Annotated in this window: 91 protein-coding genes and 1 pseudogene (2 of these 92 only partly in view); 49 read left to right on the top strand and 43 right to left on the bottom strand. The window is 73.2% G+C overall.

Translation table 11 applies throughout. The features are described from left to right. Positions 1-6,158: the 3' portion of an amino acid adenylation domain-containing protein gene (locus AC07A4_RS05395; protein WP_478593285.1), read on the top strand. It extends 1,066 nt beyond the left edge of the window; 6,158 of the gene's 7,224 nt are visible here — the last part of the coding sequence; its start codon lies off the left edge, out of view; it ends in the stop codon at positions 6,156-6,158. Further along, complete coding sequence (locus AC07A4_RS05390; RefSeq protein WP_478593282.1) at positions 6,159-7,163, top strand: 3-oxoacyl-[acyl-carrier-protein] synthase III C-terminal domain-containing protein; 1,005 nt, start codon at positions 6,159-6,161, stop codon at positions 7,161-7,163. Positions 7,164-7,207: 44 nt separating this feature from the next. Here AC07A4_RS05390 and AC07A4_RS05385 read toward each other — a convergent pair whose 3' ends face one another. Together AC07A4_RS05385 and AC07A4_RS05380 are read right to left on the bottom strand one after the other, a co-directional pair. Next, positions 7,208-7,597 carry a cupin domain-containing protein gene (locus tag AC07A4_RS05385; protein ID WP_478593280.1) on the bottom strand — a complete coding sequence of 130 codons (390 nt, stop codon included), beginning with the start codon at positions 7,595-7,597 and terminating at the stop codon, positions 7,208-7,210. 67 nt (positions 7,598-7,664) lie between these two features. Further along, positions 7,665-8,561 carry an alpha/beta hydrolase gene (locus AC07A4_RS05380; protein WP_478593277.1) on the bottom strand — a complete coding sequence of 299 codons (897 nt, stop codon included), beginning with the start codon at positions 8,559-8,561 and terminating at the stop codon, positions 7,665-7,667. A 95-nt stretch (positions 8,562-8,656) separates the two neighbouring features. Between AC07A4_RS05380 and AC07A4_RS05375 the strand changes: the two genes are divergently transcribed. The 4 genes from AC07A4_RS05375 (at position 8,657) to AC07A4_RS05360 (ending at position 13,577) form a co-directional block, all read left to right on the top strand. Beyond that, positions 8,657-9,691 (top strand): helix-turn-helix domain-containing protein, encoded by a 1,035-nt coding sequence (locus AC07A4_RS05375; protein ID WP_478593275.1) that lies wholly within the window; start codon positions 8,657-8,659, stop codon positions 9,689-9,691. Positions 9,692-10,952: 1,261 nt separating this feature from the next. Next, positions 10,953-11,711, top strand: a complete 759-nt coding sequence (locus AC07A4_RS05370) for a Crp/Fnr family transcriptional regulator (RefSeq protein ID WP_478593273.1) — start codon at positions 10,953-10,955, stop codon at positions 11,709-11,711. 146 nt (positions 11,712-11,857) lie between these two features. Further along, the gene (locus tag AC07A4_RS05365; protein ID WP_478593271.1) at positions 11,858-12,376 is read left to right on the top strand and encodes a hypothetical protein; all 519 of its coding nucleotides are present in this window, start codon (positions 11,858-11,860) and stop codon (positions 12,374-12,376) included. 307 nt (positions 12,377-12,683) lie between these two features. Further along, positions 12,684-13,577, top strand: a complete 894-nt coding sequence (locus AC07A4_RS05360) for an LURP-one-related family protein (protein WP_478593268.1) — start codon at positions 12,684-12,686, stop codon at positions 13,575-13,577. A gap of 119 nt (positions 13,578-13,696) precedes the next feature. Here AC07A4_RS05360 and AC07A4_RS05355 read toward each other — a convergent pair whose 3' ends face one another. Both AC07A4_RS05355 and AC07A4_RS05350 read right to left on the bottom strand, forming a co-directional pair. Next, the gene (locus AC07A4_RS05355; protein ID WP_478593266.1) at positions 13,697-14,632 is read right to left on the bottom strand and encodes a DMT family transporter; all 936 of its coding nucleotides are present in this window, start codon (positions 14,630-14,632) and stop codon (positions 13,697-13,699) included. Next, positions 14,629-15,546 carry a phosphatase PAP2 family protein gene (locus AC07A4_RS05350; RefSeq protein WP_478593263.1) on the bottom strand — a complete coding sequence of 306 codons (918 nt, stop codon included), beginning with the start codon at positions 15,544-15,546 and terminating at the stop codon, positions 14,629-14,631. The genes AC07A4_RS05355 and AC07A4_RS05350 overlap by 4 nt, the downstream gene beginning before the upstream one ends. A gap of 156 nt (positions 15,547-15,702) precedes the next feature. On the opposite strand from AC07A4_RS05350, the gene AC07A4_RS05345 reads away from it, so the two are divergent. Then, positions 15,703-16,362 carry a TetR/AcrR family transcriptional regulator gene (locus AC07A4_RS05345; protein ID WP_478593260.1) on the top strand — a complete coding sequence of 220 codons (660 nt, stop codon included), beginning with the start codon at positions 15,703-15,705 and terminating at the stop codon, positions 16,360-16,362. A 257-nt stretch (positions 16,363-16,619) separates the two neighbouring features. Here AC07A4_RS05345 and AC07A4_RS05340 read toward each other — a convergent pair whose 3' ends face one another. From AC07A4_RS05340 to AC07A4_RS05325, 4 genes are all read right to left on the bottom strand, one after another. Next, positions 16,620-17,579, bottom strand: coding sequence for a DUF2510 domain-containing protein (locus AC07A4_RS05340; RefSeq protein WP_478593257.1), 960 nt, complete (start codon positions 17,577-17,579; stop codon positions 16,620-16,622). A 325-nt stretch (positions 17,580-17,904) separates the two neighbouring features. Further along, positions 17,905-19,104, bottom strand: coding sequence for an anhydro-N-acetylmuramic acid kinase (locus AC07A4_RS05335; protein ID WP_478593254.1), 1,200 nt, complete (start codon positions 19,102-19,104; stop codon positions 17,905-17,907). A gap of 366 nt (positions 19,105-19,470) precedes the next feature. Beyond that, complete coding sequence (locus tag AC07A4_RS05330) at positions 19,471-20,571, bottom strand: acyl-CoA dehydrogenase family protein (protein WP_478593252.1); 1,101 nt, start codon at positions 20,569-20,571, stop codon at positions 19,471-19,473. Beyond that, a complete protein-coding gene (locus AC07A4_RS05325) occupies positions 20,568-21,845 on the bottom strand; it encodes an acyl-CoA dehydrogenase family protein (protein ID WP_478593250.1) in 1,278 nt (425 codons plus the stop codon). Before AC07A4_RS05325 ends, AC07A4_RS05330 begins: the two co-directional genes overlap by 4 nt. 120 nt (positions 21,846-21,965) lie before the next feature. Here AC07A4_RS05325 and AC07A4_RS05320 point away from each other — a divergent pair, with 120 nt between their 5' ends. The 4 genes from AC07A4_RS05320 (at position 21,966) to AC07A4_RS05305 (ending at position 27,570) form a co-directional block, all read left to right on the top strand. Beyond that, the gene (locus AC07A4_RS05320; protein WP_478593247.1) at positions 21,966-22,751 is read left to right on the top strand and encodes an SDR family oxidoreductase; all 786 of its coding nucleotides are present in this window, start codon (positions 21,966-21,968) and stop codon (positions 22,749-22,751) included. A 15-nt stretch (positions 22,752-22,766) separates the two neighbouring features. Beyond that, positions 22,767-23,519, top strand: a complete 753-nt coding sequence (locus AC07A4_RS05315; protein ID WP_478593245.1) for a TetR/AcrR family transcriptional regulator — start codon at positions 22,767-22,769, stop codon at positions 23,517-23,519. A gap of 55 nt (positions 23,520-23,574) precedes the next feature. Then, a complete protein-coding gene (locus AC07A4_RS05310) occupies positions 23,575-24,732 on the top strand; it encodes an acetyl-CoA C-acetyltransferase (protein ID WP_478593243.1) in 1,158 nt (385 codons plus the stop codon). Positions 24,733-24,924: 192 nt separating this feature from the next. Continuing rightward, entirely contained in the window at positions 24,925-27,570 is a 2,646-nt protein-coding gene (locus AC07A4_RS05305) for an ATP-binding protein (protein ID WP_478593240.1), read from the top strand. A 166-nt stretch (positions 27,571-27,736) separates the two neighbouring features. Here AC07A4_RS05305 and AC07A4_RS05300 read toward each other — a convergent pair whose 3' ends face one another. The 4 genes from AC07A4_RS05300 to AC07A4_RS05285 are packed head-to-tail and all read right to left on the bottom strand — an operon-like array spanning position 27,737 to position 31,227. Next, positions 27,737-28,798: an NAD(P)H-dependent flavin oxidoreductase gene (locus AC07A4_RS05300; protein WP_478594348.1), complete on the bottom strand. Its 1,062-nt coding sequence runs from the start codon at positions 28,796-28,798 to the stop codon at positions 27,737-27,739. Positions 28,799-28,809: 11 nt separating this feature from the next. Beyond that, a complete protein-coding gene (locus AC07A4_RS05295) occupies positions 28,810-29,574 on the bottom strand; it encodes a CoA-transferase subunit beta (RefSeq protein WP_478593237.1) in 765 nt (254 codons plus the stop codon). Beyond that, the gene (locus AC07A4_RS05290) at positions 29,571-30,446 is read right to left on the bottom strand and encodes a CoA transferase subunit A (RefSeq protein ID WP_478593234.1); all 876 of its coding nucleotides are present in this window, start codon (positions 30,444-30,446) and stop codon (positions 29,571-29,573) included. Before AC07A4_RS05290 ends, AC07A4_RS05295 begins: the two co-directional genes overlap by 4 nt. A gap of 1 nt (position 30,447) precedes the next feature. Further along, positions 30,448-31,227 carry an enoyl-CoA hydratase family protein gene (locus AC07A4_RS05285; protein WP_478593232.1) on the bottom strand — a complete coding sequence of 260 codons (780 nt, stop codon included), beginning with the start codon at positions 31,225-31,227 and terminating at the stop codon, positions 30,448-30,450. Between the two features lie 71 nt (positions 31,228-31,298). On the opposite strand from AC07A4_RS05285, the gene AC07A4_RS05280 reads away from it, so the two are divergent. Both AC07A4_RS05280 and AC07A4_RS05275 read left to right on the top strand, forming a co-directional pair. Next, complete coding sequence (locus tag AC07A4_RS05280; RefSeq protein WP_478593230.1) at positions 31,299-32,063, top strand: SDR family oxidoreductase; 765 nt, start codon at positions 31,299-31,301, stop codon at positions 32,061-32,063. Between the two features lie 59 nt (positions 32,064-32,122). Beyond that, positions 32,123-33,049: an SDR family oxidoreductase gene (locus AC07A4_RS05275; protein ID WP_478593227.1), complete on the top strand. Its 927-nt coding sequence runs from the start codon at positions 32,123-32,125 to the stop codon at positions 33,047-33,049. On the opposite strand, the pseudogene AC07A4_RS05270 reads toward AC07A4_RS05275, so the two are convergent. The 6 genes and pseudogenes from AC07A4_RS05270 to AC07A4_RS05245 all read right to left on the bottom strand — a co-directional run. Further along, positions 33,044-33,799: pseudogene (locus AC07A4_RS05270) on the bottom strand (alpha/beta fold hydrolase); the annotation flags it as partial. The gene AC07A4_RS05275 and the pseudogene AC07A4_RS05270 sit on opposite strands and share 6 nt — an antisense overlap. Next, complete coding sequence (pcaB, locus tag AC07A4_RS05265; RefSeq protein ID WP_478593224.1) at positions 33,796-35,175, bottom strand: 3-carboxy-cis,cis-muconate cycloisomerase; 1,380 nt, start codon at positions 35,173-35,175, stop codon at positions 33,796-33,798. The gene pcaB and the pseudogene AC07A4_RS05270, both read right to left, overlap by 4 nt. After that, positions 35,172-35,762, bottom strand: a complete 591-nt coding sequence (pcaG, locus tag AC07A4_RS05260) for a protocatechuate 3,4-dioxygenase subunit alpha (RefSeq protein ID WP_478593221.1) — start codon at positions 35,760-35,762, stop codon at positions 35,172-35,174. The genes pcaB and pcaG overlap by 4 nt, the downstream gene beginning before the upstream one ends. Further along, positions 35,759-36,556: a protocatechuate 3,4-dioxygenase subunit beta gene (gene pcaH / locus AC07A4_RS05255; protein ID WP_478593219.1), complete on the bottom strand. Its 798-nt coding sequence runs from the start codon at positions 36,554-36,556 to the stop codon at positions 35,759-35,761. The genes pcaG and pcaH overlap by 4 nt, the downstream gene beginning before the upstream one ends. Then, a complete protein-coding gene (locus tag AC07A4_RS05250; protein WP_478593217.1) occupies positions 36,553-37,224 on the bottom strand; it encodes a 3-oxoacid CoA-transferase subunit B in 672 nt (223 codons plus the stop codon). The genes pcaH and AC07A4_RS05250 overlap by 4 nt, the downstream gene beginning before the upstream one ends. Next, on the bottom strand, positions 37,224-37,979 hold the full coding sequence (locus tag AC07A4_RS05245; RefSeq protein ID WP_478593215.1) for a CoA transferase subunit A: 756 nt from the start codon (positions 37,977-37,979) through the stop codon (positions 37,224-37,226). Before AC07A4_RS05245 ends, AC07A4_RS05250 begins: the two co-directional genes overlap by 1 nt. Positions 37,980-38,142: 163 nt before the next feature. Here AC07A4_RS05245 and AC07A4_RS05240 point away from each other — a divergent pair, with 163 nt between their 5' ends. Beyond that, positions 38,143-38,604 carry a MarR family winged helix-turn-helix transcriptional regulator gene (locus tag AC07A4_RS05240; RefSeq protein ID WP_478593213.1) on the top strand — a complete coding sequence of 154 codons (462 nt, stop codon included), beginning with the start codon at positions 38,143-38,145 and terminating at the stop codon, positions 38,602-38,604. Positions 38,605-38,617: 13 nt separating this feature from the next. On the opposite strand, the gene AC07A4_RS05235 is transcribed toward AC07A4_RS05240, so the two are convergent. The 3 genes from AC07A4_RS05235 to AC07A4_RS05225 all read right to left on the bottom strand — a co-directional run bounded on the left by AC07A4_RS05235 (position 38,618) and on the right by AC07A4_RS05225 (position 42,708). Next, a complete protein-coding gene (locus AC07A4_RS05235; RefSeq protein ID WP_478593210.1) occupies positions 38,618-39,580 on the bottom strand; it encodes a DUF3048 domain-containing protein in 963 nt (320 codons plus the stop codon). 102 nt (positions 39,581-39,682) lie between these two features. Then, positions 39,683-41,470, bottom strand: coding sequence for a hydroxysqualene dehydroxylase (locus AC07A4_RS05230; protein ID WP_478593208.1), 1,788 nt, complete (start codon positions 41,468-41,470; stop codon positions 39,683-39,685). Between the two features lie 164 nt (positions 41,471-41,634). Next, positions 41,635-42,708 (bottom strand): ATP-dependent DNA ligase, encoded by a 1,074-nt coding sequence (locus AC07A4_RS05225; RefSeq protein ID WP_478593205.1) that lies wholly within the window; start codon positions 42,706-42,708, stop codon positions 41,635-41,637. A gap of 75 nt (positions 42,709-42,783) precedes the next feature. Between AC07A4_RS05225 and ligD the strand changes: the two genes are divergently transcribed. Beyond that, the gene (gene ligD / locus AC07A4_RS05220; RefSeq protein WP_478593203.1) at positions 42,784-43,806 is read left to right on the top strand and encodes a non-homologous end-joining DNA ligase; all 1,023 of its coding nucleotides are present in this window, start codon (positions 42,784-42,786) and stop codon (positions 43,804-43,806) included. A gap of 30 nt (positions 43,807-43,836) precedes the next feature. Here the strand turns inward: ligD and AC07A4_RS05215 are convergent, their stop codons facing one another. Continuing rightward, on the bottom strand, positions 43,837-46,044 hold the full coding sequence (locus AC07A4_RS05215; protein WP_478593200.1) for an OmpL47-type beta-barrel domain-containing protein: 2,208 nt from the start codon (positions 46,042-46,044) through the stop codon (positions 43,837-43,839). Next, positions 46,041-48,590, bottom strand: coding sequence for a ThuA domain-containing protein (locus tag AC07A4_RS05210; RefSeq protein WP_478593197.1), 2,550 nt, complete (start codon positions 48,588-48,590; stop codon positions 46,041-46,043). Before AC07A4_RS05210 ends, AC07A4_RS05215 begins: the two co-directional genes overlap by 4 nt. A gap of 266 nt (positions 48,591-48,856) precedes the next feature. On the opposite strand from AC07A4_RS05210, the gene AC07A4_RS05205 reads away from it, so the two are divergent. Together AC07A4_RS05205 and AC07A4_RS05200 are read left to right on the top strand one after the other, a co-directional pair. After that, positions 48,857-49,885, top strand: coding sequence for a multicopper oxidase domain-containing protein (locus AC07A4_RS05205; RefSeq protein ID WP_478593194.1), 1,029 nt, complete (start codon positions 48,857-48,859; stop codon positions 49,883-49,885). Between the two features lie 301 nt (positions 49,886-50,186). Then, positions 50,187-51,215, top strand: coding sequence for a LacI family DNA-binding transcriptional regulator (locus tag AC07A4_RS05200; RefSeq protein WP_478593192.1), 1,029 nt, complete (start codon positions 50,187-50,189; stop codon positions 51,213-51,215). 159 nt (positions 51,216-51,374) lie between these two features. Here the strand turns inward: AC07A4_RS05200 and AC07A4_RS05195 are convergent, their stop codons facing one another. After that, the gene (locus AC07A4_RS05195; protein ID WP_478593189.1) at positions 51,375-52,598 is read right to left on the bottom strand and encodes a glycoside hydrolase family 64 protein; all 1,224 of its coding nucleotides are present in this window, start codon (positions 52,596-52,598) and stop codon (positions 51,375-51,377) included. A gap of 350 nt (positions 52,599-52,948) precedes the next feature. Here AC07A4_RS05195 and AC07A4_RS05190 point away from each other — a divergent pair, with 350 nt between their 5' ends. Both AC07A4_RS05190 and AC07A4_RS05185 read left to right on the top strand, forming a co-directional pair. After that, positions 52,949-53,734 carry a VOC family protein gene (locus AC07A4_RS05190; protein WP_478593186.1) on the top strand — a complete coding sequence of 262 codons (786 nt, stop codon included), beginning with the start codon at positions 52,949-52,951 and terminating at the stop codon, positions 53,732-53,734. A 188-nt stretch (positions 53,735-53,922) separates the two neighbouring features. Further along, complete coding sequence (locus AC07A4_RS05185) at positions 53,923-54,183, top strand: WhiB family transcriptional regulator (protein ID WP_478593183.1); 261 nt, start codon at positions 53,923-53,925, stop codon at positions 54,181-54,183. 21 nt (positions 54,184-54,204) lie between these two features. Here the strand turns inward: AC07A4_RS05185 and AC07A4_RS05180 are convergent, their stop codons facing one another. From AC07A4_RS05180 to AC07A4_RS05170, 3 genes are all read right to left on the bottom strand, one after another. Next, a complete protein-coding gene (locus tag AC07A4_RS05180) occupies positions 54,205-56,682 on the bottom strand; it encodes a hypothetical protein (protein WP_478593181.1) in 2,478 nt (825 codons plus the stop codon). A 106-nt stretch (positions 56,683-56,788) separates the two neighbouring features. Beyond that, the gene (locus AC07A4_RS05175; RefSeq protein WP_478593179.1) at positions 56,789-57,757 is read right to left on the bottom strand and encodes an acyl-ACP desaturase; all 969 of its coding nucleotides are present in this window, start codon (positions 57,755-57,757) and stop codon (positions 56,789-56,791) included. 204 nt (positions 57,758-57,961) lie between these two features. After that, entirely contained in the window at positions 57,962-59,161 is a 1,200-nt protein-coding gene (locus AC07A4_RS05170) for a PucR family transcriptional regulator (RefSeq protein WP_478593177.1), read from the bottom strand. Positions 59,162-59,480: 319 nt separating this feature from the next. On the opposite strand from AC07A4_RS05170, the gene AC07A4_RS05165 reads away from it, so the two are divergent. Beyond that, positions 59,481-60,368, top strand: coding sequence for a DUF4394 domain-containing protein (locus tag AC07A4_RS05165; protein WP_478593174.1), 888 nt, complete (start codon positions 59,481-59,483; stop codon positions 60,366-60,368). Positions 60,369-60,410: 42 nt separating this feature from the next. Here AC07A4_RS05165 and AC07A4_RS05160 read toward each other — a convergent pair whose 3' ends face one another. Together AC07A4_RS05160 and AC07A4_RS05155 are read right to left on the bottom strand one after the other, a co-directional pair. Next, positions 60,411-62,768 carry an ATP-binding cassette domain-containing protein gene (locus tag AC07A4_RS05160; RefSeq protein ID WP_478593171.1) on the bottom strand — a complete coding sequence of 786 codons (2,358 nt, stop codon included), beginning with the start codon at positions 62,766-62,768 and terminating at the stop codon, positions 60,411-60,413. 10 nt (positions 62,769-62,778) lie between these two features. Next, positions 62,779-64,449, bottom strand: a complete 1,671-nt coding sequence (locus AC07A4_RS05155) for an ABC-F family ATP-binding cassette domain-containing protein (RefSeq protein WP_478593170.1) — start codon at positions 64,447-64,449, stop codon at positions 62,779-62,781. Between the two features lie 447 nt (positions 64,450-64,896). On the opposite strand from AC07A4_RS05155, the gene AC07A4_RS05150 reads away from it, so the two are divergent. After that, positions 64,897-65,778: an isocitrate lyase/PEP mutase family protein gene (locus AC07A4_RS05150; protein WP_478593169.1), complete on the top strand. Its 882-nt coding sequence runs from the start codon at positions 64,897-64,899 to the stop codon at positions 65,776-65,778. Between the two features lie 96 nt (positions 65,779-65,874). Here the strand turns inward: AC07A4_RS05150 and ssgD are convergent, their stop codons facing one another. Beyond that, on the bottom strand, positions 65,875-66,291 hold the full coding sequence (gene ssgD, locus AC07A4_RS05145; RefSeq protein WP_478593167.1) for a spore wall synthesis regulator SsgD: 417 nt from the start codon (positions 66,289-66,291) through the stop codon (positions 65,875-65,877). Between the two features lie 399 nt (positions 66,292-66,690). Here ssgD and AC07A4_RS05140 point away from each other — a divergent pair, with 399 nt between their 5' ends. After that, entirely contained in the window at positions 66,691-67,782 is a 1,092-nt protein-coding gene (locus tag AC07A4_RS05140) for an oxidoreductase (RefSeq protein WP_478593165.1), read from the top strand. A 34-nt stretch (positions 67,783-67,816) separates the two neighbouring features. Here the strand turns inward: AC07A4_RS05140 and AC07A4_RS05135 are convergent, their stop codons facing one another. Continuing rightward, the gene (locus AC07A4_RS05135; RefSeq protein WP_478593164.1) at positions 67,817-68,116 is read right to left on the bottom strand and encodes a YciI family protein; all 300 of its coding nucleotides are present in this window, start codon (positions 68,114-68,116) and stop codon (positions 67,817-67,819) included. Between the two features lie 171 nt (positions 68,117-68,287). Between AC07A4_RS05135 and AC07A4_RS05130 the strand changes: the two genes are divergently transcribed. After that, a complete protein-coding gene (locus tag AC07A4_RS05130; RefSeq protein WP_478593163.1) occupies positions 68,288-68,992 on the top strand; it encodes an endonuclease V in 705 nt (234 codons plus the stop codon). Between the two features lie 85 nt (positions 68,993-69,077). Here the strand turns inward: AC07A4_RS05130 and AC07A4_RS05125 are convergent, their stop codons facing one another. Then, on the bottom strand, positions 69,078-70,265 hold the full coding sequence (locus AC07A4_RS05125; RefSeq protein ID WP_478593161.1) for a saccharopine dehydrogenase family protein: 1,188 nt from the start codon (positions 70,263-70,265) through the stop codon (positions 69,078-69,080). 206 nt (positions 70,266-70,471) lie between these two features. Here AC07A4_RS05125 and AC07A4_RS05120 point away from each other — a divergent pair, with 206 nt between their 5' ends. The 4 genes from AC07A4_RS05120 to AC07A4_RS05105 all read left to right on the top strand — a co-directional run bounded on the left by AC07A4_RS05120 (position 70,472) and on the right by AC07A4_RS05105 (position 76,325). Continuing rightward, a complete protein-coding gene (locus tag AC07A4_RS05120) occupies positions 70,472-71,614 on the top strand; it encodes a CaiB/BaiF CoA transferase family protein (protein ID WP_478593160.1) in 1,143 nt (380 codons plus the stop codon). A gap of 53 nt (positions 71,615-71,667) precedes the next feature. After that, entirely contained in the window at positions 71,668-72,810 is a 1,143-nt protein-coding gene (locus AC07A4_RS05115) for an acyl-CoA dehydrogenase family protein (protein ID WP_478594346.1), read from the top strand. 63 nt (positions 72,811-72,873) lie between these two features. Then, positions 72,874-74,088 (top strand): acetyl-CoA C-acetyltransferase, encoded by a 1,215-nt coding sequence (locus tag AC07A4_RS05110; protein ID WP_478593159.1) that lies wholly within the window; start codon positions 72,874-72,876, stop codon positions 74,086-74,088. A 47-nt stretch (positions 74,089-74,135) separates the two neighbouring features. Further along, positions 74,136-76,325, top strand: a complete 2,190-nt coding sequence (locus AC07A4_RS05105) for a 3-hydroxyacyl-CoA dehydrogenase NAD-binding domain-containing protein (RefSeq protein ID WP_478593157.1) — start codon at positions 74,136-74,138, stop codon at positions 76,323-76,325. Between the two features lie 114 nt (positions 76,326-76,439). Here AC07A4_RS05105 and AC07A4_RS05100 read toward each other — a convergent pair whose 3' ends face one another. Further along, the gene (locus AC07A4_RS05100; protein WP_478593156.1) at positions 76,440-77,189 is read right to left on the bottom strand and encodes a MerR family transcriptional regulator; all 750 of its coding nucleotides are present in this window, start codon (positions 77,187-77,189) and stop codon (positions 76,440-76,442) included. A gap of 134 nt (positions 77,190-77,323) precedes the next feature. On the opposite strand from AC07A4_RS05100, the gene AC07A4_RS05095 reads away from it, so the two are divergent. Then, the gene (locus AC07A4_RS05095; RefSeq protein WP_478593155.1) at positions 77,324-79,129 is read left to right on the top strand and encodes an AMP-dependent synthetase/ligase; all 1,806 of its coding nucleotides are present in this window, start codon (positions 77,324-77,326) and stop codon (positions 79,127-79,129) included. Between the two features lie 184 nt (positions 79,130-79,313). Beyond that, a complete protein-coding gene (locus tag AC07A4_RS05090) occupies positions 79,314-80,780 on the top strand; it encodes an amino acid permease (RefSeq protein WP_478593153.1) in 1,467 nt (488 codons plus the stop codon). 79 nt (positions 80,781-80,859) lie between these two features. On the opposite strand, the gene AC07A4_RS05085 is transcribed toward AC07A4_RS05090, so the two are convergent. Next, positions 80,860-82,359, bottom strand: coding sequence for a M1 family metallopeptidase (locus tag AC07A4_RS05085; protein WP_478593151.1), 1,500 nt, complete (start codon positions 82,357-82,359; stop codon positions 80,860-80,862). Between the two features lie 267 nt (positions 82,360-82,626). Here AC07A4_RS05085 and AC07A4_RS05080 point away from each other — a divergent pair, with 267 nt between their 5' ends. The 3 genes from AC07A4_RS05080 (at position 82,627) to AC07A4_RS05070 (ending at position 87,734) form a co-directional block, all read left to right on the top strand. Then, positions 82,627-84,612, top strand: a complete 1,986-nt coding sequence (locus AC07A4_RS05080) for a Xaa-Pro dipeptidyl-peptidase (RefSeq protein ID WP_478593150.1) — start codon at positions 82,627-82,629, stop codon at positions 84,610-84,612. Beyond that, positions 84,609-85,892, top strand: a complete 1,284-nt coding sequence (locus AC07A4_RS05075; RefSeq protein WP_478593149.1) for a M14 family metallopeptidase — start codon at positions 84,609-84,611, stop codon at positions 85,890-85,892. The genes AC07A4_RS05080 and AC07A4_RS05075 overlap by 4 nt, the downstream gene beginning before the upstream one ends. A gap of 144 nt (positions 85,893-86,036) precedes the next feature. Further along, entirely contained in the window at positions 86,037-87,734 is a 1,698-nt protein-coding gene (locus AC07A4_RS05070; RefSeq protein ID WP_478594344.1) for a BCCT family transporter, read from the top strand. A gap of 52 nt (positions 87,735-87,786) precedes the next feature. On the opposite strand, the gene AC07A4_RS05065 is transcribed toward AC07A4_RS05070, so the two are convergent. Then, positions 87,787-88,758 (bottom strand): FAD-dependent oxidoreductase, encoded by a 972-nt coding sequence (locus AC07A4_RS05065; protein ID WP_478593146.1) that lies wholly within the window; start codon positions 88,756-88,758, stop codon positions 87,787-87,789. A 66-nt stretch (positions 88,759-88,824) separates the two neighbouring features. Between AC07A4_RS05065 and AC07A4_RS05060 the strand changes: the two genes are divergently transcribed. Further along, positions 88,825-89,838 carry an oxidoreductase gene (locus tag AC07A4_RS05060; protein WP_478593144.1) on the top strand — a complete coding sequence of 338 codons (1,014 nt, stop codon included), beginning with the start codon at positions 88,825-88,827 and terminating at the stop codon, positions 89,836-89,838. A gap of 51 nt (positions 89,839-89,889) precedes the next feature. Then, positions 89,890-91,533 (top strand): ABC-F family ATP-binding cassette domain-containing protein, encoded by a 1,644-nt coding sequence (locus tag AC07A4_RS05055; RefSeq protein WP_478593141.1) that lies wholly within the window; start codon positions 89,890-89,892, stop codon positions 91,531-91,533. A 97-nt stretch (positions 91,534-91,630) separates the two neighbouring features. On the opposite strand, the gene AC07A4_RS05050 is transcribed toward AC07A4_RS05055, so the two are convergent. From AC07A4_RS05050 to AC07A4_RS05040, 3 genes are all read right to left on the bottom strand, one after another. Next, positions 91,631-94,012: a Tex family protein gene (locus AC07A4_RS05050; protein WP_478593139.1), complete on the bottom strand. Its 2,382-nt coding sequence runs from the start codon at positions 94,010-94,012 to the stop codon at positions 91,631-91,633. 66 nt (positions 94,013-94,078) lie between these two features. Next, positions 94,079-94,222: an LPFR motif small protein gene (locus AC07A4_RS05045; protein WP_478593137.1), complete on the bottom strand. Its 144-nt coding sequence runs from the start codon at positions 94,220-94,222 to the stop codon at positions 94,079-94,081. 132 nt (positions 94,223-94,354) lie between these two features. Then, a complete protein-coding gene (locus AC07A4_RS05040) occupies positions 94,355-95,248 on the bottom strand; it encodes an SCO6745 family protein (protein ID WP_478593135.1) in 894 nt (297 codons plus the stop codon). A 192-nt stretch (positions 95,249-95,440) separates the two neighbouring features. On the opposite strand from AC07A4_RS05040, the gene AC07A4_RS05035 reads away from it, so the two are divergent. Next, complete coding sequence (locus AC07A4_RS05035) at positions 95,441-96,445, top strand: GlxA family transcriptional regulator (protein WP_478593132.1); 1,005 nt, start codon at positions 95,441-95,443, stop codon at positions 96,443-96,445. Continuing rightward, positions 96,436-97,068 (top strand): DJ-1/PfpI family protein, encoded by a 633-nt coding sequence (locus tag AC07A4_RS05030; RefSeq protein WP_478593129.1) that lies wholly within the window; start codon positions 96,436-96,438, stop codon positions 97,066-97,068. Before AC07A4_RS05035 ends, AC07A4_RS05030 begins: the two co-directional genes overlap by 10 nt. Here AC07A4_RS05030 and AC07A4_RS05025 read toward each other — a convergent pair. Continuing rightward, entirely contained in the window at positions 97,058-97,816 is a 759-nt protein-coding gene (locus tag AC07A4_RS05025) for an enoyl-CoA hydratase/isomerase family protein (RefSeq protein ID WP_478593127.1), read from the bottom strand. The two genes, AC07A4_RS05030 and AC07A4_RS05025, sit on opposite strands and share 11 nt — an antisense overlap. Before the next feature lie 73 nt (positions 97,817-97,889). On the opposite strand from AC07A4_RS05025, the gene AC07A4_RS05020 reads away from it, so the two are divergent. Together AC07A4_RS05020 and AC07A4_RS05015 are read left to right on the top strand one after the other, a co-directional pair. After that, a complete protein-coding gene (locus tag AC07A4_RS05020) occupies positions 97,890-98,606 on the top strand; it encodes an HdeD family acid-resistance protein (protein ID WP_478593124.1) in 717 nt (238 codons plus the stop codon). A 129-nt stretch (positions 98,607-98,735) separates the two neighbouring features. Beyond that, the gene (locus tag AC07A4_RS05015; protein WP_478594341.1) at positions 98,736-99,212 is read left to right on the top strand and encodes an ATP-binding protein; all 477 of its coding nucleotides are present in this window, start codon (positions 98,736-98,738) and stop codon (positions 99,210-99,212) included. A gap of 10 nt (positions 99,213-99,222) precedes the next feature. On the opposite strand, the gene idi is transcribed toward AC07A4_RS05015, so the two are convergent. From idi to galE, 4 genes are all read right to left on the bottom strand, one after another. After that, positions 99,223-99,816 (bottom strand): isopentenyl-diphosphate Delta-isomerase, encoded by a 594-nt coding sequence (idi, locus tag AC07A4_RS05010; RefSeq protein WP_478593122.1) that lies wholly within the window; start codon positions 99,814-99,816, stop codon positions 99,223-99,225. A 124-nt stretch (positions 99,817-99,940) separates the two neighbouring features. Then, positions 99,941-101,212: a GNAT family N-acetyltransferase gene (locus tag AC07A4_RS05005; protein ID WP_478593120.1), complete on the bottom strand. Its 1,272-nt coding sequence runs from the start codon at positions 101,210-101,212 to the stop codon at positions 99,941-99,943. 247 nt (positions 101,213-101,459) lie between these two features. Further along, the gene (locus AC07A4_RS05000; protein ID WP_478593117.1) at positions 101,460-102,392 is read right to left on the bottom strand and encodes a cation diffusion facilitator family transporter; all 933 of its coding nucleotides are present in this window, start codon (positions 102,390-102,392) and stop codon (positions 101,460-101,462) included. Positions 102,393-102,529: 137 nt separating this feature from the next. Beyond that, positions 102,530-103,510: a UDP-glucose 4-epimerase GalE gene (galE, locus tag AC07A4_RS04995; RefSeq protein WP_478593114.1), complete on the bottom strand. Its 981-nt coding sequence runs from the start codon at positions 103,508-103,510 to the stop codon at positions 102,530-102,532. 275 nt (positions 103,511-103,785) lie between these two features. On the opposite strand from galE, the gene AC07A4_RS04990 reads away from it, so the two are divergent. The 11 genes from AC07A4_RS04990 to AC07A4_RS04940 all read left to right on the top strand — a co-directional run. Further along, positions 103,786-105,588, top strand: a complete 1,803-nt coding sequence (locus AC07A4_RS04990) for a DUF5941 domain-containing protein (RefSeq protein WP_478594338.1) — start codon at positions 103,786-103,788, stop codon at positions 105,586-105,588. Further along, positions 105,585-106,337 (top strand): phosphocholine cytidylyltransferase family protein, encoded by a 753-nt coding sequence (locus tag AC07A4_RS04985; protein WP_030684556.1) that lies wholly within the window; start codon positions 105,585-105,587, stop codon positions 106,335-106,337. Before AC07A4_RS04990 ends, AC07A4_RS04985 begins: the two co-directional genes overlap by 4 nt. Further along, a complete protein-coding gene (locus AC07A4_RS04980) occupies positions 106,325-107,389 on the top strand; it encodes an iron-containing alcohol dehydrogenase family protein (RefSeq protein ID WP_478593111.1) in 1,065 nt (354 codons plus the stop codon). Before AC07A4_RS04985 ends, AC07A4_RS04980 begins: the two co-directional genes overlap by 13 nt. Next, positions 107,367-108,146: a CDP-alcohol phosphatidyltransferase family protein gene (locus tag AC07A4_RS04975; protein ID WP_478593109.1), complete on the top strand. Its 780-nt coding sequence runs from the start codon at positions 107,367-107,369 to the stop codon at positions 108,144-108,146. Before AC07A4_RS04980 ends, AC07A4_RS04975 begins: the two co-directional genes overlap by 23 nt. A gap of 44 nt (positions 108,147-108,190) precedes the next feature. Then, positions 108,191-109,036 carry a glycosyltransferase family 2 protein gene (locus AC07A4_RS04970; RefSeq protein ID WP_478594336.1) on the top strand — a complete coding sequence of 282 codons (846 nt, stop codon included), beginning with the start codon at positions 108,191-108,193 and terminating at the stop codon, positions 109,034-109,036. A gap of 117 nt (positions 109,037-109,153) precedes the next feature. Next, on the top strand, positions 109,154-110,083 hold the full coding sequence (locus tag AC07A4_RS04965) for an ABC transporter permease (RefSeq protein WP_478593106.1): 930 nt from the start codon (positions 109,154-109,156) through the stop codon (positions 110,081-110,083). Beyond that, complete coding sequence (locus tag AC07A4_RS04960; protein WP_478593103.1) at positions 110,076-110,861, top strand: ABC transporter ATP-binding protein; 786 nt, start codon at positions 110,076-110,078, stop codon at positions 110,859-110,861. Before AC07A4_RS04965 ends, AC07A4_RS04960 begins: the two co-directional genes overlap by 8 nt. A 337-nt stretch (positions 110,862-111,198) precedes the next feature. Next, positions 111,199-112,101, top strand: a complete 903-nt coding sequence (gene hpnC, locus AC07A4_RS04955) for a squalene synthase HpnC (RefSeq protein WP_478593101.1) — start codon at positions 111,199-111,201, stop codon at positions 112,099-112,101. Then, the gene (gene hpnD / locus AC07A4_RS04950) at positions 112,098-113,048 is read left to right on the top strand and encodes a presqualene diphosphate synthase HpnD (protein WP_478593098.1); all 951 of its coding nucleotides are present in this window, start codon (positions 112,098-112,100) and stop codon (positions 113,046-113,048) included. Before hpnC ends, hpnD begins: the two co-directional genes overlap by 4 nt. Before the next feature lie 109 nt (positions 113,049-113,157). Further along, the gene (gene hpnE, locus AC07A4_RS04945) at positions 113,158-114,612 is read left to right on the top strand and encodes a hydroxysqualene dehydroxylase HpnE (protein WP_478593095.1); all 1,455 of its coding nucleotides are present in this window, start codon (positions 113,158-113,160) and stop codon (positions 114,610-114,612) included. After that, positions 114,609-115,343 carry the 5' portion of a polyprenyl synthetase family protein gene (locus tag AC07A4_RS04940; protein WP_478593093.1) on the top strand. Its footprint extends 396 nt past the window's final position, so the window shows 735 of its 1,131 coding nt (coding positions 1-735); it begins with the start codon at positions 114,609-114,611; its stop codon lies off the right edge, out of view. The genes hpnE and AC07A4_RS04940 overlap by 4 nt, the downstream gene beginning before the upstream one ends.

Raw genomic sequence — 115,343 nt, 5'->3', positions numbered from 1 at the left:
TCCTCGCCGGCCTTCGGCACGGCACCCGCTACCCCAACCCCAACTTCACCACCCCCAACCCGCTGATCGACTTCAGCGGGCCGGTCCGCGTCGACACGAGCGCGACGGTCTGGGAGCCCGCCCCCGGCGCCACCCGCAGGGCGGGCGTCAGCTCCTTCGGCCTGACCGGGACCAACGTCCACGCCGTCATCGAGGAGCCGCCGCCCGCCAAGGCCCACGCCCCGGCCCACCAGGAGCAGGCCGCCGAACTCGTCACCCTGTCCGCGAAGTCGCCGCGCGCGCTCGCCGTCTACGCCCAGCGCGTCGCCGACTTCCTCGACGGCACCGGACACGCCCTGCCCGAGGTCGCCCACGCCCTGAACCGCGGCCGCGACGACCACCCCTACCGCTGGGCCACGGCCGCCCGCGACTCCCGCGACCTCGCCGCCCGGCTGCGCGCGCCCCGCCCCGGCGCACCGGAGCCCTCGCCCACCGCCCCGCTGGTGCTGCTGTTCTCCGGCGACGCCGACCTCGGCGACGCGACCTGGGCGGGCCTGTGCGAGGCCTTCCCCGAACTCGCCGACGCCCACGACGACACCGACGACTCCGCGCCCGGCGCCCGCCTGTTCGCACGGCAGCACGCGGGCTACCAGCTGGCCCGCTCCTTCGGCCTGAGCGAGGCCCGCCTGGTCGGCTCCGGCGTCGGCAACCTCGCCGTGCGCTCCGTGCAGGACCCGGCGACGATTCCGCGGGCCCGCGAGCAGGCCGCGGCCGCCCCGCTCACCAGCGAGGTCGACGCGGCGGGGCTGCGGCGCGTGACGGCGGACCTCCTCGCGGAGGGCGCCGTCGCCGTCGAACTCGCCGCCGACGGAGTCCTGGCCCGTGAGCTCTCCAACGCCGCCCCGGACCTGCCCGTCGTACGCCTCTTCGCCGACCCCACGCGCGACGGCGTCCTCACCGCGCTCGCCGCGCTCTACACGCTCGGCGCGGACCTCGACTGGAGCCAGTACTACGCCGACACCGGCGTGCGCCGCATCGAGGCGCCGACCTACCCCTTCGACGCCGACGAGGTGTCCTGCTGGTGCCGTCCCCCCGGTGCCCCGCTGTCCGCGCGACCCAACGGGGCGAGCCCCCCGGAGCGGCGCGCGGCGCCGGGCGCGGGCGCCCAGGTCGCCACCGAGCGCGCGCTGGCCGGGATCTGGGAGCGCGTCCTCAAGGCCGACCGGGTCGGCGCGGACTCCAACTACTTCGCCCTCGGCGGCACCTCCATCGCGGGCATCACCGTCCTGCGGGAGGCCGAGGAGCACCTCGGCGTGCGCCTCACCTTCGCCGACCTGCACCAGCACCCCACGCTGCGCGCCCTGGCCGCCCGCGTCGACGCCGTGCGCGCGGCGGGCCCCGGCCGCGACGACTGGACCATCGCCCCGCTGCCACGGCCGGGCCGCCTCCCGCTGTCGTACAACCAGCAACAGCTGTGGTACCTGGACCGGTTACAGCCCGCGAGCCCGCTCTACAACATCCCCACCAGCGTGCGCTACACCGGCGACCTCGACCTCGACGCGTTCCGGGGCGCGCTGTGCGACGTCGTGGAGCGGCACGAGGTGCTGCGCACCCGGATCCTGGACGAGCACGGCAGACCCTACGCGCTCGCCGACGTCCCCGAGCCGCACCTGACGGTCCTCGACCTCGCGGACCTGCCGGAGGCGGAGCGCCACGCACGCCTCGCGGAGGCACTCACCGCGGAGGCGACGACCCCCTTCGACCTCGCGCGCGGCCCGCTGCTGCGCACCGTCGTCGTCAAGGTCGCCGCGCGCGACCACGTGGCCCTGCACACCTGGCACCACATCGTCTTCGACGGCTGGGCCCCCGCCGTGTTCTACCGCGAACTCTCCGCCTGCTACACGGCCCGCCGCACCGGCGGCTCGGCCGACCTGCCCGAACTGCCCGTGCAGTACGCCGACTTCGCCGCCTGGCAGCGGCAGTGGCTGGACGAGGAGCGGGTGGAGCGCGGCCTGGAGTACTGGCGCGAGCAGCTGCGCGGCCTCGGCACCCCGGAGCTGCCGCTCGACCATCCGCGCCCGGCCGCCCAGTCCTACCGGGGCGACAGCCTGGCGTTCACGCTCGACGACGCGCTCGCCCGGCGCCTTCGGGCCTTCAGCGCGGACGAGAGCACGACGAGCTTCGTCACCATGCTCGCCGTCGTCGACGCCGTCCTGCACCTGTGGTCGGGCCACCGGGACGTCGTCGTGGGCGCCGCGACCACCGGCCGCTACAACCCCGCGACCCACGACCTGATCGGCTACTTCAACAACCTCCTGCCGTTCCGCACCCAGGTCGATCCGGCCCTCGGCTTCCGCGCGCTGGTCGCCCGCTGCGCGACCACCGCCACCGGCGTCCTCGACCACGAGGAGATCCCCTTCGCGCGGATCGTCGCCGACACCGACCACCGCGACCCCTCGCGCCACCCCGTGTTCACGGTCTGCTACACCCACCAGAACACCGCATCGGCCTCCCTCGACCTGGAGGGACTCACCCCGCGACCCCTGGAGGCCGCCCTGGCCGGGGTCGGGGGAGTGGCACCGGGGACCTCCAAGTTCGACCTCACCTTCGGCCTGTACGACCAGGACGGCGGGCCGATGGACGGCTATCTGGAGTACGCCGCCGACCTGTTCGAGCCCGCCACCGCGCGCCGCCTCGTCGACCTCTTCCAGCGGGTCGCGGCGGCCGCCATGAGCGACCCCGACCGCCCCCTCGAAGAACTCGCCGCACTGTTCGGCGCGTTGGGGGAACCAGGCGCGGCCGCCGAGCCCTCCCTCCTGGTCGGTGAGCGCCACGAGCCCTCCGAAAGCCGCCTGGTCGAGGAGGTCTTCCACGGGCACGCCGAGCGCCGACCCGACGACATCGCCGTCGTCGACGCCAGCGGCGGCCACACCTTCCGGGAGATCGACCGGCGCGCCGACCGGGTGGCCCGGCGGCTCCTCGCCCACGGCGTCCCCCCGGACAGCGCCGTTCCGGTGCTCGCCGCGCGCGGCGCCGACCTGGTCGTCGGCTGGCTCGCCGCCCACCGCGCGGGCGCCGCCTTCGCCCCCATCGACCCGGCCGTGCCCGCGCGGCGGGTGGCCTCCCTCCTCGACGGACTCAGCGCCCGCGCCCTGCTCCTGGGCGAGGGCGTGAGCCTGGACGACAGCGGCGGGGCACCGGTCGTGCGGATCGCCGACCCGTACGGGGCCGAGGACGCGGCCGAGGACGTACGCGGTGACGATGCCGCGGACGCCCGCGAGGGTGACGGCGATGGCGACGGCGAGGGTGCCGACACCCCGCTGCCACGGCGCGCGGGCCCGTCCCACCTGGCCTACGTCGCCCACACCTCGGGCTCGACGGGATACCCGCACGGCTGCGAGGTCGAGCACCGCGGCCTGCTCAACCTGCTGCGCTGGTACGGCGGGCAGGCCCGGATCGGCCCCGAGGACCGCCTCGCCCAGCTCGCCGCCCCCGGCTTCGACCTCGCGGTCCTCGAAGTCATGTCGGCCCTCTACTACGGGGCCACCCTGTGTTTCGTCGACGACCCCTTACAGACCCCGGAGCGGCTCCTCGGCGAACTCGCCGGGCACGGCGTCACCGTGGCCTGCGTGCCCACCCCGCTCGCCGAGACGGTCCTCGCCGACCTGCCCGACGTGCCGGGCCTCGCCCTGCGCCTGCTGGTCACCGGCGGCGACCTGCTGCGGGTGCGGCCGCCCGCGGGCGCGGCGTTCACGCTGCTCAACCTCTACGGCCCGACCGAGTGCGTGGTGTGCGCGACCGCGGGCCCCGTCGCCGAGGCCGGGACCACCGCGCCCGGCCTCCTGCCGGACCTCGGCCGGGCGGTGGACAACGTGAGCGTCTACGTCCTGGACTCCCGGGGGCTGCCCGTGCCGCGCGGCGAACGGGGCGAGGTGTACGTCGGCGGCGCGCACGTCGGGCGCGGCTACCACGGCAGGCCGGGCCTGACCGCGGCCCGCTTCGTCGCCGACCCCTTCGCACCGGAGCCCGGCGCCCGGATGTACCGCACCGGCGACCTGGCCCTCGTCCGCCCCGACGGCACCCTCGACTTCCAAGGGCGCTCCGACGACCAGCTCGAACTGCGCGGCCACCGCGTGGAACCGGCCGAGGTCGAGCGGGCGCTGCTCGCGCACCCCCGCGTGCGCGAAGCCCTCGTCCTCGGCGAGCGGCGGCCTTCGGGCGCCCCGCTCCTGGTGGCCCACGTCGCGGGCGCGGACCTGCCGGGCGAGGACGAGCTGACGGCGTGGGTGGCCCACGCCCTGCCCACCGCCATGGTGCCCGGCCGCGTACGGCACCACGACCACCTGCCCCGGACGAGCAACGGAAAGCTCGACCGCACCGCGCTGAGGAAGGCGGACATGCCGGACCGCGACACGATGAGGAGGGCCGACGTGCCCGACCGCGACACGGCGGAGAGGGCCGACAGGCCCGGCCCCGGCCTGGTGAGCAGGGCCGATGCGCCCGGCCCCGGCACGACGAACGAGCTGACCGCGGTGACCACGGCCGCGACCCCGGGCGCGGTCCTCGACAGCGCCGGACGCGAGGCCGAACGCGTCCTCGGCGCGATCTGGGCCGACCTCCTCGGCGTCGCGTCCGTGGCACCCGGCGACAACTTCTTCCGCATCGGCGGCGACTCGCTCCTGAGCGTGGGCATCGCGTCCCGCGCCACCCAGGCGGGCCTGCCCCTCACCCCGCACGACGTGCTCAGCCACCCCACCCTGCGGGACCTCGCCACCGTGGCCGCGCGGGTCGCCGTCCCCGCGGCCCTCGCGGCCCCCCGGACCGCCCCGGCCAGGACCGCCCCCGCCGTCGCGCCCGCCGCCCCCGCGCCGCGCGAGCCGGTCCCGCCCGCCCCGCTGGTGCACGCCGTGCTCAGCACCTCGCCCGACGGGGCGCGCGACCTCATCACCCCCATCCTCCTTGAGACCTCCCCCGGCATCGGCGCCGACGCGGTGCGCGCCGCCTTCGCCCGCCTCGTGGAGCTCCACGAACCGCTGCGCTACCGGTTCCGGCGCAATAGCCTGGGCTGGCGCATCGAGTGCGCCGAACGCGAGAGCGCCCCCTTCCTCGACGCCCGGGTGCTGCCGCCCCTGGACGACGACCAGCTCCAGGCGTACCTGGAGGCCGACCTGGACGAGCTGCTCGCCGACGTCGACACCGGCCGCGGGCCGCTGCTCCGGGTCCGCTTCTACGATCGCGGCGCCGACAAGGCCGGCGTCGTCAGCCTGGCGATCCACCACTTCGTCTACGACTCCACCTCCTTCGTGCCGCTGGTGGAGGACTTGAACGCCGCGTTCGCGGGCCGGGACCCGGGCCCCGCCCGCCGCGCCGCCTGGCGCGAGTGGACGCACCGGCTGCGCGCCATGGCCGCCTCCGACGAGCTCGCCGGTGAACTCCCGTACTGGCACGGCGTGCTGAGCGCGGCCGCCGGGGCGGAGCCCGTACCGGAGAACGGCACCGGCGACGGCGCCGGGCTCGTCCGCCGCACCCTCGCCGCCGACGCGGTGGCGGCGCGGCTCACCGAGAGCGGCCCCACCGGACAGCACGCCGCGCTGACCGCCGTCGCCGTGGCCTGGTCCCGCTGGCGCGGCGCGCGCGACGCGTTCCTGAGCACCGTCGGCATGGGCACAGCCCCCAACGCCCTGTGGCAGGGCGACCGCACCGGCTCACTCGGCTGGTTCACCCACCTCTTCCCGGCGCACCTGCGGGTCGAGCCCGGGGCGGGAGTCGCCGCGACCCTGCCAGGCGTCTCCGCCGCACTGCGCTCGGTGCCCAACGACGGCATCGGGTACGGCGTCCTGCGCCACCTCAGCCCCGAGACGCCCGCGGTGGCGCGGATCCGCGCGCTGCCCGAGCCCTCGGTCATGGTCGAGCACGTGGCCAGCGGCAACAACGGTCTGACCAAGCTGGGCGGGCCCCACATACGGCCGCGGCCGATGACCCTGGTGGCCCTGCCGCAGTCGCTGCTCGCCCAGGTGCCCGTCGTCGTCGAGACCCACGTCCTCGGCGGGGTCCTCGAACTCGGCGTGATCCACCGGGGTTCCGTCGCCGCCGCCGACATGGAGGCCTTCGCGGACCGCCTGGTCGAGGCGTTCACGGAACTCGCCGCCGAGGACGGCGGCGAAGGGCAGGTGCGCTGAATGCCTCCGGCGACGGCCATCAAGGCGATGGCCTGCTACCAGCCCGACGGCGTCCTTCCCGTCGCCGGCCTTCCGGGCCTCGCCGGCCTCGACGAGACCGAGCGCGACAGCTGCGCGCGGCTCGGCATCGACGAGGTCCGCGCGGACGAGACGCTGACCGCGTTCGACCTCGCGGCCCGCGCGGCCCGCAGGGCGCTCGCCGACGCGGACCTCGCCGCGGCCGAACTCGACGCTCTCGTCCTCATTGACGCCCGCGCCCCCGAGGCGCTCATGACGTCGTCGGCGACCCGGCTCCAGGCGCTGCTCGGCGCGGACCGCGCGCTGACGTTCTCCGTGGGCGGCGTCGGCTGCGTCTCCCTCACCCCGGCGCTGCTCACCGCCCGCGGGCTGCTCGCCGCCGACGCCGACGCGCACCACGTCCTCGTCGTCCACGGCAGCAAGCCGCCGACCCCGCTGCGCTACCGGCACCCGGTGACCGTCAGCGGCGACGGCGGGGCCGCCGCGGTGATCGCGCGCCGCGGCCCGGTCCGCGTCCTCGACATGGTCCAGGAGACCAACGGCGCTCACTGGGACCTGTTCCGCGTGGACTTCAGGGACCGGCCCACCGCACGGTGGCGCGAGGAGTGCCGCGACGTCCCCGCGTACTCCTTCCGGCTCGCCGTGGAGACCCGCAACCGTCTGACCGCCCTCCACCAACGCCTCCTGGACCGCAACGGCCTGACACTCCGTGACATCTCCTGCCACCTCAGCCACAACCTGTCCGAGGGCGCCTTCCGCTTCACCGAGGAGACCCTCGGCATCAAGATCAGCACGACGTGTTTCGACAACCTCCGCCAGTACGGCCATCTCGGCCCCAACGACGTCCTGCTGAACCTCGCCACGGAGCTCGAACGCGGCGGCCTGGCGGAGGGCCAGCGCGCGGTGCTGCTCAGCGCCAGCCCCGTCGCCGCGTGGAGCATGCTCCTGGTGGAGATCGGAGACGGCGCGGCCGCCCACTACCTGTGAACTCGTCCGGACAAGGGGCATGCTTGGACGTTCCAAGCATGCCCCTAGCCGCCGGTCCGTTCCTCCAGGCGGCTGCCGTGCGGCACCGTCACGGACATGATGTCGCTGGGGGCGTCCAGGACGATGCGGTGCCACCGCCCGCGCGGCACGATCACCGCGGACCCGGGCGCGAGGCGGACCTCCTCCTCCGCGTCCGCCGGGCGCTCAGGGCGCAAACACAGGCGTATCCCGCCAGTGAGACAGGACACGATCTCGTCCGCGTCGGCGTGCACCTCCCAGTGGTCGGCGTGCACGTCCGCGTCGGTCTCCACGTGGAAGGTCATCAGCTGCCAGCCCTCCCGCTCGGGGTCGAACACCGGGTCCACGGCACTGACGCCGCCGCCCGGGCGGAGGTGGAGGAACGAGGCGAAGAGGTCGATCGGGGTGACGGTCATGGCGAGATGTCCTTCCTGAGGCGTGTCGCGGTGACGTGAGGGGCGGGTCAGTACGGGTCCGTACGTCTCATCCGGCCAGCGCGCGGCGTAGGGCCCCGCCGAGTTCGGCGATCTGCCGCTGGGACACCTCGGCGGACAAGATGGCCTGGGAGCCGTGGAACGTGCCCGCCCACTGGTGCAGTTCGACCGACACCCCCGACCGCAGCAGGCGCAGCGCGTAGTCGATGCCCTCGTCGCGGTTCGGGCAGTACTCCGCGGTGGCGACATAGGCGGGCGGCAGGCCGGACAGGTCGTCGGCGCGCGCCGGGGCCGCGTAGGAGTCGGCGGTCGCGGAGCCCAGGTAGTGCAGCCACATCGCGGTGATCTTCTCGCGCGTCATCCAGGGCGTGTCCGTGAACCGGCGCCCCGACCACGTCTCCTGGCGGTCGTCGACGGCGGGCTGGTTGAGCAGCTGGAAGCGGATCGGCGGCCCCTGCTCGGCGCGCGCCCGCAACGCCGCGGCGGCCGCGAGCCCCGCGCCGCAGCTGTGCCCCCCGACCGCGATGAGCCCGGGGTCGACGCCGAGTTCGGCCGCGTGCTCGGCGGTCCAGGCAAGCACGGCGCAGACGTCGTCCAGGGCCGCGGGGAAGGGGTTCTCGGGGGAGAGGCGGTAGGCCACCGAGATCACCACGGCGCCGGAGCCCTCCGCGAGCCGCGCGGCCCACGGGTGCTCGGTGTCGAGGTCGCCCATGACGAAGGCGCCGCCGTGCATCCAGACGACGGCGCCCCGCGCCCCGCGCGGCCGGTAGATCCGCACCGCCACCTCCGGGGCGGCGGGGACCGTGCGGTCCTCGATCTCCATGCCCGAGGTGTCGGGGGCCGGGATCGCGGCGGACAGCTCGGCCAAGGTCTTGCGCTGGGCGACGGGGTCGGTCAGGTCGGCTCGGGGGAACAGCGGGACGAAGGGTTCGAGTTCGGGATCCATGCCGGTCATCCTGACCGCCGTCGGCCACCGGATCATCCGCCATCCGTCGCGCATCCTCCGGACTCCGCGCGCCGAACGGCGCCTATCCTCCTGCCATGGAGGCACTGGCTGAACGTCTTTCGCGACTGGACTCCCACGTCGAGGGCGCGATCCGCGTCGTGATGTTCTACGACACGCTCATGCGCCGCCGCGTGGACCTGCCCGCCCTCGCCCGGGCCTCGGCCGGGCTCGCCGAGTGCGTGGTGGGGATCAGGCTGCACGGCACGGGGCGAGCGATCCGCATCGGGCCCGACGGTGCGGCGGCGCCCGCCGCGGCGGCCCCCGCGTCCAGCACGCTGCCGGTCACGCTCGACGCGGAGGAGATCGGCACGGTGTGGCTGGAGCGGCCAGGGCCGCCCCGCACGCTCGACGAGGTGGTCCTCGACCGGCTCGCCATCGCCGCCGCGGCGGTCGTCGAACGCTACGGCCCGGCGCGCACCACCCTGGCCGACCCGGCCCTCGTCGAACTCGTCGTGAGCCCCGACAGCGACGAGGCCGCGCGGGCCCGCGCGCTGCGGCTCCTCGGGTTCGCCGCCGATGTTCCGGTGCGCGTCGCCGCCGTGCGGACACCGCTCCCGCTCGACCAGGTCGCCGCCCAGATCTGCCCGGGCCGCCCGGTGAAGGCGGCACCGCTCGCCGAGGTGGGTGTGATCCTGGCCACCACCATGAACGCGTCCCGGTTCCCGGACGGCGTGCGCGCGGGCATCGGCGCCGCCGACCGCCCCGACCTGTCCTGGCGCGAGGCCCGCACCGCCCTGCGCTTCGCCACCGCGCGCGAACCGGTCGTCCCCTACGCCGACTTGGGTGCCCTCGCGCTGCTCGCCCAGGTGCCCGAGGCCGCCGCGCGGGGCAACGTCGACGTGGCCGCGGTCGCGCGCCTCGCCGAAAGCCCCGAGGACCTGGAGACGCTGGACGCCTACTGCGCGACGGGGTCCCTGCGCCGGGCCGCCGAGCGGCTGCACCGGCACCACAGCAGCGTCGCCCGGCGCCTCGAACAGCTCGGCAAGGCCCTGGACTTCGAGCTCACCGAACCCGCCGGACTGCTCCGCGCCAGGCTCGCCCTCACCGCCTGGCGGCTCCTCGACGACTGAGGGCGCCGCCCGCCCGCACGGTCAACCGGCGGGATGAGGCTCAGGGGGCGCACACTACGGAGCGTGCGCCCCCTGGCAGTGAGCCCCCCGCGGAGCGGGCCGTATACGAAAGGGCCGTGACGGGCGGTCAAGAAATCCCGTCGGTACTTCCGGGTCTTCCTGCAACTTCCAGGGAATGTTTGCTGTGCCGTGGCCCAGGTGTTTCTTGGCCGGTGCATCGCAAGGGGCGCACATCTCGCACTCGAAGTTGAATGCGATCCCGGGTGTGACCCCCGGGCGATATTGAGAAGTTCAACACCGGGTTAAGCGCGAGGTGCGCGGTTCTGCTTCCCGGGGTCCAGGAGCGTCCCATGGCGTTCACGGACCGAACGCATCGTCACTGAGTGCATCCGGCGCCCGGGTGTGGAGAGATCATGTGCGGGTGCTCCCGCGCGCCCCAGTGTGGCGGTTGTCTGGTCAAAGGGTGTGCACAGGTTGACGCGAGCCTGGCGACAGTCTGCGCGTTTGGGGCCGCTCGCGCGGCACAAAGTGCCAGTTGGCCTGTGGCGTATGTCACTTGGGACGCTTGACCCTCGGTGGGAACGGCGCCGGAGAACCCCTCCCGTTGGGGTGAGTCGCACGGCGAGGTGGTGTCCGAAGGGGTTACTCGGTAGTTCGTGGTGTTAACTGGGCGATGGTCTGAGCCTTGGTGGGTCCAGGCCCTTTCTGGAGGCCTCGGGGTGGTTCCCCGGGGCCTCCTTGGTTTTGCCGGGCGTGCTTACCGGATGCCGGACGCCGGGCGGATGCCGGGAGCATGCATGAAGTGACGTATTCACTGCCGTGAATGCGCGAGTAATGCACTGTCATATTGATTTCGCTGGACGGTCCTTCTTGTATTCCTTCCCGAAGTGAGCTGCGGCGCGCCCCGATTCCCCATGAGCGGGGATTTCGAAGATTCATCGGTGCTGCTGAGGCGACTGGGCTTCGAAGTGATGACGGAGTAACGTTGCCGGCGCGTCACCAGGCCGCACTCGAGGTCTCACCAGCCGTCGACGGTGCGGAAGAAAGGGCGCTGGACCCACCACTCTCCGTTGCCGACCGAGAAGGAGCTCAGACCAGATGATCATCGCCGTCGTGTACGGCGTCGCTTCGTGCGCCACCCCGGTATCCTCGGCGCCCCGGCGCCCCCGGGCGTGTCTGACGCGCCGCCACTGTCCCGGCACCTTGGCCGCGTTCGCTCCGGCGCATGCCGGGGCCTGTTCGCGGCCGGGTGGGTAGGGCCATGGGCCAACCCACCCCGAGGGTCGACGCGTTCAACCCGACCGAGGTGCTGATGGGCCGTCAGCAGATGCCCGAGGGAAGCTTCCTCGACTACCTGGATCGCTCGCTGTGGCCGCTGTTCGTGCAGGAGTGGGGCCTGGACGCCCGCACCTACACCCAAGGCCAGACGTTGCCCATCGGCACGGACGACGAGTTGGTCTTCATCGTCCTGGGCGGCTGCGCCGTCCAGGAGCGCTTTCCCTTCGGCCGCGGTCCTGACGCGCCCGTGATCGCCCGCTTCCGCGGCGTCGGTCAGCTCCTCGGCGAGGCCAAGCTGATCGATCCGTCGTCGAGCGTGCAGACGGTCTGCCTCAGCACCACCTGGGTCATGCCGTGTCCGGTGGACCGGATGAACCTCCTCCTCAAGCGCCGCGGGCGCATCCAACTCGCCCTGCTGCAGAGCCTCGAGGCGCGCCACCGCAGCGACGAGGCGATCTACTGCACGACCAATCGCACCCCCCTGGAGCGCATCAGCGCCCTCCTCCTTCACCTCGCCACGATCGCGGGCACGAAGGAGCCCGGCGACGCGGGCCGGGTCACCATCACGGGCCCGCGCCAGCACGACCTGGCGAAGACGCTCCTCCTGGGCAAGTCGACCGTCGAGAGCGCCATCGCCACTCTGCGGAATCGCCACAAGGTCGTGGCGAGCAAGTACCGACAGCTCGTCGTCACGGACATGGACAAGCTCAGAAGCATCGTTTCACCCGCACGGCCGTCCTGACGGCGAGACGGCGGCCGACCGCCCGAGCGCGATCGCGGTCGGCCGCCACTTCCGACGCCTGAACTTTCCGACACCTGAACTTCTTGCAGCGTCGCACGCCCCGCGGGGGGAGGGGTGCGCGCGCTCCGACGAACGGGACGACCCCGATGACCATCAGCTCGACCACCCTGGCCTTCTCCACCGGGGCGGGATCCATGACCGTGGCCGCCATCAGCGGCGCGGTCATGGCCACCGTCACCATGCTCGGCATCCAGCACCACAAGCAGGTCTTCGCCTGGATGAAGCGGAGCCGCCGCGTCGACGACAGCTCCAAGGACCTCGACGACGCCGACAGTTACCTCAAGGAAGTCTTCGAGAAGGTGTGCGAGGTCGCGCAGAAGCCCTGCCGTGAGAACGACATGGCGTCCCTGGCCCGCCTGCGCGGACTCCTCAAGGGCGTCGCGAAGCAGATGGAGGCCATCAAGACCGAACTCGACGACGTCGTCGTCTACATCGAACGCTTTGAGGCGACGCGCCTGCCGTCCTTGACCGGAACGATGAGGATCGCGGTCGCCGAGCACCGCGCCCAGCTGGAGGGCGCGATGAAGCAGGAGCACACCCGCATGGAGCTCGAACAGGCGGTGAGCAGGGCGCAGCAGAAGATCCGGCTGCTGCGGAAGGTGTGAGGCGCGGGGGGGGGGGGGGGGGGGGGGGGGGGGGGAGGAACCCACCCCAAGAGGGGGGAGAGAGGGAGAGGAAATGACGCGCACACGAGACCACCCCCCCCCCCCCCACCCCCTCCCCCCCCCCCCCATCCCCCCTCCCCCCCTCCCCCCCCCCCCCCCCCCCCCCCCCCCCCCCCCCCCCCCCCCCCCCCCCCCCCCCCCCCAACACCCGGAGCGGGAAGGGGCGGGCCTGGGGCGCACCGCGAGGTTCCGCTGAGCGGAACGCGGGGCTGGCGGCCCCCACAGGGGCTCGGGGTAATGTGCCGGGGTGACAACGCATTCGAACACCCCTGCAGGCTGGTACCCGGACCCCAAGGGCGCCGCCCAGCTCCTCCGCTGGTGGGACGGCGCGCAGTGGACCGACCACACCAGCCCGGCCCAGCAGGGCACCGCGGCCCCGCAGGTCCCGACGCAGGCGGCCCCCGCGCAGCCGGCCCCCGCCCAGGCCGTCCAGGCGCAGGCCCCGTACGCCGCACCGCAGCAGGCCCCCGCGGCGGACCCGGCGAAGGTCCAGCGCCAGGTCCAGCAGCAGGCGGGCGTGGCGCCGACGGCCCAGGGCGGCGGCACGCTGTTCACCGAGCCGGTCCTGGTGGTGAACCAGAAGGCCAAGCTCATCGAGCTGACCAATGAGTACAAGGTCATGGACCAGTCGGGCAACCAGCTCGGCACGGTCACGCAGGTCGACCAGAGCGCCCTGAAGAAGGTCGCCCGCTTCGTCGCCAGCGTCGACCAGTTCATGACGCACAAGCTGGAGATCCGCGACGCCCACGGCACACCGCAGCTGCGCCTGACCCGCCCCCGCAAGTTCATGAAGTCGCGGGTCATCGTGGAGCGCCCGGACGGCCAGCCGGTCGGTGAGATCGTCCAGCAGAACGTCTTCGGGAAGATCAACTTCGCGATGGTCGTGAACGGCCAGCAGGTCGGCGCGATCAAGGCGGAGAACTGGCGCGCCTGGAACTTCTCGATCGTCGACCACACGGACAACGAGGTGGCCCGGATCACGAAGACCTGGGAGGGCCTCGCCAAGACGATGTTCACGACGGCGGACAACTACGTCCTCCAGATCCACTTCCAGCTTCCGGAGCCGCTCCTGAGCCTGGTCGTGGCGACGGCCCTGACGGTCGACACGGCGCTGAAGCAGGACTCGCGCGGGCTCGGCTGACGGACCGCGCTCCGGGGCCGCCGGGGCATGACGCGCGTAACGCACGAAGCGACCGCACACCCTCCGGGGAGTGCGGTCGCTTCGCGTTGCCGAGCCGTGCGGCACGGGCGCGCCGTGCGCTACGGGCGCCGGGCCGGGACCACCGCCCGCGCGGGCTCCGGCTGCCCGGGAATCGACGGCAGGTAGTCGGGGCCGGGGTCAGGGCCGGGGTCCGTACCGGGGACAGGCGCCGCCCGCGGCGACCGGCTCAGGAGCACCACCCCGTACGCGGCGAGCCCCGCGCCCGCCGCCGCGACGAACACCCCGCCGACGCCGCCCCGCAGCCGCTCCCCGAGCAGGGCGACGCCGATGGCGGACGCGGCCACCGGGTTGGCGAGGGTGACGACGGCCAGCGGGGCGCCGAGGCCGCCCCCGTACGCGGTCTGCGACAGGAAGAGACCGCCCACCGCGAAGGCCGCGACGAGCAGCGCGACCACCACGACCCGCGCGCTGAGCAGCGGCCCCGACGGGTCGGTCGCCGCCACCGTGACGGTCTGGGTGAGCGCGGATGCGACCCCCGAGGCGAAGCCGGACGCGGTCGCGTGCCGCAGCCCGGGGCGGGCGCCGGGCCGCGAGAGCAGGCCGATGGCGGCGGCCGTCACCGCGGCGACCGTCACGGCCTCCGGCAGCGACAGCGTGTCGTCGGGCGCCGGGCCCGTCGCGGTGAGCAGCAGCGCGCCCAGGCCGATCAGCGTCAGGCCGGTGCCCCGCCACTCCAGGCGCGTGACCCGCCGCCCGGCGAGCCGCGCGCCGAGCGGCACGGCGGCGACCAGCGTGAGCGCGCCGAGCGGCTGGACCAGGGTCAGCGGACCGTACTTGAGGGCCGCGACGTGCAGCAGCGCGGCACCGGCGTTGAGCCCGACGGACGACCACCACGCTCCGCTGCCGAGCAGCCCGAGCACGCGCGGGCCGGTGTGCGCGAGACGGGCGGCGAGCCGCTCCTGGGCGACCGCGGCGGCGGCGTAGGCGGCGGCCGAGACCAGGGACAGCGCGACGGCGAGCAGCGGGGCGCTCACCGCACGGCTCCGGAGCCGACGAGGTCCGGTGCGGGCGTGGGTGCGGCGGCCGCGGGCGGGGCGGTGGCCGCCGAACGGCGGACCACGCGGGAGGCGGCCGGGCGCGGGGGCCGGACCACGGCGAGCGCGATGCCGAGCAGCGCGGTGGCCACGAGGGCGTCGAGCCAGTAGTGGTTGGCGGTCCCGACGATCACAAGCAGCGTGACCAGCGGGTGCAGCAGCCACAGCCAGCGCAGCCGGGAGCGGGTCGCGACGATCAGCCCGATCGCCACCATCAGCGCCCACCCGAAGTGCAGCGACGGCATGGCCGCGAACTGGTTGGCCATGGTGTCGGCCGAGGGCTTCGCGGCGTACACCGAAGGGCCGTACACCCGCGCGGTGTCCACGAGGCCAGTCGCGTGCAGCAGGCGCGGCGGCGCCAGCGGGAAGGCGAGGTGCAGGGCGAGCGCGGCCGCGGTCACGGCGGCGAGGACGCGGCGCGCCCAGACGTAGTGGCGGGGCCGGCGCAGATACAGCCAGACCAGGAACAGCAGCGTCGCCGGGAAGTGCACGGTCGCGTAATAGGTGTTCGCGAGGCGCACCAGGCTCTCGCCGTGCAGCAGGAGGTCCTGCACGAGGCCCTCGCCCGGAAGGCGCAGGGTCCGCTCGGCGTCCCACACCCGGTGCGCGTTGCGGACCGCCTCGGCGGTGTGACCGGCCGCGAGCTGCCTGCCGAACTTGTAGAGGAGGAAGAGACCGGCGACGAGGAGGAGCTCGCGCACCAGGGGCGGCCTGGTACGGACGGCCGGGGCCGGGGTGCGGGTGCGCGCCCCCGGCGGTACGGCGGAGGTCCGCGCGGCGGCTGTCCGCGGGCCGCCGGACGGTATCTCCGGCTCCTGCGCGGCGGGCTCGGTGCGGGATTCTCGGGATGCCATGCCCCGGCCCCTTTACATGACGACTGGGTGGTGCGGTGATGTGCGCGTCGCTGTCGAACGCATCGATACGCCAGTGTACCGATACGGAGGCGTACCGGTACACTGGCGTATCGATAGGGTGGCCATGACGGGCCGCCGCACCGAGGGGAAAGAGCCATGACGTCGCGAGAACCGGAAGGTGAGCACGTGTGCGGGCAGCTGGCCGCGGCGCGCCGCTCCAAGATCACGCCAGCGCGTGAGCAGGAGTTCTACGACGCCGTGCTCGACCAGCTCCGCACGTGTGGGTACGAGTCCGTGACGATGGAGGGCGTCGCGGCGCGCACCCGCTGCAGCAAGTCCACGCTCTACCGGCAGTGGAAGACGAAGCCCCAGTTCGTCGCCGCCGCGCTGCGCGCCAACCGCTGTGTGCGCTTCGCGGGCATCGACACCGGCTCGGTCGCCGGGGACCTGCGCGCCGCCGCGCTCGCGGCGGCCGCGTGGAGCGAGCACGACACCATGATCGTGCAGGCGCTCAGCCACGCCGTCCAGCAGGACGAGGACCTGCGCAAGGCGCTGCGCGAGGCGCTGGTGGAGCCCGAGGTCGCGGCGATCGACGCGATCGTACGGCGCGGTGTGGCGCGCGGCGAGATCGCCGCGGGCCATCCGGCGGCGGAGTTCGTCGCCGCCCAGCTGATCGGCGTGGTGCGGGTGCGGCCGATGCTGGACGGCGAGAACGCGGACGCGGAGTATCTGACGCGGTTCGTGGACGCCGTGCTGCTGCCGGTCCTCGGCGTCACGGACGGCGGGGGCGGCGGGGGCGCCGCCGCGAGCGACTGAACGTGGGCCCGGGCCGTGGGATGACCGGACCGGGCCCGCCCGCGCCGCACCGTGGGGACGGGGGCGGCGCACCCGCCGCCGGGCGGGCCGAGCGAACTCGGCCCGCCCGGCGGCGTTTTCGTATGGCTTCGCAAGGCTTCGTGCGGCTTTGTGCGGCTCGTACGGTTTGCTTGGGGTGCTTGGGGTGCTTGGGGTGTGCCTGGTGTAAAGGGGCCTGCGGGGCCTGCCGGGCGTGCGGGGGAGCGGCGGTGTCGGTGCTACCGGACCCGTGCTCGGACCTGCTGCCCGTCGCCTCCGGCCCCGACTCCGCCGCGGGCCTTCTTGATGCCCTTGGTGATCTTGTCCATGGACGACACGGGCGGCGCGTCGTCGTGGTCGTCGATGCCGAAGCGGACGAGGACCATCGTCTTGTCGTCGGCGGGCGACTTGAAGGCCAGCGACTGGACGTACCCGTCGGAGCCCTTGCGCGTCACGGCCTTCCAGCGGACCAGATAGCCCTTCTGCCCGGCCACGGTCACCGCCTTCGAGGCGAGTTCCTTGTGCGACTTCAGGGAGCCGCCGTAGATCGGACCGGCGAACGATTGCTCGGCGTTCTTCTCGATGTCCGCCTTGGCCACGGCCTCCGGCGTGGAGCCCTTGAGCTTGAGCCGGGCCGCGGGCGCCGAGAAGGCGCCGCCGCGCACGCACTGCTTGGAGGCGTCACCGGGGCAGGCGTACTTGCCGGTGGTCACGCTCGCGCCGAGCACGCTCGACGTGCCCTCCCAGCCGTCGGGTACGGGCATGCTGATGCCGCTGGACGCGTCGGTCGCGTACCCCTTCTCCGTGGGCGGAGCCTTTGACGGGCCGGGCGCGGGCGACTCCGAGGGGCCCGGGCTCTCGCCCTCCGGCCCCGGCTTCGAAGGCGCCGAGGCGGACGGGGGCTTGGCGCTGTCCTTGTCGTTCCCACCGTCGTCATCGTCGTCGGCGGTCAGCGCGTAGACGCCGCCGCCTATGCCCGCGAGGACCACGAGGGCGACACCCACGGCGATGGCGGTGCGCATCCCGCGGCGGCGGGGGCCGGGCGGCTGCGGAGGGTAGGCGGGGAAGCCGACCGTGTCCCCGCCCGGCGCGCGGACGTGATCCGTCCAGGTGGTCCCGTCCCACCACCGCTCGGACGGCGGGGCGCCAGGAGTCTGCCCGGGGTCGGGATACCAGCCGGGAGGAGTCGCGTGCGTCATGGGCGTCAGCGTATGGGCACAGCCTGAAAGCCCGATGAGAGGGGTCCGCCGGATCCGGCCAACTCCCGTGGCATGGCTGACATTCACCCCGCTCGCACCGGAATGCCCGGGGGCGCCATGGGCCCGTCCCGGGCGGCTGCCGGTGTGCGTCGGCCTGGGCCGCCGCCCGTGTCCGTCTGCCGGGGCCGCCGCCCACGCCTGCCGCCGCCCCTGCGCCCCCCCGCACCGGCATCGGCGCTGCGCGCCTCGGCCTCAAGCGCCGGACGGGCTGAAACACTCGCCGCGACCGGCATGTTCCCCTTGTCCGCCGGGGCCCCGGCCGCGCTCAGGTCGTGGGCCGCGTGTCCACCACGAGCCGGGTCGGCGCGGTCTGACCGCTGGCGCCCCCGGCGAGGCCCGGCAGGCGCGGGCCCGTGCGTCCCGGGGTGATCGAACCCAGCACGCTGGGATGCCGCGCTCCGGTGCTGGCCGGGGCGGTGCCCGGCAGGCCGTGCGCCGTCAGGAAGCCGAGCACCGCGAAGGCGTACGCCTCCTTCGCCGTCGACGGCATCCCGAAGTCGTCGGAGCCGCGCACCGGCACCGCCGTGCCCAGATCGGCGCGGAGCATCGCCATCAGCGCGGGGTTGCGCACCCCGCCGCCCGAGGCGATCACCTCCGTCGCCCCGACCGCGCGGACGGCGTCGGCGACGGTCACCGCGGTCAGCCGCGTCAGCGTCGCGACGACGTCCTCGGCGGCGAGCGTCTCGAACCCCGCGAGCACCGCGCGCAGATACGCCGCGTGGAACAGCTCCTTGCCCGTCGTCTTCGGCGCGGGCAGCGCGTAGTACGGCTCCGCGAGCAGCCGGGCGAGCAGGTCATCGCGTACGGAGCCGCGCGCGGCGATCCCGCCGTCCACGTCGTACGCGAGGCGGTGCGCGCGGCCCTCCGGCGTCAGCTCCCGCACCGCCGCGTCGATCAGCGCGTTGGCCGGGCCGGTGTCGAAGGCGGTGCCGTCCGGGGCCGTGATGTTGGCGATGCCGCCCAGGTTCAGGGCCACCGGTGTGCCCGGCCTGCCGCGCAGCCACATCTGGTCGACGAGGCTCACCAGGGGCGCGCCCTGGCCGCCCGCGGCGACGTCGCGCGGGCGGAAGTCCGCGACCACCGGCAGGCCCGTGGCCTCCGCGATCCACGCGGGCTGCCCGATCTGGAGCGTGCCGCGCACCTGCCCCTCGGCCACCCAGTGGTACACGGTCTGCCCGTGCGAGGCCACCAACTCGGCCCGCCCCTCGCACAGTTCCCGGTCCGCCTCCACGGCCGCGGCGGCGAAGGCCTGGCCGATCAGCGTGTCGAGGCGGCAGACGTCGGCCAGGGTGGTGGCCGCCGGGGGCAGCGCGGCGGCCAGCGCCTCGCGCAGCGACTCGTCATAGCCCCGGCTGATGACGCCCAGCGGGGCCAGGACGAGGCGGTCGCCGTCGAGGGTGAGGTCGACGGCGCCGGCGTCGATGGCGTCGTGGGAGGTGCCGGACATGAGGCCGATTACGCGCACGGAGTCTCCTCTTGCAGTGGGCCGGCCCGTGCCCCGGGCCCGGGCCCCCGTCCTCCCACTATGACCCCCGCCGGAACCCTCCCCACTCACGGGTCGCCCTCTCCCTCCTCCCCACCCGCCCCCACACCTGGACACGCCCCCTCAACCCCCGTACGACCTCCCTGTTCCCCCGCGCCGCCCTCTCCGCGCCCCCTGTCGCGCTGGCGTGCTTGTCCTCAATCGCCGGGCGGGCTCTGTGCTCTGCCGAGCCCGCCGCCTCCGCGCCCCCTGTCGCGCCGCCGCGCTCGTCCTCAATCGCCGGACGGGCTCCATGATCTGCCGAGCCCGCCCTCTCCGCGCCCCCCCATCGCGCCGCCGCGCTCGTCCTCAATCGCCGGGCGGGCTTGAATGTGCTGCCCCGCCCGGGTGCTTCGCCGCGCCGCCGTCTCCGGCCATTCCCGCCTCGCTGGGAGGGGGCGGCAGGGTGCGGGCGCGCCACGTGCTGACGTCCCCCCAGGCTCCCCGCAGGGCCCGCGCCTTGAGGAGCCACAGCGACACCTCGTACTCCGAGGTGTAGCCCACCGCCCCGTGCAGTTGCAGCGCGGCCCGCGCCGAGCGGTACGCGGACTCACCCGCGGCCACCTTGGCCGCGGCCACGTCCCGCCAGGCTCCCGCGTCCCCGCCGAGCGGCCCGGCGCCCCCGCGGAGCGACACCGCCGCCCCGAACACCAGCGGACGCGCGAACGCAAGGCCCACCAGCACATCCGCGAGCCGGTGCCGCACGGCCTGGAAGGAGCCGACCGGCACCCCGAACTGCGTGCGCTGCTTCACATACGCCACGGTCCGGTCCAGGAGCGCGGTCCCGACCCCCAGGCACTGCGCGGCGGTGGCGAGCGCCGCCCACCGCAGGGCGTGCCCCGCGGCGTCGACGACCGGGGGCCCGGACGCAAGGACCTCCCCGCCCGGAAGCGGCCGCGCGAGACGCCGCGCCGGGTCGAGGGACGCCCGTACGCGCGCGTGCCCGGGAGCGAGGCGCAGCCGGTCGGCGTCGACGGCGAGGACGAGGGGCACGGCGTCCGCGTCCAAGGCGTACGGACCGGTCGCGGAGAGCGTCAGCGTCGCCCTCGCCTCGCCCGAGACGAGGGCGGGAAGCAGCCGCTTCGCGGGCCCCGGCACGCCGAGTTCGGCGAGACGGGACAGCAGCGCCGCCGCGGCAACCGTCTCGACCAGCGGTCCCGGCGCCGCGTGCCGCCCCAACTCCAGGAAGGCGGCGGCCACGTCGACGGGCAGCGGACCGACGCCGTCGAACTCCTCCCCGGCCGCCAGTGCGAACACCCCCGCCTCGGCGAGCCGCCCCCACAGCGCGAACCCCGGCGCGTGGTCCCCGGCGGCCCAGGCGCGCGCCACCGCCGGGGTGTCCGCGGCGGTCAGCATGCCGTCCAGAGTGCGGGTGAACGCCCGCTGTTCGTCGTCCAGGAGGAACCTCATCCGCGGCGTCCCTTCGGCAGCCCGAGCAGCCGCTCGGCGATGATGTCCCGCTGGATCTCGTTCGTGCCCGCGTAGATCGGCCCGGCCAGCGAGAAGACGTACCCCTCCGACCACGCGGCCCCCTCCGATGACTCATCCCTCTTCGACCACTCAGCCCCCTCCGGCGACTCCGCCCCGGCTCGGCCCCCACCGCCGCCGTGGCTGCCACCGGCCCCGGCACCGGCCCCGGCGTCGACATCGACATCGACGTCTGTCAACTCGCCGTGCGCCCCCAGCAGATCGAGCGCCGCCTCATGCACCGCGATGTCGTACTCGGACCAGAACACCTTGTTCAGGCTGGACTCCGCGCCGACGGCCTCGCCCGCCGCGACCCGCGCGACCCCCGCCCACGTGAACAGCTGGTACGCGCGGGCACCGATCACCGCGTCGGCCACCCGGTCGCGCAGCGCCGTGTCGGACGGGTCGCCGCGCGCGTGCCACAGCCGCACCAGGCGGTCGGCGGTGGCGAGGAAGCGGCCGGGGGAGCGCAGCGTCAGGCCCCGCTCGTCGCCCGTCGCCGCCATGGCGATGCGCCAGCCGTCCCCGGGCGCGCCGATCACGTCCTCGTCGGGGACGAACACGTCGTCCAGGAAGACCTCGGCGAACGCGGGCTTGCCGTCCAGGCGGCCGATGGGGCGGATCGTGACGCCCTGCGCGCGCAGCGGGAACATCAGATACGTCAGGCCCCGGTGCGGCCGCTCCGTCCGTGGCTCGCTGCGGAACAGGCCGAACGCGCGGTCGGCGAACGCGGCCCGCGACGACCACGTCTTCTGCCCGCTCAGCCGCCAGCCGCCGGGCACGCGCCGGGCGGTGGACCGCAGCGACGCCAGGTCGGACCCCGCCTCCGGCTCCGACCAGGCCTGCGCCCAGATCACCTCGCCGCGCGCCATCGGGGGCAGCACCCGGGCGCGCTGCTCGGGCGTGCCGTGGTCGAAGAGGGTGGGGGCGAGGAGGCTGACGCCGTTCTGCGACACCCGGGGCGGCGCGCCCGCGGCGTAGTACTCCTCCTCGAAGGCCAGCCAGCTGACCACGTCGACGCCCCGGCCGCCGAACTCCTCGGGCCAGGACACCACCGACCAGCGGTCCGCGGCGAGTTCGCGCTCCCACGCGCGGTGGGCGGCGAAGCCCTCCTCGGTCTCCAGTGAGGGCAGCGGCACGCGCGGCACGTGCGCGGCGAGCCAGGCGCGCGCCCGCAGCCGGAACTCCTCCTGCTCCGCGGTGAAGTCGAGGTCCATGCCCCTGCTCCCGTCTGCCGCCCACCGGCCGTGAGTCACTCGCCCGTCTTCCCTAACAAGTGTTTGGTAGATTATCGTGGGCGATGGTCCGACGTCGAGCACTCGATCGGGGGATTCACCATGACGGCGCCGATGTACGTTCCCGGGCACGGCCTGCTTGCCGGGCGCACCGCCGTCGTCACCGCCGCCGCGGGCGCCGGGATCGGAGGCGCCACGGCCCGCCGCTGCCTGGAGGAGGGGGCCCGCGTCGTCATCGGTGACGCGCACGCGCGCCGCACCAAGGAGGCCGTGGCCGCGCTCGCGGACGAGTTCGGCCCCGACCGCGTCGACGGCGTCCGCTGCGACGTGACCGACGAGGCCGAGGTGGCCGCCCTGTTCGACCTCGCCGAGCGCCGGCACGGCGGCCTGGACGTCGTGGTGAACAACGCGGGCCTCGGCGGCACGGCCCGCCTCACCGACATGACCGACGACGCCTGGCACAAGGTCATCGACACCACCTTGACCGGCACGTTCCGCTGCGTCCGCGCCGCCCTGCGCCGCATGCGCGCCAGGGACACGGGCGGCGGCGTGATCGTGAACAACGCCTCGGTGCTCGGCTGGCGCGCCCAGGAAGGCCAGGCGCACTACGCGGCGGCGAAGGCCGGTGTCATGGCCCTCACCCGCTGCGCCGCCCTGGAGGCCGCCCCGCACGGCATCCGCGTCAACGCGGTCGCGCCGAGCCTCGCGCTCCACCCCCACCTCGCCAAGGTCACCCCGCCGGGCCTGCTCGAAGAGCTCACCGCCCGCGAGGCGTTCGGGCGCCCCGCCGAGCCCTGGGAGATAGCCAACGTCGTCGTGTTCCTGGCGAGCGGCTACTCCTCGTACATGACGGGCGAGACGGTCTCCGTCAGCAGCCAGCACCCCTAGACGGAGAATGAGCGCGTGCCGACCCAGAAGCAGTCACCCAAGCAGTCGCCGAAGCAGCCCGCCAAGCAGTCGCCGAAGCGGCCCGCCAAGCAGTCGCTCAAGCAGTCACCGGACCAGCCACCGAAACAGGCGAAGACGCAGCCGAAGAAGCAGGCGCGGGACCAGGGCGGGAAGTCCGCCGCCGCGCCCACGGCCGAGCGCCGCGCCGAACTCCTCCGGATCGCCGCGGACGTCTTCGCCGAGCAGGGGTACAACGCCACGACCGTCCGCAAGATCGCCGACGCCGCGGGCATGCTCGCGGGCAGCCTCTACTACCACTTCGACTCCAAGGAGTCGATGCTCGAAGAGATCCTCCGCACGTTCCTGACGGAGCTGTGGGACGGATACGACGCCGTCCTGGCCGCGCCGCTCGGCCCGCGCGAGACCCTGGAGGCGCTCGTCACCGAGTCCTTCCGGGAGATCGACCGGCACCGCGCGGCCGTCGCCATCTACCAGAAGGAGTCCAGGCACCTGGTCGCCCAGACCCGCTTCGAGTACCTCCTGGAGTCCCAGCGGCGCTTCGAGCGGACCTGGCTCACCACCCTCGAACGCGGCGTATCCGAAGGCGCCTTCCGCGGCGATCTGGACGTCCGGCTCACCTACCGGTTCGTGCGCGACACGGTGTGGGTCGCCGCCTCCTGGTACCGGCCGGGCGGCGGCCACAGCCCCGAGGAGATCGCCCGGCAGTACCTGTCCATGGTCCTGGACGGCATCGCCGTCCGGCCCTAGCCCGCGCCGCGGCGGCCCCGCCGCGCGGCGCCCGTCAGTCGAGGAGCACGCAGCCATGGCCGAGGCCTACATCGTCGAGGCGGTCCGCACCCCCGTGGGCAAACGGGGCGGCGGCCTCGCCGGCGTCCACCCCGCCGACCTCGGCGCCCACGTCCTCACCGCCCTCGTGCGGCGCACCGGCATCGACCCCGCCGCCGTCGAGGACGTCGTCTTCGGCTGCCTGGACGCGGTCGGCCCGCAGGCGGGCGACATCGCCCGCACCAGCTGGCTCGCGGCCGGACTCCCGGAAGAGGTGCCGGGCGTGACCGTCGACCGGCAGTGCGGATCCTCCCAACAGGCCCTGCACTTCGCCGCCCAGGCCGTGCTCTCCGGCACCCAGGACCTCGTCGTCGCCGGGGGCACCCAGAACATGTCGATGATCCCCATCGCCTTCGCGTCGCGTCGCGCCGCCGAACCGCTCGGCCTGACCGAGGGCCCCTTCGCGGGCAGCGAAGGATGGCGCGCCCGCTACGGCGAGCAGCCCGTCAACCAGTTCCACGGCGCCCAGCTGATCGCCGAGAAGTGGGGCATCACCCGTACGGACATGGAGGAGTTCGCGCTGCGCTCCCACCAGCGGGCGCTGCGCGCCATCGACGAAGGCCGCTTCGACCGCGAGACCGTCCCCTACGGAGACGTCGTCACCGACGAAGGCCCGCGCCGCGACACGACCCTGTCCAAGATGGCCGCCCTCGCCCCCGTCATGGACGGCGGCACCCTCACCGCCGCCTGCTCCTCCCAGGTCTCCGACGGCGCCGCCGCCCTGCTCCTCGCCAGCGAACGGGCCCTGCGGGACCACGGGTTGACGCCCCGCGCGCGCGTGCACCACCTGTCCGTACGCGGCGAGGACCCCATCCGCATGCTCTCCGCCCCCATTCCGGCCACCGCGCACGCCCTGAAGAAGACCGGAATGACCCTCGACGACATCGACCTCGTCGAGATCAACGAGGCCTTCGCGCCCGTCGTCCTCGCCTGGCTCCGCGAGACCGGCGCCGACCCGGCGAAAGTCAACGTCAACGGCGGCGCCATCGCCCTGGGTCACCCGCTCGGCGCGACCGGCGCCCGCCTGATGACGACGCTCCTTCACGAACTGGAGCGCACCGGCGGCCGGTTCGGCCTCCAGACGATGTGCGAAGGAGGAGGCCAGGCCAACGTCACCGTCATCGAACGCCTCTGACCGAGCCGCCCGCCACCGGCGCGCCCCTTCGGGGCCACGACGGCACGCCGCACCCGTGCCACCGAGGTGGCCTGGCATATGACCGTCTGTCACCCGTGCGGGAGTAGCTGGGCGGACCTCGCTCCCCGGCGGCCCCGACCCGGCTAGTCTCAAGTTCTGTACGTCGATTGAGCGACCCCGGGAGGTAGCGCGATGACGCAGGGACGGCCCGGAGGTGGCGCCTGGGCCCCGCTGTGGGAGCGCGACGAGGAAATCGCCGCGGCCAGGCGGGCCCTGTCCGCCCTGTGCTCGGACATGACGACCGAGGGCGGCCTGCTCGTCTTCAGCGGTGAGGCCGGCATCGGCAAGACCGCGCTCATGGCCGAAGTGCGCCGCATCGCCCACGGCCGGGCCACCGTGTGGTCCGCGCGCGGCGGCGAGACCCTCAAGTCGGTCCCCTTCAACGTCGTGCGGCAGCTGCTGCAGCCCGCGCTCGTCGCCCTCACCCCGGACGAGGCCCGGGAGTACCTCGGCGACTGGTACGACATCGCGGGCCCCGCACTCGGCATCGCCGAGCCCGGCGGCGGCAGGCCCGAACCGCAGGCCGTGTGCGACGGCCTCGTCGAGGTGGTCTCCCGCCTGTCCCGGCTGCACTGGCCGCTCGTCCTGCTCGTCGACGACGCGCACTGGGCCGACCAGGAGACGCTGCGCTGGCTCGCCGCGTTCGCCGAACGGCTCGACGACCTGCCCGTGCTCGTCGTGGTCGCCCACCGGCCCGGCGAGGCCACCGGCGACAGCTCCCGCCTGCTCGCCCGCATCGGCGCCGCCGCCCGGCCCGCGACGGTCCTGCGCACCCTCACCCCGGACGCGACGGCCGGGCTCACCCGCGCCACGCTCGGCGAGCACGCGGACGCCCCGTTCTGCCGCGAGGTGTGGGCGGTCACCAACGGCAACCCGTATGAATCCGTGGAACTCCTCGCCAAGGTGCAGGACAGCGAGCTGGAACCGGTGGAGAGCTCGGCCGCCGAACTGCGCGCCCTCAACCGCTCCGCGCGCGGCCGCGGCCTCGTCGCCCGCCTCGAAGAGCTCGGCACCGACGTCACGCGCTTCGCCTGGGCCGCCGCCATCCTCGGCTCGGCCATCTCCGTGGACCTGGCCGCGCTGCTCGCCGGAATGCCCCGCGACGAGGCCGAGCGGTGCGCCGAGCGGCTGCGCGCCGCCCGCATCGTCACCGGCGGCGAGGACGGCCTGGAGTTCGTCCACCCGCTGATCGCCTCCGCCGTCTACCAGTCCATCCCGCCCGCCACCCGCACCGCCATGCACGGCCAGGCCGCCTGGGCCGTCACCCGCTCGGGACGGGGCGCCGCCGCGGCCTCCCGGCACCTCCTCGAAGTCCACCCCGATGACGACCGCGAACTGGTCGAGCAGCTGCGCGAAGCCGCCGCCGAACACCTCGCCGTCGGCGCGCCCGACGCCGCCAGGAACTGCCTGGAGCGCGCCCTGCGCGAACCCCCGCGCCCCGGCGTGCACGCCCGCGTGCTCTACGAACTGGGCTGCGCCACCCTGCTCACCTCGCCCGTCACCACCATCGGGCACCTGCGCGAGGCCCTGTCCATGCGGGGCCTGAGCCAGGAGCTGCGCGTCGACGCCGTCTGCAGGCTCTCCCAGGCCTTCGTGCACAACGACCAGCTCGGCGAGGGCCTGCGGGCCATCTCCGAGGAAGCCGCCCGGCTCCCCGAAGGCCCCGACCAGCTGCGGCTCCGGGCCGTGCACTTCATGTGGGAGGGCATCCACGCGGGCGAGGAGGACTCACCCGGCCGCTCCCGGCGCCTCGCCGCCCTCGCCGGACCCCTGACCGGGCGCGACAACGCCGAGCGCGCGCTGCTCATCCTGCGCGCCTTCGACGCGATGACGCGCGGCGAGAACGCTGAGGAGGTCGTCGAGCTGTGCGACCGCGCCCTCGTCAACGGCCGCCTCGCCCCCGGCCTCGGCTGGACCGACGCCGAGTGGAGCTTCGAACTGCGCCTGATGCTCGGCGGCTCGTACGCGTTCGCCGACCGCCTCGACCGCGCCGAGAGCCTGTTCACCGAGGCGGTGAAGGCGTACGAGACGGCGGGCTGGAGCGGCGGCCACCTCGCGCTCGCCCACGCCTTCCTGGGATACGTCTACCGCAGGCGGGGGCGGCTCAGGGACGCCGAGAAGTCGCTGCGCGAGAGCCTGCGGCTCGCCGACCGCGTCGGCCAGGGCGGGCTGCCCATGCACTGGGAGGCGGCCAGCATGCTCATCGACACGCTGCTCGCCCGCGGCCACGCCGAGCAGGCCCAGGCCGTCGCCGACCGGTACGGCTTCGCACCGCCCTCCACGTCGACCATCTACGTCCCGGACGCCATGTCCGTGCGCGGGCGCCTGCTGCTGTCCCTCGGCCACCGCGAGGACGGCCTCAACGAACTGGAGGCCACCGCGAAGGCGCTCACCGCGCGCGGGCAGTACAACACGGTGCTCGCGCCCTGGGCGTACGACCTGGCGCGGGCGCTGGCCCACGAGGACCCGCGGCGCGCCGCCGACCTGGTCGCCGACGCGCGCGTGCAGGCCGAGCGGTTCGGCACGGACACCGCGATCGGCGAGGCGCTGCGGTGCGAGGCCGCGCTGGCCTCGGGCCAGCGGTCCGTCGCCCTGTACGGCAAGGCCGTGGCCTATCTGGAGGCGTCGCCGTGCGCGTACGAACACGCGGTCGCGCGCGTCGAGTACGGGGTTGCCTCGGGCAGCGTGGAGGAGACGGAGCGGGGGCTTGCGCTGGCGCGCAGCTGCGGGGCCGATGGGCTGGCCGCCCGGGCCTCGCGGTTCCTGGCCGGGGGCTAGCCGGGGGCGGGCCCCCTGGCACCCCCGAGGGGCGGGCCCCTGGCACCCCCCGAAAGGCATCGGCCTTCGGCCTCGTCCTCAAACGCCGGACGGGCTTGATTCGTCGCGCTGCGCGCTCGTCCTCAAACGCCGGACGGGCTGGATCACCGCGCTTGCGCGCTTGTCCTCAAGCGCCGGACGGGCTGAATAGCCTCAGGTGATGGAGGGTCGTCTCGGCCTCTCTCATGATTCTGGTGATCAGCTCCTCGCAGGACGGGACGTCGGTGAGGACGCCCGCTACCTGGCCCGCGGCCATGATGCCGCCGTGGGGGTCGCCGTCGACCATGGCGGACTTGAGGAGCAGGGGGGTGTTCGCGGCCAGGAGCGTCTGGGACCAGGTGAGGTGCCCCGCGCGTCTGAGGGCGCGGCCGTCGCGGGCCAGGCGGGGCCAGGACTGGCCCGACAGGCGGCGGAACGCCGCCGCGTGCCGCAGGGCGCGCAGCAGGGAGGCGGCGCGGCCCGAGCGCTCCAGGGCCGTCACCAGATCCGTGCGGAGCATCCGGTGGGGGAGGCCGTCCACGCGCGTGGTGACCGTGACGTCCTTGACCGTCGCCGCCAGATAGCGGGCCTTCACCGCGTCCGGGACGGGGGAGTCCGAGGTGAGGAGGAAGCGGGTGCCCATGGCCACCCCGGCCGCGCCGTAGGCAAGCGCCGCGACCAGGCCGCGGCCGTCGTGGAAGCCGCCCGCCGCGATCACCGGGATGTCCACGGCGTCCACGACCTGCGGCACAAGGACGCTCGTGGCGACGTCACCGGTGTGGCCGCCGCCCTCGCCGCCCTGGACGACGACCGCGTCCGCGCCCCACGCCGCGACCTTCTCCGCGTGCCGCCGGGCCCCCACGGAGGGGATCACGACGACACCGGCCGCCTTCAGCTCCGCGATCAGGGCCGCGGAGGGGGCCAGGGCGAAGGACGCGACCCGCACGCCCTCGTCGACGACGATCCGCACGCGGTCGCGCGCGTCGCCCGCGTCCGCGCGCAGGTTCACCCCGAACGGGGCGTCCGTACGCGCCTTCACCTCCCGGATCGCCGCCCGCAGCCCGTCCAGGGTCATCGTGGCCGAGGCGAGGACGCCGAGCGCGCCCGCGTTGGCCGTCGCGGACACCAGGCGCGGGCCCGCGACCCAGCCCATGCCGGTCTGCACGAGAGGGTGGCGGATCCCGACGAGACGGGTCAGCGCGGTGTCCAGGAGCGGCGCGGTCATCGGCGGACCTCGCCCTCGCGCAGCCCCGTGGGGTCCAGGACCTCGCGGATCAGGCGGAGTTCGGCCGCGGTCGGCTCCCGCGTGCGGTCCGCGTCCTCGGGGACCGTCAGGTCGAAGGCGGTGGCCTCGCGGATCTCGTCCGGTGTCACGCCCGGGTGCGCAGAGCGCAGGTGCATCGTGCGGTCGGGGGTCGCGAAGTCGAAGACGCCCAGGTCCGACACGACGCGGCGCAGCTCGTGGAAGCGGGTCGCCGAGGGGCCCGCCGCGGCCGCGCGGTCGTGGCCGACGCCGCTGACCATGTCGACCCGCTCGACGAACACCCGCCGGGAGTGCCGCGGAATCCAGTAACTGACCGGGTGGTTGACCGTGTTCACGGGGGCGCCGCGCACGCACAGGAGCTGCCGGGTGGGCCTGCGCCAGTCGCCCACGCAGCTGATGTTCTGATTGCCGAAGCGGTCGATCTGGCTCGCGCCCATCATCACGTGGCGGCGGCCGCCCATCGCCAGCGTCAGATGGCGGCGGTACGGAAGCCAGCCCTCCGTCACCGTCGAGCGCTCACCAAGGCCCGGCACGTCACCCATCAGGAACGCCTCGCCGTCCGTGAGCAGCAGCTCGGGGGCGAACGTCAGCTTCGCCAGGCGCGCGCCCAGGGTGGGGATCGCGCCCATCGGCGAGGCCAGGATCTCGCCGTCGCCGCGCCAGGCCTCGGCGCAGGCCACCACGCAGTACTCGGCGCGGGTGGCCGTCGTCTCACGCGTCATCGCTGCTCCTTGTGCCAGGCCTGGACGGCCAGGTGGTAGTCCTCCTCGCCGCCGGACAGGAAGCGGTCGTGGAACGCCGCCCAGGCCCCGGTGTCCGCGGCGGCGGTCGCGTACTCCTTCTGGAAGGCCTCGTCGCGGCCGTAGTCCGGGACGCACGACGTGAAGTGCGCGCCCCCCGGGGTCTCGGTCACGCCCGTCACGCTGTGCCGGGAGACAAGGAGGGTCTGGGCGGGGGCGGGAGCGCTGGCGAAGTCGACGAGGCGCTCGCACGAGACGTACGCCGTGTCGGCGGCCTCGCAGAACAGGTCGTCGAAGTACGGGTCGGGGCCCAGATACTGGCCGTTGCCCAGGCGGTCCGCCCGGTTCAGATGCACAAGGGCCGCGTCCATGCGCAGGGCCGGGACCGCGACGAGCTCCTCGCCGTCCTCGTACGGCGACCGCACCGTGCGCAGCCGGGGGTTGACCCGCAGCACGTCCGAACCGAGGCCCGCGCGGACCGGCAGGAACGGCAGGCGCTGGGCGCCCGCGGTCAGGCCCGTGAGGAACATCGCCTCGTCCAGCTCGACCAGTTCGAACGCCCCGCGCTCGCGCGCCGCCCGGAAGTGCGGCTCCAGGGGGACGGAGTCGAGCGTCACGAACGGCGCGACCAGCGCCCGGATCCTGCCGGCGGCGGCGAGCAGCCCGACGTCCGGGCCGCCGCACGCCACGACCGTCAGATCGGTGACGTCCGAGCGCAGCAGGGCGCGCACCAGGGCCATCGGTTTGCGGCGCGACCCCCAGCCGCCGATGCCGAGCGTCATGCCGCTCGCCAGACCGGCCACGATCTGCTCGGGCGTCATCGTCTTGTCCCGTACGCCTGTCCCGTACGCCATGTCAGCTCCCCTCGGCCCGCGTTGAGGTGTCCGGGGCGGCGGCGGGCCCCTCCGTGCCGTCGCGGACGCGGGCCGTCGCGCCGCTCAGGTTGGCCTCGAAGGTGAAGCCCTGCTCGAAGCGGTAGCTGCGGCGCACGTCCACGGGGTCGATGCCGTTGATCGCGGCCTTCGCCAGGCGCAGCAGGGTGCCGTCCTTGCGGGCGATCTCGCGGGCCAGCTCCAGGGCCGCCGCCCGCAGTTCCGCGCGCGGCACCACCCGCCACACCGAGCCGTGCGCGTGCAGTTCGGCGGCGGTGACCGTGCGCGCCGTGTAATACAGCGCGCGCATCAGGTGCTGGGGGACCAGGCGGGCCAGGTGCGTGGCGGCGCCGAGCGCGCCGCGGTCCAGCTCCGGCAGGCCGAACGTGGCGTCCTCGCTCGCCACGACCACGTCCGCGTTGCCGACGAGGCCCACGCCGCCGCCCAGGCAGAAGCCCTGCACGGCCGCGACGACCGGCACCGCGCAGTCGTACACCGCGGCGAAGGCCTCGGCGCAGCCGTGGTTCACGCCGAGCAGCGCGCCGTGGTCCCGGTCGTGCCGCAGCTCCTTGATGTCCACGCCCGCGTTGAACCCGCGGCCCTCGGCAGCGAGGACCACGCAGCGCACGCCGGGGTCGCGGCCCGCCGCGCGCACCGCGTCCGCAAGGGCGAACCACCCCCGTACCGGAAGGGCGTTGACCGGGGCGTGGTCGACCGTGACGACGGCCACGCCCTCCTCGGGGAGCGAAGTGGAGACAGGCATCAGCGGATCCGCTACCTTTCAACCAGCGCCTTCAACCAAACATTTGTTAGTTACTCGGGAAGGTAGCAGCGATGACTGACAATCGACAGGTGGTCGTGGTCACCGGCGGCACCCGCGGCGTGGGCGCGGGCATCGCACGGGGCTTCCTGGCCACCGGCGCGCGCGTGGTCATCTGCGCCCGCAGGCCGCCCGCGGCGCCCGTCGAAGTGCCGGGCGCCACGGCGGAGTTCCGGCCCGTCGACCTGCGCGACGCCGAGGCGGCCCGGGGGTTCTGCGGCGCGGTCGCCGCCGACCACGGACGGATCGACGTGCTCGTGAACAACGCGGGCGGCACGCCGTTCGGCCTGCTCGCCGAGACGACGGCCGCCCGCCAGACGAAGATCGTCGAGCTGAACCTGCTCGCGCCGCTGTACACGTCCCTGGCCGCCCGCGAGGTGATGTGCCGTCAGGAGTCGGGCGGCGCCATCATCATGATCGGCAGCGTCAGCGGCACCCGCCCCTCACCCGGCTCCGGGGCCTACGGCGCGGCCAAGGCGGGCCTGGAGAACCTGGCCCGCACCATGGCCGTCGAATGGGCCCCACGCGTGCGCGTGAACACCGTGGTCCTCGGCCTGGTGCGCACCGAGAGCGCCCATCTGCACTACGGCGACGAAGACGGGGTCGCCGCGGTGGCCCGCACCGTCCCGCTCGGCCGCCTCGCGGACCCCTCGGACGCCGCCGACATCTGCGTCTTCCTCGCCTCGGACGCCGCGCGGTACATCAGCGGCGCCTCCCTCCAAGTGCACGGCGGCGGCGAGAGACCGGCGTTCCTGGACGCCGCTCCGGTGAACCACTGACGCGCCCGCGCGCGGCCGTCCCCGCCCCGACCCCAGCCCCTCGTCGAAGGAGTTCCCGCATGACCGCCGCCGTCGAACCCGGAATCTGCGCGGGCCGCGTCGTGATCGTCACCGGCGCGGGCCGCGGCCTAGGGCGCGCGCACGCGCACGCGTACGCCGCCGAAGGCGCCCGGGTCGTCGTCAACGACCTGGGGGTGGAGCCCGACGGCGCGGGAGCGTCCGGGGGGCCCGCGCAGGACGTCGTCGAGGAGATCCGCGCGGCGGGCGGCGACGCCGTCGCCCACTGCGGCGACATCGCGACCCCCGAGGGCGCCGCGTCCCTCGTCCAGGCCGCCTTGGAGACGTACGGACGCCTGGACACCCTCGTGAACAACGCGGGGTTCCTGCGCGACCGCATGCTCATCAACCTGGACGAGGACGACTGGGACGCCGTCCTGCGCGTGCACCTGAAGGGACACTTCCTGCCCCTGAAGCACGCCGCGAGGCACTGGCGCGCCGCGCACAAGGAGGGCCGCGCCCCGCACGCGTGCGTGGTCAACACCAGTTCGGGGGCGGGCCTCGCGGGCAGCGTCGGGCAGGGCAACTACAGCGCGGCCAAGGCCGGGATCCTCGGTCTGACGATGGTCGCGGCCGCCGAACTCGCCGCCTACGGAGTGCGCGTGAACGCCATCGCGCCCGCCGCCCGCACCCGCATGACCGAGCGCGCCTTCGCCCAGGCGATGGCCGCCCCCGTAGAGGGCGGTTTCGACGCCATGGCTCCCCAGAACGTGTCGCCCCTGGTGGTCTGGCTCGGCTCCCCGGCCTCCTCAGGGGTCACGGGCCGCGTCTTCGAGGCGGAGGCGGGCCGCATCACCGTCATGGAGGGCTGGCGTCCAGGACCGAGCGCCGACAAGGGCGCCCGCTTCACCCCGGCGGAGGCGGGCGAGACGGCCCTGAAGCTCCTCTCCAGGGCCGAGCCGCCCCAGCCGGTGTACGGCTCACGCTGACCCGTCGCCGCCACCGAGGAGCGCTCGCGCGACGGCCTCCGGGCGCTCCGCCGGAGCCAGATGGGCCGCGTCCCGCAGCTCGACGTACCGGGCGCGGGGCACCGCCGCCGCGATCTCCCGCCCGTGCGCGGGCGGCGTCGCGAGGTCCTCGCGCCCGGCGACGACCACCGTCGGCGTGGTGATCCCGGGCAGCTCCCGCCGGAGGTCGTACGCGGCGAGCGCGTCGCAGCACGCCGCGTACGCCCCGGGGTCGGCGCGCCGGTGGTCCGCCACCAGGCGGGGCACGGTGAACCCCGGCGTGAACCACCGCCCGGGAGCGGTGCGCGCCAGGTCCCGGAGGCCCTCGCGGCGCACCAGGGCGGCGCGGTCGCGCCAGGCCTCCGGGTCGCCGAAGCGGGCGGAGGAGCACACCACGGCCAGCCGCGTCAGACGCGCGCGGTGATGGACCGCCAGGTGCAGGCCCACCGCCCCGCCCAGGGACACGCCCGCGTACGCGAACTGCTCCAGGCCGAGCCGGTCGGCGAGGTCCAGGACGAGCGCGGCGAGATCGGCGACGCGCGCCCCGGGAGCGAGTAGGTCCGGCGGCGAGCCCCCGTGGCCCGGCAGGTCCCAGCGCAGCACCCGGTGCGCCCCGGACAGCAGGGGCGTCACGGCGGCCCACAGGGCGGTGGACGTGCCGAGGGAGGGCCCGAGGAGCAGCGGCGGCGCGGTGGCGGGGCCGTCCGCACGGCAGTGCAGCCCGAGGCTCACGCGCGCCCCAGGGCGCGGTCGGTGAGGGCCGCCGCCGATCCCGTGGCGCGGGCGGGGTCGGCGAGCGCGGGCGCCTCGGGGTCCGTGAGCCCCTCCTTGGCCAGGGCGTCGGCGAGCGAGCCGCCGTGTTCGCGGACACCACGGGCCGCCGCCGTCACCAGGGCCCTGGCCCGCGCGCGGCCGAGCGCCGGTGTCAGCTCCGCCACCAGCTGCTCGGAGACGATAAGCCCGCCGGTGAGGTGCAGATGCCCGCGCATCACGGAGGCGTGGACCCGGAGCGCCGAGGCCAGCTCCGCGGTGTCGCGGGCCGCGCCCCCGACGAGCCGCAGCAGGTCGCGCAGCGCCTCCCACTCCGCGTGCCAGGCACCCGAGGGGCGCTCGTCCTCCGCCACCACACAGGCGTACAGCGTGGCGGCGAGGGCGGGGGCGCGGCGGGCCGCGGCGGCCACGAGCGTGGCGCGCACCGGGTTCGCCTTGTGCGGCAGCGCCGAGGAGCCGCCGGTTCCGCAGGGGCCGCCCGCCCCTCCTTCGGTGACTTCCGCGATCTCCGTACGGGACAGCGTGAGGACGTCCGCCGCGCCCTTGCCGAGCCCTGTGGCGGTGAACGCGAGGGTCCCGGCGAGGTCGGCGACCGGGGTGCGCAGGGTGTGCCAGGGAAGGACCGGCTCGGCCAGGGCCAGTTCGCGGGCGTACGCGGCCATGAGCCTGAGGCCCGCGCCGCTGCCGCCGTACGCGTCGAACGCCGCGAGGGTTCCCACCGCGCCGCCGAGCTGGACGGGCAGCGCGGCGCGCACCCGGGCCAGGCGGTCCCGCGCGTCCAGGACGAGGGACCGCCACCCCGCCGCCTTCAGGCCGAAGGTCGTGGGCGCCGCGTGCTGGGTCAGGGTGCGGCCTGGCATCGGCGTGTCGCGGTGCGCGGCGGCGAGTTCGGCCCACGCGTGTTCCGCGCGGGCCAGGTCCCCGAGGATGAGGTCCAGGGTGCGCGCGGCCACCAGCATGGCCGCCGTGTCCAGGACGTCCTGACTGGTGGCGCCCCGGTGCACATAGGGCGCCGCCTCCGCGGGCACCGCCGCCGTCAGGTCCTCGACCAGCGGGATCACCGGGTTGCCGCCGCCCCGCGCGCGGACGGCCAGGGAGCGCGCGTCGAAGCGGTCCGCGACGGCCGCGTCCGTGACCGCGCGCGCGGCGGCGCGCGGCGCCATGCCCACCGCGTGCTGCGCCCGCGTCAGGGCCGCCTCGGCGTCCAGGAGCGCCTGGAGGAACGCGCGGTCGCCGGTGGCGCGCTCGGCGGGCGCGTCCGCGCGGCCCGGGGCCAGCAGCCCACGGTCGGCGTCGGCGTCGGGCGCGGCCCGGGGCCGCCGGGCGCCGGGGCTCACGGGAACTCCAGGAAGACCGTCTCGTCCTCGCCCTGGAGCCGGATGTCGAAGCGGTGCACGTGCCCCGGCCCGGGGCGCGCCAGGAGCGTGGCGCGGCGGTCGGGGGGAAGCGAGCCGAGCAGCGCGTCGTCCTGGTCGTCCCGCAGGTACGCGCGCGTGTACAGGTGGGCGAGGAGACCGCGCGCGAACACGGCCAGGCATACGTACGGCACGCCGCCCGGTGCCAGGGTGCGGACCGTCCAGTGGCCGTCCGCGTCCGTCGGGACCCGGCCGAAGCCCGTGAACGTGACGCCGTCGCGCCCGGTCACCGCCCCGCTCACCGGGTCCCGGCGCAGCGATCCCGGCGCGCCCGCGCGCGAGCCGTCCGGCGCGGGCTGCCATGTCTCGACGAGCGCGTCGGCGACGGGCTTCCCCGCGCCGTCGTACACGTACCCGTGCAGCGTGATCGTGTCCGGGTGGCCCGCCGGGGCGACCTCGCCGCCGCCCGCGACGGGCAGCGCGAAGCCGTAGAAGGGGCCGATGGTCTGGGACGGGGTGGGCGCCTGCCGGGGCATCGGCGGCATCGGGGTGGTCGGGGTTGGGGTCATCGCGGTGCGCCTTCCTCGAAGGGCGTGGCGGACGGGCCGTCGAGGACGATGTCCCAGCGGTAGCCGAGCGCCCACTCGGGCTGGGTCAGCGCGGGGTCGAAGCGGGCCACGAGCCGGGCCCGCGCCGTGTCGTCGGGCACCGAGTGCAGCACGGGGTCGTACCCGAGCAGCGGGTCGCCGGGGAAGTACATCTGCGTCACCAGGCGCTGTGCGAACGCCGTACCGAACAGGGAGAAGTGCAGATGGGCGGGGCGCCAGGCGTTGTGGTGGTTGCGCCAGGGGTAGGCGCCGGGCCGTACGGTCGTGAACGCGTACACGCCGTCGTCGTCGGTCAGACAGCGGCCGAAGCCGGTGAAGTTCGGGTCCAGCGGCGCCGGGTGCCGGTCGATCCGGTGCGCGTACCGCCCGGAGGCGTTGGCCTGCCACAGCTCCACCAGCTGCCCCCGCGACGGCCTGCCGTGACGGTCCGTCACACGACCGGACACCACGATGCGCTCGCCGAGCGGCTCGCCCGCGTGCTGGGCCGTCAGATCCCGGTCGAGGGCGGTGACGTCCGTGGCGCCGAAGACCGGGCCCGTCAGCTCCACGGCCTCCGGATCGAGGACGGGCACGGCGGGGTGGTGCGGGTGGCGGAGCAGGGCGCCGTGGTAGGGCGGGACGGCGAAGGGCGCGCCCGGCTCCTGGCCGGCGGCCCGCGCGTGGGGCGCGGCGCCGGGGGAGCGGCCGCCGGGGGTGTGCCGTGCGGTGCCCGCGCGGCCCCGGTGCGGGGCGTCGGGCGGCGGATGGGGACTCATGTCCGTCTTGTCCTCCCTGGTTCGTGCTGTGGGGCGTCCGGAACGCGGACGCTCGCCGCCGTCCGGGCGACGACCTCGGCCGTCGTGACGCCCGGCGCGCGCTCGGCGAGCTCCAGGCCGTCCTCGCCGACGTCGAACACGCCGAGGTCCGTGATGACGCGGTGCACACAGCGCCTGCCGGTGAGCGGCAGGTCGCACTCCTCAACGAGCTTGGGCGAGCCGTCCTTGGTGGTGTGCGCCATCGTCACGATGACCCGGCGGGCGCCGTGCACCAGGTCCATGGCCCCGCCGATGCCGGTGACGAGCCTGCCGGGGACCGCCCAGTTGGCGAGGTCCCCGCGCGCGGAGACCTGCATCGCGCCGAGGACCGCCACGTCGACGTGCCCGCCGCGGATCATGCCGAAGGACAGCGCCGAGTCGAAGTACGCCGCCCCGGGCCGCGCCGTCACCGTCTCCTTGCCCGCGTTGATCAGGTCCGGGTCCACCGCGTCGGCCGTGGGGTACGGGCCGACGCCGAGGACGCCGTTCTCGGACTGGACGACCACCTCCACGTCCGGCCGCAGGAAGCCGGGGATGAGCGTCGGCAGGCCGATGCCCAAGTTGACGTACTGGCCGTCCCGCAGCTCGCGCGCGGCGCGGGCGGCGATCTCCGCACGGGTCCACGCCATCAGCCGCTCACCGTCCGCTTCTCGATGCCCTTGGCGGCCGCCTCGTCCGGGCTGAGCGCGACGACCCGCTGCACGAAGACGCCGGGCAGATGCACCGCGTCCGGGTCGATGGCGCCGGGCTCCACCAGCTCCTCCACCTCCGCGACCGCGACCCTTCCGGCCATCGCGGCCAGGGGGTTGAAGTTCCGGCTCGCCTTGGCGAACACCAGATTGCCGTGGCGGTCCCCGCGCGCGGCGCGCACCAGCGCGAAGTCGGTGCGGATGCCGTGCTCCAGGACGTGCGGGACGCCCTCGAACTCCCGTACCTCCTTGGGCGGCGAGGCCACCACTACGCCGCCGTCGCCGTCGTAGCGCCACGGCAGTCCGCCCTCGGCGACCTGCGTGCCCACCCCGGCCGGGGTGTAGAAGGCCGGGATGCCGCAGCCGCCCGCGCGCAGCCGCTCGGCGAGGGTGCCCTGCGGAATCAGCTCCACCTCAAGGTCGCCCGCCAGGTACTGGCGCGCGAACTCCCGGTTGGCGCCGATGTACGACCCCGTCACGCGGGCGATGCGGCCCGCGGCGAGCAGGACCGCGAGCCCCGTGCCGAGGGCGCCGCAGTTGTTCGACACCACGCGCAGCTCCCCGACGCCCCGCCGGTGCAGGGCGGCGATCAGGGCGCTCGGCACACCGCTGAGGCCGAAGCCCCCCACCGCCAGGGAGGCGCCGCTGCCGACGTCGGCCACCGCCTGGTCGGCCGTGGCGACCACCTTGTCCATCCGGGCAGCCTCATCTCCGCGCATTAATCAGCACACTGACTATTGGGGTGAGTCGTTCCCTTGAACTCCTTTTCACGCTGCCACTGCTGCGCGGCATCGTCAAGGTCCCCTCTGGGCAGGTATTGTTCAGTGCACATACCGTCTTGGGAGCGGGGGAGCAGTTATGGCCGCGGTGGATCTGACCAGCCATCCAGGGCATCTCGCCCGCAGGCTCCAGCAGGCACACCATCTGTTGTGGACCACGATGGTGTCCGAGGAGACCACCTCGCCCCAGTTCGCGGTCCTGAACGCCCTGGTCGGCGACCCGGGCCTGGACCAGCGCGGGGTGGGCGCGCGCGTGGGCCTCGACCGCTCCACCGTCGCCGAGGTCGTCAGCAGGCTCAGCCGCCGCGGCCTCGTCGACAAGGTCCGCGACCCGCAGGACGGCCGCCGCGCCCTGCTGCGCCTCACGGCCGACGGCAGGCGCGCGCACCGCAAGCTGACGGTGCGCACGGCCCGGATGAACCGCGTATTCCTGGCCCCGTTGACCCCCGAGGAGCAGGCCCAGTTCCTCGGCCTCGCCCAGCGGGTCGCGGACGCCGCCGAACTGCTGCGCGACCCGCTGCCCGAGCCCTTGGCGCCCTGACCACCGCCGCGCCTCAGGCCTGGGTGAACACCACCCACACCGGGCCGTCCGCGAACGCCAGGGGCGCGCCCTTCGGGGTCGTGAACTCCGTGCCGTCCTGCGCGGACGGCCGCCGCCAGCGCGCCTCGTACGCCCGGCCGTCCCGCAGCACCCGCGCCGTGCCCGAGCCCACCGTGCGGCTGAAGGGGGAGGGGTTGCCCGAGCGGTCGTGGAAGCGCGAGTCGCGGATGTCGACGCGCTGCTCCACGACCGTGGCCGCGCTCAGCGCGTCGCCGGACGCGGTCCGCGCCGGGCGCCCGTCCATCGCGATGTGCCAGCGTCCCTCGTACTCGACCCAGGTGAAGGTGAACCGCGCGGAAGGGAAGCGCACCGTCTCGCGGGTCGTGGGCGTGCCGCCCGCCGGGCGCGGCCCGAACTTCAAGCCCGTGCTCTCCAGTCCCTTCGCCGTCACCCGGGCGCCTAGGGCGCTGGGGCGCAGATAGAGGTTGTGCGGCGCGGGCCTGTCGCCGCTTCGGTAGTACGCCCTGCCGGGGGCCGCGCCCGGCGGCAGCGGGCGCAGCGGGGCCGCGTCGATCAGCGGGAGCAGCTTGGACTGCGCCCCGGAGAACGCGAGCGCCGGGCGGTCGAACTGGCGCAGGAGCTCCAGGTCGGTCTCGCGGGCGCTGCGCACCGGGCCGACCACCGGCGGGAGACGGCGCGCGTACACGGCCATCAGGCGGCTCAGCCCGGCTTCCACCCGCTCCACGTAGACGACGTCCGCCGCCTCCAGGCCGGTCTGCGGGCGGGCCGGGCCCACGTTGTCGACCTTCACCGCGAGCACCCGGCCGCCGTCCCCGCCCGGCGGCCTGTCGTCCGGCCCTCGTTCCTGGAGCGTGCAGGCGAGGGCGAGCGCGGCGAGCACGGTGACCGCCGCGACCGCGATCACCGCCCGCCGCGTGCGCGCCGTCGGCCCACTGACACGTGTGCGCTGTCCCATGCGAAGGATCTACCCCGATCCGGCGCCTTCTCAGCCCGGGACGCGGCTCGGGACGCGGCCCGGGACGCAGCTCAGCTCTCAGCTCAGCCCTCAGCCCAGCCCTCAGCCCAGATCGAAGGCGTTCGGCAGGCCGAGCCGGTAGCGGGCGCGGTCGGCGCGCTTGAGCAGCTCGATCTCCGGGGCCCGGTACAGCGGTTTCACCGCACACCGCTTCGCGTCCGACCCCGCCCGGTCGAGCAGGGCGTTCACCGCCTGGCGCGCGGCCGCGTTGGCGCCCTCCATGGTGGCCAGGTCGATGTCCACGGAGACGTAGTCGCCCGCCAGGAAGAAGTTGGGGATCCTGGTCGCGGCCGACGGGCGGTTGTGCAGGGTGCCCACCGGGTGGATCAGGAGCTCGTCCTCGTTCGTCGGGTTCGGTCCTCCGGTGCCGCTGACCCCCGGGTCGAGGTACCAGGAGTGCAGCTTGCCGTCCGTGAGGACCTGCTTGCCGGTGTCGTTGAGATGGGCCTTCAGCTGCGCCCACACCTCGCGCGCCACTTCCTCGCGCGTGCACTTCTTGGCCGTCTTGCCGTAGAGGATGCCCGGCTTGTCCCACTCGGAGATGTCCACCGACAGACAGTCCACGACGGTGCCGTCGCCGTAGTCGGCGGGGAAGTCGCGGCCCTTCCAGTGCCCGGCCTGCGCGATGCCCGTCAGGGACCAGGGCGAGTCGACGCAGTTGAAGTGCCCGTCCACGATCTTCGGGCGCTCGGTGAGATAGAACTGGATGCCCGTCATCCAGTCCGTGTGCAGCTTGTCGCAGCGCGCCAGCTGCGGATCGGCGGCCCGCAGCGCGGCGCTCCACGTCCTGCGGGCGTGCTCCACCGGCATGGCCTGCACGTAGTGGTCGGCGGTGACGTCCCGCCGGACGCCCTGCGGGTCCTCGACCACCGTCTTGGAGACGCGTCCGCCGTCGTACGCCACCTCCCGCACCGTCCAGCCGACGCGGAACTCCACGCCGAGCGCCTTCAGATGCGTCACCCACGGGTCGATCCAGGCCTCGTTGGTGGGCGCGTTGAGGATGCGGTCGGGCGGGCCGTCGGCGCCCCGGCCGAGCGCGTTGAACACGAAGGCCTCGCCGAGCGTGCCGACCGTGCGGGTGCTGGCCACCTCGGCCTTCGTCGCCACGATGTTGAGGGTCACGCCGATCGCGAGGATGCGCTGGTAGTCGTAGCTCATGTCCTTGGCGCGTACGAAGTCCCACCACGGCGTGGCCTCCCAGTGGTCGTCCCGGCGTTCGGCGCAGCTGGTGAGGAAGACGAGCGCGCGGTTCACGAAGTACGCGATCTCGCGCGCGGGGATGCTGAACGCGGTGTCCAGGAACGCGGTGAGCGCGCGGGCGACGTCCTCGGGGGAGAGGTCGGCCGGTTCGCCGTCCCGGCCGGGGATCGGCAGGCGGATGTCCTCGCGGCCGCCGCTGCGGGCGAAGCTCATCTCCGGGGGCGCCACGAGGTTGTCCCAGACGCCGTGCGCGTTCCCGGGGAAGGGGATGCGGCGCATCGTGTCCGGCAGGTTGTGGTAGATCCCCGGGATGAAGCGGAAGCCGTGCTCGCCGGGGAGCGGCCTGCGGGTGCCCTTCGCGCTGTCGGGCACGTCGTAGCTGCGGGCCTTGCCGCCGAGCGCGCGGCGCTCGTAGACGGTGACGGCGAAGCCCCGCTCGGCCAGTTCGTGGGCGGCGGTGAGACCGGCCACGCCGCCGCCGAGCACCGCCACGGACTGTCTCGCCCGGGGCGCCGCGTGGGCCGCGTCCGGCAGGGCGACGCCGAGGCCGAGCGCGGCCGCGCCGCCGACCGTCGCCGAGCGGGCCACGAAGGCCCTGCGGGTGCTTCCTGACGCCTGCGGGTGTCCCATGGAACGCCCCCCTTACCGGTGGTAACGGTTGTCGGGGGCGGAGCTTAGGGGCGGCTGGGGGCCGGTGGAAGCGGTGGGGTGAGCTTGGCGGGAAAACGCCTGTGGGGGCCGGGTGCTCCCCGTGCCCGGCGCGCGGCACGGGCGGGGGTGCTGGCGCCGCGCCCTTACGTCGGCGCCGAGCCAAGGACCTCCGCCAGGTCGTAGCCCGCCGGTTCCTCCAGCTGGGCGTACGTGCACGACGCGGGGTCGCGGTCGGGGCGCCAGGCACGGAACTGGGCCGTGTGGCGGAACCGCGCCCCGTTCTCCATGTGGTCGTACGCCACCTCGCACACCCGCTCCGGCCGCAGCGGCACCCAGGTGAGGTCCTTCTTGCCGGTCCAGCGGTTCACGGACCCGGGCAGGCGCGCGCTCTCATGGGCCGCCTCGTCGGCCCAGGCGGCCCAGGGGTGCCCGGCGGCGGAGTCCATGCGCAGCGGCGCGAGCTCCTCCATGAGCTCCGCGCGGCGCTTCATCGAGAACGCCGCGCACACCCCGACGTGCTGGAGGATACCCGCGTCGTCGTACAGGCCGAGCAGCAGCGAGCCCACCACCGGGCCGCTCTTGTGCTCACGCAGGCCCGCGACCACGCAGTCCGCCGTGCGCTCGTGCTTGATCTTGTACATCAGGCGTTCGTTCTGGCGGTAGCGCAGGTCGAGCGGCTTGGCGATCACCCCGTCGAGCCCGGCCCCCTCGTACCGCTCGAACCACTCCCGGGCCACCTCCTCGTCGAGGGTCGCGGGCGCCAGGTGCACCGGTGCCCGCACGCCTTCGAGCGCCTTGGCGAGCAGGCGGCGCCGGTCGCGCAGCGGGAGGTCCCACAGGGCCTCGTCGAAGAGGGCGAGCACGTCGAAGGCGACGTACGACACCGGGGTGCGCTCGGCGAGCAGCCGCACCCGCGAGTCCGCCGGGTGGATGCGCTCGGTGAGGGCGTCGAAGTCCAGGCGCCCGCCGCGCGCGAGGACGATCTCGCCGTCCAGGACGCACCGCTGCGGCAGGCGCTCCCGCAGCGCCTCGACCAGCTCGGGGAAGTAGCGGGTCAGGGACTTCGTGCCCCGGCTGCCGATCTCCACCTCCGGGCCGTCGCGGAAGACGATCGCGCGGAAGCCGTCCCACTTGGCCTCGTACTGCATGCCCGGCGGGATCCTCGCCACGGACTTGGCGAGCATGGGCTTCACGGGCGGCATCACCGGCAGATCCATGATCCCGATTCTGCTCCGGAGTGGGGGAAATCGCCCGGTATGCGCGTTTGCCCCCCGGCGTCTAGCGTGGCTCGCATGGCAGGCGCGGGCGCGGCGGTGGAGCTGACGGCCGGAGAGCGGACGGTGCGGCTCTCCAGCCCGGACCGGGTGCTGTTCCCCGAGCGCGGCTTCACCAAGCGGGACCTGGCGGAGTACTTCATCGCCGTCGGGGCCGGGATCGTGCGGGCGCTGCGCGACCGCCCCACCACCCTGGAGCGCTACCCGGAGGGCGTCACCGGCGAGTCCTTCTACCAGAAGCGCGCGCCGAAGAACCTCCCCGACTGGATTCCGACCGGCACCATCACCTTCCCCAGCGGCCGCACCGCCGACGAGATCTGCCCCACCGAGGTCGCCGCCGTCGTCTGGGCCGCCCAGTACGGCACGCTCACCTTCCACCCCTGGCCCGTGCGCCGCGCCGACCCCGACCACCCCGACGAGCTGCGCCTCGACCTCGATCCGCAGCCCGGCACCGACTACGCCGACGCCGTCCGCGCCGCCCATGAACTGCGCGCCGTCCTCGCGGAGTTCGGCCTGCGCGGCTGGCCCAAGACCTCCGGCGGGCGCGGCCTGCACGTCTTCGTGCCGATCGCGCCGCGCTGGACGTTCGTCGAGGTGCGCAGGGCCGCCATCGCCTGCGGGCGCGAGCTGGAGCGGCGCCTTCCGAACGCGGTGACGACCGCCTGGTGGAAGGAGGAGCGCGGCGAGCGGATCTTCGTCGACTTCAACCAGACCGCCCGCGACCGCACCATCGCCTCCGCCTACTCCGTGCGCGCCCGCCCGGGCGCCCCCGTCTCCGCGCCGCTGCGCTGGGATGAGATCGACGACGCCGTGCCCGCCGACTTCGACCTCGCCACCATGCCCGGGCGCTTCGCCGAGGTCGGCGACGTACACCAGGACATGGACGAGCACGCCTTCTCCCTGGAGGGCCTGCTCGAACAGGCCGACCGCGACGAGCACGACCACGGCCTCGGCGACCTGCCGTACCCGCCGGAGTACCCGAAGATGCCGGGCGAGCCGAAGCGGGTCCAGCCGAGCCGCGCGAAGCACGACGACGCCTGAACCCGCCCCGGACCGTACCGGGAGCGGTGACTACAGCTCCTTGATCCGGATGTCCCGGTACGACACCACGTCCGTGACCCCGTGGACCTGGAGGCCCACGTAGCCGGAGGCGAAGCGGCGCCCGTCCGTGCCCGGGTCGTCGCCGCGCGGCGGCTCGAAGACCTGGCCGCCGCCGTTCTCGAACTCGTTGATCAGGACGCCGTTGCGGTACACCGAGTAGTGCTGGTCGACCACGCGGATCTCGTAGTCGTTCCAGGTGCCCTTGGGCGTCACGCCCGCGCCCGCGAGGCCGACGCGGTCGAAGCCGTAGAGGGACCCGGTCTTGTACATGTCGCCGTCCGGGCGGTCGAGCACCTGCACCTCATGGCCGTACTTGATGGCGACCCACTCCGGACGCGACTCCTCTGGATGGTCGTGGACCTGCGGGAAGCGCACGAAGACACCGGAGTTGGCGTTGCCGGAGCCGGGCGCGTCGTCCCGCCACTGGAGCTTCAGCGAGAAGTCGCCGTACCTGCGCTCGGGGAACCACAGCATGCCGAGGCCGCCCTTGGTGGTGCCCGAGGTCATCGAGCCTTCGGCGTTCAGGCCGAACGAACCGCCGCCCACGTGGCTCCACTTGGCGAAGGACTTCTGGCTGCCGTCGAAGAGGTGACGGTAGCCCTCGGTCTGGCCGGGCTTGCCGATGCCGGACTCCTTGGCCGCCTTGTTGATCTTGTCGTACTCGCGCTGGTCGATCTCGCCCGCCCGCTTCAGGCGGTCCGTGACGGTCTTCACGTGCTTGAGGAACAGCGCGTGCGACGACCAGTCCTTCTCGTCCTCGATCAGCTCGCCGATCCGGCAGCGGTTGTTGGTGACCCGGTTCGGGATGCCCGTGTCGACCGTGCCCACGAACACCGTCAACCGCTCGTCGAACTCCGGGCAGTTGGGCCCCGGCACGCCGCCGCCCTCGTCGACGGTGAACGCCACCGACTTCGCGGGGGCGGTGTTGCCCGCCTTGTCGCTCGCCCGGTACGCCACGGTGTGCCGTCCGACGCGGTCGACGACCACCGGTGCGGAGTACGCCACGTACGGGCCGCCGTCGAGGGAGTACTCGACCTTGTCGACGCCCGACCCGGCGTCGGTGGCGGTCACCGTCACCTTCGCCCGGCCGATGTAGGCGCCGTCGGAGTTCCTGTCGCCCTCGACCTTCGCCGAGGTCTCCGGCGGCGTCCTGTCCTCCTGCGGCGGCGCGACCACGGTGAACTCGACCGCCTTCTCCGGCGCCACGTTCCCCGCCTTGTCGAAGGCGCGGTAGCGCACCTTGTGGCTGCCGACCGCGTGCACCATCACCGGCGCGGTGTACGCCTGCCAGGCGCCGTCACCGAGCGCGTACTCGACCTTGTTCAGGCCCGAGCCCGCGTCCGACGCCGTCACCGTGACCGTCGCCATGCCGAGGTACTGCCCCGAGCCGTTCTGCTCGCCGCTGACCGTCGCCGAGGTCTCCGGCGGCGTCCTGTCGTCCGTCGGCGGCGCGACGACCGTGAAGTCGACGGCCTTCTCCGCCGCCACGTTGCCCGCCTTGTCGAAGGCCCGATAGCGGACCTTATGCGTGCCGACGGTGTTCACGACCACCGGAGCGGTGTACGGCTGCCACGCGCCGTCCGCCCCGAGCGCGTACTCGACCCTGTCGACGCCCGAGCCGTCGTCGGTCGCGGTCACCGTCACCGTCGCCGCGCCGACGTACGCGCCGTCGCCGTTCGTCGCCCCGTCGACCTTCGCCTTGGTCTCCGGAGCCGTCGTGTCCGTGCCCCCGCCGTCAGTCACCACGAGGATGCCCTGCATGGCCCCGTGGCCGGGGATCGTGCAGTAGTAGCGGTAGCGGCCGGGCTTGAGGGTGACCTCGGCGGTCCACTTGCCGCCCTTCTCGTCGCCGGGGTTGGCGAGGATGTTCAGCGGGACGTCGTTGTTGTACTCCGGGTCGGAGACGTCGAACGTCAGCGTGTGCGGCATGCCGGTGGTGTTGCCGGTGGCCACGCTGTTCTCGAAGACGATCGTCGTGGCGCCCGCGACCGCCGTCGTCGGCGCGGACTTGTACGCGCTGATGTCGTTGTCCGCGGTCCAGGTGAGGACCTGCTGCTGTACGCGCGGCCCGTCAGGGCGGGCCGTCGCCGCCGAGGTGAGCCCGGCCACGAGCGCGAGCGCGGCGAGCAGCGCGGCCCAGAGTCTCGGCGGGCGCGCCCGCGTCCGAGCGGATCTCATCGTGCCGCCTTCCTGGCCAGGTCGCCCGCGGCCGGGGTCGCCTCGCCGCCGGTGTACGTCACGCGCCACAGCGCCGACTTGGCGTCCGAGGTGAAGAAGCCGCGCCCGTAGTCGAGGACGTACAGCGACCCGTCCGGGGCGAACTTCCAGTCCATGAGGTTCTTGATGCGGTCGGAGCCCACCGGAATGATCTTGCGCAGGGACTCGGCGTGCACCGGCAGACCGCCCTTGCCGACCGTCTTCGGGTCGGTGAGCACCGCGTGCCGCGGCTGGTCGCCGTCGTAGAAGTCGCCGACGAACCACTTGCCGTCCCAGTACGCGGGCCACTTGACCGCGCTGGTGCTCGCGGCGTCGTAGCGGTAGACGGGGCCGTTCATCGTCGCCTGGCCGCCGCCCTTGAGCCAGGGCAGGAGCTGCTTCTGCTCCTCCGTCTTGTAGCTGGGGACGCCGCTGGCGTCGCGCGGGTAGTCGATGCCGCCGCCCTGCGGGGAGTACCAGATGGTGTTGGGCTCGGCGGGCGGGATCTTCACCAGGCCGTCGTTGTTGGGGGACTCGTTGCGCAGGTTCTCGCAGTCGTACCAGCCGAGCGGCTTGCTCGGGTCGGGCAGATTGCGGTCGCGGTAGGGCTGGTTGTTGCCCATGCAGTACGGCCAGCCGCGGTTGGAGGCGTGCGTGATCGCGGCGAACGTGTCGTACTTCGCCGGGCCCCACGTCGTCGAGGGCTGCCCGGCGTCCGGGCCGACCCACCCGGCGTACAGGGTGTCGTTCTTCTTGTCGACGAAGATGCGGGCCGGGTTCCTCACGCCCATCACATAGATCTCGCCGCGCGTCTTGCCGCCGCCCTCGTCCGGCTCCTTGCCGGTGAAGAGGTTGCCCTCGGGCAGCGTGTACGTGCCGTCGGGCTCGGGGTGGACGCGCAGGATCTTGCCGTTGAGGTTGTTGGTGTTGCCCGAGGTGCGGCGGGCGTCGGCGAAGGAGACGCCCTTGAAGTTCGGCTGCGGGTTGTTGCCCGAGTAGCCTTCGCTGAAGCCGGACGAATTGTTGTCACCGGTCGCGATGTACAGGTTGCCCTTGGAGTCCCAGGACATCCCGCCGCCCGCGTGGCAGCAACTGTGGATCTGCACCGGCCACTTCAGCAGCACCTTCTCGCTGTCCATGGCGAGCTTGCCGGTCGCCTTGTCGTACGTGAAGCGGGAGACGTACCGCTCGCCCATGCGCGTGTCGCGGTCGATCCGGGAGTGCGGCGTGTAGTGCAGGTACACCCAGCCGTTGGTCTCGAACCGCGGGTCGAGCTCGATGCCGAGCAGGCCCTCCTCGTTCTTGATCAGCTCACCGCCGCCGCCCTTGTTGCCGAAGACGCTCACCGCGCCCGCGAGCGTCACCTGCCGGGTCTTCGGGTCGTAGACGTGGATCTCGCCCCGGCCCTTGCCGACGTCCGGGTTGTTCCAGTCGGTGACCACGGTCTTGGAGGAGTCGGCGCCGCCGCGGCCGATGTAGAAGACTTTGCCGTCGGGAGCCGTCACCAGGCCGTGCGGCTCGCCGATCTGGTCGTTCTGGCCGGGCTTGTTGGGCTGGGTCAGGCGCTCCGCCTGGTAGTTCGCGGTGATGGCCGCCTTGCAGTCGGCGCGCACCAGACGCGTCGTCCACAGCAGCGCGCCGCGCAGGTGCGTCCGGAAGTCCGTCTCGTCGTACGCGTCGGCCGTGCCGCCCATGCCGGTGTAGAAGGACCGGCCGCCGTCGTAGTCACGGCACCACGAGACCGGATGGTCCCAGCCGTTCGCGCCCGTGCCCGGCTGGTACGTCGACTCGCGCACCCGCGCCAGGGTGTGCACGGCGCCCGAGGGGTTGGTCTCCCAGTTGAGCCACCTGTCGGGGCGCTTCCACTCCAGCGGCAGTTCCTTGGTGGCCGGGCTCTGCCGGTCGCCGACCTCGACGGTCGCGCGCTGCACGCGGGGCGGGGCCTCGTCCTTGGGACGGGCGCCGATGAGCCCGGTGAACCAGCTGGAGTACGGCTCGGCGCGGGCCGCGTCGTGCAGGCCGAGGAAGCCGCCGCCGACCTCCATATAGGCCTCAAGGCCCGCCTCCTGCTCGGCGTCGAGGACGTCACCGCCGCCGGTCACGAACGTCACCGCGTTGAACCGGCCCAGCTTCTTCGCGTCGGTGAACACCGCCGGGTCGTCGGTGGCCGTCACGGTGAACCGCTGGGCGGCCGGGCCGGACTGGCCGATCCTCTCGATCGCGGCGATGGCGGCGTTCACCGCCGGCGGCTCGTCGCCGGGCGCCGCCGAGCCGTAGAAGACCAGGACACGGACGTTCGCCGTGCCCGGCGGGGAGGGCAGCGCTCGCGACATCGTTGTCTTGAACGCCTCCGCCCCGGTCGGCGTCGGTTCGGGATAGGGGCGCGCGCTCGCGGCGGGGCCGGAGAGGACGCCGGTGGCGACGGCTCCCGCGGCCAGGGCCGCGGCCCACGCACGACGTGTGGATCTCGCTCTGGATCTCCCCAACCAACGTACAGCTGGGGGTGTTTGACGCGGGGTCAGCCGCATGAGTACACCCACCCCTCGGAGGTCACGGCTACGGCACTACAACAACTGCGTCGGAGAAGCTAGCCCTCTTTAGCAACAGCGCCGATGAAGCTAGCCCTCTTTCGACGGCTAGCCAAGAGCTATGACGTCACTTCACTCGAACTTTGTCCTCAGTGTGGATAAACCGGGGTCCTGCCGCTACGGTGTGGCCGGAATCCGGTGCCTCGCGCGCCCCGGCCGTGACCGTACGCAGTGTCAATTTCCGTACCGCAGTGGGGGAGTTCGGCATGGACAGACGGAATTTCAACCGACGGATGCTGGTGGGCGGGGCGGTGGTCGCGACCGGGGCGACATCGTTGTCGGTGATGGCCTCCGAGGCGGCACCGGCCGAGAACCCGCCCCGGACGGCCCCGGCGGGCGGCGAGGTGCGCCGCATCACGATGTACGCCGAGAAGCTGCCCGACGGGCAGTTGGGCTACGGCCTGGAGAAGGGCAAGGCCTCCGTCCCCGGCCCGCTGATCGAGCTCAACGAGGGCGACACGCTGCACATCGACTTCGAGAACCTCACCGACGCCGCCGTCAGCCTGCATGTCCACGGCATGGACTACGAGATCTCCAGCGACGGCACCAAGCACACCAAGTCCGATGTGGCGCCGGGCAGGAAGCGCACGTACACCTGGCGCACGCACGCCCCGGGCCGCCGCAAGGACGGCACCTGGCGGCCGGGCACCGCCGGGTACTGGCACTACCACGACCACGTGGTGGGCACGGACCACGGCACGGGCGGGCTGCGCAAGGGCCTGTACGGAGCGGTGATCGTCCGCCGCAAGGGCGACATCCTGCCCGACCAGACGTGCGTCGTCGTCTTCAACGACATGATGATCAACAACAAGCCCGCGCACTCCGGACCCCACTTCGAGGCCACGGTGGGCGACCGCGTGGAGTTCGTGTCGATCACGCACGGCGAGTACTACCACACGTTCCACATCCACGGTCACCGCTGGGCCGACAACCGCACCGGCATGCTGACCGGCCCCGACGACCCGAGTCAGATCCTCGACGACAAGATCACCGGACCGGGCGACTCGTTCGGGTTCCAGGTGATCGCCGGGGAGGGGGTGGGTGCCGGGGCGTGGATGTACCACTGCCACGTCCAGAGCCACTCCGACATGGGGATGGTGGGCCTGTTCCTGGTGAAGAAGCCGGACGGCACGATTCCGGACTATGAGCCGCACCATCCCCATAAGAAGGCCGGGAACGCCGGGAAGGCTGAGACGGCTGATGAGGGGGCGGGCGCGGGCCGGGCTCACCACTAGGGGGGTCCGGCCGGAACCGTCCGTCGGGCCGTGCGCGGCGCGGGCCCGTGGTGGGAAGGGGCCGGGTCGATGCCCCTGGCCTGGATAGCATGCGCCTAAATAGAGCGTTCGTTCTAGTCGGTTGGGTGTGGTGACCGGGCGCGCGCCATGCGGTCCGCGCGACGCCCCGCGCGTGGGCGCCGGGTCCGCGCCGTTTCGCTGGGGAGCGCTCGACAGCCGGGCCGATGAGCTGATAGCCCTCTGGTGGCCGGAGGAGGTGTGCCGGTCCGTCAAGTGATCCCGGCCCAGGAGGAGTCCCTAGGTGAGCGAGGCAGTGGCGCGTCCGACCCTGGAGGCCGTGGCCGCGCGGGCCGGGGTGTCGCGGGCGACCGTGTCGCGGGTCGTGAACGGCGAGCCAGGGGTGCGCGAGGCCCTCGTGGCGCGGGTCAGACGGGCGGTGGAGGAGCTCGGGTACGTGCCCAACCGGGCCGCGCGCAGCCTCGTCACCCGGCGCCACGACGCCGTCGCCGTCGTCATCGCCGAGCCCGAGACCAGGGTGTTCGCCGACCCGTTCTTCGCGCTCCAACTGCGCGGCATCAGCAAGGAGCTGACGGCCCGTGACGTCCAGCTGGTGCTGCTGCTCACGGAGGGGCGCGCCGACCACGCGCGCGTGGGCCGCTATCTGTCCGGCGGCCACGTCGACGGCGCGCTCGTCTTCTCGCTCCACCTGGACGACCCGCTGCCCGGGATCATCCACGGCGCCGGCGTGCCCACGGTGTTCGGCGGCCGTCCCGGCTGGGCGGGCGGCGAGGACAGCGTGCGGTACGTCGACTGCGACAACCGGGGCGGCGCGCGGGCGGCCGTGCGGCATCTGACCGGGCTCGGCCGCACCCGCGTCGCGCACATCACCGGCGCGCTCGACCAGACGTCGGCGGTCGACCGCCTCGACGGCTTCCGCGAGGCGCTGCCCTCGGGGCAGCCGCGCCTGGTCGCCGAGGGCGACTTCACTCCCGCGGGCGGCGAGCACGCCATGCGGCAGCTGCTCGACCGCTGCCCCGACGTCGACGCCGTGTTCGCCGCGAACGACCTGTCGGCGGCGGGGGCGCTGCGGGTGCTGCGCGCCCGCGGGCGCCGGGTTCCCGACGACGTCGCCGTGGTCGGCTTCGACGACATGCTGCCCGTGGCCGAGCAGGCCGATCCGCCGCTGACGACGGTGCGGCAGGACATCGAGGAGATGGGGCGGTTGATGGCGGCGATGCTGTTGCGGGGGCGGGGTGCCGGGGCGGTGGTGGAGGAGGGGGCGGAGCGGGTGGTGCTGCCTACGGAGCTGGTGCGGCGGCGCTCGGCCTAGCCCTCGCGGGGCGCCCCGCTGTGTCCATTAGCGCGCTCCGCGCGCGGGCGCCCCTCCCCGAACCATGGGGCTCCGCCCCCTGGCACCCCTGAAAAGCATTGGCGCTTCGCGCCTCGTCCTCAAACGCCGGACGGGCTGAATCTCGCGCTTGCGGGCCGATTACGCCCCTACGGACACCGTGAACCGTCGTGGGTTGGCGTCGTGTGCGGCTCCTGAGACGTCTGGCTGGCCGTCGGGGCGTACGTCGTCGTACGGGAAGGCGTAGCCGATGGGGGAGTTGGCGTGCACCACGCGCGCCCAGTGGTTGGTGACGGGGCCCCGGTAGTAGTCGGCGGCGCTGGTGCCGTTCGGCTGGGAGGGGTGGGTGAGCATGAGGCTCCGGTTGAACCCGGCGGCGAGCCGGGCGAGGATCGCCTTCTTGTCGTCGGGGTCGCCCGGGTTGTTGGCGAACGGCCCGTGGTCGCACGTAAAGACGTCCCGCGACGCGGGCTTGGCGAAGGTGTGGCCGCCCTCGAAGGTGAGGACGTTCCCGCTGACCCGGCCCACGCGCGCGCCGCGCCCGCCCTGGAGGTCGATGCGCAGGTCCGTGCCGCGGTACTTCTCCCAGACCTGGTCCACGTACGCGGTCCACACGTCGCGGAACGGCATCCGCTCGGGGCGGTCGAAGTACGGGGCCATGACGTTCTGCGGGGACACGACCCTCAGGACGCGGCCGCCGCCGCGGATCACCAGCTTGTCCCACGGCTGCCCGTCCCGGCCCGCCTGCGCCACCAGGTCCGCGGCGATCCTGTCGACGGCGCCGTCGGGGAGCGGCGCGACGGTGTGCGTGGCGTCGCCCTCCAGGGTCAGTCCGATGGGCAGCGCGGTGACCAGGTCGACGTAGCTGATGTTCGCGTACAGCTGGGTGCTGTTGAAGGTGAACTCGCAGAACGACCACGTGCGGCCGTAGTTCGGATCCGCCGGAGTGGCGAACGCGGGCTCGACGAGCGCGGGACCCGGGTTGAGGAAGAAGTCCAGCCTGTCGTCGCGCACGAAGTAGACTCGGGCGCCGTACATCTGAGGAAGCGTCAGTACGGTGGGCGCTGAACCGGCCGCGCCCAGCGGGATGGCGCAGTCGACCGGCAGCGGCGTCCCCGGAGCGGAGGGCGAGTCGGGGCGGTAGACCCCGCCGCCCGGCCTGAGGAGCAGCCAGCGGCCGGTGCCGGACTCGTGCCCGGTCACGTACGCGCGCACCTGGCCCGGCAGGGACTTGTTCCGCAGGGCGAGCTCGCAGGTGGCGGGGGCCGCGTGGGCCCGTGGGCTGAGCGCGCCGCCCCAGGCGGGGTAGGTCAGGGCGCCCGCGGCGACGGCGGACGACGTCAGGAACACTCTGCGCGATATCACGGAAATCTCTCCTGGCTGGAACCGTGGGGGGAGTGGGGCAGGAGTGGGGCAGGAGCGCGGCCCGGGTGCGCGGTGGTGCCTCGAGGTGCCCCCACTGTCGCCGCCGTGAAAACGAGGCGTCAAGAGTTGTGACTGAGAGCGCTCTCAGAATCTTGTATGGCTTCACAAGGTGATGGTGGAACGATGGCGGAGGGTGACGGGAAGTCGGCCTTGGACGCCGGGTCGTGGTGACGCGGTGTGAGGGGAGGCAAGCGCCGCGCGCGGATTGTCAGTGCCCGGTGCCAGACTCGGCAGGGACGGACGAGCGATGCGACGCATGCGATGACAGCGATGCGACGAAGGAGTCGATCATGATCAGCACTCGCTATGCCACCGGATCCCCGATCTGGGTCGACCTGGGCACGACGGACATGGACGGCGCCGCGCGGTTCTACCGAGGCCTCTTCGGCTGGGACTTCGAGCGCGGCGGCGAGGATCTCGGCGGGTACGGCACGTTCAAGATCGACGGCAAGACCGTCGCGGGCGGGATGACGCTCACCCCGGAGATGGGCGCCCCGGCCTGGTCGGTGTACTTCCGCACGCCGGACGCGGACGCCACCGCCCGGCACGTCGAGCAGGCGGGCGGAAGCACCACCTGGGAGCCCGTGGACATCACGGACCTCGGCCGGATGGCGGGCTTCACCGACCCCGGCGGCGCCGCCTTCTCGGTCTGGCAGCCCGGCCGGAACACGGGACTCGACCTGGTGAACGCCCCCGGCAGCCTGGTGTGGACCGAGCTGTACGCCCCGGACATCGTGGCGGCCGCGGCCTTCTACGGCACGGTCTTCGACTGGCGGACCACGGCGCAGCCCTTCGAGGGCGGCTCCTACACGATGGCGTATCCGGGCGCGGGCACGGAGGACGACATGTTCGGCGGTCTGTGGCCGCTGGACGAGGACCCCGTCGAGCGGGAAGCGGGGCCCTCCTGGATGCCGTACTTCCAAGTGGGGGACATCGACGCGGTGGTGGAGAAGGCCCGCACCACCGGCGGCACGGTCCGGGCCGAGCGCATCGACCTCAAGGGCGTCGGCTCGTTCGCCAAGCTCGCCGATCCGTACGGGGCGCGCTTCGCGTTGATGCGGCCCGCCGACTCCTGAGGGAGCCGATTCCTGACGGAGAGGAACGGGCGCGACACGCCACGTTCGGCGAACCCTGTCCGCGCCGGGCCCCGGGTCCGTACGGTAAGGGCATTCCGAACGGTCGGTCGCCGTGAGTGAACGGCTCCGGGGCGGCTCGTTGATCGAACGTTGATCGCTTGTTTCGTGCGGTCCCGCAGGATCACCCCATGCACACTGACATCACCATGGCCGAGCCCGACCTCACCTGGCAGGAGCAGGCGCTGTGCGCGCAGACCGGGTCCGACTTCTTCTTCCCCGACCCGGGCAGCTCCGTGCGCGAGGCCAAGTCCATCTGCCGCATGTGCGACATGCGCACCGCCTGCCTCGCGTACGCGCTGGAGAACGACGAGCGGTTCGGCGTCTGGGGCGGACTCTCCGAGAAGGAGCGGCTGAACCTGCGGCGCGAGCAGGCCGCACGCCCCGCCTGAGAGCCCGCCCCAGGGCCCTCGCTAGGCGTAGGTGACCGTGAACCGCCGCGCCCCGGCCGGTACGCGCACATCGTCCCCCGTGACGGGCAGGTCAAGGCCGTCCGCCGTCGCCGCCCGCACCGCGCCGAAGCGGCAGGGGTAGACGTAGCGCACCCGCTCCGGGGCCTCGGTGATCTCCACGGTCACCGTGCGCGCGTCCACGTCGTGGCCGAGCCGGTAGCCGAAGGGCGCGCCGAATAGCGTCGGCGCCGCCTCCACGGTCACCGCCTCGCCGTCCGGCACCCAGTGCGGGCGCACCCCCGGCGCGATGTACAGATGGGGGTCGCGGTCCTCGTCCGCCTCGAACAGGAGCAGGTCGCGGACGAGGAGCAGATACTCCGCCGCCGCCCAGCCGTGCGGGATGTCCCCCATGTACCAGTGCCGGTGGGGCACTTCGCGGTAGTCGGAGGCGACGGGGAAGGCGTGCTGCTCGTTCCAGGCGCCGAGTGCCACCGCCCGGTCCTCCGTGCGCGGCCACGCGGCGGCCACCGTCCAGCCGAGCAGCGCGTCCATCCGCGCCGGATCACCGGCCAGCAGGTACGCGTGCGCCAACTGCATGGTCAGATAGGGACCGTAGGCGTTCCAGGCCGCCTCGTGCCGGAAGCCGCCGGTCACGAAGCGCGCGTACATGGTGTCGAGCGTCCACCGCGCGGCCCGGTCCACGCCGGCCCCGAGCTTGTCGCCCATGTGCAGCCGCAGCGGATGGAAGTACGCCGCCGCGCCGATCATCGTCGAGTCGCGCCGCCCGACGTCACCGGGCCCGGTCGGGATGTACGTCTCCCACTCGCCCCGCCGCCGCTGCTCGTCCAGGACCCAGTGGATCGACGCGGCCGTGGCCCGCTTCAGGTCGTCGAACGCGTCCCACAGCTCACCGACTTCGGGGGTCCCGAGGCGCTCGGCGAGCCGCGCCGCCTCGTACAGGCCCGCGAGGCCCCACAGGTCGTCCCAGTAGTGCGGCTTGTCGCGCTCGCCCAGGTGCTCGGCGCTCCAGCCGCTGTGCAGCAGGCCGTACTGGTCGCGGTTGTCGCGCAGCCAGCGCGCCCCGTCGAGCACGTACGGCGTGTACAGCTTCGCGCCGAACGCGGCCGCCGGTCCGCTGGTGCGGTCGAAGCGGCCGATCGCCCACAGGGCCTGGCCGTTGCTGTCCCACTCGCGGTCGTCCCGCTCGTGCGGGCCGCCGTAGAAGCCGTACTCGGCGCACGGCCCGATCCGGCCCGTGCCCCGGTTGAACCGCAGCGGATAGTGCGTGCCCAACTGCCGCTCCGCCAGGGCCGCGTCGCCGACCAGCGAACACGCCGTGGCCTCCACCGAGGAGTCCCGGATCCAGAACGAGTCGTAGACCGTGGGGCCCGGGTGGATCTCGCCGTGGTCGGACAGGACGAGGAGCTGCGCCCGCGCCTGCCGGAACAGGTCGGCCAGATGCGCCACCGGCGCGGGCAGCAGGGGCCGCAGCCCATGGCCGAGCAGCTTCGCCGTCCAGAACGAGCGGTTCGCCTCCTCCAACTCCGCCGCGGGCACGGCCCGCAGCTCCGCCAGGTCGTCCGCGCCGCTGTACAGGTCCACCGGAAGCCGCACGTCGAGCGTGAACTCCTCCTCGCCCTCGACGCGGAACTGCCAGCCGAACGCCGCGCTGCACAGGCCCGCCACCTGGTCCTGTGCCTGGAGCGCCGCGTTCAGCTTGCCGCCCGTGACCAGGTCGTGGAACGGGCTGCGCACCAGGTACGCCGACGGGTCGGCAGTGAAGTCCGGGTTGCCGTACACCCCGTAGTGATCGGGCGGAGCGTCGAACACCGGGCCCCAGCCGCTGTTGGTCTCCACTCGCGCCTCGTCCGGCAGATACCGCAGGAACGTCAGCCGCCGGTCGGTGAGCTGCTCCCCGCGCCGGTCGTGCCGCTGGAACCCGCTCGGCCCCGCGGGCAGCACCGCCGCGCACAGCCAGCCCTCGCGCGGGCGCCCGTCCGGGCTGCTCACGCCGAGCCGTGTGACGGTGAGGTCCCGCTGCCGGGCGCCGACCGCCGTCGCGAACGTCCGCTGCGTGACCGCGACGCCGTCCGCCGTGCGGAAGGACGTCACGACCACCGGCAGGTGCGGCGCCTCGATCCGCTGCGCCACCGTGCCGCCCTCGGCGAGCTGCGGCAGGCGCACGGCGCCCGCCGCCGGGTCGTACAGGAAGAACGACAGGGCGTACTTGTCGTACACCGGCTCGATCTCGCCCGCCTGGCCGATCAGGGACTCCTGGCGGTGGTCCTTCACGCCCACCATGTGCCAGTAGCGGTACAGGGCGTTCGAGGCGAAGGCGGCCTCCTTCGAGTCGTACGTGCCCCGGTCGAAGTCCTCGCTCCAGCGCCGGAACGCGGCCTGTGCCCACCACGGCACGGGGTAGGGCACCCGGGCCCGGTCCGCCCAGCCGCGCCACATGACCTCGTAGAACATCCACTCGTGGGTCTGTGCCACTCCCATCCACCCCCAGGGGTCGACGACGACGTGCCTTGTCCGCCCAACATGGCACCGGGCGGCGGAGCCGTAAATCGGGGCGGGGCGGCCCTGGGGGGACGGGTTCCGGAAGTCAGCCCCGGGCGGCCAGGCGGGCGCGGCGGGCGGCCAGGCGCTCGTCGAAGCGGCGCGCCTCCGCGTCGAGCCCGTCGAGGAAGAGGCCGAGCTCCTCCTGGGCCCGCAGCCCCTCGGGGCCGAGGCCGGGGACCTCCATGACCTTCAGGAAGCGGATGACGGGCTGCAGCACGTCGTCGTGGTGGATGCGGAGGTTGTACACCCCGCCGATCGCCATCTTCGCGGCGGCCCGCTCGAAACCGGGAATGCTGTGCCCGGGCATGCGGAAGCCGACCACCACGTCCCGCACGGCGGCCATCGTCGCGTCGGGGGCGAGCTCGAAGGCGGCCTTGAGGAGATTGCGGTAGAAGACCATGTGCAGGTTCTCGTCGGTGGCGATGCGCGCCAGCATCCGGTCGCAGACCGGGTCACCGGACTGGTGCCCCGTGTTGCGGTGGGAGATGCGCGTGGCCAGCTCCTGGAAGGCCACGTACGCGACCGAGTGAAGCATCGAGTGCCGGTTGTCCGACTCGAACCCCTCGCTCATATGTGCCATGCGGAAACGTTCCAGCTGATCCGGGTCCACCGCGCGGGACGCGAGCAGATAGTCCCGCATGACGATGCCGTGGCGCCCCTCCTCGGCCGTCCAGCGGTGCACCCACGTGCCCCAGGCGCCGTCGCGCCCGAAGAGCGTGGCGATCTCGTGGTGGTAGCTCGGCAGGTTGTCCTCGGTGAGCAGGTTGACCACCAGGGCGATGCGGCCGACGTCCGTGACGGGGGACTGCTCCAGCTCCCAGGCCTGGCCGTCCTCGAAGAGGCCGGGGAAGTTGCGGGCGTCCGAGAACGGCACGTACTCGTGCGGCATCCAGTCCTTGGCGACCTTCAGATGACGGTTGAGCTCGGTCTCGACCACTTCCTCCAGCGCGTACAGGAGCCGGGCGTCGGTCCAGGTGTCCGGGCTGCCGAGATGGGGAGAGGCGATCGTCACGGGGGCTCCTGGGAGGGGTGGGGACGGGCGGGGACCGGCGCGGGGAGCACCGGAAGCGGAATCAACCTACGGCATCGTAGGTTACGTACCCGTAGGTTAAGCCCGCTGTAAAGGTGTGACGGTGGTCTCAGCGAACGCTCCCGCGCCCCAGGGGTCGGATGCCGGGGTTCCGCGATTTCGGCGTTCCCAGCGTTCTCGGTGCTCTCAGTGCCAGGCGCCGGACAGCCGTCGGCTGACCGCCGAGCTGAGGATGCGTACGCCCCGCGTCGACCCCGGGGTGATGCCGGTGAGCTCCCGGACCCGGCGCAGGCGGTAGTCAAGCGTGCGCGGGTGGACGTTGAGTGACGCCGCCGCTACGCCCCGGTTCATATCGCAGCGGTAGTACGCGTCGAGCGTGCGCAGGAGGTCGGGTCCCGGCTCCAGGCGCCGGGCCACGCTCGCCAGCCAGGCGTCGAGGGACGGCGCGTCCGCGACCGCCAGCTCCACGAAGACGTCCGCGAGCGTGTGCGCCCCCGGCCCCGGCGGCGCCTGCCGGGGCGGGGCGGCCTCGCTGATCCGCCGGGCCCGCCCGAGCGCGTCCGCGAGGCCCGGCAGGCGCGCGGTGGCGGTCCCGGCCGCGCAGGGCACGCCGAGGGCCCCGGCGAAGTCCCGCACGAGGTCGTGCGCGAGGTCCGGCGCGGAGTGCAGGCGCAGATGTTCACTCGTACTGGGGACCAGGGCGAGCAGCTCGCCGCCCCGGTCCCCCGCGTGCCAGGCGACCGGCACCCGGTGGGTCTTCACCAGCGCCTCGATCTCGCGGTCCAGGGCGGCGCCGCCGCGCGGCGGGTGCGGCACCCGGACCACCGTCACGGCGCAGTACTCCGGCACCTCCATGCCCACGGCCGGGGCCAGCTGCGCGGCCATGACGTCCTCGGCCAGCAAACACCGTGTAAGCAGGGCGACTTGCTCCACGTACGGCAGCCGACGGCGGAGCCCGCCCAGGAATCCCCGGCAGTAGGCGGCGGTGCCGCGCTCGCCCTGCGGGGCGAACCAGCCCATCATCCCGATGAGGTCGTCGACACCGCCGCCACGTTGCGCCTCCACCGCCTCGTTGACCTCCCGCAGCATGAGCGCGGTGTGCAGCCTGAGAATTCGCTGCCGCGACTCCAGCGACATTCCCGCCTCGGCCCTCGACGCGCCCATGGAGCCGATGTATCCGAGGTCATCAGGAGTCAACGCGCTGTTATTCGGCGACAGTTCGAGCGTACGGCGGCGGAACCACACCGAGTACTCCATGGTCTCGGCCCTGCTTCGCTGATTCGCGTCCAAGAAGCAGAGCTCGGGAATCTCCCGCGCGTACGCCTCGACCTCCCGGCGCGCGTTCGCCGTCGCCCGCCGGGCCAGTTCGGCGTAGAGGCTCTCCATGGGGGTGAGCGTGGCATCGGGGCGGAACGGGTCGACAGGGGAAATCCGGCCGGGGTTTATCACAGTGGGTGAATCAATGGCCTTCGTGGCGGCCGTGATTTTGTCATGCTGCGCAAAGTTTCCGGGGCCGGGGCGCGTACCGGGCTGATGCGCTTGTGAGGGTGGAGCGGCCTCGGCTTAATGGGAGCCGACTGCCCGCCCGAAAGTCCTGCATTCGTGCTCGAACCGAGCTGGCCCGGCATTCACCGGGCACCCAGGAACCACATGCCGCGGGCTCGCGCCAGGCGATGGCCCGCGCGTCAACGGGAGGGAAACACCCATGAAATCAGCGATCAGGAAAAGACTCGCGGTGGCAGCCGCGGTCCTGACCGCGTCGACGGCGCTCGTCATGAGCGCGCCGGGCAGCGGCTCGGCCGCACCCGCTGCCCCTAGTCTGAGGGCGTTCGGGATCACCGGCGACGGCACTCTGATGGCGACCTTCACCACCGATCAGCCGACCGTCCTCAACTGGGTCAGGACGATCAACGGCCTGTCCGGCGACCAGAAGCTGATCGGCATCGACTTCCGCGTCCAGAACAACACGATGTACGGGGTCGGCGACAAGGGCGGCATCTACACGATCAAGACCCCACCAGCCGTGCCGGACGTGGTCGTCACCAAGGTCTCCCAGCTCAAGGTCGACCTCTACGGAACCAACTTCGGCGTCGACTTCAACCCGGCGGCCGACCGGCTCCGCGTGATCAGTGACAATGGCCAGAACCTGCGGCACAACCTGAACGACCACACCACGGTCGAGGACACGACGCTCACCACGCCGCCCCTCACCGGACCGGCCAAGGGGGTCACCGCGGCCGCGTACACGAACAACGACCTGAACGGCTCCACCGGAACCCTCCTGTTCGACGTCGACACCCGTGTCGACCAACTCGTCGTCCAGGCGCCGGCCAACAACGGCACCCTGTCGTCGATCGGCTCGCTGGGGCTCGACGCGGGCGCCAACGCGGGGCTTGACATCTTCACCACGCTGAGCAACGGCAAGGCCACCACGAACGCCGCCTTCGCCTCGCTCACCCCGTACGGCGCGAGCAACCCGTCCCTCTACAGCGTCAACCTGTTCACCGGTGAGACCGCTTCCCTCGGCCAGTTCCCCCTGAACATCACGGATCTGGCCATCTCGCTGACCGGCAGCTATCCCCTCCGGGGCTGACGGCTCCGCCGCGGCCCGGCCGCTTCCGGGCCGCGGCGGTCCTCAGTCCCCCCGCACCGCGCGCCGCAGGTGCTCGGCGGTGAACGAGCCCTCCGCCGCGAGGAGTTCGCGCGGCGTCCCCTCGAAGACCACCCGGCCGCCGTGCTTGCCCCCGTCGGGGCCGAGGTCGATGACCCAGTCCGCGTGCTTGACGACGTCCAGGTTGTGCTCGACGACGAGCACGGTGTTCCCGGTGTCGACGAGCCGGTCGAGCAGGGCGAGGAGGCCGTCGACGTCGGCCATGTGCAGGCCGGTCGTCGGCTCGTCCAGGACGTACGTCGTGCCCGTGCGGTGCAGCTGCGTGGCCAGCTTGATGCGCTGGCGCTCGCCGCCCGAGAGCGTGCTCAGTGGCTGCCCGAGCGTGAGGTAGGTGAGCCCGACGTCCCGCAGGGCGCCGAGGCGGCGGCGCACCGCCGGGTCGGGGAAGTCCGCGAAGAACGCGAGCGCCCGCTCGGCGGTCATGTCCAGGACGTCCACGACCGAGGCGCCGCCGACCGTCAGGCGCAGCACCTCGTCCTTGAAGCGCCGCCCCGCGCAGGCCTCGCACGTCGTCGTGACCGGGTCCATGAACGCCAGGTCGCTGTAGCTGACCCCGCGGCCCTGGCACCGCTCGCACGCCCCGCCCGAGTTGAAGCTGAACAGGCCGGGCTTGGTGCCCGTGTGCCGCGCGAACAGCGCCCGCACCCGGTCCATGATCCCGAGGTAGGTGGCCGGGGTCGACCGGCCCGAGACGCCGATGGCGGACTGGTCGACGACCACGGCGTCCGGGTGCTGCGCGGTGAACGCCCCGGACACCAGGGTGCTCTTGCCCGAGCCCGCGACCCCGGTGACCGCGGTGAGCACGCCGAGCGGCACCCGTACGCTCACGTCCTTGAGGTTGTGCAGGTCGGCGCCCTTGATCCAGGCGTCGCCGACGGGCTCGCGCGGGTGGGCCTTCACCTCGGTGGCGCGGTTCAGGAAGCGGCCGGTGAGGGTGTCGGCGGCGCGCAGTTCGCTTGGGGTGCCCTCGAAGACCACCAGGCCGCCGTGGGCGCCCGCGGCCGGGCCCATGTCGACGACGTGGTCGGCGATCGCGATGACGTCCGGGTCGTGCTCGACGACCAGGACGGTGTTGCCCTTGTCGCGCAGCCGAAGGAGCAGGTCGCCGAGGCGGCCCACGTCGCGCGGGTGCAGCCCGACGCTCGGCTCGTCGAAGATGTACGTCATGCCGGTCAGGCTGGAGCCCAGGTGCCGCACCATCTTCAGGCGCTGGCCCTCGCCGCCGGAGAGCGTGGCGGTCTCGCGGTCCAGGCTGAGGTAGCCGAGCCCGATCGCCTCGACGCGCTCCAGGGCGGCGACGGCCGCCGCCGCGATCGGGCCCGCGACCGGGTCGTCGATCCTGGCGAGCTCCGCGATCAGGTCGGTGACCTCCATGCGGGCGCAGTCGGCGATGCCCAGGCCGTTGATCCGGGTCGCGAGCGCGGCCGGGTTCAGGCGCGCGCCGTCGCAGGCGGGGCAGCGGCCTTCGTGGAGGAAGGCCTCGGCCATGTCGCGGGTCTTCTGGGACATCGTCGACAGGTCGCGCTTGAGGTAGAGGCGCTCGAAGCGGTCGGCGAGCCCTTCGTAGGCGGTGTCCCGGGCGCCGCCGGTGTTGTCGACGTTCACGGTGCCGTGGCCGCGCAGCAGGAAGGCCCGTTCCTCGGCGGTGAACTCGCCGACCGGTTTGTGCGGGTCGAGGTCGGGGCTGTGGGTGTACGTCTGGCCGTGCCAGGTCCCCGCGGCGAACGGCGGGAACCGGATCGCGCCGTCCGCGAGGGACCGGGCGGGGTCCAGGATGCGGTCGTAGTCGGGCCGCACGGTGCGGCCGAGCCCGTCGCACTCGGGGCACATGCCGCTCGGGTCGTTGAAGGAGTACGCGGTCGCGGTGCCCGCGCTCGGGGTGCCGTGCCGCGAGAACAGCACCCGGATCACCGAGTAGATGTCCGTCATGGTGCCCACGGTGGAGCGCGAGTGGCCGCCGACCGGCTTCTGGTCGACGACGATCGCGGGCGCCAGGTCCTCGATGGCGTCCGCGTGCGGCCGCTCGTACTTCGGCAGGCGGTTGCGGACGAACCAGGTGAAGGTCTCGTTGAGCTGGCGCTGCGACTCCACGGCGATGGTGTCGAAGACGACCGACGACTTCCCCGAGCCGGACACGCCGGTGAAGACCGTGAGCCGGCCCTTGGGGATGCGCAGGTTCACCTCCTTCAGGTTGTTCTCGCGGGCTCCGGTGAGCGTGATGTGGGCGTGCCCGCCGGGCGGGAACCCGGCGGGCACGGGGGCGGTGGGGGTGGTGGGGGCTGCGGGGGAGGGGCTGTCGGGTGCGTGCGTGACCTCGTGCATGCACCCGACGCTAGGCGGAATACCCGACAGCTCCTGTCGTGATTTCCTCGATGTCCTCCGCGAGGTCCTGGCCGGTGATCTCCTTGAGCTCCCCGTCGAGCAGCAGCCAGCGGGTGATGCCGATGGACTCCAGGAACGGCAGGTCGTGGCTGGCCACGATCAGCGCCCCCTCGTAGGCGTCCAGGGCCGTGGCCAGCTGCCGGACGCTCGCCATGTCGAGGTTGTTCGTCGGCTCGTCGAGCAGCAGGAGCTGCGGCGCGGGCTCGGCGAGCATCAGGGCCGCGAGCGCCGCCCGGAACCGCTCGCCGCCCGAGAGGGTCGCCGCCAGCTGGTCGGCCTTGGCGCCCTTGAACAGGAACCGGGCCAGGCGGGCCCGGACGCGGTTGTTGGTCGCGTCCGGGGCCTGCCGGGCCACGTTCTCGGCGACGCTCAGCTCCCCGTCGAGCACGTCGAGCCGCTGCGGCAGGAACCGCAGGGGCACATGGGCCACGGCCTCTCCCGCGTCCGGGGCGAGCTCGCCCGCGATCGTCCGCAGGAGGGTGGTCTTGCCCGCGCCGTTGCGGCCGATCAGCGCGATCCGCTCCGGGCCGCGCAGGTCGAACCCGCCCTGCACCCGGGCCCCGTAACGGAGCGTCAGGTCCATCAGGGTGAGGACGGAGCGGCCCGGCGGCACCGCGGTGTGCGGCAGGTCGACGCGGATCTCGTCGTCGTCCCGCACCGCATCGACGGCGTCGTCGAGGCGCTCCTTGGCCTCGGTGAGCCGCTCCTCGTGCATGATGCGGTGCTTGCCCGCGGACTCCTGGGCGGCCCGCTTGCGGTTGCCCATGACGATCTTCGGTTCGCGCTTCTGGTCCCACATCTTCTGGCCGTACCGCTTGCGGCGGGCCAGTTTGACCTGGGCGTCGGCCAGTTCGCGCTTCTGCTTGCGCAGATCGGCCTCGGCGACGCGCACCATGCGCTCCGCCGCGTCCTGCTCGACGGCGAGCGCCTCCTCGTACGCGGAGAAGTTGCCGCCGTACCAACTGATCTCCCCGTCCCGCAGGTCGGCGATCTGGTCGACCCGGTCCAGGAGTTCCCGGTCGTGGCTGACCACCACGAGGACGCCGGACCAGGCGTCGACGGCCGCGTAGAGGCGCCGCCGCGCGTGCAGGTCGAGGTTGTTGGTGGGTTCGTCGAGCAGCAGCACGCCGGGGCGGCGCAGCAGCAGCGCGGCCAGGCGCAGCAGGACCGACTCGCCGCCGGAGACCTCGCCGGTGGTGCGGTCGAGGCCGACGTGGCCGAGCCCGAGCTGGTCGAGCGTGGCCGTGGCGCGCTCCTCGACGTCCCAGTCGTCGCCCACGGCGGCGAAGTGCCGCTCGCTGGCGTCGCCCGCCTCGATGGCGTGCAGCGCGGCGCGGGTCCCGGCGATGCCGAGGACCTCGTCGACGCGCAGGCGGGTGTCGAGGGTGACGTTCTGCGGCAGGTAGCCGACGTCGTCGGCGGTGCGCACGGTGCCCTCGCCGGGGGTGAGTTCACCGGCGATCAGCTTCAGGAGCGTGGACTTGCCCGAGCCGTTGCGGCCGATGAGGCCGGTTCTGCCGGGGCCGAACGCGGCCTGGAAGCCGTCGAGGACGGGGGTGCCGTCGGGCCAGGTGAAGGACAGGGACGTGCAGGTGATGGAAGCGGTGGGGGCGGTAGACATGGGGCCTCGCGGTTGCTTGGGCGTGGTCAAGGGCAACGCGTGGGAGACACCGCGGGCGGGCCGTGGACGCCGGTGGGCCGGTCAGGGGCCGGAGCAAGGGCCTGATCAGAGGTCTGACCCGAGGTCTGACCCGAGGTCTGACAGAGAAGAGGGCCCTGTGCCGGGGCGGGACGGCTCGTACGCCGAGGTCGCACCAGACGCACACAGCGGTCGACAGCTGCGTGACGCGGTGTCTCCAGACCTCAGACGAGCAACGTCCTTCTCCAATCGGCGGCAACAGAACCGAGATGAACGGTAGGAGGGGGCGGGGACGCGCGTCAACGGCTTTTTTCCGGACGGCTTCCGCGACGGCTTTCCGGGCGGCCGTGCCGGACCGGGACCGGGACCGGACGACCGTGTCGGATTCTCGCCAGACCCGGTGGGCGGGCGGCTGGTTGCATGCCGGGCATGACACCCCAGTACGCCACCGCCACCGCCACCGACACCGCCACCGACACGGCTCTTCGCGCCGACACCGCGGCCGCCTTCCGCGCGCTGCACGTCCCAGGGACCCCGCTCGTCCTGCCCAACGCCTGGGACGCCGTGAGCGCCCGGCTCGTCGAGACGGCGGGGGCCGCCGCCGTCGCCACCACCAGCGCGGGGCTCGCCTGGGCGCTCGGCGCCGGGGACGGCGACCGGCTCCAGCGGGGTGAGGCGCTCGGGGCGCTCACCCGGATCGCGCACGCCGTCTCCGTGCCCGTGACCGCCGACATCGAGAGCGGCTACGCCGAGGGCGCCGCGGGCGTCGCCGACACCGCGCGCGCCGTCCTCGCCGCGGGCGCGGTCGGCGTGAACATCGAGGACGGCCTGTACGACGGGGGCGAGCCGCTGCGGCCGGTCGCCGAGCAGGCGGAGCGGATCACGGCCGTGCGCGGGGCCGCCGACTCGGCGGGCGTGCCCCTGTTCGTGAACGCGCGCGTCGACACCTATCTGCGGGGGGTCGGCGAGCGGCCGGACGCCCGGCTCGCGCTCACCGTGGAGCGGGCCGCCGCGTTCCTGGCGGCCGGGGCCGACGGGGTGTTCGTGCCCGGAGCGGTGGACCCCGACACGGTCGCGGCGCTCGTGGCGCGGATCGACGGGCCGGTCAACGTGATGGCGGGCCCCGGCGCGCCGCCGGTGGCGGAGCTCGCCGCGCTCGGCGTCGCGCGGATCAGCGTCGGCTCGGGGCTCGCGCAGGCGGCGCACGCGCTGGTCCGCCGGGCGGCTCGGGAACTGCTCACCGAGGGGACGTACGGATCGCTGGCGGACGGCCTCGACTTCGGCGAGGTCAACCAGCTGTTCGGACGGTGACTTTGGATGGCGGCTCAGGGCGGTGACTTCGGGTGGTGGCTCCGGGCGGTGACGGCGCGGCCGTCGCGCGACCCGAGGCCGGCAGGCGTGCCGAGGTCAGCAGGCGTCCCGCATCAGGTCGGCCAGGTCCTGGTCCAGGTCCACGTGCCGGTGCTCCTGCCCGGCGGGGACGAGGGCGGTCGTGCGCTGCAGGAACCGGCGCAGGTCGCCGGAGCGGACGTGCACGATGGCCGTGCCCTCCGGGGCGTGGAACTCCAGGACGGTGCGCTCGAACCCGTACGGCCGCACGCGGACGTCGCCGTCGCCCACCGGGCTCTCCACTCCGTGCGCCAGCAGCTCGCGGGCGAACGTCCAGTGCACCTCGACGCCCTCCAGCGTCGCCGGGGCCGGGAAGCTCATGCGCACGGCGAACGGGTCGCGCTGGTCGTAGCGGAGCGTGGCCGGGATGGTCGGCATCCGGGGCGCCGCGGCGACCAGGCGGGCCTCGACGGCTTGCTCGATGACAGTGGACAAGGCCTGCTCCCTTGCTGCTGACGACTGGACGACCTGGGTGTGCACGACGCGGGTCGGGCACTTGAATAGACGTCGGAATCAGGAGATGCGTGCACGCGAGGCCCCCTCGGAGCGAGTGACCTCTGTCACCGCGACATCGTGGAACCCCGGGCGGTTCCCGCGGCCCCCCGCCCGGGTGCCCGGGTTCGGCCATCTGGACGCCGCCGGGCCGGTCGGCTAGCTTCGCCCGCCATGAAGCGCGTGCAGCGCGTGGGGACGGCGAGAACCAGGGGGCGTGCGATGCCGGTGGGTCGTGTGAGGGGCGGGCTCGTGGGACGGGCGCCGGGCCGTACGAGGGACGGGCTGAGGGGCGGATTGAGGGGCGGCGGGCTGAGGGGCGGTCTGGGGACGGCCCTCGGTGTGGCGGCGCTCGCCGTGGCCTCGCTGGCCGGTCCCGGAACGGCACAGGCCGCACCCGGAACGGCACCCGCCGCACCCGGTGCCCCGGACGCCGCGCGTGAGGGCAAGGCCGGCGCCGGGCTGTCCTGGCGGCTCACGCCCACCGGCACCGACGCCCGCTTCCGCGGCCTCGCCGCCGTCAGCCGGAGCACGGCGTGGCTCGCCGGTTCCCGGGGCACCGTCCTTCGCACCGCCGACGGCGGCCGGACGTGGCGCGACGTGTCGCCGCCCGGGGCGTCCGGCCTGGAGTTCCGTGACGTCGAGGCGTTCGACGGGCGCCGGGCCGTGGCGCTCGCGATCGGCGAGGGCGAGGCCTCCCGCGTCTACCGCACCACCGACGGCGGCACGACCTGGACGGAGTCCTTCCGCAACCCCGACTCCAAGGCCTTCTACGACTGCATGACGTTCTTCGACCGCCGCCACGGCCTGGCCATGAGCGACCCCGTCGACGGCAAGTACCGCATCCTGTCCACCGCGGACGGCGGCCGCTCCTGGAAGGTCCTGCCCGACCGGGGCATGCCCGCCGCGCAGGACGGCGAGGCGGGCTTCGCCGCCAGCGGCCAGTGCCTGGTCAGCTCGGGCCCGCGCGACGTCTGGCTGGCCACCGGGGGCGCCGCGCGTTCCCGCGTCCTGCACTCCGCCGACCGCGGTCTGACCTGGACGGCCACCGACACGCCGATCCCGGCGGGCGACCCGGCCCGCGGCGTCTTCGGCCTCGCCTTCCGCGACCGCGCGCACGGCATCGCCGTCGGCGGCGACTACCGCACCGGCGAGCCCTCGCCCCAGGCCTCGGCCACCACCGGCGACGGCGGCCGCACCTGGCGGCCGTCCGCGCGCCCCGCGCCCGCCTACCGCTCCGGCGTCGCCTGGCTCCCGCACAGCCGCACCGCCGCCCTCGCGGTCGGCCCCACCGGCACCGACCTCACCCGGGACGGCGGCCGCAGCTGGCGCACGGTCGACGGCGGCTCGTACGACACCGTGGACTGCGCGCCGGACCTCGGCTGCTGGGCGGCGGGGGAGAAGGGCCGCGCGGCCCGCCTCCAAGCGCGCTGAGCGGGGTGAGCGGAACGCGTCAGGGCGGAACGCGTCAGGAAGGCAGCGGCTCCCGGTAGTCGGCGAGCGCCGGGACCGTCTTCGTGGCGTAGAACTCGGTGATGCGGTACTCGCACACCCCGCCGACGGTGAAGGGGTCGGACGCCGCGAGCTCCTCGATCCGCTCGCGGCTGTCCCCGACGGCGAGGATCACCCCGCCGTCCCGGGGGTTCTTGCGCCCCGACGCGAGGAACACGCCCGCGGCGTACTGCGCGTCGAGCCAGGCCACGTGCGCGGCGAGCAGGTCGTCCACGCGGTCGACCGGGGCGGTGTAGGTGAGCTCCATGACAAACATGATCAGGAGGCTACTCGGCCCGGCGGGGCCCATGAAGGCGCGGTCCGTGAAGGCGCGGTCCGTGAAGGCGCGGTCCGTGAAGGCGCGGCCCGTGAAGGCGCGGCCCGTAAAGGCGAGACCCGTGAAGGCGAGACCCGTGAAGGCGAGACCCGTGAATAGGGTGGCGTCATCATGAACACGCCTACGGTGACGATCCCGCCCCTGCCCGCCGACTGGCCCGCCGACGAGCGGGCCGCGCGCGCCGTCCAGGACGCCCTGCGCGCCCGCGTCGTCCTCGACGAGCCGGGCCCGCCGCCCGGCACCGGGCACGTCACCGGCGTGGACGTCGCCTACGACGACGAGCGGGACGTGGTCGCCGCGGCGGTCGTGGTCCTGGACGCGGCGAGCCTGGACGTCGTGGAGGAGGCGACGGCGGTGGGGGGCGTCGCCTTCCCGTACGTGCCGGGGCTGCTGGCCTTCCGCGAGCTCCCGGCGGTCCTCGCCGCCCTGGGCGCGCTGCGCGCCGACCCCGGCCTGGTGGTGTGCGACGGCTACGGCCTCGCGCACCCGCGCCGCTTCGGGCTCGCCAGCCACCTCGGCGTGCTCACCGGACACCCCACGATCGGCGTCGCCAAGAACCCCTTCACCTTCGCGCACGAGGCGCCGGGGCAGGCCCGCGGCAGCGCCGCGCCGCTGCTCGACGGGGCGGAGGAGGTGGGCAGCGCCCTGCGCACGCGGGACGGCGTGAAGCCGGTGTTCGTCTCCGTCGGGCACCGGGTGGACCTCGCGGGCGCGCGGGCCCACACCTTGCGCCTGACGCCCCGCTACCGGCTGCCGGAGACCACCCGGCGTGCGGACGCCCTGTGCCGCGCGGCCCTGCGCGCGGCGACGGGCTGACCGAGCGCGGGGCCGGGTACGGGGCCGGGTACGGGGCCGGGTACGGGGCCGAGCACGCGGCCGCGCGCTCGGCCGGGGCGCGGGATCAGCGCACCGCCGCCACGCGGAAGCCGATGCCCGCCCGCGTCAGCCGCTCGGTCAGCGGTCCGCCCATCGCGACGGCCGGGGTGACCTGCCCGGCCACCGGCGGCAGCTCGTCCAGGGCCAGGCACAGCGCCGACTCGGCGAAGATCTTCGCGGTCTCGCCGTAGCCGGGGTCCCCGCCGGAGACCTCGGTGAACACCCGGCGCCCGCCGCCCTCGCCGACGTACCGCAGCGAGAACCAGCTCGCCGCCCGCCGCGCCGCGTCCGGCCCCTCGCCCGGCTTGAGCAGGCCCGAGAGCCACCGCCGCGCGGGCGGCAGCTGCGCGGCGGCGACGAGCGCGCCGACGGCGGCGACCCCGCCCACGGCCACCGGCAGCGACTTCACGGCGGCGTAGTGCCGGTAGCGGAAGTCGGGCCCGTAGCGCGAAAGGGCCCGCGCCGAGCGCTCCACGACCTGCGCGTCGATCGTCGGCAGCGGCAGCGCCCACGCGCCGACCTCGGCGGCGTAGCGCGGCGGCGCGGGCGGCGCGTACGCCGTGCGGCCCACCAGGCGCGGCTCGTGCCGCCGCCGGTCGCGGGCGGCGGCGGCCAGCTGCCGCCCGCGCGCGGCCTGTTGGAGCGCGGAGGCGAACGTACCGCCGGAGAAGCGGGCGTGGACGCGGACGTAGCCGTCGACGCGCAGCGGCACGTCCTCGGGCAGCTGCCCCACGGTGAAGCGCACGCCCAGGTCGTGCGGGACCGAGTCGAAGCCACAGGCGTGCACCAGGCGCGCGCCGGTCTCCCGCGCGCGGGCGTCGTGCCGTACATACATCAGGTCCACGAACTCCGGCTCGCCCGACAGGTCCAGATAGTCCGTTCCGGCGTCCGCGCAGGCGCCGACCAGGTCCTGGCCGTAGGCGAGGTAGGGGCCGACGGTCGTGGCGACCACGCGGGCGCGGGCGGCCAGTTCGCGCAAGGAGGCGGGGTCGGCGGCGTCCGCGCGCAGCACGGGGAGCCCGGCGCAGGCGGGGTGGTCCGCGGCGAGGCGCTCGCGAAGCCGCTCCAGCTTCGCCGTGTCCCGCCCGGCGATCGCCCAGCGCAGCCCCTCGGGGGCGTGCGCGGCGAGGTACTCGGCGGTGAGCACCCCCACGAAACTCGTCGCCCCGAAAAGCGCGATGTCGTACGGACGGTCCTTTTCGTGACTGGTCATGGCACCTCTCAGCCGTGTCCCGCGCCGTTGTCGGAGGCAGAGGCTAGCGTGCCGCCGACGGGCGCCGCGCACCGCCGGACAGCGGCCGGCGGGCTCCACCCCGCTAAGCGCTTGCTCGTTCGGGGTCGTCAAGGGCTTGTGCCCGCTGGAACACGTTCTTAGCATCACTGGTGTTACATCGGTTGTGTCACAGTGCTGGGGGCTCAATGGCAGTGCCGGACAAGGACGTTCACGGTCCGCTCGCCGGGGTGCGCGTGGTGGAGCTCGCGGGCATCGGGCCAGGACCGTTCGCCGCCATGCTCCTGGCCGACCTCGGGGCCGACGTCGTACGGGTCGACCGCCCTGGCGGCGCCGGGCTCGCCATCGACCCGGCCTACGACATCACCAACCGCAATAAGCGCAGCGTGCTCGTCGACCTCAAGGCACCCGGCGGCGCGGACCGCGTCCTGGACCTCGCCGCGCGCGCGGACGTGCTCATCGAGGGCTACCGCCCGGGGGTCGCCGAGCGCCTCGGCGTCGGCCCCGAGGACTGCCACGCCCGCAATCCGGCGCTCGTCTACGGCCGCATGACCGGCTGGGGCCAGCGGGGGCCGCTGGCGCCGCGCGCCGGGCACGACATCGCGTACATCGCCCTCACCGGCACCCTCGGCATGATCGGGGCGCCGCAGGAGCCGCCCGCGATCCCGGCGAACCTCCTCGGGGACTACGCGGGCGGCTCGCTGTACCTGGTCGTCGGCGTGCTCGCCGCGCTGCACCACGCCCGCGCGCACGGCATCGGACAGGTCGTGGACGCCGCGATCGTGGACGGCGCCGCCCACTTGTCCACGATGATCCACGGCATGCTGGCCGCGGGCGGCTGGCAGGACCGCAGGGGCGCCAACCTCCTGGACGGCGGCTGTCCGTTCTACGGCACGTACGAGACGGCGGACGGCGGCCACATGGCCGTGGGCGCTCTGGAGCAACGGTTCTACGACGAGTTCATCGCGCTGATGGGCCTCGCGGACGTGGCCCCGGCGCGCAAGGACCTGGCGCGCTGGGGCGAGCTGCGCGAGGCCGTCGCCGCCCGCTTCAAGACCCGTACGCGCGCGGAGTGGACGGCCCTCTTCGAGGACTCGGACGCCTGTGTCGCGCCGGTGCTCTCGCTGCGCGAGGCCCCGGACCACCCGCACCTGGCCGCCCGCGGCACCTTCACCGAGGCGGGCGGCATCACCCAGCCCGCGCCCGCGCCCCGCTTCTCGGCGACGCCCACGGCCGTGCGCGGCGGGCCCGCGCTGCCCGGCGCCCACACCGAAGCCGTCGCCCGCGACTGGGACGTACCGGCCCTGCTCGACGCGGACAGGCGCCCGTGACCGGCGGCAACCCACCCACGACGACGGAACGGAAGACCATGGAAGGCAAGACCATGGAACGGCAGATCTTCGGCGCCGAGCACGACGCGTTCCGCGACACCGTGCGCACCTTCCTCACCCGGGAGGTCCTGCCGCACTACGAGCAGTGGGAGCGCGACGGCGTCGTCTCCCGGGACGCCTGGCGCGCCGCGGGCAAGCAGGGCCTGCTCGGACTCGCCGTGCCCGAGGAGTACGGGGGCGGCGGCAACCCCGACTTCCGCTACGCCGCCGTGCTCGCCGAGGAGTTCGCGCGCGCGGGCGCCGCGGGCCTCGCGATCGGCCTGCACAACGACATCATCGGCCCCTATCTGACGGGCCTCGCCACCGAGGAGCAGCGGCGGCGCTGGCTGCCCGGGTTCTGCGACGGCTCGCTGATCACCGCCGTCGCCATGACCGAACCCGGCGCGGGCTCGGACCTCCAGGGCATCCGCACCAGCGCCGAGGACCGGGGCGACCACTGGCTCCTCAACGGCGCCAAGACGTTCATCTCGAACGGCATCCTGGCCGACCTGGTCGTGGTCGTCGCCAAGACCACCCCGGAGGGCGGCGCGCACGGCCTTTCGCTGCTCGTCGTCGAGCGCGACACGCCCGGCTTCACCCGCGGCCGCAACCTCGACAAGATCGGCCAGAAGGCCCAGGACACCGCCGAGCTGTTCTTCCACGACGTACGCGTGCCGAAGGAGAACCTGCTCGGCGAGCTCAACGGCGCGTTCGTGCACCTGATGACGAACCTCGCGCAGGAGCGCATGGCGATCGCCGTCGCCGCGATCGCCACCGCCGAGCACCTCCTGGAGATCACGACGGCGTACGTCAAGGAGCGCGAGGCGTTCAACCGGCCGCTGGCCAGGCTCCAGCACATCCGGTTCGAGATCGCCGAGATGGCCACCGAGTGCGCCGTCACCCGGACGTTCCTCGACCGCTGCATCGAGGATCACTCGAACGGGCAACTCGACGCGGTGCACGCGTCCATGGCCAAGTGGTGGGCGACCGAACTGCAGAAGCGGGTCGCCGACCGCTGTCTGCAACTGCACGGCGGCTACGGCTACATGACGGAGTACCGCGTCGCCAAGGCGTTCACCGACGGCCGCGTCCAGACCATCTACGGCGGCACGACCGAGATCATGAAGGAGATCATCGGCCGCGCCCTCCTCGACTGACCCCCGACCGGCCTTCCGCTGCCCCCCGGCACGCCCCGACCGCCCCTCCCGAAAGGCTTTCCAGTGAGCTCCGAAGCGTACGTGTACGACGCGATCCGCACCCCGCGCGGCCGCGGCAAGGCGAACGGCGCCCTGCACGGCACCAAGCCGATCGACCTCGTGACCGGCCTCCTCCACGAGATCCAGCGCCGCTCCCCGGGCCTGGACCCGGCGGCGATCGACGACATCGTCCTCGGCGTCGTCGGGCCCGTCGGCGACCAGGGCTCCGACATCGCGCGGATCGCCGCCATCGCGGCGGGCCTGCCGGACACGGTCGCGGGTGTCCAGGAGAACCGCTTCTGTGCCTCCGGCCTGGAGGCGGTCAACATGGCCGCGATGAAGGTCCGTTCGGGCTGGGAGGACCTGGTGCTCGCGGGCGGCGTCGAGTCGATGTCGCGGGTGCCGATGGCGTCCGACGGCGGCGCCTGGTTCAACGACCCGATGACGAACCTCGCCACCGGTTTCGTCCCGCAGGGCGTCGGCGCCGACCTCATCGCCACCCTGGAGGGCTACACGCGGCGCGACGTCGACGAGTTCGCCGCCCTGTCCCAGGAGCGCGCCGCCACCGCCTGGAAGGAGGGCCGGTTCGCCAAGTCCGTCGTCCCGGTCACCGACCGCAGCGGTCTGACCGTCCTCGACCACGACGAGTACATGCGGCCCGGCACCACCGCCGACACGCTCGCCAAGCTGAAGCCGTCCTTCAAGGACATCGGCGACCTGGGCGGCTTCGACGCGGTCGCCCTCCAGAAGTACCACTGGGTGGAGCGGATCGACCACGTCCACCACGCGGGCAACTCCTCGGGCATCGTGGACGGCGCGGCCCTCGTCGCCATCGGCAACAAGGAGACCGGCGAGCGCTACGGCCTGACCCCGAGGGCCCGGATCGTCTCCGTGGCGGTCTCGGGGTCCGAGCCCACCATCATGCTCACCGGGCCCGCCCCCGCGACCCGCAAGGCCCTGGCCAAGGCCGGTCTGACCATCGACGACATCGACCTGGTGGAGATCAACGAGGCCTTCGCCGCCGTGGTCCTGAAGTTCGTCAAGGACATGGGCCTCAGCCTGGACAAGGTCAACGTCAACGGCGGCGCGATCGCGCTCGGCCACCCGCTCGGCGCCACCGGCGCGATGATCCTCGGCACGCTCGTCGACGAACTGGAGCGCCAGGACAAGCGGTTCGGCCTCGCCACGCTGTGCGTCGGCGGCGGCATGGGCGTCGCGACCATCGTGGAACGCCTGTAACCCGCCAGCGGTCCCTCGCCCTCGACAGACTTCTACGGAGACACCAGATGACCACCGAGAGCACCACCATCCGCTGGGAACAGGACGACACCGGTGTCGTCACCCTCGTCCTCGACGACCCGAACCAGTCCGCGAACACCATGAACCAGGCGTTCAAGGACTCCATCGCGGCCATCGCCGAGCGCGCCGAGGCCGCCATCGCCGAGAACCCGGACTCCGTCCGCGGGATCATCTACACCTCCGCGAAGAAGACCTTCTTCGCGGGCGGCGACCTGAAGGAAATGATCCAGGTCGGCCCCGAGAACGCCCAGGCGGCCTTCGAGACCGGCACCGCCATCAAGAACTCGCTGCGCCGCATCGAGACCCTCGGTAAGCCTGTCGTCGCCGCCATCAACGGCGCCGCGCTCGGCGGCGGCTACGAGATCGCCCTCGCCAGCCACCACCGGATCGCGCTCGACGCCCCCGGCTCGAAGATCGGCCTGCCCGAGGTCACCCTCGGCCTGCTCCCCGCGGGCGGCGGCGTCACCCGTACCGTCCGCCTCATGGGCATCGCCGACGCCCTCCTGAAGGTGCTGCTCCAGGGCACCCAGTACAGCCCGCGGCGGGCCCTGGAGAACGGCCTGGTGCACGAGGTGGCCGCCACCACCGAGGAGATGCTGGCCAAGGCCCGCGCCTTCATCGACGCCCACCCCGAGTCCCAGCAGCCCTGGGACGCGCCCGGCTACCGCATCCCCGGCGGCACCCCCGCGCACCCCAAGTTCGCCGCCAACCTGCCCGCCTTCCCCGCCAACCTGAAGAAGCAGCTGAACGGCGCCCCCTACCCGGCCCCGCGCAACATCCTCGCGGCCGCCGTCGAGGGCTCCCAGGTCGACTTCGAGACCGCGCTGACCATCGAGGCCCGGTACTTCACGGAGCTGGTCACGGGCCAGACCTCCAAGAACATGATCCAGGCCTTCTTCTTCGACCTCCAGGCCGTCAACTCCGGGGCCAACCGCCCCCAGGGCGTCGAGCCCCGCCAGGTCCGCAAGGCCGCCGTCCTCGGCGCCGGGATGATGGGCGCGGGCATCGCCTACTCCTGCGCCCGCGCGGGCATCGACGTCGTCCTGAAGGACGTGTCCGCCGAGGCCGCGGCCAAGGGCAAGGCCTACTCGGAGAAGCTGTGCGCCAAGGCCGTATTGCGGGGCCGCACCACCCAGGAGAAGGCGGACGCGCTGCTCGCCCGCATCACCCCCACCGGTGACGCCGCCGACCTCGCGGGCTGCGACGCGGTCATCGAGGCCGTCTTCGAGAACCCCGAGCTCAAGCACAAGGTGTTCCAGGAGATCCAGGACGTCGTCGCGCCCGACGCCCTGCTGTGCTCCAACACCTCCACGCTGCCCATCACCCTGCTCGCCGAGGGCGTATCGCGGCCGGTCGACTTCATCGGCCTGCACTTCTTCTCGCCCGTCGACAAGATGCCGCTCGTGGAGATCATCAAGGGCGAGCGCACCGGCGAGGCGGCCCTGGCCCGCGCCTTCGACCTCGTCCGCCAGATCAACAAGACGCCGATCGTCGTGAACGACTCGCGCGGCTTCTTCACCTCCCGCGTCATCGGCCACTTCATCAACGAGGGCGTCGCGATGGTCGGCGAGGGCATCGAGCCCGCGTCCATCGAGCAGGCCGCCGCCCAGGCGGGCTACCCGGCGAAGGTCCTGTCCCTGATGGACGAGCTCACCCTGACCCTGCCCCGCAAGATCCGCAACGAGTCGAAGCGCGCCGTGGAGGAGGCGGGCGGCACCTGGACCACCCACCCCGCCGAGGCCGTCATCGACCGCATGGTCGACGAGTTCGACCGCCCGGGGCGCAGCGGCGGCAAGGGCTTCTACGAGTACGGCGACGACGGCAGGCGCACCGTCCTGTGGCCGGGCCTGCGCGAGCACTTCGCCAAGCCGGGGCACGGCATCCCGTTCGTGGACATGCAGGAGCGGATGCTGTTCTCCGAGGCGCTCGACACCGTGCGCCTCCTTGAGGAGGGCGTGCTGACGTCGGTCGCCGACGCCAACATCGGCTCCATCTTCGGCATCGGCTTCCCGGGCTGGACCGGCGGCGTGCTCCAGTACATCAACGGTTACGACGGCGGCCTGCCCGGGTTCGTGGCCCGCGCGCGGGAGCTCGCCGAGCGCTACGGCGAGCGGTTCGCGCCGCCCGCGCTGCTCGTGGAGAAGGCGGAGCGCGGCGAGAAGTTCAGCGACGGCTGAGCGCGCCCGCCCCGCCTGAGGGGGAGTGGCTCACGGCTCCGGGCTCACGGCGCCGAGTTCACGACGCCGGGCTCACGGCGCCGAGTTCACGGCGCCGAGTTCACAGCTCCGGGCTCACGGCTCCGTGAGCCACTCCCTCAGCTCTTCCTTGAGCGACCGCTGGAACGCCGTCACCAGCGCCTGCACCACCAGCGGCTGCATATGGGCCGAGAGCGACCGCATCGCCGCCACGTGCGCGGGGCCCGCCTCGCGCTCCTTGCTCGGCCCCCACACCTCGTCGCGGAAGAGCCGCGACAGCTCGTGCGCGGCCGAGCGCGCGTGCTCCAGGAGCGCCGTGCGGGCGGCCAGGATCGTCTCGTGCGGGATCGGCACGTCCAGCAGCCGCACCCCCAGGCGCAGCAGCCCCGGATCCACCCGGCAGCGCCGCGCCCCGGGCTCGTACGCGATGATCCCCATCGCCGCGAGGCGCTCCAGGTCCGCCGCGGCGAGCGCCCGGCCCGCGCGCCGCTCAAGCTCCGCCAGGTCCAGGTCCTCCGTCGTGTCCGGCGCCCACGAGGCCACCACCGCGCGGTGGATGGCCAGGTCGTGCGGGCTCAGGTCCGGCGGCAGCTGTTCCAGATAGCGCTCGATCGCGGCGAGCGTCATGCCCTGGTGCTGCAACTCCTCGATGAGGGCGAGACGCGAGAGGTGCGCGGGGCCGTAGTGGCCCACGCGCCGGGGGCCGATCACGGGCGGCGGCAGCAGACCCTTGGTGCTGTAGAAGCGGATGGTGCGCACCGTGACACCCGCGCGCGCGGCCAGTTCGTCGACGGTGAGCGTCGACGAGCCGTGCGCGTATGTCGACTCCTCCGCGTCCGTGGTCATCGCGGTGCGTCGCCTCCCCCGGTCGTGCGTCAATGCGGTGCAACAGTATTGCTGTACCACCGCCGCTGTGAAAGTCTCCGAAGTCGTCACGCCACGTAGCCGATGAGCGACCGACGGTGCCAGGAGGCGGTTTCATGACCTCGATCCTGCGACTTCCCGGGGAACCCACCGACATCACCTTCCCCGCCCTGCTGCTCCGCAACGCCGAGGACCACCCCGAGCTGCCCGCCCTCTCCTGGCGCGAGGGCGACGGCTGGGCGACGCTCACCTGGAGCGAGGTGCGGCGCGAGGTCATGGCCCTCGCCGCCGGGTACGCCGCGCTCGGCGTCCGCCGCGGCGAGCACGTCCTGATGATGATGGGCAACCGCCCCGAGCACTGGCTGAGCGACCTCGCCCTGGTCCACGCGGGCGCCGTCCCCGTCACCGTCTACGGCACCTCCGCCCCCGGGCAGGTCGCCCACATCGCCCGGCACAGCCGCGCCCGCGTCGCCGTCGTCGAGGGGGCGGCCGAGCTCGACCGCTGGGAACCGCTCCTCGCGGACGGCACGGTCCCCCTGGAGCGGCTCGTCGTCGCCGAGGCACAGGCGGCGGGGGAGCACCTCGCGTACGCGGACCTGCGCGCCAGCGGCGACCGGCCGCACCTGGTCGACGCCGTGGAGAAGACCTGGCGCGAGGTGCGCCCCTCGGACCCGCTGACCGTCGTCTACACCTCGGGCACCACCGGCGACCCCAAGGGCGTACGCCTCACCCACCGCAACGTCCTGCCCAACGGCATCGCCCTGGACGCGGTCGTCGACTTCCCCGGGCACGTCGGCCACCTCTGCTACCTGCCGTTCGCGCACATCGCCGAGCGGATGCTCGGCATCTACCTGCCGCTCCTGCGGGCGTCGCACGTCTCGCTGTGCGCGGACCCCACCCAGGTCGCCGCGACCGCGCGCGAGCTGCGCCCCCAGCAGTTCTTCGGCGTCCCGCGCGTGTGGGAGAAGCTCGCCGCGTCGGTGCGGGCCGCCCTCGCCCGGCTGCCCGAGGAGCGGCGGCGCGTCATCGAGGCGGCGAACGACACCGCGCGGGCGCACGTGGCCTGCCGCGAGCGCGGCGAACCCGTGCCCGCCGCCCTCGACGCCGCCTACCGCGAGGCCAAGGAGAAGGTCCTCGACCCGCTGCTCGCCCTCGCGGGCTTCGACCGGCTGCTGTGGACGTCGAGCGCGGCCGCGCCGATGCCGGTGGACGTGGCCCGGTACTGGGCGGGCTTCGGCCTGGTGATCATGGACGCCTGGGGTCTGACGGAGACCAGCGGCGTGGTCACGGCCAACGGCCCCGCGGCGTTCCGCGTCGGCTCGGTGGGCAAGCCGCTCGCGGGCATGGAGGTACGCGTCGCCGACGACGGCGAGATCCTGGTCCGCGGCCCCTACGTCTGCGAGGGCTATCTGCGGGCCGACGGCGGCGTCGACGACGTCCGCGACGCCGAAGGATGGTTCGCGACCGGAGACGTCGGCAGGCTCGACGAGGACGGCTTCCTGTGGGTCACCGACCGCAAGAAGGAACTCATCGTCACCTCCAACGGCAAGAACGTCGCGCCCGCGCTCGTCGAGAACGCCCTCAAGGAGCACCCGCTCATCGGCCAGGCCCTCGCCCACGGCGACGGCCGCTCCTATCTGGTGGCGCTGCTCGTCCTGGACCCGGAGACCACCCCCGGCTGGCTGGCCGCGCGCGGCATCGAGGGCGACGCGGCCACGAGTCCCGAGGTCAGGCAGGAGATAGAGCGGGCGGTCCAGGCGGCCAACGCGCGCCTCAACCACACCGAGCAGATCAAGCGCCACCACGTGCTCACCGAGGAGTGGGGGCCCGCGACCGGCGAGCTCACGCCGACGCTGAAGCTGCGCCGCCGGGTCGTCACGGAGAAGTACCGGGATCTCATCGAGAGCCTGTACACCGCGTGACCCAGGGGCGTACAGACGCCTCTCACCATGTGAGAAGTAACGCTATGTGACGTACGCCACCGCGTTATAGGCATTGCGTAAGGGAAGGTGTCGGGTCGGTCCGTAGTGCGTCAGGGGTGCCACGGGCCGGAGCACATCCGGACCCCGGAAGCTCTTTCCGGGCACCACAGAGTGGACCTTCCACGTGAGCAACGACGCCGTAGACACGGCCGTGGACGCAGCGCGCGCCGCTGAGTCCCAGGCCCCCGCGGACGCGGGCGACGCCGGTTACAGCAAGGACCTCAAGGCCCGCCACGTCAACATGATCGCCATCGGTGGCGCGATCGGCACCGGCCTCTTCCTCGGAGCGGGTGGCCGTCTCCACTCGGCGGGCCCCGCGCTCGCCGTCGCGTACCTCGTGTGCGGCATCATCGCGTTCTTCGTCGTACGCGCCCTAGGCGAGATGGTCCTGTACCGCCCGTCGTCCGGCTCCTTCGTCAGTTACGCGCGTGAGTTCCTCGGCGAGAAGGGCGCCTACGTCGCCGGCTGGATGTACTTCCTCAACTGGTCGACCACCTGCATCGCCGACATCACGGCGATCGCGCTCTACACGCACTACTGGAGCTTCTTCACCGACATCCCGCAGTGGGTGCTCGCGCTGATCGCCCTCGCGGTCGTGCTCGCGGTGAACCTGATCTCGGTGAAGTACTTCGGCGAGATGGAGTTCTGGTTCGCGATCATCAAGGTCGCCGCGCTCGTGGCGTTCATGTTCGTCGGCATCTTCCTGGTCTCCACCCAGCACGAGGTGGGCGGCGAGACGCCGGGCCTGAACATGATCACCGACCACGGCGGCTTCCTGCCGAACGGCCTGATGCCGGTCGTGATCGTGCTCCAGGGCGTCGTCTTCGCGTACGCGTCCCTCGAACTGGTCGGCGTCGCCGCGGGCGAGACCAAGGACCCGCACAAGGTCGTGCCGCGCGCCGTGAACTCGATCATGTGGCGCGTGGGCCTGTTCTACGTCGGCTCGGTCGTCCTGCTCGCGCTGCTCCTGCCCGGCTCGGTGTACTCGGCCGACGAGAGCCCCTTCGTGACCGTGCTCTCCAAGATCGGCGTCTCGGGCGCGGGCGACGTGATGAACTTCGTCGTCCTCACCGCGGCGATGTCCTCGCTGAACTCCGGCCTGTACTCCACCGGCCGCATCCTGCGCTCGATGGCGATGGCGGGCTCCGCCCCCAAGTTCACCGCCAAGATGAACCGCAACCAGGTCCCCTACGGCGGCATCCTGCTCACCGCGAGCATCGGTGTCCTCGGCGTCGGCCTGAACAGCGTGGTCCCGGAGAAGGCGTTCGAGATCGTCCTGAACGTCGCCTCGCTCGGGATCATCGGCACCTGGATCAGCATCATGGTCTGCCACCTGGCGTTCGTGAGGCGGGCCAAGGAAGGCCTGATCACCCGTCCTTCGTTCCGCCTTCCCGGCAGCGGCGTCACCGAGTACATCACCATCGCGTTCCTCCTCGCCGTGCTCGGCCTGATGTGGAAGGACGCGGAGATCGGCCGCAAGACCCTGTTCCTGATCCCGATCATCGCCGCGGCGCTGGTCGTGGGCTGGTACGCGATCAAGCGCAAGGCGGGCCGCGAGACCGACCGCGAGGCAGCCGAGCTCAGCAAGTAACACCCCCCTTCGACGACAGCGGGCGGCGCCTTCGGGCGCCGCCCGCTGTCGTGCGCTGAGCCGCCGCGCGGGCAGCGGCTCAGTGGTGGTCGTGCAGGGCGTTCGTCGCCGCGATCTTCTTCCAGGACTTCGGCTTGGCCACCGCGTCCTTGGCCGCGGAGCGCGCCAGGCCCGCCTTCTTCGCCGCCGGGGCGGCCGGCTTGCCCGGCGTGTACAGCCAGGTGTCGAAGAGCGCGCCCAGCGGCTTGCCGCTGATCTTCTCGGCGTACGACACGAAGTCCCGCACGCTGGCGTTGCCGTACTGACGCTCCGTCGGCCAGCCCTTCAGGATCTTGAAGAAGGTCTTGTCGCCGACCTTGTTGCGCAGCGCCTGCAGGGCGAGCGCGCCCCGGTCGTAGACGGCGCCGTGGAACTGGTTGTCAGGGCCCGGGTCGCCCGGCTTGACCTGCCAGAACGGGTCCGACGCGGGACGCGAGGCGTAGGTGTAGTCGGCGAGCTCCTGTGCCGTGCCCTCGCCCTCCTTCTCCGACCACAGCCACTGGCTGTAGCGGGCGAAGCCCTCGTTGACCCAGATGTCCTTCCAGTTGTCCACCGAGACGCTGTCGCCGTACCACTGGTGGGCGATCTCGTGCACCACGATCGAGACGTTGGAGCCGTTCGCGAACGCCCGCGGGCCGTAGAAGGGCCGGGTCTGGGTCTCCAGGGCGTAGCTGGCGGGGACGTTCGGGACATAGCCGCCGAGCGCGTTGAAGGGGTACTTGCCGAAGACCTCCTCCAGCCACTCGGCGACCTCGGCGGTGCGCTCGATGCTGGCGCGTGCGGCGCCCGCGTTGTCGCCGAGGTCCTTGCTGTAGGCGTTCAGGACGGGCAGGCCGCTCTCGGTCTTGTCCGTCGTGATGTCGAACTTGCCGACCGCGAGCGTCGCCAGGTACGGCGCCTGCGGCTTGTTGGAGCGCCAGTCGAAGCGGGTCCAGCCCAGGCGCGAGCTCTGCCGCTGGAGCACGCCGTTGGAGATGGCCTGCGTGCCGTCCGGCACCGACACCGACACGTCGAAGGTGGCCTTGTCGCGCGGGTGGTCGTTGGCGGGGAACCACCAGGCGGCCGACTCCGGCTCCTGGGCCGCGACGCCGCCGTCGGGCGTGCGCTGCCACGCCGTGAAGCCGTGGATCTTCACCTCGGAGGGCTTGCCCGCGTACCGCACGACGATCGTGACGGCGCTGCCCTTGGGCAGACCCGCCTTCGGCGTGATCTCCAGCTCCTGCTCGCCCGAGCGCGCGAACGCCGCCTTCTTGCCGTTGACGCGCACCTCGCTGACCTTCAGGCCGAAGTCGAGGTTGAAGCGCGACAGGTCCTGCGTCGTGGTGGCGTTGATCGTCGCCGTGCCCTCGATGAGGTCCGTCTTCGGCTGGTACTTCAGGCGCAGGTCGTAGTGCGAGACGTCATAGCCGCCGTTGCCGGCGTCGGGGTAATAGGAGTCGCCCACGCCGGAGGACCCGGGCGTGAAGTCGGCCGCCGTCGCCGGGATCGCCAGCAGAAGCGAGGCCGCGAGCGCGCCAGGGGCGATGAGTCTGCGGTGCACTTATGTCTCCAAGTGATAGGCGGTGCGGGTGATATAGGCGGTGCGGGTGCTTTGGACGTGGCGGCGCCCCGAAGCCGGGATGCCGCGGCGCCGAACAACTCACGATGCGGTCGACCCTATTGAGCCCTCTCACTCCCGGTCATGTCCATGGCCGCATATGTCACACGATCGCCATTCAGTCGACATGTGTCACTCCGTCCCACGCACCTTTCACCCACCTCAGGGGCCCTCTTTCCGACGGCTGTTGACCCGTGTACCTTCCGCGCCATGCCGATACGCGCGCGCACGCGCTTGCCGATGTGGAGAACGCTTCTGGTGGCGGCCCTCGCCGCCCTGCTGGCCACCCTCCTGTCCCCGGGCGCCGCGCACACCGCGCCGCGCCCCGCCACGGCCGGGCACGCGAAGGGCGACGAGAGCAGACCGGTCTACTCCTACGCGGACGCGATACGGGAGTCCGTGTGGGTGGACACCCGGATCGACGGCGACGCGGACGGCACCACCGACCGCGTCGCCGTCGACATAGTCCGGCCCCGCGAACCCGCCGAGCGGGGGCGGAAGATACCCGTCATCATGGACGCCAGCCCGTACTACGCGTGCTGCGGCCGCGGCAACGAGAGCCAGAAGAAAACGTACGACGAGCAGGGCAACCCGGTGCGGTTCCCGCTCTATTACGACAACTACTTCGTGCCGCGCGGCTACGCCTTCGTCGCCGTCGACCTCGCCGGAACGAGCCGCTCCGCCGGCTGCGTCGACGTCGGCGGCCGCTCCGACGTCACCTCCGCCAAGGCCGTCGTCGACTGGCTGGGCGGCCGCGCCCGCGCGTACACCTCACCCACCGGCGACGCCCGCGCCCGCGCGGGCTGGACCAACGGCCGCACCGGCATGATCGGCAAGAGCTACGACGGCACCATCGCCAACGGCGTCGCCGCGACCGGCGTCGAAGGCCTGGAGACCATCGTCCCGATCGGCGCCATCTCCTCCTGGTACGACTACTACTTCGCCAAGGGCGCCCCCCTGTTCAACAGCGGCCCCGACGGCCTGAAGCGCGGCGTCGAGAGCCCCGAGGCCCGCGCCCGCTGCGGCCACGTGCAGCAGCGCCTGATCGAGGGCGCGCCCCGCAGCGGCGACTGGACCCCGCTGTGGACCGAGCGCGACCACGTGCCCGACGCCAGCCAGGTGCGGGCCAGCGTCTTCGCCGTGCACGGGCTCCAGGACCTGAACGTGCGCATGAAGCACTTCGGGCAGTGGTGGGACGCCCTCGGCGAGGCGGGCGTGACGCGCAAGGTGTGGCTCAGCCAGGCCGGGCACGTCGACCCCTTCGACTTCCGCCGCGCCGACTGGGTGCGCACCCTGCACCGCTGGTTCGACCACGAGCTCCTCGGCTACCGCAACGGCATCGACCGCGAGCCCATGGCCGACATCGAGCGCGCCCCCGACCGCTGGACCACCGACCGCGTCTGGCCGCCGCGCGCCACCCACGCCGTCGCGCTCCGCCCGGCCAAGGGCGCCGTCCCCGGCGTCGGCACCCTCGGCCTCCGGCGCGGCAAGGGCACCGAGACCCTCACCGACGACCGGCGCCTCGGCGAGACCGACTGGGCCGCCACCATCGACACCCCCACCCCCGCCAAGGCGGGCTTCACCACCCAGCCGCTCGCCCGCGACCTGCGCGTGTCCGGCTCCTCGAAGGTCACCGTCACCGTGACGCCCTCGGCCCGCACGGCCCATCTGAGCGCCGTCCTCGCCGACATCGGCCCCGACACCATCCGCGACTACACCGACCGCGGCGAAGGCATCACCACCCTGCCCGAGCGCAGCTGCTGGGGCGCGAGCACCGACGGCGACAGCGCCTGCTACAAGAACACCGAGGCCAAGACCGCCGCCGTCGACTACACCATCTTCAGCCGCGGCTGGGCCGACCTCGGCAACCACGCGGACGACCACCACGGCCGCCCGCTCACCCCGGGCGAGCCCGTCACGATCACCCTCGACCTCGCCGCGAGCGACCACGTCGTGCCCAAGGGCCACCGGCTCGCGCTGATCATCGGGGGCACCGACCGCAACCTCATCACCGCGCCCGCGGACACGCCGACCCTCACCGTCGACCTCACCCGCACAGTCGCTCGGGTCCCGCTCACCGGCGGCGCCACGTCCTTCGCGACCGCACCGGGCGCTACCGTTCCGCGCGAGTCCCGCCTCGACGGCGTGGCCCCCTCGCGTCCGCTCAAGCCCGTACCGGGAGGCCGTACTTCATGACACCCCGCATCCGCGCCCTGGCGCTCGCCGGAGCCTGCGCCGCGCTCGCGGCCCCGCTCGTGGTGGTGCCCACCGCCCAGGCGGCGGGCACCACCCCGCGCACCGGCTTCGAGGCCAGCGGCGGCACCCGCTGGACCAGCCAGCCGGACGAACAGCGCCTCCTCGCCCACCTCGACAAGGCCAGCGACCAGGTCTCGCTCTCCCGCGTCGGCACCACCAAGCAGGACCGCCCGCTCCAGCTCGTCCGCGTCGGCGGCGCCCACACCACCAGCACCGTGCTGCTCGTGTGCAGCCAGCACGGCGACGAGCCCGCGGGCCGCGAGGCCTGCCTGAGCACGGTCCGCGACCTGGCCTACGCCAAGGACAAGGAGACCCGCCGGTTCCTGTCCCGCACCGCCCTGCTCGTCGTGCCCACCGCCAACCCCGACGGCCGCGCCGCCGCCACCCGCGGCAACTCCGACGGCGTCGACATCAACCGCGACCACCTCGCCCTGAAGACCGCAGAGGCCCGCGCCCTGGCCGCCGTCATCCGCGACCGCGAGCCCGACGCCATCTACGACCTGCACGAATACGGCGCCACGCCGAAGTACTACGACAAGGACCTGTTCGACCTGTGGCCGCGCAACCTGAACACGGCCGACGCCGTGCACCAGGAGGCCAAGACGCTGTCGGGGGACTACGTCAGACCCGCCGCCGAGGCCGATGGATACTCCACCGGCACCTACGGCATCTGGACCGACCCCGTCACCGGCGAGCCGGTCAAACAGGTCGCGGGCGACGGCCAGGAGCGCATCCTGCGCAACCTGTCCGGCATCAAGCACGCCGCGGGCCTGCTCATCGAGAGCCGCGTCGACCCCCGCACCGCCGCCGAGAAGAACGACCCGGCGCTCAACAACCGGCGCCGCGTCGCCTCCCAACTCTCCGCCCTCGACGGCCTGTTCTCCTACGCCGACGAGCGCCGCGGGCAGCTGCGGGCGGCCACGAAGGACTCCCGCGTCGCGGGCCTGCGCGACCGGGGCCCGGTCTACCTCGGCGGCGCCGACAACGACCCCGCCGAACCCGCCGAGATCATCGAGGACCCCGCCTGCGGCTACCGGCTCGACCCCGAGCAGTACGCGGACGTCAAGGACGAGCTGGCCCTGCACGGCGTGAGCGTGCGCCACGACGGGCGGGGCGTCCTGGTGCCGCTGCGCCAGTCGGCCCGCGCCCTGGTGCCGCTCCTGCTCGACGCCCGCGCGCCGTACCACCTCGCAACGGGGCGGCCCGACACCGCCTGTTGAACCCTCTGTGGACACATCACCTGTGGTAGGGGGTAGCGGAGAAGAACAACAGACGAACCGTCATGTTGTGACGACTCCGCGAAAGGCGCGCTTGTGACGCAGGAATCCCAGAAGGCGGACGCCGGAGGAGGCCCACCGCACCCGGTGGGCCACTCCGGTGCCCGCACTCCCCAGACCGACCGGGTGGTGTTCGGCGTCACGGCCGTGCTCACCCTCGCCTTCGTGGTGTGGGGCGCCCTCGCCACCGACACCCTCGAAGACGTCTCGTCGAAGATGCTCAAGGGCCTCATCCACAACGGTGGTTGGGCCTTCATGCTGGCGGCGTCCGGCTTCGTGGTCTTCGCCCTGTGGCTCGCCGTCAGCCGGTACGGGAAGATCACGCTCGGCCGCGAGGGCGAGGAGCCCGAGTTCCGCACCGTGTCCTGGGTCGCGATGATGTTCAGCGCGGGCATGGGCATCGGCCTGATGTTCTACGGGGTCAGCGAGCCGCTGGCGCACTTCACCACGCCGCCGCCGGGCACCCACCCCGAGGACCAGGCCGCCGCCATGGAGACCGCCATGGCGACGACGCTCTTCCACTGGACGCTGCACCCGTGGGCGATCTACGCGGTGGTGGGCCTCGCCATCGCCTACAGCACCTTCCGGCGGCGCAGGCGACAGACCATCAGCTCCGTGTTCGTGCCGCTCATCGGCGAGAAGCACGCCCACGGGGCCTGGGGCCGGGTCATCGACATCATCGCCATCTTCGCCACCCTCTTCGGCTCCGCGGCCTCCCTCGGCCTCGGTGCGCTGCAGATCGGCACCGGCTTCACAGAGCTGGACTGGATGGACAAGGCGAGCACCGGCCTGCTCGTCGCCATCATCGCCGTCCTGACGGTCGCCTTCGTGGCGTCCGCCGTCTCCGGCGTCGAGAAGGGCATCCAGTGGCTGTCGAACATCAACATGGTGCTCGCCCTGACCCTGGTCGTCTTCGTCTTCATCGTCGGCCCGACCGTGATCGTCCTTGATTTCCTGCCCACCTCCATCGGCGCCTACCTGGGCGAGCTGCCGCAGCTCATCGGCCGCACCGAGGCCTCCAGCGGCAAGGACGTCTCGGACTGGCTGGGCAGCTGGACGGTCTTCTACTGGGCCTGGTGGATCTCCTGGACGCCGTTCGTCGGCATGTTCATCGCCCGCATCAGCCGGGGCCGCACGATCCGGCAGTTCGTGGGCGGCGTGATCCTCGTGCCCAGCACCGTCAGCCTGATCTGGTTCGCCGTCTTCGGCGGCAGCGCGATGACGGTCAAGGAGCGCGGCGGCCTGGAGGGCGACACCACCGCCGAGGCACAGCTGTTCGGCCTGCTGCACGAGTATCCGATCGCGACCGCCACCAGCCTGCTCGTGATGATCCTCGTCGGCATCTTCTTCGTGTCCGGCGCGGACGCCGCCTCCATCGTCATGGGCACCCTCTCGCAGAAGGGCTCCCTGGAGCCGGGCAGGCTCGTCGTGGTGTTCTGGGGCGTCGTCACCGGAGCCGTCGCCGCGATCATGCTCCTGATCGGCGAGGGCAAGGCCAACGCCCTCACCGGCCTGCAGAACCTGACGATCCTGGTCGCCGCGCCCTTCACCCTCGTGATGATCGGCATGTGCGTGGCCCTGATGAAGGACCTGCGCCACGACCCGCTGATCGTGCGCGGCGAACACGGCACGGACGCCGTCGAACGGGCCGTGATCGCCGGTCACGAGCAGTACGACGGCGACTTCGAGCTCCAGATCAAACCGAGCGAAGGCGGCGACGCCGAGGGCGCCAGCGAGGCGGACTCCGGCGGCGGCCTCCCGCCGCAGCCGGACCCCGCCCGCTGACGCCGCGCCTTCAGGAGGCGGCGGGCTCCTCGTGCGAACGCCCCGCGCGGGCCTAGCCCAGGAGCCGCGCCGCCTCCCGCGCACAGCCCCAGGCCACGGTGATCCCGGCGCCGCCGTGCCCGTAGTTGTGCACCACCGCGCGCCCGCCGTCCCCGCCCTGCCCGCCGCTCACGTGTTCCCGCTCCAGGCGGACGGCGGGGCGCACGGGGCGCAGCCCCACCCGGTGCCCGATCACCCGCGCCCGCGCGATCTCCGGGCGCACCCGCGCGCACCGCGCGACGATCGCCTCGGCCACCGCCGGATCGGGCTCAAGCGACCAGACGCGGTCCTCCGCCGTCCCGCCGAGCACGAGCCCGCCGGGCTGCGGCAGGAAGTACGTCGTCTCCGTCGAGGCGCTGTCAGCGGCCGTGTACCAGGTACGGATCCCCGGGTTCTCCACGACCACGAGCTGCCCCCGCACCGGCCGCACGCTGTCGTCGGGGGCGAGGCCCCGGGCGCCGAGCCCCGAGCAGTTGACCACGCGCGGCGCCCGCGCCAGCGGCTCGGCGAGGCTCGTGACCTCCCTGACCTCCACGGTCCCGCCCGCCGCGAGCAGCCGCTCCCGCAGCCACGCCAGGTGCGCCACCATGTCGATCAGCGGCAGCCGCCCCCACACCCCGTCGCCCGCGCACTCCTCGGCGCGCGCCGCGCGCAGCCCCGGCACCCGCGCCGCCCACGGGCCGAGGGTGTCCAGGCGGGTGTCCGCGTGTACGCCCTCGACCATGCGTACGCCCGTGTGCGGACCTTCCGCCGCCGCCTGCGCGTACACGTCGAGGGACTCCAGGGACCAGGCGCCGACCTGCGCCTCCGGCTCGATGCGGTACGGCCACCAGAGCCCGCCCGCAACGGCCGAGGTCGTCCGCTCCGCGGGCTCGCGCGTCCACACCGCGACCCGGCGGCCGCCCTCCGCGAGCACCACGGCCGTGGTGAGCCCCGCGACGCCGCCCCCGACCACGATCACGTCCACTTCGCCGCCATCCGTCATCCCCGAAACGTAGCGGAACACTTCAAGCCGTGCGCACATCCCGCCGCACGTGGGGATACTCACACCATGTCTGCCGAGTACGCGACCTTCGGCCTGGCCCCGGCGATGCGCGCCGGTGGAGTCCTCGCAGGCGGTGACTACCAAGTGCACCGCGACTTCGTCGACTTCATCGTGAACGGGCGTCCGCTGCTGTTCCAGCTCGCCGACCTCGACGCCGTCTCCCCGCTCGCGTCCGACATCCCCCCTGCCATCTTCACCACCCACGTGCGCAGACTCCTGCTCGAAGCCGACCCGCCGCTCCTGGACGGGCGGTACGTGATCTACGGCTGCCCCGAGTGCGAGGTCCTGGAGTGCGGCGCCGTCACGGCGGTCATCGAGCGCGCCGACGACGACTACGTGTGGCGGGACTTCGCCTGGCAGACGGCCGACCACGCCGATCTGGAGCTGAACGGCTACCACGGCATAGGCCCGTTCCGCTTCCGCGGCGGCGAGTACCGCGAACAGCTCGGCCGCCTGCTCACCGGCGACGACCCGGGAGCCGTGCGGCGCCGGGTGCTCCTGATCGGCGCCCGCGTCGCGCTGCTCGCCAAGCTCGCGGCGGCGCTGCGCACCATCGGCATCGGCGCGGAGATCGCCGCGGACGCGGTCGGCGTACCGGCGGAGGAGCTGCGCACCTACGGCGCCGTGGCGTTCGGCCGGTCCGTGCCGGAGCGGGTGCGCGAGGCGGTCCGGGGCTCGTTCGAGCGGGCCGGGGTCGACGTCGCCTACGTCGACGGGCTCGCGCCGATCGTGCCGCTGCTCGTCGCCCAGATCGAATACGCCCTGGACCGGGGCCCGTCGGCGCGCCGCCGCCTCGCACGCCTCGCGGTCACGGACGGCGCGGCCGTCACGGAGGTCACCTCGCCGTGCCGGGTGCGCCTGACCGCGTACCGCGTGGACCGCCTGCGGCGCACCCGCATACACGAGGTCTTCGACGAGGTCCTTGAACCCGGCGAACACCGCGTCCCCCTCCCCGGCGGCGCGCCCTACGTGGTCGCCCGCACTCCGGACGCGGTCCTGGTCGCGGCGGCCCCGGCCTGATCCGGCCCCGCGGCCGGTGGCCCAGGGCCGCCCCGGCTACGCTCACAGGCGATGAACGCAACCCTCGTCGCCAAAGACCTCGCCGCCGGCCATGGTGACCGCTCGCTCTTCGCGGAGCTCGACCTCGTCGTGGCCCCCGGCGACGTCATCGGCCTCGTCGGCGCGAACGGCGCCGGAAAGTCCACCCTGCTCCGGCTCCTCGCGGGCCTGGACGTGCCGGAGTCAGGACAGATCGGCCTCTCGCCGCCGACCGCGGCGGTGGGGCACCTGCCGCAGGAGCCGGACCGCCGCCCCGGCGAGACGGTCCGCGCCTTCCTGGCCCGCCGCACCGGCGTCGCCGCCGCGCAGGAGGCCATGGACGAGGCGACCGAACGGCTCGTCGAGGGCGCGCCGGGCGCCGACGACGCGTACGCGACGAGCCTGGAGCGCTGGCTCGGCCTCGGCGGCGCCGACCTGGACGAGCGGGCCGAGGAGGTCGCGGAGTCGCTCGGCCTCGGCGTGGACCTGGACCAGCCGATGACGTCGCTGTCCGGCGGCCAGGCCGCCCGCGCGGGCCTGGCCTCGCTGCTCCTGTCCCGCTACGACGTGTTCCTGCTCGACGAGCCCACCAACGACCTGGACCTCGCGGGCCTGGAGCGCCTGGAGGCGTTTGTGCGCGGCCTGCGCGCCGGCACCGTCGTCGTCAGCCACGACCGTGAGTTCCTGTCCCGCACCGTCACCAAGGTCCTCGAACTCGACCTGGCCCAGCAGCGCGTCAACCTCTACGGCGGCGGCTACGAGGCGTATCTGGAGGAGCGCGACGTGGCCCGCCGCCACGCCCGCGACGAGTACGAGGAGTACGCCGACAAGAAGTCCGCGCTCCAGGACCGCGCCCAGACGCAGCGGTCCTGGATGGACAAGGGTGTGAAGAACGCCCGCCGCAAGGCCACCGACAGCGACAAGATCGGCCGCAAGTTCCGCAGCGAGGCCAGCGAGAAGCAGGCCGCGAAGGCCCGCCAGACGCAGCGGATGCTGGAGCGCCTGGAGGTCGTGGAGGAGCCGCGCAAGGAGTGGCAGCTGCGCATGGAGATCGCCGCCGCCCCGCGCTCCGGCGCCGTCGTGGCCACCCTGCGCGACGCCGTGCTTCGGCGCGGCGGCTTCACGCTCGGCCCGGTGAGCCTGCAGCTCGACTGGGCCGACCGCGTCGCGATCACCGGTGCCAACGGCGCGGGCAAGAGCACGCTCCTGGCCGCCCTCCTCGGGCGCGTCCCGGTGGACGAGGGGTACGCGGCGCTCGGCTCGGGCGTCGTCGTCGGCGAGGTCGACCAGGCGCGCGCCCTGTTCCACGGCGAGGAGTCGCTGCTCGACGCCTTCCGCGCGGCTGTCCCCGACACCGACCCCGCCGACGTCCGCACCCTGCTCGCCAAGTTCGGCCTCAAGGCCGAGCACGTGCTGCGCCCGGCGGCGACGCTCTCCCCGGGCGAGCGCACCCGCGCCGCGCTCGCCCTGCTCCAGGGCCGGGGCGTGAACCTGCTGGTCCTCGACGAGCCGACGAACCACCTCGACCTGCCCGCCATCGAACAGCTGGAGTCCGCCCTCGACTCCTACGCGGGCACGCTGCTGCTCGTCACCCACGACCGCCGCATGCTCGACGCCGTACGCGTCGCGCGCCGCTGGGAGGTGGCGGAGGGCAAGGTGACCGAACGGTCACCTTGACCTCCCCTGCGGGAGCGCTGCGTAGGAGCGCGGTGTCGAGTCTGCGGGCCGTCTGTGGCTGGTCGCGCAGTTCCCCGCGCCCCTTCGGGGCGCCTGCTCAGCGCCGCTTGGGATCGACCAACCCAGCCCGGCGCAGAGCCTCCGCCATCGCGTCGTTGGCGGGAGGCGGCCCCTGCCGCTGCCCGCCACCGCCCTTGGCGCGGTTGCCCCGGTTCTGCTGGCCCCCACGGGGCCCCGGCGGCCGCCCGCCGCGCTCCTTGCGGCCCTGACCCGGGTCGGAGCCCACGGCCGGTTCGTCGTCCAGACGCAGCGTCAGCGACACCCGCTTGCGCGCCACGTCGACGTCGAGGACCTTCACCTTCACGATGTCGCCCGGCTTCACCACGTCCCGCGGGTCCTTGACGAAGGTCTTGGACATCGCGGACACGTGCACCAGGCCGTCCTGGTGCACGCCGACGTCGACGAACGCGCCGAACGCGGCGACGTTCGTGACGACGCCCTCAAGGACCATGCCGGGAGCCAGGTCGCCGATCTTCTCGACGCCCTCCTTGAACGTGGCCGTCTTGAAGGCCGGGCGCGGGTCGCGGCCGGGCTTCTCCAGCTCCTTGAGGATGTCGGTCACCGTCGGCAGGCCGAAGACGTCGTCGACGAAGGCGGCGGGCTCCAGGGAGCGCAGCGCCGCCGAGTTGCCGATCAGGGACGGGACGTCGACGCCCGCCTCCTTCACCATCCGCCGCACCACCGGATAGGCCTCGGGGTGCACGCTGGAGGCGTCAAGGGGGTCGTCACCGCCGCGGATGCGCAGGAAGCCCGCGCACTGCTCGTACGCCTTCGGGCCGAGGCGCGCGACGTCCTTGAGGGCCTTGCGGGAGGTGAACGGGCCGTTGGCGTCGCGGTGCGCCACGATGTTCTCGGCGAGGCCGGAGCCGATGCCGGAGACGCGGGCGAGCAGCGGGGCGGACGCCGTGTTCACGTCCACGCCGACGCCGTTCACACAGTCCTCGACCACCGCGTCGAGGGAGCGGGACAGCTTCACCTCGGACAGGTCGTGCTGGTACTGCCCGACGCCGATGGACTTCGGGTCGATCTTGACGAGCTCGGCCAGCGGGTCCTGCAGGCGCCGGGCGATGGAGACGGCGCCGCGCAGCGACACGTCCAGGTCCGGGAGCTCCTGGGAGGCGAAGGCGGAGGCCGAGTACACCGAGGCGCCCGCCTCGGAGACCATCACCTTGGTGAGGTTCAGCTCCGGGTGCCTGGCGATGAGTTCGGCCGCGAGCTTGTCCGTCTCGCGGGACGCCGTGCCGTTGCCGATCGCGACCAGGTCGACCGCGTGCTCCTTGGCGATCCTGGCGAGCGCCGCCAGGGACTGGTCCCACTTGTTCGCGGGGACGTGCGGGTGGATCGTGTCGGTCGCGACGACCTTGCCGGTCGCGTCCACGACGGCGACCTTCACGCCCGTACGGAATCCGGGGTCGAGGCCGAGCGTCGCGCGCGTGCCCGCGGGGGCGGCGAGGAGCAGGTCGCGGAGGTTGGAGGCGAAGACGCGCACGGCCTCGTCCTCGGCGGCCGTGCGCAGCCGCAGCCTGAGGTCGATGCCCAGGTGCACCAGGATGCGGGTGCGCCAGGCCCAGCGGACCGTGTCCACCAGCCACTTGTCACCGGGGCGGCCGCGGTCGGCGACGCCGAAGCGGCTGGCCACCGTGGACTCGAACGAACTCGGCCCTTCCGTGGCCTCCTCGGGCTCCAGGACCAGGTCCAGGACGTCTTCCTTCTCGCCGCGCAGCAGGGCGAGGATCCGGTGCGAGGGGAGCTCGGTGAACGGCTCGGCGAAGTCGAAGTAGTCGGCGAACTTCGCGCCCGCCTCCTCCTTGCCCTCGCGGACCTTCGCGGCGACGCGCCCGCGCACCCACATGCGCTCGCGCAGCTCGCCGATCAGGTCGGCGTCCTCGGAGAAGCGCTCGGTGAGGATCGCGCGGGCGCCGTCGAGCGCGGCCTGCGGGTCGGCGACGCCCTTGTCGGCGTCGACGAACGCGGCGGCGGCCGCCAGCGGCTCCACCGACGGGTCGCCGAGCAGGCCCTCGGCCAGCGGTTCGAGCCCCGCCTCGCGGGCGATCTGGGCCTTGGTACGCCGCTTGGGCTTGAACGGCAGATAGATGTCCTCGAGGCGGGCCTTGGTGTCGGCCTCGCGGATGCGCGCCTCCAGATCGGCGGTGAGCTTGCCCTGTTCGCGCACCGATTCGAGGATGGCGCTCCGCCGCTCCTCCAGTTCGCGCAGATAGCGCAGCCGCTCCTCGAGGGTGCGCAGCTGCGCGTCGTCGAGGGATTCGGTCGCTTCCTTGCGGTAGCGCGCGATGAAGGGCACCGTCGACCCGCCGTCGAGCAGGTCGACGGCGGCCTTGACCTGCCGCTCCCGTACGCCGAGTTCCTCGGCGATCCTGCCTTCGATGGACGCTGGAGTGGACGTCTGCACAGGTGCCACGTTCCGGTACCGCCTTCTCATTCAGGGTGCCCGGCAATTGTGGCAGGTGGCGGTGACAGTCGGCGGTCAGACCCTGCGGGCCCGCCCCGACCGCCTCCCGGAGCGGGAGGCTCCGCCGAAGAGGCGGGCCAGTACCCGGAACGGCAGGGTCACGACCGTGGCGAGGGCCGAACCGATCTGCCGCAGAATATCCGCGATCGCACGGAACACGTGGACTCTCCCTTCGTCGCCCGGCCCGCCCCGCTCGCGGGCGGGTGGCGGGGCCGGGGACGAACGGGTACCTCGTACGCGGCGGGTCATGCGCCGGGGCGTGGGGGCGCCGTGCGGGGGAGCGCGCTGGCGTCAGCCCTTGCCGAGCAGGTCCGCCGGGAACGCCCCCGCCTGTACCGCCGTCGTGGCGAACGCCGTGCCGAGCGCGGTGAGCCGCTCGACCCCGGCCGCCCCGAGACGGTCGTAGGGCGCCCGGTCGAGGCGGTCGGTCCGCTCCTCGACCTCGGCGCGCAGCGCGACGCCCGCCTCCGTCAACTCGCCCTCGGCGTCGAGCAGTCCGCGCCCCCGCAGCCGCTCCACCGCCGCGGCCCAGTCATCCCGAGTCCAGCCGCGCGTGGCGGCGTTGCGCTGGGGCGTCATGCCCTTGCCGGTGGCGGTGTGGCTCACCAGGGCCTCCACGGCGTCGAGTTCGGCGTCCAGGAGGGCGGCGAGGTGGCCGTCGCCGCGGTGCTCGCGCAGCAGCGTCGCGGCGTGCCAGTACGCCAGGTGCGGCGCGTCGGGGACGGGCAGGTCGGCGTGGGCGGAGTACAGCGGCCGGGCGGCGCGCGTGCAGGCCTCGGCGGCCCGCAGCGCGAGCCGCGCCGCCTCGGCCATCTCCGGGGACTCGACGGTCTCGTCGCCGAGCAGCCGCCGCAGCGTGGTGTCGACGGCCCGCAGGCGCGCCGCGAGGATGTCCTCGGGCGCCGCGGCGCGCCACACCGCGGGCACGTGCTCGGCGACGGTCTCCGCCTTGTAGTTGAAGAAGGCCGCGGTGACGGTCCCGGCGCCGACGGGGCCCATCGCGGCCGCCCGGGCGGCGAAGTTGACGGCTCTGGGGTGGGTGATGCCGAGGGCGCCGAGCTCCCGCCCGAGGTCGGGGGAGAAGTAGTGCGTGGCGTGCACGGTGTTGAGCACGCTCTGACAGCGTCGGCCCGCGCGCGGGTGCAGCTCCGCGCCGGGGGCGGGTGAGGTCGGGGGAGAGGTCATGGCCGTACGCTACCGACTGGTTGGTATGGCGTGAAGGGCGGGCCGGAGGCAGGCGCCGCGCGCGGACGGCCGCGACGGACGGCCGCGACGGACGGCCACAACGGAACAGGTCTCCCCAGGAGTCGCCCCATGGCAGAAAAGGTGGGCCACCCGTCATTGCGGCCACAGCGCCGTGCCCCAAGAATCGACGGCATGGCGCAGCGAACCGTCCTCGTCGTCCTCTTCGACGGCGTGCAGAGCCTTGATGTCACCGGACCCGCGGAGGTGTTCGCGGGGGCCACCGACGCGCACGGCCGCCCCGCCTACCAGGTGCGCACCGCGTCCCTGGACGGCGCCCCGGTGCGCACCGGCAGCGGCCTGACCCTGGTCCCGGACAGCGCCCTCGCCCACGCCCCCGCGCCGCACACCCTGCTCGTCCCCGGCGGCCAGGGCACCCGCCCCCAGAACGCGGCCCTCGTCGACTGGGTGCGCGCCCACGGCCCGCGCGCCCAGCGCCTGGTCTCGGTGTGCACCGGCGCGATCCTGCTCGCGCGGGCCGGCCTGCTCGACGGCCGCCGCGCGACGACCCACTGGGCGTACTGCGACAAGCTCGCCCGCGACCACCCGGCCGTCGAGGTCGATCCTGACCCCATCTACGTGCGCGACGGCCACGTGGCGACGTCCGCGGGCGTCACCGCGGGCATCGACCTGGCGCTCGCGCTCGTCGAGGAGGACCTGGGCCGCGAGATGGCGCTCACTCTCGCCCGCTACCTGGTCGTGTTCCTGCGCCGCCCCGGCAACCAGGCGCAGTTCAGCGCCCAGCTGGCCGCGCAGACCGCGCGCCGGGAGCCGCTGCGCGAGGTCCAGCAGTGGATCACCGAGCACCCGGACGACGACCTCAGTGTCGAACGGCTCGCCGCCCGCGCCCGGCTCTCGCCGCGCCACTTCGCCCGGGCCTTCCAGTCGGAGACCGGCACGACGCCCGGCAAGTACGTCGACCGCGTCCGCGTCGAGCACGCCCGCCGCCTCCTCGAAGACAGCTCGCGCGGCGTCGAGGAGGTCTCCCGCGCCTGCGGCTACGGCACCCCGGAGGCCATGCGCCGTGCCTTTTTGAAGGCCCTCGGCACGGCTCCCGCCGAATACCGCCGCCGCTTCCACGCGCCCCCGCCCGAAGCCCACCCGTACCCACCCACCACGAAGGAACCCGCATGCGGATAGCCATCGCCCTGTACGAGCGCTTCACCGCCCTCGACGCCATCGGTCCCTACCAGACGCTCGGCGGCATCCCGGACGCGGACGTCGTCTTCGTGGCCGAGCGCACCGGGCCCGTGCGCGACGACAGCGGACGGCTCGCGCTCGTCGCCGACAAGACCTTCGACGAGGTGCCGCGGCCGGACGTCCTGGTCGTCCCCGGCGGCCCCGGCCAGAGCGACCAGATGGAGAACGAGGCGCTGCTCGGCTGGATCCGCGCCGCCGACGCCACCACCACCTGGACGACGTCCGTGTGCACCGGCTCCCTGGCCCTGGCCGCCGCCGGACTCCTCACGGGCCGCAGCGCCACCTCGCACTGGCTCGCCCTGGAGGAGCTGGCGAAGCTCGGCGTGCACCCGTCGGAGGAGCGCGTGGTCTTCGACGGCAAGTACGTCACGGCCGCGGGCGTCTCGTCCGGCATCGACATGGGCCTCGCGCTCGTCGGCAGGATCGCGGGCGACGAGCGCGCCCAGGCCGTCCAGCTGATGACCGAGTACGACCCGCAGCCGCCCTACGACGCGGGCTCGCCCCGCAAGGCGCCCGCGCACCTCGTCGAGATGTTCCGCGACCGCAGCCGGTTCAGCGCCTAGCGCCCGGCGTGGTCCAGTCGAAACGCGGCTGCCTGCGCTCCAGGAAGGCGGCGACGCCCTCGGCGGTGTCGCCGCTGCCGCGCGCCTGCTCGGCCCAGTGCGCGTCCCGGTCGGTGCGGCCCGCGGCGAACTCCTTCGCCGCCGCCTGCGTCAGGAGCGAGCGCTCGGCGAGGAGCTGGGTGAACTCCTTGACGCGCCCGTCGAGGTCACCGGCCGGGAGCACCTCGTCCACCAGGCCCGTCCGCAGCGCCCGCGCCGTGTCGATCGACGCGCCGGAGAACAGCAGGTACTTCGCCGTCGACGGCCCCACGAGCGACACGAGACGACGGGTGGACGACGCCGGGTACACGATGCCCAGCTTCGCCGGGGTGACGGCGAACGACGCGCCCTCGTCCGCCAGCCGCAGATCGCAGGCCGCCGCCAGCTGACAGCCGCCGCCCACGCAGTACCCGCGCACGCTCGCGAGCGTCGGCTTGGGGAAGGCGGCGAGCGCCTCCTCGGCAAGCACCGCGAGCTGCGGGGCAAGGCCGGGATCGACGCGCAGCGAGGTGATGTCGGCGCCCGCGCAGAACGTGTCGCCCGCGCCGGTCAGGACGAGCGCGCGCACCGCCGGGTCGGCGGCGAGCGCGTCGAGCAGCGGCGGCAGGCTCCGCCACATGTCCGCCGTCATGGCGTTGCGCCGGGCCGGGTGGTCGATGACGACGGTGGCGACGCCGTCGGCGACGGCGTGCCTCAGCTGGGGCTCCATGCGCCGGATGCTATCCGCACGCCGCGAACGTACGATCAAGAAGGGGCGGCTTCGCGGACGTACGGAGGCGCTCATGTTCGGACGTGACAAGGCCCGGGACGCGGCGCACGCGCGGGCGGACGGACCCGGCGGTGACCAGGGAGCGGATCCCGCGGCGGATCCCCAGGCCCTCAAGCGGAGCTTCGGCTGGCTGGCGCTGCTCGGCGCGATCCTCGCGCTCGGCGGCCTGGTCGGCCTGGTCTACGCGGGCGTCGCCACGCTCACCTCGATGCTCCTGTTCGGCTGGCTGCTCCTGGTGGGCGGCGTCGTCGCGCTGCTGCACGCGGTGCAGTCGCGCGGCACCAACTTCTTCTGGCTCGGCGTCGTGGTCGCCGCGCTGAACCTCGCGGCGGGCTTCGTCGTGATCCGCAGGCCGGACGTGGCGGCGGAGGCGCTGACGATGTTCGCGGCGCTGCTCTTCCTCACCGGCGGCGTGTTCCGGCTCGTGGGCAGCCTGGTGGTGCGCGGGCCGCAGATGGCGGTGACGCTGCTCCAGGGCGCCTTCGGCGTGCTGCTCGGCGTCCTGGTGCTGGCCGGCTGGCCGAGCAGCAGCCAGTACGTCATCGGCACCTTCTTCTCGCTCGCGCTCCTCTTCGACGGCCTGGGACTGCTGGCCACGGGCATCGGCGCCCGGCGCATCATCAGCCTGGTGACGGACCGCTCTCCCGCGGCTCCCGGGGCCCAGGAAGCCCTACAACCTGAAGAACCGGTGAAGAGGGAACAAGAGGGGCAGGAGCAGTCGCGGAACTGACGTGGCCAGACGGTGACGATCAAATCCCGTCGATACTCGCTGACTTCTGGTCAGTAGTGCGGTCCGGACCAGTGGGATCCCAACACTCGACGTGTGGTGACAATCGAGCGCGAGGGCGGGGACCGGGCGATGGGGAACGACGGGAGGGGGCCGGGCCCACTCCCTCGGGGCAGCGGACAGGTGCCGTACGAAGGGGTGTGGCGGTTCACCGCACCCGCCGTCGACGCCTCGGTGCCGCAGGCGCGGCACGCGGTGCGCGACCTGCTCGCGCGCCAGGGCGTACCGGCGCCGGACGAACTGGTGCAGGGGCTGCTCCTGATCGTCTCCGAGTTGGTCACCAACGCGGTGCGGCACGCGGCGCTGCTCTCGCCGACGCTCGCCGTGGAGGTCGCGGTCGGCGCCGAGTGGGTGCGGGTGTCCGTCGAGGACAACCACCCCTACCGTCCGACCGCCCTGGTCGCCGACCACGGCCAGACCGGCGGGCGCGGACTGCTGCTCGTCCGGGAGATCACCCGTGAGGCGGGCGGCGCCTGCGACGTCGAGCACACGGCGAGCGGGGGCAAGGTCATCTGGGCGGCCCTGCCCCTGAAGCCCGGCGCGTTCTAGCGGCTTTCGGCTACCAGCCCGCGCCGGGCCCCGTCAGCTCCTTGACCGCGGGCCGCGCCGCGTCCAGGACCGTCATGAACCACGCGGAGAACGGATCCTTCGCGTGCCGCCCGGCCAGCTCCTCGGCCGTCACGAACGCCGTGGCGCCCACCTCGTCGGGGTCCGGGCGCAGCTCGGCCTGCACCATCCCGACGAACAGGTGGTTGAACTCCTGCTCCACCAGGCCCGACTCCGGGTCCGGGTGGTTGTAGCGCACGGTGCCCGCCTCGGCGAGCAGCGACGGCGAGACGCCGAGCTCCTCGAAGGTGCGCCGGGCGGCCGCCGCGAACGGCGCCTCGCCGGGGTAGGGATGGCCGCAGCAGGTGTTGGACCAGACGCCGGGGGAGTGGTACTTGCCGAGCGCCCGCTGCTGGATAAGCAGCCTGCCCTGCTCGTCGAAGAGGAACACGGAGAACGCCCGGTGCAGCTGACCGGGCGCCTGGTGGGCGGCGAGCTTCTCCGCCGTGCCGATGGTCCTGCCGTCCTCGTCCACGAGCTCGAGCAAGATTGTCTCTCCAGTGCCGTTCGACGAGCTGTGCGCCGCGGTGGCAGGTGTGATCGGCATACCCATCCTTCGCTCCGGTCTCGGGCCTCAAGTCTGCCGTACGAGACCGGGGCCCCCGGCACTCCGGCGGCCCCGCATGTCCCGTCCGCGGTGATCGCGGCCGGGACACGCGGGGGAGCGGGAATCAGACGCCGAAGGCCGCCGGATACGTGATCGTGCCCCGCGGGGCGCCCGCGGAACGTGCCGATCCGCCCGGCGGGTCAAGGACGAGCGCCATCATCGCCTCGTCCGGCACCTCGAAACTTGGCCGGATTCCGTACCGCGAGGCCGGAGTGAACCCGAACCGCGGGTAGTACTCGGGGTGCCCGAGCACGAGGACCAGATGCTCGCCCCGGGCGCGCGCGGCGCGCAGGACGGCGCGCACGACGGCCGTGCCCGCTCCCGAGCGCTGGTACGCCGGGAGAGCGGCCACGGGCGCCAGGCACAGGGCGGGGGTGCCGTCCACGTGGCAGCGGGTGATCAGGGCGTGCGCCACGACCTCGCCGTCCGCCGTCTCGGCGACGTACGACAGGCCGTCGAGCCAGGCGTCCGGGTCCGCGCGCAAGGCGTCCACCAGGTCGGCCTCCGCCTCGGTGGGGAAGGCCGCGGCGTTCACCGCGTGCACGGCGGCGCGGTCGGCGCCGTCCGCCGCCTCGGGGCGGGTGCGCCAGCCGTCGCCCGCGGGGCGCAGGACGTACCCCGTGTAGCCGTACTCGGCCGCGTGGTCGCGGCGCATGGCCAGTTCCTCGCGGGTGGCGGCGAGCGCCTCGGCCATGCCGGGCGCCCCGGGGTCGGCCGCGTCGGCACGGGCCCGCAGGGGGGCGTAGTACGCCTCCCAGTCGGACTCCGGCTGGTGGGTGACGCCGAGCACGGAGTACCCGGCGGCCAGGGCCGCCCGGGTGTTGCCGGCCGTGGTCCGCAGCCGGTAGTGCCGGTCCCAGAAGGCGCGGGCCTCCTCGGACGGCGCGTCGGTCGTCCACTCGCACTCGGTGAGGACGAGCGTCCCGCCCGGCGCGAGGAGCCGCCGCCAGGAGCGCAGCGCGGTGTCGAAGCCGATGGAGTAGACGGAGCTCTCGGCCCAGACGAGGTCGAAGGACCCGTCGGGGAAGTCGAGCTCGCCCATGTCGGCCTTGAGCGCCCGGACCGAGTCGGTGAGCCCGCGCGCGGTCGCGGCCGCGCGCAGCTCGTCGAGGAACGGCTCGTGCAGATCGACGGCCGTCACCTCGGCGCCCGCCTCGGCGGCGAGCAGCAGCGCCGAGCGGCCGGGGCCGCAGCCCAGGTCGAGCACGCGCGGACGGGCGGGCAGCTCACCGGCGAGGGCGAGCAGGTGCCGGGTGGTGGCGTCGGAGCCGGGGCCCTGCCGGGGAAGTCCGTGGTGCAGGGCGAAGAAGGCGTGGTGCTGATCGTTCTGAGTCAACGGGAGAACCCTTGAGTGAGAGGGCCCGGCCGCCGCGCGCGAACGCTACGAGAAGGACGTGCGGAGGAACACGCACGAGTGAGCGTACGGAGAGGTCAGCCGTGGGCCCGGGAAGTGGGGAGGAACACGTCGCCGCGCGGGGCAGCGAGAACCGCGACCGTCATCAACCCACCTCTTTCGTATCCGCAGGGCTCGTCGTCCCTGCCTGCTCAAGGGCCCGTGCAAGGCCATGGCCAATGTAGCACTTTCAGTGACACAGCCGCGGCTCGTGCACCGCGTGGCCGCTCGGCTCCAGCTGGAACGTGCAGTGCTCGACGTCGAAGTGGCCGCCCAGGCAGCCCTGCAGGTCGTGCAGCATCTTCTCGTGCCCGACGGCGGTCAGCGTCTCGCTGCTCACCACGACGTGCGCGGACAGCACCGGCATGCCCGAGGTGATGGTCCAGGCGTGCAGGTCGTGGACGTCCTCGACGCCGGGCAGGGCCAGGATGTGGGCGCGGACCTCGGCCATGTCCACGCCCCTGGGAGCCGCTTCGAGCAGCACGTTCAAGGTGTCGCGCAGCAGCTTCCAGGTGCGCGGGACGATCATGAGGCCGATGACGATCGACGCGATGGGGTCGGCGGCCTGCCAGCCGGTGAGCAGGATGACGAGCGCGGAGACCAGGACCGCCACCGAGCCGAGCGCGTCCGCGAGGACCTCGAGGAAGGCGCCCCGCACATTGAGGCTGTCCTTCTGGCCGCCCATGAGCAGCGACAGCGAGACGAGGTTCGCCACCAGGCCGATGAGGCCGAAGACGATGGTGAGCCCGCCCTCGGTCTCCGACGGCGTGACGAACCGCTGGATCGCCTCGTACAGCACGTAGCCGCCGACGCCGAACAGCAGCAGACAGTTCGCGAGCGCCGCCAGGATCTCGGCGCGGGCGTAGCCGAACGTGCGGTTCTCGCTCGGCGGGCGGTTCGCGAAGTGGATCGCGAGCAGCGCCATGCCGAGGCCGAGCGCGTCGGTGGCCATGTGCGTCGCGTCCGCGATCAGCGCGAGCGAGTCCGCGACGAGGCCACCGACGATCTCGACGACCATCACGGTGACGGTGAGCGACAGGGCGATCCGCAGCCGCCCCCGGTAGGCGGCCGCGGCGGTGCCGGTCGTGGGCGGCGCGTGGCCGTGGTCGTGTCCAGCCCCCATGACGCGGTCCTCCATGTCGTCGACAACCCGTGGCAGCGATCACAGTGAACTACGGGTGGGGGGTATCTGGCAACGCGATCGTGAACACCGTTGTCATATGCCGTGGCCTGCGGAAACGGGCCGCTCTGGGGAGGGCGTCAGGCGCGCAGGGCCTCCGGGTGCCGCAGGCACCAGCCCGCCCACGCCGACGCGACCATCTCGCGCACCCCGAGCTGGGCCGTGAAGCCGAGCTCCCGCGTCGCCCGGCGCACGTCCGCCACCGCGCGTGGGGCATCGCCCGGACGGCCCGGCTCCAGGATGGGGGCGCGGGTGTCCCCGGTGACCTCGCCGATGACCGTCAGGAGTTCGCGTACGGAAACGCCTTCGCCGCGGCCGATGTTCACCGTCAGATCGGTGCCGGGCTCGGGCGCCCTGCGGGCCGCGGCGAGATGGGCCCGCGCCAGGTCGGTCACGTGGACGTAGTCGCGCACACAGGTGCCGTCGGGCGTGGGGTGGTCGGTGCCGAAGATCCGCGGGGCCTCGCCGCGGGTGAGCCGGTCGAAGACCATCGGGACCACGTTGAAGACCCCGGTGTCCGCGAGCTCCGGCGTCGCGGCGCCCGCCACGTTGAAGTAGCGCAGGCACGTCGTGGTGATCCCGTGCGCCGTGCCCGCGGCCCGGACCAGCCACTCCCCGGCCAGCTTCGTCTCGCCGTACGGGCTGACCGGCGCGCACGGCGTGTCCTCCGAGACGAACTCCGTATGCGGCGGATTTCCGTACACCGCGGCCGACGAGGAGAAGACGAACCGCTGGATTCCGGCCGCCGCCACCGCCTCCAGGAGCGTCACCAGGCCCCCGATGTTGTCCCGGTAGTAGCGCAGCGGCTCCGCGACGGACTCCCCGACCTGCTTGCGCGCCGCCAGATGCACGACGCCGGTCACCGCGTGCTCGGCGAACGCCGCGCGCAGCCGTTCCCCGTCGAGCGAGGAGCCCCGTATGAGGGGAATGTCCGCGGGCAGCCGGTCGGGCACCCCCGACGAGACGTCGTCGAGGACGACCACCCGCTCACCGGCGTCGGCCATCACCCGCGCCACGTGTGCCCCGATATATCCCGCTCCACCTGTGATCAACCATGTCATGGCCGTCCACCTTAGGCGGGCTTGCGTGGATCCCGCCCCCACGGTTTGTGGCGGCGGCCCGCCATCGACCATGATGATCGCGTCGGGCAACGGCCGCGCCGACCCGTGCGGCCCTTGCGGATGGCGCTGATCGGAGCGTGAACGGGCGGTGAACGCCCGCTTCCATTCATCCGATAGCCTCTGCCGACACGCCGCCCGGCCGCCTCCCGGCGAGGGCGCCCCCGTCACGCACGTGCCCGCGCGAGTCGCGCCGGGAATCAAGGAGTGAGTTCGTCCTGTCGACCGCCATCCTCACCGGCCAGCCGGTGCCCGGCTCGCCCCTCGAAGGCGATCTGCGGTCCCTGGGCTTCGACGTGCGGACCGCCCCGGACGCGGCCGGGGCCGAGGCCCTCGTGCGCGCCGTCCCCGCGGACCAGCGCGTCGCCGTCGTGGACACCCGGTTCGTCGGCCACCCCCACGCGCTGCGCCTCGGCCTGACCGACCCGCGCTTCGCCGCGGCCGCCGTGCCCGGCGCCGTCACCGCCAAGCCCGAGGCCCGCGCCGCGCTCACCCGCGCGCTGCGCACGGCCACCGGCGCGGGCGGCCCGGCGAACGTCGCGGTGGCCGCGCAGGCCGTCCCCGACCGGCTCGCCGAGGAGCTCGAAGCCGCCGACGTGGCCGTGCACCGGCCCGAGCTCGGCACCCTCGTCGCCGCCGTGCCCACCGACCCCGAGGCCCGCAACACCGCCCGCCAGGCCGTCGCCGCCGTCGACGACGAGGCCGTACGCCTGCGCAGCGCGGTCAAGGCCCGCGACGGCTTCTTCACCACGTACTGCATCAGCCCGTACTCGCGCTACCTCGCGCGCTGGTGCGCCCGCCGCGGCTTCACCCCGAACCAGGTCACCACCGCCTCACTGCTCGTCGCCCTGATCGCGGCGGGCTGCGCGGCCACCGGCACCCGCGGCGGCTTCGTCGCCGCGGGCCTCCTGCTGCTCTTCTCCTTCGTCCTGGACTGCACGGACGGCCAGCTCGCGCGCTACTCCCTGCAGTACTCGACGCTCGGTGCCTGGCTGGACGCGACCTTCGACCGGGCCAAGGAGTACGCGTACTACGCGGGCCTCGCCCTCGGCGCGGCCCGCGGCGGCGATGACGTCTGGGCCCTCGCGCTCGGCGCGATGATCCTCCAGACCTGCCGGCACGTCGTGGACTTCTCGTTCAACGAGGCCAACCACGACGCGACCGCCAACACCAGCCCCACCGCCGCCCTCTCCGACAAGCTCGACAGCCGCGGCTGGACGGTGTGGGCCCGCCGGATGATCGTGCTGCCCATCGGGGAGCGCTGGGCGCTCATCGCCGCCCTGACCGCGCTCACCACCCCGCGCGTCACGTTCGTCGTGCTCCTGATCGGCTGCGGCCTCGCCGCCTGCTACACCACCGCGGGCCGCGTCCTGCGCTCCCTGACCCGCAAGGCCAAGCGCACCGACCGGGCCGCCACGGCCCTGGCCGACCTCGCCGACACCGGGCCCTTCGCGGGCGCGCTCGCCACCCTGCGGGGCGTCCCCGGGCTCGCCCCGGTCCTCGCCCTCGCCGGGGGCGCGGCCGTCGTCGCCACCGCCGCCTGCACGTCCTTCGGCAGCCCGTGGCCGGTCATCGCCGCCGCCGGATACGTGATCACCTCGGGCCTCGCCGTCGCCCGCCCCCTCAAGGGCCCCCTCGACTGGCTGGTTCCCCCGTTCTTCCGCGCCGCCGAATACGGCACCGTTCTGGTACTGGCGGCCAAAGCCGACGTGAACGGAGCCCTTCCCGCGGCTTTCGGCCTGGTGGCCGCGGTCGCCTACCATCACTACGACACCGTGTACCGCATTCGCGGTGTCGTCGCGCCCCCGCGCTGGCTGGTGCGGGTGATCGGCGGGCACGAGGGCAGGACCTTCGCGGTCACCGTGGCCGCGGCCCTGCTGACAAACACAGATTTCACCGTCGCGCTCACGGCGCTCGCCGTGGCCGTGGCCCTTGTGGTGCTCGTCGAGAGCACCCGCTTCTGGGTGACCGCGCACAACCGCGGCGCACCCGCCGTACACGATGAAGGAGAACCCGCATGATCGGCCTCGTCCTGGCCGCCGGCGCCGGCCGGCGTCTGCGCCCCTACACCGAAACGCTGCCCAAGGCGCTGGTGCCCGTGGTGGGCGAGGGAACCGAGAACGAGCTGGCCGTGCTCGACCTCACCCTGAAGAACTTCGCCGAGATCGGCCTGACCGAGGTCGCGATCATCGTCGGCTACCGCAAGGAAGCCGTCTACGACCGCAAGGAAGCGCTCGAGGCGAAGTACGGCCTCAAGCTCACCCTGATCGACAACGACAAGGCCGAGGAGTGGAACAATGCCTACTCCCTGTGGTGCGGCCGTGACGCCCTCAAGCACAGCGTGATCCTCGCCAACGGCGACACCGTGCACCCGGTCTCCGTCGAGAAGACGCTGCTCGCCGCCCGCGGCGACGGCAAGAAGATCATCCTCGCCCTCGACACGGTGAAGAACCTCGCCGACGAGGAGATGAAGGTCGTCGTGGACCCCGAGAAGGGCGTCCAGAAGATCACCAAGCTGATGGACCCGGCCGAGGCCACCGGTGAGTACATCGGCGTCACCCTCATCGAGGGCGAGGCCGCCGAGGAGCTCGCCGACGCCCTGAAGGCCACCTTCGAGCGCGACCCCGACCTGTACTACGAGGACGGCTACCAGGAGCTCGTCAACCGCGGCTTCAAGGTCGACGTCGCGCCCATCGGCGACGTCACGTGGGTCGAGATCGACAACCACGACGACCTCGCCAAGGGACGTGAGATCGCGTGCCAGTACTGACGAGGCTCATCCCCTCGCCGGTCGTCGTCGACATCCGGCCGGGGGCGCTCAACGACCTGGCCGGTGTCCTCGCCGACCAGAGGATCTGCTCGTCGACCGGCAAGCTCGCCATCGCCATCAGCGGCGGCTCCGGCGCGGTCCTGCGCGAGCGCCTCGCCCCTTCGCTGCCGAACGCCGAGTGGTTCCCGGTGGGCGGCGGCACGCTCGATGACGCCATCAAGCTCGCCGACGCCATGAAGAAGGGCCGCTACGACGCGGTCGTCGGCCTCGGCGGCGGCAAGATCATCGACTGTGCCAAGTTCGCCGCCGCGCGCGTCGGCCTGCCGCTGGTCGCCGTCGCGACGAACCTGTCGCACGACGGCCTGTGCTCGCCCGTCGCGACCCTCGACAACGACGCGGGCCGCGGCAGCTACGGCGTGCCGAACCCGATCGCGGTCGTCATCGACCTCGACGTCATCCGCGAGGCCCCGGTCCGCTTCGTGCGCTCCGGCATCGGCGACGCCCTGTCCAACATCTCCGCGATCCGGGACTGGGAGCTCGCCGCCCGCGAGCGCGGCGAGGACATCGACGGCCTCGCCGCCGCGATGGCCCGCCAGGCGGGCGAGGCGGTCCTGCGCCACCCCGGCGGCGTCGGCGACGACGGCTTCCTGCAGGTCCTCGCCGAAGGCCTGGTCCTCACCGGCATCGCCATGTCCGTCTCGGGCGACTCCCGCCCGGCGTCCGGCGCCTGCCACGAGATCAACCACGCCTTCGACCTGCTCTTCCCCAAGCGCGCGGCGAGCCACGGCGAGCAGTGCGGCCTCGGCGCGGCCTTCGCGATGCACCTGCGCGGTGCCCGCGAGGAGTCCGCGTACATGGCCGAGGTCCTGCGCCGCCACGGCCTGCCCGTCCTGCCGGAGGAGATCGGCTTCACCGTGGACGAGTTCGTCCAGGTCGTGGAGTACGCGCCGCAGACCCGGCCGGGCCGCTACACGATCCTCGAGCACCTCAGTCTGAACCACGACCAGATCAAGGACGCATACGCCGACTATGCCAAGGCCATCGGTAGCTGAACTCCGGCCCGTCGTTCACCCCGCGGGGGTGAAGGACCGGCGCAGCGGTGAGCACTGGGCGGGACGCCTGTACATGCGGGAGATCTCGCTGCGCTGCGACCGCTACCTGGTGAACACCAGGATCACGCCCAACCAGCTCACCTATCTGATGACCGTCGCCGGTGTCCTGGCCGCCCCGGCCCTGCTCGTGCCGGGGATCTGGGGCGCCGTGCTCGGCGTCGTCGCGGTCCAGCTCTATCTCCTGCTCGACTGCGTCGACGGCGAGATCGCCCGCTGGCGCAAGCAGTACTCGATGTCCGGCGTGTACCTGGACCGCGTCGGCGCCTATCTGTGCGACGCCGCCGTCCTGGTCGGCTTCGGCCTGCGCGCCGCCGACCTGTGGGGCTCGGGGCGCATCGACTGGCTGTGGGCCTTCCTCGGCACCCTGGCCGCCCTCGGCGCCATCCTGATCAAGGCGGAGACCGACCTCGTCGCCGTCGCCCGGCACCAGCAGGGCATGGCGCCGGTGCAGGAGTCCGCGTCCGAGCCGCGCGCGTCCGGCGTCGCCCTGGCCCGCAAGGCCGCCGCCGCGCTGAAGTTCCACCGGCTGATCCTCGGCATCGAGGCGTCCCTGCTCATCCTGGTCATCGCGATCGTGGACGAGGCCCGGGGCGACCTGTTCTTCTCGCGCCTGGGCGTCGCGGTGCTCGCGGGCATCGCGCTCCTCCAGACGGTGCTGCACCTGGTGTCCATCCTCGCTTCGAGCAGGCTGAAGTGAGCACTCCGGCAGAGCACCTCAAGGTCGGCGCGGTCGTCATCACCATGGGCAACCGCCCGCAGGAGCTGCGGGCGCTGCTCGACTCGGTCGCCAAGCAGGACGGCGACCGCGTCGAGGTCGTCGTGGTCGGCAACGGCGCCCCCGTGCCGGACGTCCCCGCCGGTGTGCGCACCATAGAACTGCCCGAGAACCTGGGCATCCCCGGCGGGCGCAACGTCGGCATCGAGGCCTTCGGGCCCGGCGGCACCGACGTCGACGTCCTGCTCTTCCTCGACGACGACGGCCTCCTGGCGCACGCGGACACCGCTCAGCTGTGCCGGGAGGCCTTCGCCGCCGACCCCGGGCTCGGGATCATCAGCTTCCGCATCGCCGATCCCGACACGGGGGTCACCCAGCGCCGCCACGTGCCGCGGCTGCGCGCCTCGGACCCGATGCGCTCCTCGCGCGTGACGACGTTCCTCGGCGGCGCCAACGCCGTCCGCACCAAGGTCCTGGCAGAGGTCGGCGGCCTGCCCGACGCCTTCTTCTACGCCCATGAGGAGACCGATCTGGCCTGGCGGGCCCTCGACGCCGGCTGGATGATCGACTACCGCGCCGACATGGTCCTGTACCACCCGACCACGGCGCCCTCGCGGCACGCGGTCTACCACCGCATGGTGGCCCGCAACCGGGTCTGGCTCGCCCGCCGCAACCTGCCCGCCCTCCTGGTCCCCGTGTACCTGGGCGTGTGGCTGCTCCTGACCCTGGCCCGGCGCCCCTCGCGGCCCGCCCTCAAGGCCTGGTTCGGCGGCTTCAAGGAGGGCTGGACGAGCCCGTGCGGCCCTCGCAGGCCCATGAAGTGGCGTACGGTCTGGCGCCTGACCCGACTGGGCCGCCCTCCTGTCATCTGACAAGCTCTGCTCTGACACCATTCGGGCCGTACCCCGGGCCCTGGCCCGGCCGTACCCTGATCCCGGCCCGCGCCTACACCCGACCGGCCGCGCATCTGAAGACGAAAGTTTCCCCTCGTGAGTGAGACAACGCAGGACGGTGGAGTCGCGCTGACCGCGCCACCGTCGCCCGACGACGGGCTTTCCCCGGCCGAGCTCGCGGCCAAGTACGGACTGTCCGTCAGCGGTGCCCGTCCGGGCCTCATGGAGTACGTCCGCCAGCTGTGGGGGCGGCGTCACTTCATCCTCGCCTTCTCGCAGGCGAAGCTGACCGCCCAGTACAGCCAGGCCAAGCTCGGCCAGCTCTGGCAGGTCGCGACCCCCCTGCTCAACGCGCTCGTCTACTTCCTGATCTTCGGCCTGATCCTGAAGGCCGACCGGGGCATGGAGCGGGAGGTGTACATCCCGTTCCTCGTGACAGGCGTCTTCGTCTTCACCTTCACGCAGAGCTCGGTGATGGCGGGCGTGCGGGCGATCTCGGGCAACCTCGGCCTGGTGCGCGCGCTGCACTTCCCGCGCGCCTCGCTGCCGGTCTCCTTCTCGCTGCAGCAGCTCCAGCAGCTGCTGTTCTCGATGATCGTGCTGTTCGTCGTCGCGATCGGCTTCGGCAGCTACCCGCGCCTTTCCTGGCTGCTCATCCTGCCGGTCCTCGCGCTGCAGTTCCTCTTCAACACCGGCCTCGCGCTGATCATGGCGAGGCTCGGCAGCAAGACCCCGGACCTCGCGCAGCTGATGCCGTTCGTGATGCGCACCTGGATGTACGCGTCCGGCGTGATGTTCTCCATCCCGGTGATGCTCAAGGAGCACCCGGCGTGGATCGCCGACATCCTCCAGTGGAACCCGGCCGCCATCTACATGGACCTGATGCGCTTCGCGCTCATCGACGGCTATGGCTCCGAGAACCTGCCGCCGCACGTCTGGGCGGTCGCGGCCGGCTGGGCGGCGCTCGTCGCCGTCGGCGGCTTCGTGTACTTCTGGAAGGCGGAGGAGCGGTACGGCCGTGGCTGACGACAAGAGCGCCGACCGGGCGCACATCCCCACCGTCATCGCGGACGAGCTGCACATCGTCTACCGCGTCAACGGCGCCAAGACGGGCAAGGGCAGCGCCACCTCCGCGCTGAGCCGGATCATCAAGCGCGGCGAGGAGCGCGGCGTGCGCAAGGTGCACGCCGTGCGCGGGGTCAGCTTCACCGCCTACCGCGGCGAGGCGATCGGCCTCATCGGGTCGAACGGCTCCGGCAAGTCCACCCTCCTGCGGGCGATCGCGGGGCTGCTGCCCGCCGAGCGGGGCAAGGTGTACACGGACGGCCAGCCCTCGCTGCTCGGGGTGAACGCGGCGCTGATGAACGATCTGACGGGTGAGCGGAACGTGATCCTGGGCGGTCTGGCGATGGGCATGAGCCGGGAGCAGATCCGCGCGCGTTACCAGGACATCGTCGACTTCTCCGGCATCAACGAGAAGGGCGACTTCATCACCCTGCCGATGCGCACGTACTCCTCGGGCATGGCGGCCCGGCTGCGGTTCTCCATCGCGGCGGCGAAGGACCACGACGTGCTGATGATCGACGAGGCGCTCGCGACGGGTGACCGCAAGTTCCAGAAGCGCTCCGAGGCCCGCATCCGCGAGCTGCGCAAGGAGGCGGGCACGGTGTTCCTGGTGAGCCACAACAACAAGTCGATCCGTGACACCTGCGACCGGGTGCTGTGGCTGGAGCGCGGTGAGCTGCGGATGGACGGCCCGACCGACGAGGTCATCAAGGAGTACGAGAAGTTCACCGGCAAGTAGCCGGAGGGCCGCCATCTGGTCGCGGCCGAATGGAGCAGGGTCCCGTCCGTGTCCCCGGGCGGGACCCTGATGCGTTTTCAGACATCACGAATCCCTCAAGTCCCAGGAGCCCAGGGAAGATTGACGTCAATCGGTGCGTTGTTGTGATGTGCGGAACACCCCGACGACTCGCCGTCCGTTGTACAACGTAAGCTGTACCGGTGCTGATTCGCGGCAAGTGGGGCGATATCGCTCCATGAGCGGGTACGAGGGCACGGTCCACCGCATGGAGTCCCGGGCGGCGTGTCCGAAATGGGATGTATTGGGTCGGCAGTGTAGAACGGGAGATGTGACGGCAATGGCTACGGACGATCTCCAGCTACGCGATGCGTCCGCCGTCCTCGCCAAAGCCGCGGACGAGAACTTTCCCGTGGCCCCCTTCTTCCTCCCGCGCGCCTGGCGCGAGGACCTCATGGCCGTCTACGGCTTCGCCCGCCTGGTCGACGACATCGGCGACTCCGACCTGGCCCGCGGCACCGCCCACGCCCGCTACCTGGGCGCCGACCCCGAGGCCGCGGGCGACCCGCTCGCCCTGCTCGACGCCTTCGAGGCCGATCTGGGCCGGGTCTTCGCCACCGGCCAGGAGCCAGGACACCCCCTGCTGCGTGCCCTTGTGCCCACCGTGCGCCGCCGGGAGCTCACCCCCGATCCTTTCCTCGGCCTGATCGCCGCCAACCGCCAGGACCAGCTGGTCACGCGGTACGAGACCTACGCCGACCTCGTTGCGTACTGCGAGCTGTCCGCGAACCCGGTCGGCCGCCTCGTCCTCGCCATCACCGGCACCGAGACGCCCGAGCGCGTCCGCCTCTCCGACTCCGTGTGCACCGCGCTACAGATCGTGGAGCACCTCCAGGACGTGCGCGAGGACCTCGCGCGCGACCGGATCTATCTGCCCGCCGAGGACATGTCGCGCTTCCACGTCCAGGAGGGGGACCTGGCGGTCCCCACGGCAGGCGCGTCGGTGCGCGCCCTGGTTGCATATGAAGCGGAACGCGCCCATCGCCTCCTGAATGAAGGCACCCCCCTGGTGGGTAGCGTCCACGGCAGGCTGAAGCTGCTGCTGGCAGGGTTCGTGGCAGGGGGGAGGGCGGCGGTCGCGGCGATCGCCGCCGCCGGATACGACGTACTTCCAAGGCCGCCGAAGCCCACGAAGACGCGCTTGCTGCGCGAGGTGGGTGCGGTTCTGCGAGGAGAGGGGTGAGCCGGACCGTGGAGTCAGAACCTCGCGTGTCCGCGCCGGTACTCGCCGCATACAGCTATTGCGAGGCCGTGACCGGGCAGCAGGCACGTAATTTCGCGTACGGCATCAGGTTGCTGCCGACGCCCAAGCGGCGCGCGATGTCCGCGCTCTACGCGTTCTCGCGGCGCGTGGACGACATCGGGGACGGCACGCTCGCGCCGGACGTGAAGAAGGAGCGGCTGGACGACACCCGCGCCCTGCTCACCCGGGTCCGCGACGGGGCGGTGGACGAGGACGACACCGACCCCGTGGCGGTGGCGCTCAGCCACGCCGCCCGGCACTTCCCGATCCCGCTCGGCGGCCTCGACGAGCTCATCGACGGCGTCCTGATGGACGTGCGCGGCGAGAGCTACGAGACCTGGGACGACCTCAAGGTCTACTGCCGCTGCGTGGCCGGGGCCATCGGGCGGCTCTCCCTCGGCGTGTTCGGCACAGAGCCGGGGGCGCTGCACGCGGAGCGCGCGCCGGAGTACGCCGACACGCTCGGTCTCGCGCTCCAACTCACCAACATCCTCAGGGACGTTCGCGAGGACGCCCTGGAGGGCCGCACCTATCTGCCCGGCGACGACCTCGCCAAGTTCGGCTGCTCCGCGGGGTTCGCGAGCCCCGAGCCGCCCGCCGGGTCCGACTTCGCGGGCCTCGTCCACTTCGAGGTGCGCCGCGCCCGCGCCCTGTTCGCCGAGGGCTACCGCCTGCTGCCCATGCTCGACCGGCGCAGCGGCGCCTGCGTCGCCGCCATGGCGGGCATCTACCGCCGGCTGCTCGACCGCATCGAGCGCGAACCGGAAGCGGTCCTCCGGGGCCGGGTCTCCCTGCCGGGCCGCGAGAAGGCGTACGTCGCCGTGCGCGGCCTGTCCGGCCTGGACGCGCGCAGCGTCTCGCGGCAGGCCGTCAGGAGGCGTACGTGACCCGCGTCCGCGGCGGCGTCCGCGCCCCGGGGACCGGCCGCCGCAAACGGCGGGCAACCCTCCGCATGACCTTGGCGTCCCAGACTGCAACTGCCCAAAGGGAGGACGCATGAGGCAGCACGACAGCAGGCCCGGTCCCGACGGTGACGCGGATCCCGCGGGCGGACCACGCGCGCGCCGCCCCGCCGAACAGGCCCCGGGCGGCGCTTCGGCGTCCGCCGTCGTGGTGGGCGGCGGACTCGCCGGCGTCACCAGCGCCCTCGCCCTCGCCGACGCGGGCCTGGACGTCACGCTGCTCGAAGGGCGCCCGCGCCTTGGCGGACTCGCCTTCTCCTTCCCGCGCGGCGAGCTGACCGTCGACAACGGCCAGCACGTCTATCTGCGCTGCTGCACCGCCTACCGCTGGTTCCTCGACCGCGTCGAGGGCGCCCACCTGGCACCGCTCCAGGACCGTCTGGACGTCCCCGTGCTCGACGCGGACACCAACCGCCTGGGGCGGCTGCGCCGCACCGCGCTGCCCGTGCCGCTGCACCTGGCCGCGAGCCTCGCCACGTACCCGCATCTGTCGCTCGCCGAGCGCGCCCAGGTGGGCCGCGCGGCGCTCGCCCTCAAGGGGCTCGACCCGGCCGACCCGGCGCTCGACCACCAGGACTTCGGCAGCTGGCTGGCCGCGCACGGGCAGTCGGCGCGCGCCATCGAGGCCCTGTGGGACCTCGTGGGCGTCGCCACCCTGAACGCCGTGGCGGGCGACGCCTCGCTGGGGCTCGCCGCGATGGTGTTCAAGACCGGGCTGCTCTCGGAGCCGGGCGCCGCCGACATCGGCTGGGCACGGGTGCCCCTCGGTGAACTCCATGACCGCCTGGCCCGCAAGGCGCTCGACTCCTCGGGCGTCCGCACCGCACTGCGCACACGTGTCACCTCCATCTCGCCCCATAAGAACGGCGGTTGGCGGGTCGAGGTTCCCGGCGAGAGCATTCAGGCCGACACGGTCGTGCTCGCCGTGCCCCAGGCCGAGGCCCACGACCTGCTCCCGGACGGCGCGCTCGACGAGCCTGACCTGCTGCTCGGCATCGACACGGCGCCGATCGTCAACATCCACGTCGTGTACGACCGCAAGGTCCTCAAGCGGCCCTTCTTCGCCGCGCTCGGCACCCCGGTCCAGTGGGTCTTCGACCGGACCGAGGCCTCGGGCCTGCGCGAGGGCCAGTACCTGGCGCTGTCCCAGTCCGCCGCCCAGGACGAGATCGACGCCCCCGTGGCGGCGCTCAGGGAGCGCTATCTGCCGGAGCTCGAGCGCCTGCTGCCCGCCGCGCACGGCGCGCGCGTCCTGGACTTCTTCGTGACCCGGGAGCGCACCGCGACCTTCGCGCCGACGCCGGGCGTCGGCCGCCTCCGCCCGGGCCCGCGCACCAAGGCGCCCGGGCTCTACCTGGCCGGCGCGTGGACCGCCACCGGCTGGCCCGCGACGATGGAAAGCGCTGTTCGCAGCGGTATCAGCGCCGCGAGGGCGGCGCTGACCGCGCTCGACCGCCCCCGTGACCATCTCTTCGAGGAGGCGGCGTGACGCTCGACCTTCTGGGGCCGTCCCAGAAACCCCGCACCGGAACCACCGGAACTAGAGGAGAGACTGTGCCGACTGTGCCCTCGGCCCAACCGGCCGCTGTGGACGTGACCGCGCTGCTTGAGCGGGGCCGGACACTGGCCACCCCGGTGCTGCGGTCCGCCGTGGACCGCCTCGCGCCGCCCATGGACACCGTCGCCGCCTACCACTTCGGCTGGATCGACGCGGCGGGCAACCCGGCCGACGGCGACGGCGGCAAGGCCGTGCGTCCGGCGCTCGCCCTGCTCTCCGCGGAGGCGGCGGGCGCCGCCCCCGAGGTGGGCGTGCCCGGAGCGGTCGCCGTCGAGCTCGTCCACAACTTCTCGCTGCTCCACGACGACCTGATGGACGGCGACGAGCAGCGCCGCCACCGCGACACCGTGTGGAAGGTGCACGGCCCCGCGCAGGCCATCCTCGTCGGGGACGCGCTGTTCGCCCTCGCCAACGAGGTGCTCCTGGAGCTCGGTACCGTCGAGGCCGGGCGGGCGACACGCCGTCTGACCAGCGCGACCCGCGCCCTCATCGACGGCCAGGCGCAGGACATCTCCTATGAGCACCGCGAGCGGGTCACCGTCGAGGAGTGCCTGGAGATGGAGGGCAACAAGACGGGCGCCCTGCTCGCCTGCGCGGTCTCCATCGGCGCGGTCCTCGGCGGCGCCGACGACGCCACCGCCGACACCCTGGAGAAGTACGGC

This window comes from Streptomyces sp. NPDC043996 (assembly GCF_056435225.1).
This window is presented reverse-complemented; position numbering and strand designations above follow the sequence as displayed.

Coding starts and splice junctions, on each gene's coding strand:
- AC07A4_RS05100 (WP_478593156.1), bottom strand. CDS start 77,189: ATGACCACGGACGCGGAGGAGTCGACATACGCGCACGGCTCGTCGACG.
- AC07A4_RS05390 (WP_478593282.1), top strand. CDS start 6,159: ATGCCTCCGGCGACGGCCATCAAGGCGATGGCCTGCTACCAGCCCGAC.
- AC07A4_RS05130 (WP_478593163.1), top strand. CDS start 68,288: ATGAACACGCCTACGGTGACGATCCCGCCCCTGCCCGCCGACTGGCCC.
- AC07A4_RS05075 (WP_478593149.1), top strand. CDS start 84,609: ATGACACCCCGCATCCGCGCCCTGGCGCTCGCCGGAGCCTGCGCCGCG.
- AC07A4_RS05025 (WP_478593127.1), bottom strand. CDS start 97,816: ATGGAGCCCCAGCTGAGGCACGCCGTCGCCGACGGCGTCGCCACCGTC.
- AC07A4_RS05280 (WP_478593230.1), top strand. CDS start 31,299: ATGACTGACAATCGACAGGTGGTCGTGGTCACCGGCGGCACCCGCGGC.
- AC07A4_RS05115 (WP_478594346.1), top strand. CDS start 71,668: ATGGAACGGCAGATCTTCGGCGCCGAGCACGACGCGTTCCGCGACACC.
- AC07A4_RS05340 (WP_478593257.1), bottom strand. CDS start 17,579: ATGACGCACGCGACTCCTCCCGGCTGGTATCCCGACCCCGGGCAGACT.
- AC07A4_RS05290 (WP_478593234.1), bottom strand. CDS start 30,446: ATGGCGTACGGGACAGGCGTACGGGACAAGACGATGACGCCCGAGCAG.
- AC07A4_RS05060 (WP_478593144.1), top strand. CDS start 88,825: ATGTCTGCCGAGTACGCGACCTTCGGCCTGGCCCCGGCGATGCGCGCC.
- AC07A4_RS05150 (WP_478593169.1), top strand. CDS start 64,897: ATGACACCCCAGTACGCCACCGCCACCGCCACCGACACCGCCACCGAC.
- AC07A4_RS05320 (WP_478593247.1), top strand. CDS start 21,966: ATGACGGCGCCGATGTACGTTCCCGGGCACGGCCTGCTTGCCGGGCGC.
- pcaG (WP_478593221.1), bottom strand. CDS start 35,762: ATGACCCCAACCCCGACCACCCCGATGCCGCCGATGCCCCGGCAGGCG.
- AC07A4_RS05040 (WP_478593135.1), bottom strand. CDS start 95,248: ATGACCTCTCCCCCGACCTCACCCGCCCCCGGCGCGGAGCTGCACCCG.
- AC07A4_RS05245 (WP_478593215.1), bottom strand. CDS start 37,979: ATGGACAAGGTGGTCGCCACGGCCGACCAGGCGGTGGCCGACGTCGGC.
- AC07A4_RS05120 (WP_478593160.1), top strand. CDS start 70,472: ATGGCAGTGCCGGACAAGGACGTTCACGGTCCGCTCGCCGGGGTGCGC.
- AC07A4_RS05310 (WP_478593243.1), top strand. CDS start 23,575: ATGGCCGAGGCCTACATCGTCGAGGCGGTCCGCACCCCCGTGGGCAAA.
- idi (WP_478593122.1), bottom strand. CDS start 99,816: ATGCCGATCACACCTGCCACCGCGGCGCACAGCTCGTCGAACGGCACT.
- AC07A4_RS05095 (WP_478593155.1), top strand. CDS start 77,324: ATGACCTCGATCCTGCGACTTCCCGGGGAACCCACCGACATCACCTTC.
- AC07A4_RS05035 (WP_478593132.1), top strand. CDS start 95,441: ATGGCGCAGCGAACCGTCCTCGTCGTCCTCTTCGACGGCGTGCAGAGC.
- AC07A4_RS05250 (WP_478593217.1), bottom strand. CDS start 37,224: ATGGCGTGGACCCGTGCGGAGATCGCCGCCCGCGCCGCGCGCGAGCTG.
- AC07A4_RS05020 (WP_478593124.1), top strand. CDS start 97,890: ATGTTCGGACGTGACAAGGCCCGGGACGCGGCGCACGCGCGGGCGGAC.
- hpnC (WP_478593101.1), top strand. CDS start 111,199: ATGGCTACGGACGATCTCCAGCTACGCGATGCGTCCGCCGTCCTCGCC.
- AC07A4_RS05000 (WP_478593117.1), bottom strand. CDS start 102,392: ATGGGGGCTGGACACGACCACGGCCACGCGCCGCCCACGACCGGCACC.
- AC07A4_RS04985 (WP_030684556.1), top strand. CDS start 105,585: ATGATCGGCCTCGTCCTGGCCGCCGGCGCCGGCCGGCGTCTGCGCCCC.
- AC07A4_RS05125 (WP_478593161.1), bottom strand. CDS start 70,265: ATGACCAGTCACGAAAAGGACCGTCCGTACGACATCGCGCTTTTCGGG.
- galE (WP_478593114.1), bottom strand. CDS start 103,510: ATGACATGGTTGATCACAGGTGGAGCGGGATATATCGGGGCACACGTG.
- AC07A4_RS05330 (WP_478593252.1), bottom strand. CDS start 20,571: ATGAGGTTCCTCCTGGACGACGAACAGCGGGCGTTCACCCGCACTCTG.
- AC07A4_RS05385 (WP_478593280.1), bottom strand. CDS start 7,597: ATGACCGTCACCCCGATCGACCTCTTCGCCTCGTTCCTCCACCTCCGC.
- hpnE (WP_478593095.1), top strand. CDS start 113,158: ATGAGGCAGCACGACAGCAGGCCCGGTCCCGACGGTGACGCGGATCCC.
- AC07A4_RS05350 (WP_478593263.1), bottom strand. CDS start 15,546: ATGGCATCCCGAGAATCCCGCACCGAGCCCGCCGCGCAGGAGCCGGAG.
- AC07A4_RS05055 (WP_478593141.1), top strand. CDS start 89,890: ATGAACGCAACCCTCGTCGCCAAAGACCTCGCCGCCGGCCATGGTGAC.
- AC07A4_RS05155 (WP_478593170.1), bottom strand. CDS start 64,449: ATGTCTACCGCCCCCACCGCTTCCATCACCTGCACGTCCCTGTCCTTC.
- pcaH (WP_478593219.1), bottom strand. CDS start 36,556: ATGAGTCCCCATCCGCCGCCCGACGCCCCGCACCGGGGCCGCGCGGGC.
- AC07A4_RS05295 (WP_478593237.1), bottom strand. CDS start 29,574: ATGACGCGTGAGACGACGGCCACCCGCGCCGAGTACTGCGTGGTGGCC.
- ligD (WP_478593203.1), top strand. CDS start 42,784: ATGGCAGGCGCGGGCGCGGCGGTGGAGCTGACGGCCGGAGAGCGGACG.
- AC07A4_RS05240 (WP_478593213.1), top strand. CDS start 38,143: ATGGCCGCGGTGGATCTGACCAGCCATCCAGGGCATCTCGCCCGCAGG.
- AC07A4_RS05370 (WP_478593273.1), top strand. CDS start 10,953: ATGGGCCAACCCACCCCGAGGGTCGACGCGTTCAACCCGACCGAGGTG.
- AC07A4_RS05225 (WP_478593205.1), bottom strand. CDS start 42,708: ATGGATCTGCCGGTGATGCCGCCCGTGAAGCCCATGCTCGCCAAGTCC.
- AC07A4_RS05345 (WP_478593260.1), top strand. CDS start 15,703: ATGACGTCGCGAGAACCGGAAGGTGAGCACGTGTGCGGGCAGCTGGCC.
- AC07A4_RS05325 (WP_478593250.1), bottom strand. CDS start 21,845: ATGGACCTCGACTTCACCGCGGAGCAGGAGGAGTTCCGGCTGCGGGCG.
- AC07A4_RS05105 (WP_478593157.1), top strand. CDS start 74,136: ATGACCACCGAGAGCACCACCATCCGCTGGGAACAGGACGACACCGGT.
- AC07A4_RS05160 (WP_478593171.1), bottom strand. CDS start 62,768: ATGCACGAGGTCACGCACGCACCCGACAGCCCCTCCCCCGCAGCCCCC.
- AC07A4_RS05015 (WP_478594341.1), top strand. CDS start 98,736: ATGGGGAACGACGGGAGGGGGCCGGGCCCACTCCCTCGGGGCAGCGGA.
- AC07A4_RS05080 (WP_478593150.1), top strand. CDS start 82,627: ATGCCGATACGCGCGCGCACGCGCTTGCCGATGTGGAGAACGCTTCTG.
- AC07A4_RS05215 (WP_478593200.1), bottom strand. CDS start 46,044: ATGAGATCCGCTCGGACGCGGGCGCGCCCGCCGAGACTCTGGGCCGCG.
- AC07A4_RS05170 (WP_478593177.1), bottom strand. CDS start 59,161: ATGGAGAGCCTCTACGCCGAACTGGCCCGGCGGGCGACGGCGAACGCG.
- AC07A4_RS05380 (WP_478593277.1), bottom strand. CDS start 8,561: ATGGATCCCGAACTCGAACCCTTCGTCCCGCTGTTCCCCCGAGCCGAC.
- AC07A4_RS05030 (WP_478593129.1), top strand. CDS start 96,436: ATGCGGATAGCCATCGCCCTGTACGAGCGCTTCACCGCCCTCGACGCC.
- AC07A4_RS05180 (WP_478593181.1), bottom strand. CDS start 56,682: ATGGGAGTGGCACAGACCCACGAGTGGATGTTCTACGAGGTCATGTGG.
- AC07A4_RS05235 (WP_478593210.1), bottom strand. CDS start 39,580: ATGGGACAGCGCACACGTGTCAGTGGGCCGACGGCGCGCACGCGGCGG.
- AC07A4_RS05275 (WP_478593227.1), top strand. CDS start 32,123: ATGACCGCCGCCGTCGAACCCGGAATCTGCGCGGGCCGCGTCGTGATC.
- AC07A4_RS05135 (WP_478593164.1), bottom strand. CDS start 68,116: ATGTTTGTCATGGAGCTCACCTACACCGCCCCGGTCGACCGCGTGGAC.
- AC07A4_RS05375 (WP_478593275.1), top strand. CDS start 8,657: ATGGAGGCACTGGCTGAACGTCTTTCGCGACTGGACTCCCACGTCGAG.
- AC07A4_RS05365 (WP_478593271.1), top strand. CDS start 11,858: ATGACCATCAGCTCGACCACCCTGGCCTTCTCCACCGGGGCGGGATCC.
- AC07A4_RS04975 (WP_478593109.1), top strand. CDS start 107,367: ATGCCAAGGCCATCGGTAGCTGAACTCCGGCCCGTCGTTCACCCCGCG.
- AC07A4_RS05210 (WP_478593197.1), bottom strand. CDS start 48,590: ATGCGGCTGACCCCGCGTCAAACACCCCCAGCTGTACGTTGGTTGGGG.
- AC07A4_RS05230 (WP_478593208.1), bottom strand. CDS start 41,470: ATGGGACACCCGCAGGCGTCAGGAAGCACCCGCAGGGCCTTCGTGGCC.
- AC07A4_RS05065 (WP_478593146.1), bottom strand. CDS start 88,758: ATGACGGATGGCGGCGAAGTGGACGTGATCGTGGTCGGGGGCGGCGTC.
- AC07A4_RS05285 (WP_478593232.1), bottom strand. CDS start 31,227: ATGCCTGTCTCCACTTCGCTCCCCGAGGAGGGCGTGGCCGTCGTCACG.
- AC07A4_RS04970 (WP_478594336.1), top strand. CDS start 108,191: ATGGGCAACCGCCCGCAGGAGCTGCGGGCGCTGCTCGACTCGGTCGCC.
- AC07A4_RS05165 (WP_478593174.1), top strand. CDS start 59,481: ATGAAATCAGCGATCAGGAAAAGACTCGCGGTGGCAGCCGCGGTCCTG.
- AC07A4_RS05190 (WP_478593186.1), top strand. CDS start 52,949: ATGATCAGCACTCGCTATGCCACCGGATCCCCGATCTGGGTCGACCTG.
- AC07A4_RS05205 (WP_478593194.1), top strand. CDS start 48,857: ATGGACAGACGGAATTTCAACCGACGGATGCTGGTGGGCGGGGCGGTG.
- AC07A4_RS05185 (WP_478593183.1), top strand. CDS start 53,923: ATGCACACTGACATCACCATGGCCGAGCCCGACCTCACCTGGCAGGAG.
- AC07A4_RS05305 (WP_478593240.1), top strand. CDS start 24,925: ATGACGCAGGGACGGCCCGGAGGTGGCGCCTGGGCCCCGCTGTGGGAG.